This is a genomic window from Humibacillus xanthopallidus (assembly GCF_006716675.1).
Classification (GTDB): Bacteria; Actinomycetota; Actinomycetes; order Actinomycetales; family Dermatophilaceae; genus Humibacillus; species Humibacillus xanthopallidus_B.
This window is the reverse complement of the sequence record NZ_VFPM01000002.1, coordinates 1371773-1486539: the sequence shown is the minus strand read 5'-3', so window position 1 is coordinate 1486539 and position 114767 is coordinate 1371773. Positions and strand designations below refer to the sequence as shown.

The 114767-nt window shown below is 69.8% G+C and carries 102 protein-coding genes, 2 tRNA genes, 1 other RNA gene and 2 pseudogenes (2 of these 107 running past the window's edge); 46 read left to right on the top strand and 61 right to left on the bottom strand.

The window, feature by feature from the left end; translation table 11 throughout:
- Both FBY41_RS14740 and FBY41_RS14735 read right to left on the bottom strand, forming a co-directional pair.
- On the bottom strand, window positions 1–736 hold the 5' portion of the coding sequence (locus tag FBY41_RS14740) for a glutamine synthetase family protein (protein WP_141844943.1). The gene continues 602 nt to the left of window position 1, outside the view; the window shows 736 of its 1338 coding nt (coding positions 1–736); it begins with the start codon at window positions 734–736; its stop codon lies beyond the left edge, outside the window.
- 175 nt (window positions 737–911) lie between these two features.
- Window positions 912–3272: an immune inhibitor A gene (locus FBY41_RS14735; protein WP_260439786.1), complete on the bottom strand. Its 2361-nt coding sequence runs from the start codon at window positions 3270–3272 to the stop codon at window positions 912–914.
- Between the two features lie 254 nt (window positions 3273–3526).
- On the opposite strand from FBY41_RS14735, the gene panB reads away from it, so the two are divergent.
- Window positions 3527–4444 carry a 3-methyl-2-oxobutanoate hydroxymethyltransferase gene (gene panB, locus FBY41_RS14730; RefSeq protein ID WP_141844942.1) on the top strand — a complete coding sequence of 306 codons (918 nt, stop codon included), beginning with the start codon at window positions 3527–3529 and terminating at the stop codon, window positions 4442–4444.
- Window positions 4445–4487: 43 nt separating this feature from the next.
- Here panB and FBY41_RS14725 read toward each other — a convergent pair whose 3' ends face one another.
- Window positions 4488–4697, bottom strand: a complete 210-nt coding sequence (locus FBY41_RS14725; protein WP_141844941.1) for a methionine aminopeptidase — start codon at window positions 4695–4697, stop codon at window positions 4488–4490.
- A 95-nt stretch (window positions 4698–4792) separates the two neighbouring features.
- On the opposite strand from FBY41_RS14725, the gene map reads away from it, so the two are divergent.
- Together map and ppgK are read left to right on the top strand one after the other, a co-directional pair.
- On the top strand, window positions 4793–5656 hold the full coding sequence (map, locus tag FBY41_RS14720; protein WP_141844940.1) for a type I methionyl aminopeptidase: 864 nt from the start codon (window positions 4793–4795) through the stop codon (window positions 5654–5656).
- Window positions 5657–5743: 87 nt separating this feature from the next.
- On the top strand, window positions 5744–6520 hold the full coding sequence (ppgK, locus tag FBY41_RS14715) for a polyphosphate--glucose phosphotransferase (protein WP_141844939.1): 777 nt from the start codon (window positions 5744–5746) through the stop codon (window positions 6518–6520).
- A 168-nt stretch (window positions 6521–6688) separates the two neighbouring features.
- Here the strand turns inward: ppgK and FBY41_RS14710 are convergent, their stop codons facing one another.
- Genes FBY41_RS14710 through FBY41_RS14700 form a run of 3 tightly spaced genes read right to left on the bottom strand, consistent with a single transcriptional unit; the run spans window position 6689 to window position 9741 of the window.
- Complete coding sequence (locus tag FBY41_RS14710; protein WP_141844938.1) at window positions 6689–8260, bottom strand: hypothetical protein; 1572 nt, start codon at window positions 8258–8260, stop codon at window positions 6689–6691.
- Window positions 8236–9051: an ABC transporter ATP-binding protein gene (locus FBY41_RS14705; RefSeq protein WP_141844937.1), complete on the bottom strand. Its 816-nt coding sequence runs from the start codon at window positions 9049–9051 to the stop codon at window positions 8236–8238. The genes FBY41_RS14710 and FBY41_RS14705 overlap by 25 nt, the downstream gene beginning before the upstream one ends.
- A 36-nt stretch (window positions 9052–9087) precedes the next feature.
- Window positions 9088–9741 (bottom strand): MBL fold metallo-hydrolase, encoded by a 654-nt coding sequence (locus tag FBY41_RS14700; RefSeq protein ID WP_141844936.1) that lies wholly within the window; start codon window positions 9739–9741, stop codon window positions 9088–9090.
- A 142-nt stretch (window positions 9742–9883) separates the two neighbouring features.
- Between FBY41_RS14700 and FBY41_RS14695 the strand changes: the two genes are divergently transcribed.
- On the top strand, window positions 9884–11665 hold the full coding sequence (locus FBY41_RS14695) for a hypothetical protein (protein ID WP_141844935.1): 1782 nt from the start codon (window positions 9884–9886) through the stop codon (window positions 11663–11665).
- 115 nt (window positions 11666–11780) lie between these two features.
- Here the strand turns inward: FBY41_RS14695 and FBY41_RS14690 are convergent.
- The 5 genes and pseudogenes from FBY41_RS14690 to FBY41_RS14670 form a co-directional block, all read right to left on the bottom strand.
- A pseudogene (locus FBY41_RS14690) lies at window positions 11781–12807 on the bottom strand (aldo/keto reductase).
- Window positions 12808–12883: 76 nt separating this feature from the next.
- Window positions 12884–13279 (bottom strand): MerR family transcriptional regulator, encoded by a 396-nt coding sequence (locus FBY41_RS14685; RefSeq protein ID WP_141844934.1) that lies wholly within the window; start codon window positions 13277–13279, stop codon window positions 12884–12886.
- 38 nt (window positions 13280–13317) lie between these two features.
- Complete coding sequence (locus FBY41_RS14680) at window positions 13318–14526, bottom strand: FUSC family protein (RefSeq protein WP_141844933.1); 1209 nt, start codon at window positions 14524–14526, stop codon at window positions 13318–13320.
- A 117-nt stretch (window positions 14527–14643) separates the two neighbouring features.
- Complete coding sequence (locus FBY41_RS14675; RefSeq protein WP_141844932.1) at window positions 14644–15186, bottom strand: phosphatase PAP2 family protein; 543 nt, start codon at window positions 15184–15186, stop codon at window positions 14644–14646.
- A gap of 41 nt (window positions 15187–15227) precedes the next feature.
- Window positions 15228–17213 carry an alpha/beta-hydrolase family protein gene (locus tag FBY41_RS14670; RefSeq protein ID WP_141844931.1) on the bottom strand — a complete coding sequence of 662 codons (1986 nt, stop codon included), beginning with the start codon at window positions 17211–17213 and terminating at the stop codon, window positions 15228–15230.
- A gap of 173 nt (window positions 17214–17386) precedes the next feature.
- Between FBY41_RS14670 and FBY41_RS14665 the strand changes: the two genes are divergently transcribed.
- A complete protein-coding gene (locus FBY41_RS14665) occupies window positions 17387–18781 on the top strand; it encodes an ATP-binding protein (RefSeq protein WP_141844930.1) in 1395 nt (464 codons plus the stop codon).
- A 70-nt stretch (window positions 18782–18851) separates the two neighbouring features.
- Here FBY41_RS14665 and FBY41_RS14660 read toward each other — a convergent pair whose 3' ends face one another.
- Both FBY41_RS14660 and FBY41_RS14655 read right to left on the bottom strand, forming a co-directional pair.
- On the bottom strand, window positions 18852–19358 hold the full coding sequence (locus FBY41_RS14660) for a hypothetical protein (RefSeq protein WP_141844929.1): 507 nt from the start codon (window positions 19356–19358) through the stop codon (window positions 18852–18854).
- A 48-nt stretch (window positions 19359–19406) separates the two neighbouring features.
- On the bottom strand, window positions 19407–21101 hold the full coding sequence (locus FBY41_RS14655) for an MFS transporter (RefSeq protein WP_260439785.1): 1695 nt from the start codon (window positions 21099–21101) through the stop codon (window positions 19407–19409).
- A 243-nt stretch (window positions 21102–21344) separates the two neighbouring features.
- Between FBY41_RS14655 and FBY41_RS14650 the strand changes: the two genes are divergently transcribed.
- Window positions 21345–23789, top strand: a complete 2445-nt coding sequence (locus FBY41_RS14650) for a M14 family metallopeptidase (protein WP_141844928.1) — start codon at window positions 21345–21347, stop codon at window positions 23787–23789.
- An 87-nt stretch (window positions 23790–23876) separates the two neighbouring features.
- Here the strand turns inward: FBY41_RS14650 and FBY41_RS14645 are convergent, their stop codons facing one another.
- Window positions 23877–24563 (bottom strand): hypothetical protein, encoded by a 687-nt coding sequence (locus tag FBY41_RS14645; protein WP_185749067.1) that lies wholly within the window; start codon window positions 24561–24563, stop codon window positions 23877–23879.
- Between the two features lie 234 nt (window positions 24564–24797).
- On the opposite strand from FBY41_RS14645, the gene FBY41_RS14640 reads away from it, so the two are divergent.
- On the top strand, window positions 24798–25094 hold the full coding sequence (locus FBY41_RS14640) for a hypothetical protein (RefSeq protein WP_221629282.1): 297 nt from the start codon (window positions 24798–24800) through the stop codon (window positions 25092–25094).
- A 92-nt stretch (window positions 25095–25186) separates the two neighbouring features.
- Here FBY41_RS14640 and FBY41_RS14635 read toward each other — a convergent pair whose 3' ends face one another.
- From FBY41_RS14635 to FBY41_RS14600, 8 genes are all read right to left on the bottom strand, one after another.
- Window positions 25187–26680 (bottom strand): rhamnulokinase, encoded by a 1494-nt coding sequence (locus FBY41_RS14635; protein WP_141844926.1) that lies wholly within the window; start codon window positions 26678–26680, stop codon window positions 25187–25189.
- Entirely contained in the window at window positions 26677–28722 is a 2046-nt protein-coding gene (locus FBY41_RS14630; RefSeq protein ID WP_141844925.1) for a bifunctional aldolase/short-chain dehydrogenase, read from the bottom strand. The genes FBY41_RS14635 and FBY41_RS14630 overlap by 4 nt, the downstream gene beginning before the upstream one ends.
- Window positions 28723–28725: 3 nt before the next feature.
- Window positions 28726–29889, bottom strand: a complete 1164-nt coding sequence (gene rhaI, locus FBY41_RS14625) for an L-rhamnose isomerase (RefSeq protein ID WP_141844924.1) — start codon at window positions 29887–29889, stop codon at window positions 28726–28728.
- Window positions 29886–30281 (bottom strand): L-rhamnose mutarotase, encoded by a 396-nt coding sequence (locus FBY41_RS14620; protein WP_221629311.1) that lies wholly within the window; start codon window positions 30279–30281, stop codon window positions 29886–29888. The genes rhaI and FBY41_RS14620 overlap by 4 nt, the downstream gene beginning before the upstream one ends.
- Before the next feature lie 104 nt (window positions 30282–30385).
- Window positions 30386–31429, bottom strand: coding sequence for a rhamnose ABC transporter substrate-binding protein (gene rhaS / locus FBY41_RS14615; protein ID WP_141844923.1), 1044 nt, complete (start codon window positions 31427–31429; stop codon window positions 30386–30388).
- Window positions 31430–31440: 11 nt separating this feature from the next.
- Window positions 31441–32481: an ABC transporter permease gene (locus tag FBY41_RS14610; RefSeq protein ID WP_141844922.1), complete on the bottom strand. Its 1041-nt coding sequence runs from the start codon at window positions 32479–32481 to the stop codon at window positions 31441–31443.
- Window positions 32478–33587, bottom strand: a complete 1110-nt coding sequence (locus tag FBY41_RS14605) for an ABC transporter permease (protein WP_141844921.1) — start codon at window positions 33585–33587, stop codon at window positions 32478–32480. The genes FBY41_RS14610 and FBY41_RS14605 overlap by 4 nt, the downstream gene beginning before the upstream one ends.
- On the bottom strand, window positions 33584–35110 hold the full coding sequence (locus tag FBY41_RS14600) for a sugar ABC transporter ATP-binding protein (RefSeq protein ID WP_141844920.1): 1527 nt from the start codon (window positions 35108–35110) through the stop codon (window positions 33584–33586). The genes FBY41_RS14605 and FBY41_RS14600 overlap by 4 nt, the downstream gene beginning before the upstream one ends.
- A gap of 128 nt (window positions 35111–35238) precedes the next feature.
- Between FBY41_RS14600 and FBY41_RS14595 the strand changes: the two genes are divergently transcribed.
- Together FBY41_RS14595 and FBY41_RS14590 are read left to right on the top strand one after the other, a co-directional pair.
- Window positions 35239–36261, top strand: a complete 1023-nt coding sequence (locus tag FBY41_RS14595) for a LacI family DNA-binding transcriptional regulator (RefSeq protein ID WP_141844919.1) — start codon at window positions 35239–35241, stop codon at window positions 36259–36261.
- A 102-nt stretch (window positions 36262–36363) separates the two neighbouring features.
- Window positions 36364–37011 (top strand): GNAT family N-acetyltransferase, encoded by a 648-nt coding sequence (locus FBY41_RS14590; protein WP_221629281.1) that lies wholly within the window; start codon window positions 36364–36366, stop codon window positions 37009–37011.
- 21 nt (window positions 37012–37032) lie between these two features.
- Here FBY41_RS14590 and FBY41_RS14585 read toward each other — a convergent pair whose 3' ends face one another.
- Window positions 37033–37575 (bottom strand): GrpB family protein, encoded by a 543-nt coding sequence (locus FBY41_RS14585; RefSeq protein ID WP_141844917.1) that lies wholly within the window; start codon window positions 37573–37575, stop codon window positions 37033–37035.
- A gap of 165 nt (window positions 37576–37740) precedes the next feature.
- Between FBY41_RS14585 and FBY41_RS14580 the strand changes: the two genes are divergently transcribed.
- Window positions 37741–38457 carry a VOC family protein gene (locus FBY41_RS14580; RefSeq protein ID WP_141844916.1) on the top strand — a complete coding sequence of 239 codons (717 nt, stop codon included), beginning with the start codon at window positions 37741–37743 and terminating at the stop codon, window positions 38455–38457.
- A 52-nt stretch (window positions 38458–38509) separates the two neighbouring features.
- On the opposite strand, the gene FBY41_RS23465 is transcribed toward FBY41_RS14580, so the two are convergent.
- Entirely contained in the window at window positions 38510–38674 is a 165-nt protein-coding gene (locus FBY41_RS23465) for a hypothetical protein (protein WP_185749066.1), read from the bottom strand.
- Window positions 38675–38854: 180 nt separating this feature from the next.
- On the opposite strand from FBY41_RS23465, the gene FBY41_RS23460 reads away from it, so the two are divergent.
- Both FBY41_RS23460 and FBY41_RS14575 read left to right on the top strand, forming a co-directional pair.
- Window positions 38855–39031, top strand: coding sequence for a hypothetical protein (locus FBY41_RS23460; RefSeq protein ID WP_185749065.1), 177 nt, complete (start codon window positions 38855–38857; stop codon window positions 39029–39031).
- Between the two features lie 50 nt (window positions 39032–39081).
- Window positions 39082–40047: an ATP-grasp domain-containing protein gene (locus FBY41_RS14575; RefSeq protein ID WP_141844915.1), complete on the top strand. Its 966-nt coding sequence runs from the start codon at window positions 39082–39084 to the stop codon at window positions 40045–40047.
- Window positions 40048–40156: 109 nt separating this feature from the next.
- On the opposite strand, the gene FBY41_RS14570 is transcribed toward FBY41_RS14575, so the two are convergent.
- Window positions 40157–41056 (bottom strand): universal stress protein, encoded by a 900-nt coding sequence (locus FBY41_RS14570; RefSeq protein WP_141844914.1) that lies wholly within the window; start codon window positions 41054–41056, stop codon window positions 40157–40159.
- Between the two features lie 2 nt (window positions 41057–41058).
- On the bottom strand, window positions 41059–42876 hold the full coding sequence (locus FBY41_RS14565; protein ID WP_141844913.1) for an amino acid permease: 1818 nt from the start codon (window positions 42874–42876) through the stop codon (window positions 41059–41061).
- A 274-nt stretch (window positions 42877–43150) separates the two neighbouring features.
- Between FBY41_RS14565 and FBY41_RS14560 the strand changes: the two genes are divergently transcribed.
- Both FBY41_RS14560 and FBY41_RS14555 read left to right on the top strand, forming a co-directional pair.
- The gene (locus FBY41_RS14560) at window positions 43151–44113 is read left to right on the top strand and encodes a L,D-transpeptidase family protein (RefSeq protein WP_141844912.1); all 963 of its coding nucleotides are present in this window, start codon (window positions 43151–43153) and stop codon (window positions 44111–44113) included.
- 81 nt (window positions 44114–44194) lie between these two features.
- Entirely contained in the window at window positions 44195–44704 is a 510-nt protein-coding gene (locus tag FBY41_RS14555; RefSeq protein ID WP_141844911.1) for an LURP-one-related/scramblase family protein, read from the top strand.
- Window positions 44705–44776: 72 nt separating this feature from the next.
- On the opposite strand, the gene FBY41_RS14550 is transcribed toward FBY41_RS14555, so the two are convergent.
- Window positions 44777–45556: a TIGR01458 family HAD-type hydrolase gene (locus FBY41_RS14550; protein WP_141844910.1), complete on the bottom strand. Its 780-nt coding sequence runs from the start codon at window positions 45554–45556 to the stop codon at window positions 44777–44779.
- Window positions 45557–45880: 324 nt separating this feature from the next.
- Between FBY41_RS14550 and FBY41_RS14545 the strand changes: the two genes are divergently transcribed.
- The 3 genes from FBY41_RS14545 (at window position 45881) to FBY41_RS14535 (ending at window position 49751) form a co-directional block, all read left to right on the top strand.
- Entirely contained in the window at window positions 45881–47020 is a 1140-nt protein-coding gene (locus FBY41_RS14545) for a hypothetical protein (RefSeq protein WP_141844909.1), read from the top strand.
- Window positions 47021–47353: 333 nt separating this feature from the next.
- On the top strand, window positions 47354–48199 hold the full coding sequence (locus tag FBY41_RS14540; protein ID WP_141844908.1) for a PHP domain-containing protein: 846 nt from the start codon (window positions 47354–47356) through the stop codon (window positions 48197–48199).
- Window positions 48200–48587: 388 nt separating this feature from the next.
- The gene (locus FBY41_RS14535) at window positions 48588–49751 is read left to right on the top strand and encodes a carboxylate-amine ligase (protein ID WP_141844907.1); all 1164 of its coding nucleotides are present in this window, start codon (window positions 48588–48590) and stop codon (window positions 49749–49751) included.
- Between the two features lie 653 nt (window positions 49752–50404).
- Here the strand turns inward: FBY41_RS14535 and FBY41_RS14530 are convergent.
- Window positions 50405–50983 (bottom strand): VanZ family protein, encoded by a 579-nt coding sequence (locus tag FBY41_RS14530; RefSeq protein ID WP_141844906.1) that lies wholly within the window; start codon window positions 50981–50983, stop codon window positions 50405–50407.
- An 844-nt stretch (window positions 50984–51827) separates the two neighbouring features.
- On the opposite strand from FBY41_RS14530, the gene FBY41_RS14525 reads away from it, so the two are divergent.
- Both FBY41_RS14525 and FBY41_RS14520 read left to right on the top strand, forming a co-directional pair.
- On the top strand, window positions 51828–53246 hold the full coding sequence (locus FBY41_RS14525; RefSeq protein WP_141844905.1) for a glycosyltransferase: 1419 nt from the start codon (window positions 51828–51830) through the stop codon (window positions 53244–53246).
- 186 nt (window positions 53247–53432) lie between these two features.
- Window positions 53433–53747, top strand: a complete 315-nt coding sequence (locus tag FBY41_RS14520) for a hypothetical protein (RefSeq protein WP_141844904.1) — start codon at window positions 53433–53435, stop codon at window positions 53745–53747.
- A 174-nt stretch (window positions 53748–53921) separates the two neighbouring features.
- Here the strand turns inward: FBY41_RS14520 and FBY41_RS14515 are convergent, their stop codons facing one another.
- From FBY41_RS14515 to FBY41_RS14505, 3 genes are all read right to left on the bottom strand, one after another.
- Complete coding sequence (locus FBY41_RS14515; RefSeq protein ID WP_185749064.1) at window positions 53922–54386, bottom strand: SRPBCC domain-containing protein; 465 nt, start codon at window positions 54384–54386, stop codon at window positions 53922–53924.
- A 16-nt stretch (window positions 54387–54402) separates the two neighbouring features.
- Window positions 54403–54750 (bottom strand): ArsR/SmtB family transcription factor, encoded by a 348-nt coding sequence (locus FBY41_RS14510; RefSeq protein WP_141844902.1) that lies wholly within the window; start codon window positions 54748–54750, stop codon window positions 54403–54405.
- Window positions 54751–55026: 276 nt separating this feature from the next.
- Window positions 55027–55377 (bottom strand): hypothetical protein, encoded by a 351-nt coding sequence (locus tag FBY41_RS14505; protein ID WP_141844901.1) that lies wholly within the window; start codon window positions 55375–55377, stop codon window positions 55027–55029.
- Between the two features lie 178 nt (window positions 55378–55555).
- On the opposite strand from FBY41_RS14505, the gene FBY41_RS14500 reads away from it, so the two are divergent.
- Window positions 55556–56713 (top strand): DUF3048 domain-containing protein, encoded by a 1158-nt coding sequence (locus FBY41_RS14500; protein ID WP_141844900.1) that lies wholly within the window; start codon window positions 55556–55558, stop codon window positions 56711–56713.
- Window positions 56714–56759: 46 nt separating this feature from the next.
- Here the strand turns inward: FBY41_RS14500 and FBY41_RS14495 are convergent, their stop codons facing one another.
- From FBY41_RS14495 to FBY41_RS14485, 3 genes are all read right to left on the bottom strand, one after another.
- Window positions 56760–57146, bottom strand: coding sequence for a nitroreductase family deazaflavin-dependent oxidoreductase (locus tag FBY41_RS14495; protein ID WP_141844899.1), 387 nt, complete (start codon window positions 57144–57146; stop codon window positions 56760–56762).
- Between the two features lie 130 nt (window positions 57147–57276).
- Window positions 57277–58008: a DUF4386 domain-containing protein gene (locus FBY41_RS14490; protein WP_185749062.1), complete on the bottom strand. Its 732-nt coding sequence runs from the start codon at window positions 58006–58008 to the stop codon at window positions 57277–57279.
- Between the two features lie 199 nt (window positions 58009–58207).
- Complete coding sequence (locus tag FBY41_RS14485) at window positions 58208–58801, bottom strand: GNAT family N-acetyltransferase (RefSeq protein WP_141844897.1); 594 nt, start codon at window positions 58799–58801, stop codon at window positions 58208–58210.
- Between the two features lie 170 nt (window positions 58802–58971).
- On the opposite strand from FBY41_RS14485, the gene FBY41_RS14480 reads away from it, so the two are divergent.
- A complete protein-coding gene (locus tag FBY41_RS14480; protein WP_141844896.1) occupies window positions 58972–60837 on the top strand; it encodes a CHAT domain-containing protein in 1866 nt (621 codons plus the stop codon).
- A 234-nt stretch (window positions 60838–61071) separates the two neighbouring features.
- Here the strand turns inward: FBY41_RS14480 and FBY41_RS14475 are convergent, their stop codons facing one another.
- A complete protein-coding gene (locus FBY41_RS14475; protein WP_141844895.1) occupies window positions 61072–62085 on the bottom strand; it encodes an FUSC family protein in 1014 nt (337 codons plus the stop codon).
- Between the two features lie 183 nt (window positions 62086–62268).
- Entirely contained in the window at window positions 62269–63087 is an 819-nt protein-coding gene (locus FBY41_RS14470) for a YihY/virulence factor BrkB family protein (RefSeq protein WP_260439813.1), read from the bottom strand.
- A gap of 313 nt (window positions 63088–63400) precedes the next feature.
- Between FBY41_RS14470 and FBY41_RS14465 the strand changes: the two genes are divergently transcribed.
- On the top strand, window positions 63401–63922 hold the full coding sequence (locus FBY41_RS14465; protein WP_141844893.1) for a DUF1269 domain-containing protein: 522 nt from the start codon (window positions 63401–63403) through the stop codon (window positions 63920–63922).
- A 362-nt stretch (window positions 63923–64284) separates the two neighbouring features.
- Entirely contained in the window at window positions 64285–64692 is a 408-nt protein-coding gene (locus tag FBY41_RS14460) for a DUF7144 family membrane protein (RefSeq protein WP_141844892.1), read from the top strand.
- Window positions 64693–64815: 123 nt separating this feature from the next.
- Here the strand turns inward: FBY41_RS14460 and FBY41_RS24280 are convergent, their stop codons facing one another.
- The 6 genes and pseudogenes from FBY41_RS24280 to FBY41_RS14435 form a co-directional block, all read right to left on the bottom strand.
- Window positions 64816–65037: a three-helix bundle dimerization domain-containing protein gene (locus FBY41_RS24280; protein ID WP_141844891.1), complete on the bottom strand. Its 222-nt coding sequence runs from the start codon at window positions 65035–65037 to the stop codon at window positions 64816–64818.
- A 26-nt stretch (window positions 65038–65063) separates the two neighbouring features.
- On the bottom strand, window positions 65064–65486 hold the full coding sequence (locus tag FBY41_RS23980) for a DUF2252 family protein (protein WP_375869875.1): 423 nt from the start codon (window positions 65484–65486) through the stop codon (window positions 65064–65066).
- Between the two features lie 103 nt (window positions 65487–65589).
- Window positions 65590–66279: pseudogene (locus FBY41_RS14450) on the bottom strand (DUF2252 family protein); the annotation flags it as partial.
- Window positions 66280–66577: 298 nt separating this feature from the next.
- On the bottom strand, window positions 66578–67912 hold the full coding sequence (locus tag FBY41_RS14445) for a cation:proton antiporter (RefSeq protein WP_375869879.1): 1335 nt from the start codon (window positions 67910–67912) through the stop codon (window positions 66578–66580).
- 73 nt (window positions 67913–67985) lie between these two features.
- The gene (locus FBY41_RS14440; RefSeq protein ID WP_141844889.1) at window positions 67986–68894 is read right to left on the bottom strand and encodes an HAD family hydrolase; all 909 of its coding nucleotides are present in this window, start codon (window positions 68892–68894) and stop codon (window positions 67986–67988) included.
- A 65-nt stretch (window positions 68895–68959) separates the two neighbouring features.
- Window positions 68960–70282: an AI-2E family transporter gene (locus FBY41_RS14435; RefSeq protein ID WP_141844888.1), complete on the bottom strand. Its 1323-nt coding sequence runs from the start codon at window positions 70280–70282 to the stop codon at window positions 68960–68962.
- 224 nt (window positions 70283–70506) lie between these two features.
- Here FBY41_RS14435 and FBY41_RS14430 point away from each other — a divergent pair, with 224 nt between their 5' ends.
- From FBY41_RS14430 to FBY41_RS14405, 6 genes are all read left to right on the top strand, one after another.
- Window positions 70507–71013 carry a DUF1269 domain-containing protein gene (locus tag FBY41_RS14430; RefSeq protein WP_141844887.1) on the top strand — a complete coding sequence of 169 codons (507 nt, stop codon included), beginning with the start codon at window positions 70507–70509 and terminating at the stop codon, window positions 71011–71013.
- A gap of 45 nt (window positions 71014–71058) precedes the next feature.
- Window positions 71059–73404 (top strand): arylsulfatase, encoded by a 2346-nt coding sequence (locus FBY41_RS14425; RefSeq protein ID WP_141844886.1) that lies wholly within the window; start codon window positions 71059–71061, stop codon window positions 73402–73404.
- 79 nt (window positions 73405–73483) lie between these two features.
- Entirely contained in the window at window positions 73484–73975 is a 492-nt protein-coding gene (locus FBY41_RS14420) for a hypothetical protein (protein ID WP_141844885.1), read from the top strand.
- 56 nt (window positions 73976–74031) lie between these two features.
- On the top strand, window positions 74032–74424 hold the full coding sequence (locus tag FBY41_RS14415) for an SHOCT domain-containing protein (protein WP_141844884.1): 393 nt from the start codon (window positions 74032–74034) through the stop codon (window positions 74422–74424).
- A 97-nt stretch (window positions 74425–74521) separates the two neighbouring features.
- The gene (locus tag FBY41_RS14410) at window positions 74522–75694 is read left to right on the top strand and encodes an anaerobic sulfatase maturase (protein ID WP_221629308.1); all 1173 of its coding nucleotides are present in this window, start codon (window positions 74522–74524) and stop codon (window positions 75692–75694) included.
- An 84-nt stretch (window positions 75695–75778) separates the two neighbouring features.
- The gene (locus FBY41_RS14405; RefSeq protein ID WP_141844883.1) at window positions 75779–78088 is read left to right on the top strand and encodes a LuxR C-terminal-related transcriptional regulator; all 2310 of its coding nucleotides are present in this window, start codon (window positions 75779–75781) and stop codon (window positions 78086–78088) included.
- Between the two features lie 31 nt (window positions 78089–78119).
- Here the strand turns inward: FBY41_RS14405 and FBY41_RS14400 are convergent, their stop codons facing one another.
- Entirely contained in the window at window positions 78120–79142 is a 1023-nt protein-coding gene (locus FBY41_RS14400) for a magnesium and cobalt transport protein CorA (RefSeq protein WP_141844882.1), read from the bottom strand.
- A gap of 131 nt (window positions 79143–79273) precedes the next feature.
- On the opposite strand from FBY41_RS14400, the gene FBY41_RS14395 reads away from it, so the two are divergent.
- Window positions 79274–79492 carry a hypothetical protein gene (locus FBY41_RS14395; protein ID WP_185749059.1) on the top strand — a complete coding sequence of 73 codons (219 nt, stop codon included), beginning with the start codon at window positions 79274–79276 and terminating at the stop codon, window positions 79490–79492.
- A gap of 123 nt (window positions 79493–79615) precedes the next feature.
- Here FBY41_RS14395 and rnpB read toward each other — a convergent pair.
- The 3 genes from rnpB to FBY41_RS14380 form a co-directional block, all read right to left on the bottom strand.
- Window positions 79616–80011: RNase P RNA component class A (rnpB, locus tag FBY41_RS14390), an RNA gene on the bottom strand.
- A gap of 77 nt (window positions 80012–80088) precedes the next feature.
- Entirely contained in the window at window positions 80089–80835 is a 747-nt protein-coding gene (locus tag FBY41_RS14385; RefSeq protein WP_141844880.1) for a spermidine synthase, read from the bottom strand.
- 4 nt (window positions 80836–80839) lie between these two features.
- Window positions 80840–82480, bottom strand: coding sequence for a peptide chain release factor 3 (locus FBY41_RS14380; protein WP_141844879.1), 1641 nt, complete (start codon window positions 82478–82480; stop codon window positions 80840–80842).
- A 163-nt stretch (window positions 82481–82643) separates the two neighbouring features.
- On the opposite strand from FBY41_RS14380, the gene ppc reads away from it, so the two are divergent.
- Window positions 82644–85325: a phosphoenolpyruvate carboxylase gene (ppc, locus tag FBY41_RS14375; RefSeq protein ID WP_141844878.1), complete on the top strand. Its 2682-nt coding sequence runs from the start codon at window positions 82644–82646 to the stop codon at window positions 85323–85325.
- Between the two features lie 72 nt (window positions 85326–85397).
- Here the strand turns inward: ppc and FBY41_RS14370 are convergent, their stop codons facing one another.
- Window positions 85398–86567 (bottom strand): RtcB family protein, encoded by a 1170-nt coding sequence (locus FBY41_RS14370; RefSeq protein ID WP_141844877.1) that lies wholly within the window; start codon window positions 86565–86567, stop codon window positions 85398–85400.
- Between the two features lie 149 nt (window positions 86568–86716).
- Here FBY41_RS14370 and FBY41_RS14365 point away from each other — a divergent pair, with 149 nt between their 5' ends.
- Window positions 86717–87511, top strand: coding sequence for a hypothetical protein (locus FBY41_RS14365; RefSeq protein WP_141844876.1), 795 nt, complete (start codon window positions 86717–86719; stop codon window positions 87509–87511).
- 37 nt (window positions 87512–87548) lie between these two features.
- On the opposite strand, the gene FBY41_RS14360 is transcribed toward FBY41_RS14365, so the two are convergent.
- The gene (locus FBY41_RS14360; protein ID WP_141844875.1) at window positions 87549–88985 is read right to left on the bottom strand and encodes an RNB domain-containing ribonuclease; all 1437 of its coding nucleotides are present in this window, start codon (window positions 88983–88985) and stop codon (window positions 87549–87551) included.
- Window positions 88986–89070: 85 nt separating this feature from the next.
- On the opposite strand from FBY41_RS14360, the gene FBY41_RS14355 reads away from it, so the two are divergent.
- Both FBY41_RS14355 and FBY41_RS14350 read left to right on the top strand, forming a co-directional pair.
- Window positions 89071–89862, top strand: coding sequence for a YaaA family protein (locus FBY41_RS14355; protein ID WP_141844874.1), 792 nt, complete (start codon window positions 89071–89073; stop codon window positions 89860–89862).
- Window positions 89859–90950: an SLC13 family permease gene (locus tag FBY41_RS14350; RefSeq protein ID WP_141844873.1), complete on the top strand. Its 1092-nt coding sequence runs from the start codon at window positions 89859–89861 to the stop codon at window positions 90948–90950. The genes FBY41_RS14355 and FBY41_RS14350 overlap by 4 nt, the downstream gene beginning before the upstream one ends.
- 92 nt (window positions 90951–91042) lie before the next feature.
- Here the strand turns inward: FBY41_RS14350 and FBY41_RS14345 are convergent, their stop codons facing one another.
- The 8 genes from FBY41_RS14345 to FBY41_RS14310 all read right to left on the bottom strand — a co-directional run bounded on the left by FBY41_RS14345 (window position 91043) and on the right by FBY41_RS14310 (window position 96501).
- Complete coding sequence (locus tag FBY41_RS14345; protein ID WP_141844872.1) at window positions 91043–92224, bottom strand: O-succinylhomoserine sulfhydrylase; 1182 nt, start codon at window positions 92222–92224, stop codon at window positions 91043–91045.
- Window positions 92221–92634, bottom strand: a complete 414-nt coding sequence (locus FBY41_RS14340) for a rhodanese-like domain-containing protein (RefSeq protein ID WP_141844871.1) — start codon at window positions 92632–92634, stop codon at window positions 92221–92223. Before FBY41_RS14340 ends, FBY41_RS14345 begins: the two co-directional genes overlap by 4 nt.
- Window positions 92635–92659: 25 nt before the next feature.
- On the bottom strand, window positions 92660–93673 hold the full coding sequence (locus FBY41_RS14335) for a reverse transcriptase-like protein (RefSeq protein ID WP_260439779.1): 1014 nt from the start codon (window positions 93671–93673) through the stop codon (window positions 92660–92662).
- Window positions 93670–94362 carry a zinc ribbon domain-containing protein gene (locus FBY41_RS14330; RefSeq protein ID WP_446496953.1) on the bottom strand — a complete coding sequence of 231 codons (693 nt, stop codon included), beginning with the start codon at window positions 94360–94362 and terminating at the stop codon, window positions 93670–93672. Before FBY41_RS14330 ends, FBY41_RS14335 begins: the two co-directional genes overlap by 4 nt.
- Before the next feature lie 44 nt (window positions 94363–94406).
- Window positions 94407–95378 (bottom strand): Nif3-like dinuclear metal center hexameric protein, encoded by a 972-nt coding sequence (locus tag FBY41_RS14325; protein ID WP_141844868.1) that lies wholly within the window; start codon window positions 95376–95378, stop codon window positions 94407–94409.
- Between the two features lies 1 nt (window position 95379).
- Window positions 95380–95452 (bottom strand) — tRNA-Val (locus FBY41_RS14320).
- Window positions 95453–95557: 105 nt separating this feature from the next.
- Window positions 95558–96088 (bottom strand): peroxiredoxin, encoded by a 531-nt coding sequence (locus tag FBY41_RS14315; protein WP_375869874.1) that lies wholly within the window; start codon window positions 96086–96088, stop codon window positions 95558–95560.
- Window positions 96085–96501, bottom strand: a complete 417-nt coding sequence (locus FBY41_RS14310; protein WP_141844867.1) for a DUF3052 domain-containing protein — start codon at window positions 96499–96501, stop codon at window positions 96085–96087. The genes FBY41_RS14315 and FBY41_RS14310 overlap by 4 nt, the downstream gene beginning before the upstream one ends.
- Window positions 96502–96556: 55 nt before the next feature.
- Between FBY41_RS14310 and FBY41_RS23455 the strand changes: the two genes are divergently transcribed.
- Complete coding sequence (locus FBY41_RS23455; RefSeq protein ID WP_185749058.1) at window positions 96557–96718, top strand: hypothetical protein; 162 nt, start codon at window positions 96557–96559, stop codon at window positions 96716–96718.
- Window positions 96719–96787: 69 nt separating this feature from the next.
- The gene (aceE, locus tag FBY41_RS14305) at window positions 96788–99559 is read left to right on the top strand and encodes a pyruvate dehydrogenase (acetyl-transferring), homodimeric type (protein ID WP_141844866.1); all 2772 of its coding nucleotides are present in this window, start codon (window positions 96788–96790) and stop codon (window positions 99557–99559) included.
- Window positions 99560–99833: 274 nt separating this feature from the next.
- On the opposite strand, the gene FBY41_RS14300 is transcribed toward aceE, so the two are convergent.
- Both FBY41_RS14300 and FBY41_RS23450 read right to left on the bottom strand, forming a co-directional pair.
- A complete protein-coding gene (locus FBY41_RS14300) occupies window positions 99834–100625 on the bottom strand; it encodes a class F sortase (protein ID WP_141844865.1) in 792 nt (263 codons plus the stop codon).
- A gap of 122 nt (window positions 100626–100747) precedes the next feature.
- The gene (locus FBY41_RS23450) at window positions 100748–102280 is read right to left on the bottom strand and encodes an ice-binding family protein (protein WP_221629280.1); all 1533 of its coding nucleotides are present in this window, start codon (window positions 102278–102280) and stop codon (window positions 100748–100750) included.
- Between the two features lie 341 nt (window positions 102281–102621).
- Here FBY41_RS23450 and argG point away from each other — a divergent pair, with 341 nt between their 5' ends.
- Window positions 102622–104046 carry an argininosuccinate synthase gene (gene argG, locus FBY41_RS14290; protein WP_141844864.1) on the top strand — a complete coding sequence of 475 codons (1425 nt, stop codon included), beginning with the start codon at window positions 102622–102624 and terminating at the stop codon, window positions 104044–104046.
- A 78-nt stretch (window positions 104047–104124) separates the two neighbouring features.
- Here the strand turns inward: argG and FBY41_RS14285 are convergent, their stop codons facing one another.
- On the bottom strand, window positions 104125–105285 hold the full coding sequence (locus FBY41_RS14285) for a glycerophosphodiester phosphodiesterase (protein ID WP_141844863.1): 1161 nt from the start codon (window positions 105283–105285) through the stop codon (window positions 104125–104127).
- 337 nt (window positions 105286–105622) lie between these two features.
- Between FBY41_RS14285 and FBY41_RS14275 the strand changes: the two genes are divergently transcribed.
- The 6 genes from FBY41_RS14275 to fabF all read left to right on the top strand — a co-directional run bounded on the left by FBY41_RS14275 (window position 105623) and on the right by fabF (window position 111617).
- A complete protein-coding gene (locus FBY41_RS14275; protein ID WP_141844862.1) occupies window positions 105623–106336 on the top strand; it encodes a class I SAM-dependent methyltransferase in 714 nt (237 codons plus the stop codon).
- A 70-nt stretch (window positions 106337–106406) separates the two neighbouring features.
- Window positions 106407–107738, top strand: coding sequence for a PucR family transcriptional regulator (locus FBY41_RS14270; RefSeq protein ID WP_141844861.1), 1332 nt, complete (start codon window positions 106407–106409; stop codon window positions 107736–107738).
- Between the two features lie 46 nt (window positions 107739–107784).
- Window positions 107785–108741 (top strand): ACP S-malonyltransferase, encoded by a 957-nt coding sequence (locus FBY41_RS14265; RefSeq protein ID WP_141844860.1) that lies wholly within the window; start codon window positions 107785–107787, stop codon window positions 108739–108741.
- A complete protein-coding gene (locus FBY41_RS14260) occupies window positions 108738–109796 on the top strand; it encodes a beta-ketoacyl-ACP synthase III (protein WP_375869873.1) in 1059 nt (352 codons plus the stop codon). Before FBY41_RS14265 ends, FBY41_RS14260 begins: the two co-directional genes overlap by 4 nt.
- A 117-nt stretch (window positions 109797–109913) precedes the next feature.
- A complete protein-coding gene (locus FBY41_RS14255) occupies window positions 109914–110162 on the top strand; it encodes an acyl carrier protein (protein ID WP_141819631.1) in 249 nt (82 codons plus the stop codon).
- A gap of 204 nt (window positions 110163–110366) precedes the next feature.
- A complete protein-coding gene (fabF, locus tag FBY41_RS14250) occupies window positions 110367–111617 on the top strand; it encodes a beta-ketoacyl-ACP synthase II (RefSeq protein WP_141844859.1) in 1251 nt (416 codons plus the stop codon).
- A gap of 143 nt (window positions 111618–111760) precedes the next feature.
- Here fabF and FBY41_RS14245 read toward each other — a convergent pair whose 3' ends face one another.
- Together FBY41_RS14245 and FBY41_RS14240 are read right to left on the bottom strand one after the other, a co-directional pair.
- Window positions 111761–112276 (bottom strand): DUF3145 domain-containing protein, encoded by a 516-nt coding sequence (locus FBY41_RS14245; RefSeq protein ID WP_185749057.1) that lies wholly within the window; start codon window positions 112274–112276, stop codon window positions 111761–111763.
- Between the two features lie 273 nt (window positions 112277–112549).
- Window positions 112550–112891, bottom strand: a complete 342-nt coding sequence (locus FBY41_RS14240) for a non-heme iron oxygenase ferredoxin subunit (protein ID WP_141844858.1) — start codon at window positions 112889–112891, stop codon at window positions 112550–112552.
- 122 nt (window positions 112892–113013) lie between these two features.
- On the opposite strand from FBY41_RS14240, the gene FBY41_RS14235 reads away from it, so the two are divergent.
- From FBY41_RS14235 to FBY41_RS14225, 3 genes are all read left to right on the top strand, one after another.
- Window positions 113014–113087: transfer RNA gene (locus FBY41_RS14235), tRNA-Ile, on the top strand.
- A gap of 115 nt (window positions 113088–113202) precedes the next feature.
- Window positions 113203–113577, top strand: coding sequence for a hypothetical protein (locus FBY41_RS14230; RefSeq protein ID WP_141844857.1), 375 nt, complete (start codon window positions 113203–113205; stop codon window positions 113575–113577).
- A gap of 286 nt (window positions 113578–113863) precedes the next feature.
- Window positions 113864–114767 carry the 5' end (the start) of a transglycosylase domain-containing protein gene (locus tag FBY41_RS14225; RefSeq protein WP_141844856.1) on the top strand. 1079 nt of this gene lie beyond the right edge of the window, so only the first 904 of its 1983 coding nucleotides appear in the window; the start codon lies at window positions 113864–113866; its stop codon lies off the right edge, out of view.

The following is a 114767-nucleotide window of genomic DNA, read 5'->3' as shown; positions in this document are numbered from 1 at the left end:
GGTGCGTGTGCATGCCGGAGCCGGGGTGCTCCGAGAAGGGCTTGGGCATGAAGGTGGCGTAGATGCCCTGGGTGAGCGCCACCTCCTTGACGACCGTGCGGAACGTCATGATGTTGTCGGCGGTGCTCAGGGCGTCGGCGTAGCGCAGGTCGATCTCGTTCTGCCCCGGCGCGCCCTCGTGGTGGCTGAACTCGACCGAGATGCCCATGTTCTCGAGCATCGTGATCGCGGCGCGACGGAAGTCGTGACCGGTGCCGTGGGGCACGTGGTCGAAGTAGCCGGCGTCGTCGACGGGGACCGGTCGCCCGAGCGGGCCGCGCTCCTGCTCGAGGAGGAAGAACTCGATCTCGGGGTGCGTGTAGAACGTGAAGCCGAGGTCTGCCGCCTTGGTGAGGGCCCGCTGCAGCACGTGCCTCGGGTCGGCGAAGCTCGGGGCGCCGTCGGGCAGCTGGAGGTCGCAGAACATCCGGGCGGTGCCGGGCGGGTCTCCGCGCCAGGGCAGGATCTGGAAGGTCGAGGGGTCGGGCTTGGCCAGCATGTCGGCCTCGTAGACCCGGGTCAGTCCCTCGATGGCCGAGCCGTCGAAGCCGATCCCCTCGGCGAAGGCACCCTCGAGCTCCGCCGGCGCCACCGCCACGGACTTGAGCGTGCCGAGCACGTCGGTGAACCAGAGACGGACGAAGCGGATGTCGCGCTCTTCGATCGTGCGCAGCACGAACTCTTCCTGACGGTTCATGTGTCGATCCTGCCGCATCGCTGTTTCGCGCATGTGACGACACCCGTGGTTTTGGGACGCCGCCCCTGCCGTATGCCGTCCGGCGGGGGGCGGCACACCCCCCGGGGGGCGCAGCGCAGACGCGAGAGGGCCCCCGAGGTGATCTCGGGGGCCCTCTCGGTCAGTCGACCTCAGGTCACTTGAAGGTGACCTTGACCTGCAGCTCGTTGCCGCCGTCCGTGGTCTTGCTGACCGTCATCGTCGTGCCCGAGCCGGCCACCTTGGTGGACGCCCACGGGTTCGTCGAGGCCCAGTAGCGGTTCGGGTCCGAGTCGTCGAACGTCGGGATCGCCGGCGAGGACGCGACCGTGGTCTCGATGCCGTTGCGGTGGAAGCTCACCGCGTCGGTGGCCTCCTGGCCGAAGGTCGCATCGAACGGCTGGCGCCGGTTGCCGAGGCGGGTCTTCGAGCCGTCCGCGTTGTTGAGGTAGATCGGCGCCGGGCGGGCGTCGACCGGGAGCACCTGGCCGCCACCGGGGTGCGAGCTGGTGTTGTTGTTGGTGTACTCGCCGTTGGCGAACCAGACGAGCATGCCGTTCTGGTACGGGAATCGCTCCACCCAGTCAGGCTTGGTCGTGCCCCAGCCGAAGTTGTACGGGCCTGTCTCGAGGGTCTGGTCGTAGCCGCTGTAGACGCGGTTCTCGGCGTAGTAGACGTCCTGCACCTGCTTGGTCGTCGTGCCGTTGATGATCGAGAAGCCCTTGGCCGTCCAGGCCCCGGCGCCACTCTCGACGCTGTCGACCGGGCCGGTGACGCCGTCGGCGGTCACAGCGACGTCGTCGATGAAGGCCTCGCTCGAGACACCACCGTCAGTGGCCACGCGGAAACGGAACTGCACCGAGGAGCCCTTGTAGGCAGAGAGATCCCACGACTGCTGCGCCCAGGCGAAGCGCCCGTCGATCGGCGCCCCGACCTGCTTCCAGGTCGCGCCGTTGTCCGTCGACACCTCGCCGTAGAGGTAGTCGTAGCCCTTCTCCAGGTTTCCCTGCACCCAGGCGCCGACGGAGGCCGAGGTCTTGGCCCCGGTGAGGTCGACCGTGCGCGCGAGGGTCGAGTTGAGGTTGTCGTCGAAGCCGCTCCACCACTCGGCCGTGCCGGAGTGGGGGGTGTTGCGCTTGGCGGTCACCGTGCGCTCCGGGAGCGGCACGATCAGAGCCTGGACCGATCCGCTCTTCGTGGCCCTGTCGGCCTGGCTCAGCTTGACCGTCGTGTCAGTGCCGTACGGCACGACCTTGTAGTCGAGCCAGCCGAGCTGCAGCTTCTCCCACGCGCCCATGTAGCCGGGCGTCGTGCCGATCGAGTCCTGGCCGTGGTTGAGCCACGAGCCACCGCTCATGAGGGTCCAGAAGGCGGTGCCGTTGTCGCCGCCGGCCGTGTCGTAGAGGTCGGGCAGGCCGAGGTCGTGGCCGAACTCATGCGCGAACACACCGAGTCCGCCGTTCTCGGGCTCAGTGGTGTAGTCACCGATCCACATGCCCGAGTTGCCGAGCTGCACGCCGCCGAGCTTGTTGAAGCCGGGGCCGGTCTTGCCGGCGTCGGTGGAGTAGGCGTACCAGCGGTGCGACCAGATGGCGTCCTCTCCCTGCGCGCCGCCGCCGGCCTCCTCGCCCTCACCGGCGTGGATCGCCTGGAAGTGGTCGATGTAGCCGTCGGGCTCGGTGAAGTCGCCGTCGCCGTCGTAGTCGTAGCGGTCGACCTTGTCGAACTGCGCGAGGTAGCTCTTGATGTCGGCGTCGCTCTTGCCGGCCTTCTTCTGGGCGTCGTACCAGGCGGTCGCCGTGTCCTGGATGTAGCTCCAGTAGCCGTCGGACTCACTGGTGCCGTCGATGGGGTTGCCCTCGTCATCGGTCACGGGGTTGTGGCCGTAGCGCGCCTCGTTGTACGGCACGGTCACCCAGTCGGAGACGTCGCCCTTGGCGACGAACCGGCCGTTGCTCTGCTTCTGGTAGAAGTCACGGAACGACTCCCCCGGGCCGAACATCATGTCGAGGTAGTGGTCGCGGTTGAAGTCCTTGATCCAGTACGTCGAGTTGTCGTCCGTCGCGTTCCCGTCCCAGGTGCGGTCGGGCTCGGGGATCGTGTTGTGCACGGGACCGGCCGCACCACCCTGCGTCGGCATCGTCTTCGTGCCGAAGTCCGTGAGGATCGTGAAGATGTCCTCCTCACGGTTCACGGGGTAGTTGACGTACGTCGGCTTGCCGGCCTTGCCGTTCTTGGCGGTCGTCGTGACCTCGATGACGCGGTTGCCGTTGATCGTCTTCGTCGTCGCCTCGCCCTTGATGAGCTTGGTGACGGCGTCCTTCGTCTTGGCTGCCTGCGCATCGGCAAGCGGGTTGGGCAGGTTGTCGGGGCGGGACGCCTGCGCGGCCGCGGGGTCTCCGCTGACCGGGGCCGGTGCCGCCGGCGTTGCCTGAGCCTGCATCGGGGCGGTGAGGCCGGTGACGACGAGTGCCCCCACGGCCAGCCCGGACACAGCGCTCCAGTGACGCTTGTTCAAGATCTGTCCTCCTGATGAATCCGGCGCCGAGCGGCGCCTCAGGTATGACAGCACAGATGCACGACAAATTGAGGATTGCGTGTGAAGTGGATGTAAAAACTTGTGGCACAAGCCATTTCAGCCGAAGAAGCTTCAAGGGAGGGTAAATTCTTGCAGTCCTCTCGTCTGTCCCCGCAGCCGGCCGGTAGCGCTCTGTCCCGCCGTGGACGTGGCTGTGTCCGGTCAATTGCGAGCGCACCGCTAGCATCGGCGGCATGAGCGCTGAGGCACCCGAAGAGCCCAACCCCTACGGGTCCGCGAGCCGGCCGTCGGGTGACCCTGCGGCCGTCGGGGCCCCTCGCGGTGCACAGACCGGCGGCACCGCGCCGCTCCCCCGACGCGTGCGCATCCCGCACCTGCAGGCCATGAAGGCCGAGGGCCGCAAGTGGGCGATGCTCACGGCATACGACATGTATGCCGCCCAGATCTTCGACGAGGCCGGCATCCCCGTGCTCCTCGTCGGCGACTCCGCGGGCAACAACGTCTACGGCTACGAGACGACGGTGCCGGTGACCCTCGACGAGATGGTGCCGCTCGTGCGCGCGGTCTCCTCGGCCGCACATCGCGCGCTCGTCGTCGCGGACCTGCCCTTCGGGTCCTACGGCGCCTCGATCGAGCAGGGCTTCGCGAGCGCCGTGCGCCTCATGAAGGAAGGGCTCGCCCACGCGGTCAAGCTCGAGGGCGGCGCCCCGATGGTGCCCCTGATCAGGGCTCTCACCGATGCCGGCATCCCGGTCATGGCCCACCTCGGCTTCACCCCGCAGAGTGAGCACCAGCTCGGCGGCTACCGCGTGCAGGGCCGGGGCGACGCCGCTGACGAGCTCATTGCCGAGGCCCGGGCCGTGCAGGACGCCGGCGCCTTCTCGGTCGTCCTCGAGATGGTGCCCGCGCCTGTCGCGGCGCGCGTCACCGAGGAGCTCGCGATCCCCACCATCGGCATCGGCGCCGGGGCCGGCACCGACGCGCAGGTGCTCGTGTGGAGCGACTTCGCCGGGCTGCGCAGCGGCAAGGCGCCGCGCTTCGTCAAGAAGTACGCCGACCTGCGCTCCACGCTCATCGACGCCGCGCAGGCGTATGCCGCCGACGTCGAGTCGGGCGCCTTCCCCGCGGCCGAGCACTCCTTCGAGTCGTAGCGCCCGCCCGCGCGGGGTCGGTCGCCGGGGTCAGTCGCCGGGGTCAGTCGTCGAGCTCGTCCTCGTCACGGGCGGCTGGCCCGTCGCGCCAGGCACGGTCTGCCGCGTCCCACGCCTCCGTCTTCTTGTGGGCGGTCTCGAGAGCTGCCCGCGCCTCCGCCTCGGTGGCGTAGGGGCCGAGCACCTGCTCGCCACGGCTGCGGTTGTCGTCGGTCTCCACCTGGCCGGTGTCGACGTTGTACCAGAAGCTCACTGCGACTCCTCACATCTGCGCTGACGTCCTGGACGGGGTCCGGGTCGTGGGCGACCCGCGCCGGGGCGCGGTCGCGACGACCTAGACTCCACCGTATGCCGTTGCTCCACGCCCCGGTGTCTCCGCACCCCCTCAGCCCCCGCCGATCCGTGCCCTCCTCGATCGCCCGGCCGCACTACGTCGACGTGCCCAACCCGCGCGAGGACGGTGACGCCCGCATCAAGGACGCCGAGACGGTCGAGCGGATGCGCATCGCGGGTCGCATCGCCGCGCAGGCCATGGCTGCGGCGGCGGAGCGCATCGCCCCCGGCGTGACCACCGACGAGCTCGACGCCGTCGCCCACGAGTTCATGCTCGACCACGGCGCCTACCCGTCTCCCTTGGGCTACAAGGGATTCCCGAAGTCGGTCTGCACGAGCGTCAACGAGGTCATCTGTCACGGCATCCCTGACGGCCGGGCGCTCGAGGACGGCGACATCGTCAACATCGACGTCACGGCATACATCGGCGGGGTGCACGGCGACACCGACGCCACCTATCTCGTCGGCGACGTCGACGAGGAGTCGCGGCTGCTCGTCGAGCGCACCCATGAGGCGATGATGCGCGGCATCCGCGCGGCACGTCCGGGGCGCCAGATCAACGTCATCGGCCGTGTCATCGAGAGCTACGCGAAGCGCTTCGGCTACGGCGTCGTGCGCGACTTCACCGGTCACGGCATCGGCACGGAGTTCCACTCCGGGCTCATCGTCCCGCACTACGACGCCGCGCCGAACTACGGCACCGTCATCCAGTCGGGCATGACCTTCACGATCGAGCCGATGCTCAACCTCGGCACCCACGAGTGGCAGATGTGGGACGACGGCTGGACCGTCGTCACCCGCGACGGGCGGCGCTCGGCGCAGTTCGAGCACACCATCCTCGTGACGGACACCGGCAACGAGATCCTCACGCTGCCGTAGGCTCCTCTCGCCACACCCCGAGGCACCGGTCGACCCGGCGGCCTCGGCCGCACCCACACCCCCACCTCGACAAGGAAGTTGCAGCTCATGGGCAAGAAGGGCAAGCCACTCGGCATCGACATCGGCGGCAGCGGCATCAAGGGTGCGCCCGTCGACCTCGAGGCCGGCGACCTCGCCGAGGCCCGTCTCAAGATCCTCACCCCGAAGCCTGCGACGCCCGACGCCGTGGCTGAGGTCGTCGACCAGATCGTCGACCACTTCGCCGACCGGACCGGCGGCTCCCCCATCGGCGTGACCGTGCCGGCCGTGGTCATCCGCGGCACCGTGCTGTCGGCCGCCAACATCGACCCTTCGTGGCGGGGCACCGACGCGGAGGCGCTCATCAAGGAGCACACCGGCCGCGACGTCACGGTGCTCAACGACGCCGACGCTGCCGGCATTGCCGAGCTGCACTACGGCGCCGCCAAGGGGGTGCAGGGACTCGTCATCCTCACGACGCTCGGCACCGGCATCGGCACGGCGCTCATCCACGACGGCCGGCTCGTGCCCAACTCCGAGCTCGGCCACCTCGAGATCGACGGCTACGACGCCGAGGACCGGGCCGCCTCGTCGGTCAAGGAGCGCGAGGGCCTGTCGTGGAGCGAGTACGTCGAGCGCCTCCAGGTCTACTACGACACCATCGAGAAGCTCTTCTCGCCGGACCTCATCGTCGTCGGTGGCGGCATCTCGAAGGACAGCGAGAAGTTCCTGCCCCAGCTCACGCTGCGCTGCCCGATCGTGCCCGCCCTGCTGCGCAACCAGGCCGGCATCATCGGCGCCGCACACCTCGCCGTCGAACGCTCCAAGGGCAAGAGCAAAGGCTGACCCCACTGCACGTGGCGAGCTGAGCACTCGAGCGTCGAGTGCCCAGTTCTCCCCGTCCGAAAACGCGCACTCGAGCGTCGAGTGCCCAGTTCTCCCCGTCTGGAAGTGAGCACTCGAGCGTCGAGTGCCCAGATTCCACCGTCGGGAAGTGGGCACTCGAGCTCAGGGTCAGGTGCGCCGGAGGGCGGCGAGCAGCTCGGGGCCGCGGCTCTCGAAGAGTCGGCCGCCGATGCGGATGCCGACGAGCGCGGCAGCGACACCGAGGGCGAGCCCGAGCACGGCGGTGGCCCACACCGCCCAGACCTGTCCCTGCCAGCCGAGCCAGGCGAGCAGCAGCACGGGAGCAGCGATGACGGTCGTGCCGATGCTCGCGACCGTCTGGGCGAGCAGGGTGGCGCCGGCCGCACCCGGCGGCGAGGCGAAGGGGCTCTCGCCCGACTCGGGCACCGGGTAGGGCAGCACGACGTTCATGACGCTCGACAGGCCGTAGCCCGCACCGAGCAGCGCCACGGACAGGCCGAGCAACCCGCCGAGCAGGTCGAGACGGCCGCCGAGCCCCGCGCCGACGAGCGTGTATGCCGGCACGAGCAGGAGCGCGAGCAACGCTGAGGCGACGAGACGCCCCCGCCGGTCGGCCACCCCGGGCGTTGCCGTGACGAGGTGCAGCCACACCGCGTCGGAGTCGTAGGCCACCGCGTTGTGCTCGCCGAAACCGAGCAGGAAGGCGACGAGGGGTCCCATGAGCAGGGGCGCCCAGAGGACGTCACCAACGACGAAGGGCACGAGGAGGAGCAGCGGCACAAGCGGCGTCGTGATGAGCGCGACCTGGAAGCGGGGGTCGCGCCGGTAGGAGGTGAGGACACGGCCGGCCACCGCGCCGCCCGCGGTGTCAGCCGTGCGAGCGAAGAGGCCGAGGTCGCCGTCGGCAGCGACACCGGCGTCGGAGCGAGCGACGGCGCGGGGGTTCTCGACCTGGTCGGAGACGGCCCCCGCCCAGAGGCGCCCGACGACGACGAGCGTCAGGACGCCGAGCAGGAGGCGGAGGAGGCCGGTCGTGGTGTCACCGGCCGCGATGTCGGTCGGCGCGGCCCACACCCAGCCGAGGGGGGTCCACGCGATGACGTCGGACAGCATGCCGGCGGCCCCCTTCGCGTCGGCGCCGGAGCTGGCGACGAAGGCCACGAGCGGACCGGCGACGAGCAGCAGCACCAGCCCCGCGATGGCCAGCGCGTCGCGGCCGCGTCGTGACTGCAACGCACCCGTGGCGCGCGCCGAGACCCAGCGGCTCGTCGTCACGGCGGTCAGCACGCCGACGACGACGCAGACGAGCCCGGCGACGGCCGAGCCCGGCGTCACCGTCCACGCCACGAAGACCCCGGCCATGATGACGCAGGTCGCGATGGCCGGCAGGCCGATGAGGGCCGAGAGCGCGAGGCCGACGGCGAGGTCGCGGGTCGGCACGGCGAAGGTCGCGAACCGCGCGGGATCGAGCGTCGGGTCGGAGCCGAACGTGAAGAGCGGCACGATCGTCCAGAGCAGGATCGTGCCGGCCCCGACGAGCGGGATGATGACCCGGGCATCGTCGAGCGACGTGCGCAGCGACCCCAGCAGGACGGCCACCCCGACCACCGCGAAGGAGAAGTAGACGATGCCGGCGATGATGCCGATCGTCTGGGCGCGGCTGCGCCGGAAGAGGTTCCGGAGCAGGAGCAGCTTCAGTCGGAGGAGGTGCGCAACCACGACAGGCCCTCCACCTCGGTGCTTCCCCCGACCAGCTCGACGAAGCGCTCCTCGAGGGAGCGCCCGCCGCGCACGTCGTCGGTCTGCCCGACGGCGAGCACCTGGCCGTCGGCGATGACCGCGACGTGGCTGCACAGTCGCTGCACGAGGTCCATGACGTGGCTCGACAGCACGACCGTGCCCCCGGCTGCGACGTAGTCCTCGAGGATGCGCCGGATCGTGGCGGCCGAGATCGGGTCGACGGCCTCGAACGGCTCGTCGAGCACGAGCACCCGGGGCGCGTGCACGAGCGCGCAGGCCAGCGTCGCCTTCTTCGTCATGCCGGCCGAGTAGTCGACGACGAGCTTGCCCTGTGCCTCGGACAGGCCCAGAGCGGCGATGAGCTCGGAGGCCCGCGACGTCGCGAGGTCACGGGACATGCCGTGCAGGAGGCCGGCATACGTGATGAGCTGGAGACCCGTCAGGCGGTCGAAGAGCTTGAGCCCGTCGGGGAGCACGCCGAGCAGTCGCTTGGCGGCGACCGGGTCGGCCCAGACGTCGCGTCCGAGGACGAAGGCCTTGCCGTGGTCGGGTCTCAGCAGCCCCGTGACCATCGAGAGGGTCGTCGTCTTGCCGGCGCCGTTGGGCCCGACGAGACCGAAGAACGACCCTCGGGGCACATCGAGATCGATGCCCTTGACGGCGATGAGATCACCGAAGCGCTTGCCGAGAGCCCGGATGGCGATCGCCGGACCATCGGTCGGAACACCTTGCGGTGCAGGCAGATCCGCAAGGACACCGGGATCGTTCACGACACTCCCCCGAGGTCTGTCATCACTCGCTCGCTGTCAGAAGGTCGCGGACTCGTCGTCACGCAGGTCGACGTAGTCGAGCCCGTCGACGCCCGAGAACTGCAGGATGTGACCGGCATACATCTTCCGACCGGCCGGTGAGAGCAGCCCGTCGTGGATCGGGATGAAGGTCTTGGGCGCGATGCGGGCGACGAACGCGATGGAGTCACGGCTCGCGGCCCACGGGGCGTTGAGGGGGTGGGCGAGCACGTCGACCGGGCCCGGGTCGGCGTCGTAGGCGTCACCGGGGTGGAAGAGGGTGGGCTCGCCGTCGGCGCGCAGGACGACTCCGACGTTGGGGATGCGCGCCATCTTGTCGTGGTTGAAGGCGTGCAGCTCGCCGACCGGCTCGACCGTCACGTCGCCGATCGTGAACGACCCCCCCTGCTGCGTCGGCACGACCGCCAACCCCTCCGCCCGGAGCGCCTCGGCCGTGAGCGGGTCGGTGTGCACCGGCGTGCCCGGGTTGGCGCGCACGAGCTGCGGAGCCCGTTCGGGGTCGAAGTGGTCGGGGTGGTTGTGGGTGACGATGATCGCGTCGAGACCGGTCAGCTCCTCGAAGCCGGAGGAGAAGTTGCCGGGGTCGATGAGGATCCGCCGGTCGGCCGATTCGACGAGCACACAGGCATGTCCGAGGTGAGTCACGCGCATGACCCCACCTAATCACGCGAACCCGGCGACACGGCATACCGCTCTGGCCAAAGGACCGCGCGGCGGGCGGGCTCGATGGCACACTCGCGTCATCGGCGTGGGCCTGTCGGGGGCCGGCGCGACGGCGATGAGGTGGCACGGCATGACGCAGGCGGTTGGGCGGGCAGACGACCTCGCGTTGCTGCGCGCCTACGAGCCGGTGCTGCGACTGACGCAGGGCGAGTACTTCGTGCCGGTCGCCGTCGACGCCTACGTCGCCGGGGCATCCCTCATCCGCACCCAGGCGGGCACGAGCACGGTCCTCGCGGGCCCAGGGTCGCTCACCCTCGACGACCTCGCCCGCCAGGGGGCCGCGCAGGACGGGCCGGGCCTCTCGCTCAGCGGGCTCTCCGAACCGGCCTCCTGGTGGGGCCGGGTGCGGCGGTTGCTGCCGGGCCGCCGGCCGAGCTTCCGCGCCGGCAACCGGCTGGCACAGGTGGGGCTGCTCGGACGCACCATCGACACCCTGAGCCGTGTCTCCCTGCTGCTGCGCGGCTCGGTGCCGGGCGGCAGCGCCGCGACGGCGTATGCCGTGCAGCAGGAGCGCCTGTCGCCGGACTCCCCGACGTACTACGGACGCGTCGTGCGCGGCGGTGACTGGATCGTGTGCCAGTACTGGTTCTTCTACTCCTTCAACAACTGGCGATCCGGCTTCTCGGGGGTCAACGAGCACGAGGCGGACTGGGAGCAGGTGACCATCTACCTCGACGGCACGGGCACGCTCGACGACGCCGGGCTCCCGCCCGCGCGATGGGTCGTCTTCTCCGCCCACGACGAGGTCGGGGACGACCTGCGCCGCCGGTGGGACGACCCCGACCTGTCGATCGTCGGCGGGCGGCACCCCGTCGTCTTCGCCGGTGCCGGATCCCACTCGGGCGCCTACCTGGCCGGTGACTACCTCATCACCATCGCCCCGCCCTCACTGGGCGGCGTCGTGCCGGCGGTGCGCCGGGTCGCGAAGATCTTCGCGCCGTGGGCGCGGGCGGCCCAGACCGAGGGGCTCGGCATCCCCTACGTCGACTACGCCCGGGGCGACGGTCCGGCCATCGGTCCAGAGCAGGAGCAGTCCTGGAACCCTGTCGTCATCGACGAGGACACACCGTGGGTGCGCGACTACCGCGGCCTCTGGGGCCACGACACCCAGGACCGGCTCGGAGGCGAGCGCGGGCCGGCGGGTCCACGCTACGAGCGCAACGCCACCGTCCGGCCGTCGTGGGGCGACCCCGTCGGGTGGGCGGGCCTCGCCAAGGTGGCGCCCAGCCCAGAGGCGGAGGCACGGCTCGTCGCCGACCGCATCGAGCAGATCGACAGCCGGGTGAGCGCGCTCGAGGCCGAAGCCACGGCGGTCGGCCATGACCTGACCTCGCGGGCCGCCGCCCTTGGCCCGGACAGCCCGGACGTGCGCGCGCTCGCGCCCGACGAGCTGGCACTCAGCTCTCTCCGGATGGAGGCGGTGCACCTGCGCGACGAACGCGTGCGGCTCGAGCGCGCAGCGCGGGAGGGGCTGCCGACGGCGGGACCCCACGCCCACCTGTCGCACCGGCGCACCCCGATCGCCTCGAGCGAGCGCACCCGCGACCGGGTGCTCGCCTTCTGGGCCGTGATCAGCACGCCGATCGTCCTCTACCTGCTCGCCGGGTTCTTCAAGCCAGAGGTCACCGACCGGCCCATCGCGGCCGTGCTCGTCATCGCCTTCGTGCTCGGCGTCGAGGCCTTCGCCCGCGGCTACCTCGGTGCCTACCTGCTGCGCCTCGTCGCCGTCCTGGGCCTCATCGTCCTGCTCGCCGACGTCGCCGCGAACTGGCAGACCGTCGCGTACTGGGTGCTCGTGGCGTCTGCCGTCACCGTGCTGCTCGTCAACCTGCGCGACGTGCTGAGACGCTGACGGGCGGTCCTGCCGCCCGTCAGCATCGTCACGTCATCGAGCTGCCGTCAGCAGTCGTCGCAGGCGTCAGCGTGCGCGAGCCCCCCATCGGCGTCGCCCCGGGAGCGCTGTTTCCTCAGGCGTCGATCGAGGAGAGGTCGCCGTAGCGCTCCCCCACGACCGCATCGCGCGGCACGGCCCGCCTCGATCGCGGCGAGGTCGTCGGCCGTGAGGTCGACCCCGAGCGCACCGACGTTCTCCTCGAGGTAGCGGACCCGCTTGGTGCCGGGGATCGGCACGACGTCATCGCCCTGGGCGAGCACCCAGGCGAGGGCGAGCTGGCCGGGGGTCACGTGGTGAGCGGCCGCGATCTCACGCACCCGCGCGACGAGCGCGAGGTTGGCCTCGAGGGCCGCGCCCTGGAAGCGCGGGAAGTAGGCCGTGCGCCGGGAGTCGTCCGCATCGAGGTCGTCGGGCGACGTGATCGCGCCGGTGAGGATGCCACGGCCGAGCGGCGAGTAGGGCACGAGGCCGATGCCGAGCTCGCGCAGCGTCGGCAGGATCTCGTCCTCGACGTGCCGGGTGAAGAGGGAGTACTCGGTCTGCAGCGCCGTGATCGGGTGCACGGCGTGCGCCCGACGGATGGTGTCGACCGACGCCTCCGAGAGGCCGAGGTGCCGCACCTTGCCCGCCGTGACGAGCTCGGCCATCGCTCCGACGGTCTCCTCGATGGGCACCGTCTTGTCGACGCGGTGCTGGTAGTAGAGGTCGATGTGATCGACGCCGAGGCGCTTCAGGGAGGCGTCGGCAGCAGTGCGCACGTAGTCGGGACGCCCGTTGATGCCGAGCCGGGTGCCGTCCTCCGCCCGCTCGTTGCCGAACTTCGTGGCGAGCACGACCTCGTCACGACGGCCCGCGATGGCCCTGCCGACGAGGCGCTCGTTCGTGAACGGACCGTACATGTCGGCCGTGTCGAGGAAGCTCACGCCGAGGTCGAGGGCGCGGTGGATGGTGGCGATGCCGTCGGCCTCCTGGCCGGTGCCGTAGAACTCCGACATGCCCATGCAGCCGAGGCCGAGGGCCGAGACCGTGAGCGAGGAGGCGGTGCCCAGGGCGCGGCGGGGTGTCGAGGCGGCTGGGGTGGAGGTGTCGTTGGTGGTCATGGCGTCGAGTCAAGACCTTCGAGCGCACTCCACGTCAAGCCACAGCTCGCCCTCACGCGTCACCAGACCGTTCGCATCAGACCCCCACGGTCTCGAGGCGGGACTGGTAGATCCCGATCTTGTTGTCGATCGCACCGAGGTGCTCGGTGACCTCTGCGAGCTGGGCGAGCACCCGGGCCCGGTGGGCCTGGAGGAGAGCCAGCCGCTCGGACTCGTTGCCGTCACCCTCACGGCACAGGACGGCATACGCCCGCACCTCGCGGATGGGCATGCCCGTCGCACGAAGGCGCGTGAGCATCGTGATCCACGCGAGGTCGGTCTCGGTGTAGACCCGGTGCCCCGAGCTCGACCGGCCGACCCCGTGCAGCATGAGCCCGTCGCGCTCGTAGTAGCGCAGGGTGTGCGTCGTGAGGCCCGTGCGCTCGGCCGCCTCCGCGATCGAGAGGCCTGCTGTGGGGGCGATGGTGGTCATCCACCCAGCCTGCGCCTTCGAGTGCACTCCACGTCAAGTCAGCTCTCGGCCGCGCCACCGCGACGCGTCACTCGTGCCCAGAGTCCGGTCTGCGGGGTGACGCGAAGGGGCTCGGTGTCGGTCGGCCGCGAGGCCTCGTCGCGGGCGGACTCGAGCTCGTGGACCGCTCGGGTCGCGTCGCTGATGAGAGAGCCGTAGACGGGCCACTGCTCGGGGTCGTCGAGCGGGGTCACGCGCACCTCCTCGCGCAGCTCGGCGAGCACGTCGCGCGCGTGGCCGATGCTGCGGTCGAAGGCCGCGGTCGCGTCCTCGTCGTGCAGGCCGAGATGCTGCACCGCATCGGCGAGCGATCCCAGCGCGTCGGCATAGCGGGAGAGGAAATCCGGCGACGGAGCCGGGTGCCGCTCGTCCGCGGCGTCGACGAGGGTGCGACCGACGCCGGTCACCTGCCACAGCACGTGGCGCAGCGTCTTGACCGTGCGCTCGTAGCCCTCCCAGTGCACGTCAGCCGGCCGGATGCCCTCGCGCGGGTTGAATCGCGTGCTCTCGCGCCCCGTCCGGATGTCGTCGACGATGTAGCGCGTGCGGTCGGCGATCTCTCCGCCACGGCGGTACCAGCCCCGGGCCGTCTCCGCGTCGAACCCGCGTCGCAGCCCGTCGGCGAGCTCGAGGAGCAGGTCGCGCACCTGGTCGGCGAGCGCCGTCACCCGCTGGCGGGGCTTCGTCAGGTGCAGGGGCGCGAAGACGAGCGCGTTGACGGCCACGCCGATGACTCCCCCGGCGATCGTCTCGACGATCGTGAGGGAGGTGAACTCCTCGTCGGTGCCACCAGCCGTGATGAGCGAGAGCAGCACCATGGCCGGCACCTGGATTCCGTGGTCACCGAGCCGCGACCACCGCCCGATGACGAGGGCGACGAGGATGACGACGAACATCGTCCACGCGTTGACGCCGACGAACGTCGCGACCACCCAGGCGACGCCGAGACCGAGCACGACGGCCGCGATCCGCTGGGCGCTCGCCGAGATGGAGCGGACCATCGTGCGGTCGACGACGAGCAGCGCCGCCATGGGGGCATAGAAGGGCACCGGGCTGTGCAGCACCCGCACCGCGAACTGCCAGGCGAGGACCGTCGCGAGGGCGGCCTTGACGAGCAGCATGACGGCATCGCGCTCCGGTCCCGGTCGGCGCACGGCGGTGCCGAGAGCACGCAGTCGGGTGCGCGTGTCGTCGCGCCACTGGCTCATCGGGGCCAACCTCCGTGCTGCCCCCTCAGACGGGGCGACCCGGTCCTTCGTCGTCCCACGCGCACACTCTAGGACCCCGCGCGGTCGGTCGCGGTATGCCGTCCGGCGGGCGGCTTCTCAGGGTCGGCGAGGCTCCGCGACGGTTGCGTCCAACGCGTGCACGGGCGTGCCCGGGCGAGAACGCTCCTCGCGCCAGCCCTCCCAACGGGCGACGACGAGGCGTCCGAGCCACACGCCGACGGCCGCCGCGAGCAGACCGAGGACGACGCCACCCACGACGTCCGGCACGTGGTGCACGTGCACCGTCACGCGGGAGGCTCCGACGAGTGCTGCCCCGAGGAGGAGCGCGATGCCGATCCGGCGACGGAAGGCGAAGACAACGCCCGCGATCGCCGCCGCCATCGTCGTGTGGTCGGACGGGAAGCCGTTGTCGGCGCCGTGCGGCACGAGCGGCGGACGTCCGTCGACGACGAAGGGCCGCGGGTCGAACCACGCCGCACCGCTGACGAGCAGGAGGATCCCGACGACACCGAGGGTGATCGCACCGGCCACGGCCATCGACACCTTCGTGGGGCGGTCGGCCACCAGCCAGACGATCGCGGCCACGAGCGCGAGGAGGTAGATGCCGTAGTCGGTCACGAGGACGGAGAGAGTCTGCACCGCACGATCGTGGCCCAGCGTTCTCAGTCCTTTCTGAGAACTCAGTCGAAGGCCGCCTCGCGGAGCTCCTCCCGTCGTCGCACGGCATCGCGCACCCGCACCATCTGCTCGTCGGTGCACTCGAGCCCGTAGACGTCGCGGACGAACTCCGGCAGGTCGGCCCGGTAGTCGTGGCCCCACGCGGCATAAGACCCCTCGAGCTGCGCGTTCTTCATGTCGACGAGCGTCTGGAAGAACGTCGTCACCGGCCGCCACCGCATCGTCGCCGGTATGCCGCGTGGCGACCGCCCCGGGAGCTCCTCGGTGCGCGGGCGGCCGGGTCCCAGCCAGTCGGGACGCCGGCTCAGCAGGTCGAGTCCGAAGCGGGTGACGCCGTCGTTGTCGTGGCTGAGCAGCACGTAGCGGACCCTGGCCCGCGCTTCCTCGCCGAGGGCGACGTACTGCTCGTGGTCGTTGACGACGGCGATGAGGCTCGGGTCGACGTCGGGTCGCGCGGGCCCCGTGATCTCGTGCATCCACGTGCTGCCCGCCGGCGTGCCGATCCAGAGGGCGCGGTCGATGCCGAGGGCCTGCGGGCCGAGCGTGCCCCAGCCGAGGAGGACGTCCTGGCTCGTGTGCGCGCCGAGCGACTCACCGAAGAGGACGACCTCGGGCCGACGGTCCGGCGGCATCCCGCGCACCCGCTGGAGGATGCGGAGCCAGAGCAGCCGGTTCTGCTCGCGCGCCGCCCGGATCTTGCCGAGGGAGAGCGGCGACGGCCGCTTGGAGTACTGCATCGTGACGCTCGCGACGTCGCCGCGCGTGAGGTACTGCGCGGCCGCGACCGCGACGTAGTTGACGTAGCCGGTGCCGGTGGGCGACACGAGCATGAGCATCGAGCGCGACCATGCGTCGGTGCGGTCCATCTCGGCGATGGCGAGCTCGACCCGCTCGACCGGGCCGGCCGCGCTGTCGAGGCCGACGTAGACCTGCACCGGTTGCGCCCGGGCGGGCTCTCCCATGACCGTCGGGATCGACAGGTCCTCCGGCACCCGTCCGTCCGGCAGGGCTGGTGGGTCGACGACGACCTCCGGGCGCACGTAGGTGACGGCGTGGCGCCGGCCCTCGCGGCCGAGCGAGTCCCACGCGACGAGGCTCTGCGGATCACCGCTGATCATCGGGTGCGTCCACACGCCGGGAGCCGCCTGCATCCACGGGTCGACCGTCGTGCTCCCGGCCTCGACCTTCTGCATGGCCCGGGTCCACAGGAGGTTGAGGCCCGCACCGGCGACGGCGGCGAAGGCCGCGTGCGAGCTGAGCCTCCAGAGGAGGCCGGTGCCGGGGGTCGGCCCGGGGGCGAGGCGGCGCACCTGCTCGGCGGTCCAGCGCTCGACCCACCCCGAGCCCCAGAGCACGGCGATCACCGCCGCGCCCGCGGCGAGGCCCGGCAGGGTGGGCACGTCGTCCACGGCCCGCGGCGTGGTGTCGGATCCGGCGGTGGTCGGCTCGGGCGCAGCGGCGCGGGCACGTTCGATGACGGCGGCGGTGACCAGGCCCACGGGGATCGACAGGGGCAGCGAGGCGATGCGACCCTGCGCCCCGACCGCACGGTCGAGGGCCCGCGCACCGGCCGTCGCGGCCAGCAGCACGCTCCCGCAGAGGGCCGTCGTCCCGAGCCGCCACCCTGCCTGCCGCACCGCTCCCCGCGCCGGCGTGGAGACCCCGCCGCGGTCGAGGTAGGCCGCGAGGCCCAGTCCCACGGGGATGCCGCCGACCTCACTGGCCAGGGCGGCCACGGACCGGCGTCGCGCCGGCGACCAGTCCTCCGGGAAGGGCACGGACCCGGCGGCGAACGCCGCGGCGACGTCGATGAGGTCCTGCGCCGCGAGGGTCAGCAGGTAGTGCGAGCCCGTCGACAGGCCCGTGATGATGCCCTGGTCCTGCCAGCTGCGTTTCGACAGCGAGGGGGCGAGGGTCGGCGGCGTCATGGCCGCTGCCATCACGAGCCCGACCCGCTGCCCGGTGTGCGCGGCGTCCCTCGAGTCCACGGAGTCCTCCCAGTCAGGCAGGTGGCGCGGGGCGACCTCGCCTCGCCTTCCTCTCGAGCATCGCGTCCGTCTGGCGGCCGGCCGTCATCCGAACAGGATGAAACCGGCCGCTGCGGGTGGCCGGTCCGGCGCATCCCCTCCCCCGCGACGACGCGGGCCGCCATAGTGGATGCATGGCTGCGAACGACGACGTCGACCTCTCACCTGCGCCCCTGCGACTCGAGTCGCCGGACGGCAGGTCCTTCAGCGTGCGAGGGCCGGCCAGCGCGTGCCCACGCGTCGGCGAGTACCTCGCGATCGACGGCGCAGACGCACCGCTCGCCTTCGTCGAGGAGGTCGCGACCGACCCCGCGGGCGACGCCTTCGTGGCCAGTGGCTCGCTCGTCGGCGACGCCTCGGGCGCAGCGGAGGCGCGGGCGCGCTGGTCGCAGACCCCGGTGCGACCGACCGAGGCCTCCGCCGTGCAGCGCCTCCTCTCGGCGCCCGACGAGCAGCTGCACCTCGGCCGGCTCGCGGACCACGACGAGGTGGGCGTCGCCCTCATCCCCAAGCGCCTCAACCGACACACCTTCTGGTGCGGTCAGAGCGGGTCCGGCAAGACGTATGCGCTCGGCGTGCTCCTCGAGCGGATCCTCGTCAACACAAGACTGCCGATGGTGATCTTCGACCCCAACAGCGACTTCGTGCGGCTCGGCGAGACGACAGCGGGCGCGGACCCGGAGTCCGTTGCGGCACTGGGCGATCGCGAGGTCGTGGTGCTGCGGCCGGGAGACGAGACCTCGCCCCTGCACGTCCTCTTCAAGGAGATGACGCCCCGGGCCCGTGCAGCGGTGCTGCGGCTCGACCCGGTCGTCGACCGCGCCGAGTACAACGCCCTCCTCGGCCTCATGGAGGACCTCGATGCCGTCGAGACGCCCGACATCGTGGGGCACCTGCTCTCGCTCGGCGACCCGGACGCCACGGCACTTGCCCAGCGCCTCCAGAACCTCGGCGTGCTCGAGTGGCGGACGACGTGGGCCTACGGCGCGGAGAGCGCGACGTCGGTCGTCGCGCGGCGGCCGGCCGCCACGGTGCTCGACCTCGGCGGCTACGACCGCAACGAGGAGCAGCTCACCGTCACGCTCGCCGTCCTCGACGACCTCTGGGCCAGGCGCACCGAGCGTCGACCGCTGCTCCTCGTCATCGACGAGGCGCACAACCTCTGCCCGCCCGACCCGGAGACGCCTCTCGGCGTCGCGGTGCGCGACCGGCTCATCCAGATCGCGGCCGAGGGCCGCAAGTACGGCCTGTGGCTGCTGCTGTCGACGCAGCGGCCCTCGAAGGTGCACCAGGGCATCGTGTCGCAGTGCGACAACCTCACGCTCATGCGGATGAACTCGCGCGACGACCTCGAGCAGCTGGGCTCGATCTTCGGCTTCGTGCCGCGCGGCCTGCTCGCCCAGGCGGCGCGGTTCCGGCAGGGCGAGGCCCTCGTGGCCGGCGGATTCGTGCCGATGCCGAGCATCGTGCGCGTGCGCGGTCGGGTCACGCCGGAGGGCGGCATCGACGTGCCGGTGCCGATGCCCTGAGGCCCGCGGCTAGCGCCGCGGACACCCGGGTGCGCTCGCCGCTGCCTCCGGGTGACGTCACGGCGCGACCTCAGTGGAGCAGCGACTTCGAGACGATCATGAGGATGCCGAGCATCCCGGCCAGAGCGGCCTCGACGAGGGCCTCCCGGACGGGCGCACCGGCATACCGGGCGGCGAGGTAGGCCAGCGAGGCGAGCACGAGCACGGTGAGCCAGAGGGCGAGGTCGGCGGCGGTGGACGACGACATGCCGAGGGCTGTCGCGATGGTGAAGGCGCCGAGGCCCGGCACCCCACCGAGCAGCACGCCGGACTCGTGGCGGCTGGCCGCGGCGAGGCGGTGGAGGAGGGTGTCGCGCCCCTCCCGGAACTGGTGGGCGAAGGCCCGCACGTAGACGTCGGCGAGCCAGTAGACCCCGAGCACGAAGAGCGTCGTGGCGACGATGCGCCGGGCCGAGGTCTCGTGGCCGGCGGTCGCACTGATCACGGCGCCGGTGATGATGACGCCGTAGAGGATGCCGGCGGGGTGTCGGGAGGCGACCCACAGACCGGCCCGGTGGCGTGCGTCCATCAGCTCCACGGCTCTCTCCCCCACTCTCGTGTCGGTGCTGCGCCACCCCACACGGTGTCAGACCGGGCGGGACTCGTCCACGGAGCCGGCCGGGGAGTCGTCCACCTCGCCCACGGTCTCGTCGTCGTCGTCATCGTCGCCGCCGTCGTCACCCTCGCCCGAGCCAGGGGCGCGGCGCGGGATGCGCCCGGTGAAGAAGAGCGCGCCGACGGTCAGCAGTGCGGTGACGCCGAAGGCCTCCTGGAGGGCGTCGAGGCGCGCGGCCGAGTTGACGTCGAGGATCGCCTGCGCCTCGGTGCCCGTCACACCCGCCGCGGTCAGCGCCTCGCTCAGCTGGGCGTCGGAGATGAAGGGGACGCCTCCGACGATGGGGGTGGCGGCCTTCTGCTTCACCTCGGCCGGGACGTCCGGGTTGGCCAGGACACCGCTGACGACGGAGGCGGTCAGCGTCGACAGCAGGACCGAGCCGACGAGCGCCGTGCCGAGCGAGGCACCGAGGTTGGTACCGGTGTTCTGCAGACCGCCCACCTCGGCTGCCTCGGAGTCGGGCACGGACGAGACCGTGACGCTGCCGAGCTGCGACGACAACGCACCGAGGCCGAGGCCGATGAGCAGCATCGGGACGGCCACGACGGCGGCATTCGCGCCAGGGTCCATTCCCCCGACGAGCACGAGGATGCCGGCCAGCATGGACAGCAGGCCCAGTCGGACGACCCGACGAGGGTTGGCCTGGGGCCAGACCTTGGGGACGCCGGCAGCAGACAGCAGCAGCGCGAAGGAGAGCGGGAGGATGCGCAGTCCGGTCTGCAGGGCGTCGAGCTGCAGCACGACGGAGAGGAAGAGGGGCACGGCGAAGAAGACGCCGGCCTGGATCATGTACTGCGAGAAGAACATCGTGAGGCCGCCCACCAGGCCCCGGTTGCGCAGCATCGCCGGCCGCAGCAGGGGCTCCTTGCCGATCTTCACGAGGTGGCTCTCCCAGCGCATGAAGACGAACACGACGAGCAGGCCCAGCACCATGAGCCAGATCGTCGGCGAGGCCCCGAGGATGGACGGTGCACCGGGCTTGGGGATGACCCATCCCCACTCGCTCGACCGCAGCACGCCGTAGACGAACGAGCCCAGTCCGATGATCGACAGGAGCGAGCCGACGTAGTCGATCTTGGCCGGAATGGGGGCGACATCGGCCATCTTGGGCAGGAAGGCGAGGATGACGAGGACGATGACGACCTCCCCCGCGAAGACGTAGCGCCAGGAGAAGAACGTCGTCACGGCGCCGCCGATGAGCGGGCCCGCGGCCACCGCCATCGCTCCGGCTGCTGCGATGAGGCCGTATGCCGCGGCGCGCCTTTCCGGGGGGAAGTTGGCTGCCACGAGCGCCACGATCGCGGGCATGATGAGCGAGGCGCCGAGCCCCTCGAGCACCGACCAGCCGAGCAGCAGCACCTGGAGGTTGGGTGCGAGCGCCGTGGTCAGCGAGCCGGCGGCGTAGATGACGAGGCCGATGCCGAAGGCGCGCCGCCGCCCGATGATCGAGCCGATCTTGCCGCCCGTGATCATCATCGTCGCCATGACGAGGGTGTAGAGGGTGATGGCGGTCTGGATGCCGCTGATCGTCGTGCCGAGGTCGCTGGCGACGACGGCCATCGAGACGTTCATCACCGAGCTGTCGAGCGTCATGACGAACTGCCCCGCGGCGAGCAGGGCAAGCACGATGCCCGCCCCGGTCCGCGCCGGAGTGCTACTGGCCACGGTCGTCTTCCTCCCAGATCGTGCCGAGGGCGACCTCCCGCCCCCGATGGGGACCAGTCCAACCTCGGCGGCGGGGGGCGTCATCACCCCGGGGAGGTGAAGCGGCACGACGGGCGACCACCGCCCGGCGGCGTCCGCCCTTTGCTGACTTCAGACCATCTCTTGACGGAAGACAGGGAGAACTTCCAGCCGGGGCGGGACGAGGATCAGCAGCACACTGTCCTTTTGCAGAAGGAGTAGTTCATGTCTCGTCGCCGACCCGTCCACCGCCGCCCGCGCCTCGTCGCGCTGCTCACCACCGGCGCCCTCGTCATCGGGCTCGCACCGGCATACGCCGCGAGCTCCGCCGGAGCCGAGCCGCCGGGCAGTCCACCGGGCGACAGCGTGAGCACCTCGCCGCCGGGGGTCTCGCTCGTCAAGGTCGTCGTGCCCGACCGGGCGGCGGTCGACCGTCTCACCTCGCTCGGCTTCGACGTCGCGGAGTACACCCGCCCCGTCGACGGCGGGGTCGAGATCCACGTCGTGGCGGACGCAGCAGACACCCAGGCGATCACCGCCCTGGGCTACCGGGTGGGCGATGCCGTCACGAGTCCCTCCGACGTCGCCCGCAACCGAGCGGAGCGCTCCGCCACCATCGCCGCGGACGCGAGCGCCCTGGCGACTGCCGACACCCTCACGGTCCTGCGGGCAGAGTGGTTCACCTCCACCGACAACCAGCGATTCCTCTCCGTCGAGGTGAAGACGGACGCGCCGGTGGCCACGAACATCCTCACGGTGCAGTGGGACTCAGGTCCGGGCACCGCGATGGGCTCGGGGGGAAGCGCGACGATGTCTCGCTTCGTCGACGCCGGTCAGTACATGTACCACCGGTTCAACGCACCCGTCCCGGTGGCCTCGGCACCGTCCAAGGTGACCATCACGAGCAGCGTCGGTGGCAGCATCACGAAGGACGTCTCGCAGTGGCTCGGCACGGCACGAAAGGCCCCGAGCCCGCACTACGTGTCCGACTTCGTCGACCACTACATGGACCCGACCGAGCTCTCTGCGCGGTTCGCCTCCCTCGCGAAGGAGTTCCCGTCGCTGACCCAGCTCATCGACCTCCCCCACAAGACGAACGGCTACCGTCGGGCGGCCCAGGCCACCTTCGGCACCGTCACAACGAGCACCCTCTACGTCACCTCCAAGGCCTGGGGACACGAGGGCGGTAACGACCTGAGCGTCGCCCTCGTCGACCCGGGCGCGCCGAACGCCGCGCTCAGCGTCTCGGTCTCCGGCACGGCGATCTCCGTGTCGCTCGCGACGGGCTCGTCCGGTGCGCTGACGTCGACGGCGGCCCAGGTCGTGGCGGCGATCAACGCGTCACCGGCGAGCTCGGCACTCGTCACCGCGAGCACCTACCGCGGCAACGCCGGCGCAGGAGTCGTGGCCGCTGCTGCGAGCACGCGGCTCAGCGACAACCTCAGCGCCCCCGCGTCCGTCTCGCGCGAGCCCTTCCAGGTGCAGGCGCTGCGCATCGGCAAGGCGCGGGACGGCTCGCGCACCGGTGTCTTCCTCTACTGCCAGGAGCACGCCCGCGAATGGGTCACCCCCCTCGTCTGTCTCGAGACGGCCGAGCGGCTGCTGCGCAACTACCAGAAGGACCCGACGACCCGGAAGCTCGTCGACAAGCTCGACATCTTCATCGTGCCGTCGATCAACCCTGACGGTGCGCACTACAGCCTGTACGACTTCGCGAGCCAGCGAAAGAACATGACGAACCACTGCGGGCCGGCCGACTCCGACCCCGCCCGCCGCAACTCGTGGGGCGTCGACCTCAACCGCAACTTCTCCGTCGGGTCGGTCTTCGACGGCTTCACCGGCGCGTCGGCCACGAACTGCCTCTCGGGCACCTTCGCCGGCCCCGCCGAGCTGTCGGAGCCCGAGGCGCGCAACGAGGTGTGGCTCGTCACCCAGTTCCCCAACATCAAGTTCGCGATGAACACCCACTCCTACGGCGGCTACTTCATGTGGCCTCCGGGTGCCTACAAGGCTGCGGGCCGCGAGCTGCTGCCTCCCGTCGAGCTCGGCACCGAGGAGTTCTTCTGGGCGGCGTCCGAGCACATCCTCTCGGCGGTCAAGCAGTGGCGCGGCACGGCGATCTGGCCGGGCCAGACGGGCCCGGTCACCGACGTGCTCTACTCCGCGGCAGGCAACTCCGCCGACGAGCTCTGGTACAACCACGGCATCATCGGCTGGGACTTCGAGGTCGGGGCCGACGTCTGGAACCCGACGACCAAGCGGTTCGAGGCGGTGGGCTTCCAGCCGCCCTTCGCCGAGGGTCACGAGGAGGCCATGGAGTTCTCGAGCGGGCAGATCGGCATCCTCGAGGTGGCTCTCGCGCACGAGACCGACTCGACGCCGCCGAGCTCGTCCCTCGAGGTGCAGAAGCAGGAGCCCGGCAGCACGTCGTTCACGTTCGCGACGAGCGAGCCGGCGACGGTCTACTACACGCTCGACGGCAGCCGTCCGACCCTCAGCTCCTCGAAGCTGACGCCCGCGGGGTTGCGCGAGGGTGCCGGTGCCGTGACGGTGGACGGGCGGACCGAGGTCCGCTGGTTCTCCGTCGACATCGCCGGCAACACCGAGGCGCGCTACCGGCCGGACGGCAACGGGCAGAACTTCCGTCGCGAGGTCGTCGCCGTCCAGTGATGCGCTGAGCCCATGGCGAGTGAGCCCGGTCCCCATGGGGGCCGGGCTCACTGTGCACCTCGACAGCTGGCCCGGTGACCTCGTCGGTCACCAGCGGATCAGGTTCGCCACCCTGACGTCCTGGATCGACGCCTCCTCGGTGCTTCCGACGAAGGTGCCGCCGGGCAGACCGGTCACCGTGATGTCGGCTGATGCCGGCCGCATGGCCGTCTGAACCATGTCCATCGTCCAGGAGCCGCCGACGGTGTAGCGGGAGTGCGACCTCTGCTGCTCGAGCGTCCCCGTCGCGGTCCAGTCCGCCGATGCGGAGATCGTGACGGTCACCCCGTTGGGCATCTCCTCGCCCGTGGTCTCGTCGAAGACGACGACGTCCGCCTCGCAGGTCGGGATCTCGAGCTGGGCACTCGACAGGTCGTCGGCGACAGCGAAGTCGACGTTCGCGGCCTCACACCACAGCTCGGCAGGATAGGGCTCTGCACTGGTCCCGTCGGCTGGCATCATGAGAGCGATCGCGACGAAGGCCGGCTGCGGACCGCGCACGGCCTTCGACCCCGCGACGCGATGCACGGTGGTCGCGTCAGCACCCTGGACGTAGACAACCCGTGGCGCTCCCACCTCGGGCTCAGCACCCTCGGGCGCGAACCACCTGGCATCGGCAATCGTGCCGCTCATGGTGAAGGCCTCGCGGGCGACCCCGGGGGCGCTGCTCGCACTGACCGGCACCGCGAGAGTGGCGAGCAGACCCGCCACCGCAGGCACCCCGAGCCTCCGCATTCGTCTCGCCTGTGATCCCACGGCGTCCGCCTCCACTCCTGGTCCGGGTGACACGCTCGGTGCGTCCCGCCTCTTCCCGGACGCTAACGAGGGTGATCCGGCAGGTGGCAGAGGCGAAGGTCTGCCTCGCGAGCATCGCGAAGTGCAGGATGGTGACCGGGGCGGGCCGCCCGGCGAGGTGCCAACGGGCGAGCCGGTTGCTCGGAGGAGCGCGGCACAGGGGACGATGGGCCCATGGCGAAGCAGCACGCTGGTCCGCGGTTCCTCAAGCGCAAGGGGCACGACCTCACCGTCAAGGACAGCGAGGGCGTCAAGCACCACGCCACGCTGCAGCCCGTCGACCAGGCGTCCGACCGACACGGCACGCACGACGACGGCGCGTTCGCCTTCGGCTACTGCAAGAGCTGCGACTGGACCGGCCCCGCCCGCAGGGCCCGCGACAAGGCGCGCAAGGACGCCATCGCCCACCAGGACGAGTGCCCGAGCAAGGGCAAGATCCGCATCGGCGTCAGCGAGAACGACCCGAGGTAGCCAGACCCCGGTCGGTGTGTCTCCGCGGGTCAGAGCCCCCGCAGATACATCGATCGAGCGAGGGGTGGTCGCGGTCGCGGGTGATCGCCCCCTCAGTGGGTGGAATGCAGGCGGGCCTCGGCCGCGGCCCAGTCGAGGCCGCCGCGAGGATCGTGTCGTTGCACCGGGTGCGTCCGCCGCACGAGAGCCCGCATGGCTGCGAGGTCAGGCAGGTCGGCCCCCAGCGCGCGGGCCTGCACGAGGACGTTGCCGAGCGCCGCCGCCTCCGACGGCCCGGCGAGCACGGGCAGGCCGCAGGCGTCGGCCGTCAGCCGGCAGAGGAGCTCGTTCTGCGAACCGCCCCCGACGACGTGCACGACCTCGACCGGCGTGCCTGCGAGCTCGCCGGCGGTGCGGACGTGGCGGCGGTAGGCCAGCGCCAGGGAGTCGAGGATGCACCGGGTCAGTGCGGCCGGGCTCTCGGGCACCGGCTCCCCCGCCCGACCGGCGAGCCGGGCGATGCGCTGGGGCATCGGGTCGGAGGCCGTGCCGGGTCGCAGCAGAGCGGGGTCGTCGATGTCGATGACCGTCCGCAGGCCCGGCGACCGGGCCGCACCGGCGAGCACCGCCTCGAGGACGACCGGCTCGTCGCCCTCGCTCTGCCAGGCACGGAGGCACTCCGACAGCACCCACAGACCCATGACGTTCTTGAGGAAGCGGATCGTGCCGTCGACGCCGGTCTCGTTGGTGAAGTCCGCCTCGCGCGCGGCCTCCGTGAGGACCGGCTCGTCGAGCTCGAGCCCGACGAGCGACCACGTGCCCGACGAGATGTAGGCGAAGGAGCTGCCCTCGGCGGGCACCCCCACGACGGCCGAGGCGGTGTCGTGCGAACCCACCGCGACGACAGTCACGCTCGCCTCGAGACCGAGCTCGGAGGCAACCTCCGGAGTCACCGCGCCGACGCGGTCACCCGGGTCGCGCAGGGGCGGCAGCAGCCGCGGCGGTATGCCGGCCCGCTCGGTGAGCGCGACAGCCCAGTCCCGCTCACGGACGTCGTAGAGCCCGGTCGTCGAGGCGTTGGTGCGCTCGGCCCCGACCGCCCCGGTGAGCCAGTAGCCGATGAGGTCCGGGAGCAGCAGCAGGGTCGTTGCAGCCTCGAGGGCCGCCGAGCCGCCTGCCGCCACGAGCTGGTAGATCGTGGTGAACGGCAGCTGCTGGAGGCCGGTGACCGCATACGCCTCCTGCGCCGAGACGCTGGCGGCGACCCGCTCGAGCACGCCGTCGGTGCGCCGGTCGCGGTAGCAGTAGGGGGTGCCGAGCAGCTCGCCGTCGCGGTCGAGCAGGCCGTAGTCGATGGCCCACGAGTCGATCCCGATGCCGTCGAGAGGTCCGGTGCGCACGATCTCGCGCAGCCCGGCAGCCACCTCGCGGTAGATGCCCACGACGTCCCAGTGCAACGAGCCCCCGATGGGCACAGCACCGTTCGGGAACCGGTGGACCTCCGAGACCTCGAGGCGGTCGGCGCCCTCGCCGACCGAGACGGTCGCCGCCATGACCCGGCCACTGGTGGCGCCCAGGTCGATGGCGGCGACGCGCAGCTCGGTCATCGGAGGAAGGCTGCGGCCACGCCTGCGTCGACGGGGATGTGCAGACCGGTGGTGTGGGTCATGTCCGGGCCGCAGAGCGCGAACACCGCGTTGGCGCAGTGTTCGGGGAGCACCTCGCGCTTGAGCAGGGTGCGCTGGGCGTAGAACTCGCCGAGCTTCTCCTCCTCGACGCCGTAGACGGCCGCCCGGTTGGCGCCCCAGCCGCTCGAGAAGATGCCTGACCCGCGCACGACGCCGTCGGGGTTGACACCGTTGACCTTGATGCCGTGCTCACCGAGCTCGGCGGCGAGCAGGCGCACCTGATGGGCCTGGTCGGCCTTGACCGCCGAGTAGGCGATGTTGTTGGGCCCGGCGAAGACGGAGTTCTTCGAGGAGATGTAGATGATGTCGCCACCGAGGCCCTGGTCGATGAGAACCCTTGCAGCCGTGCGGGAGACGAGGAAGGAGCCCTTCGCCATGACGTCGTGCTGGAGGTCCCAGTCGGCGACCGTGGTGTCGAGCAGCGACTTCGACAGCGAGAGTCCGGCGTTGTTGACCACGAGGTCGACGCCGCCGAAGGCGAGCACCGCGGCATCGACCATGGCCTGCACCTGCGCCTCGTCGGCGACGTTGGCCTGCACGCCGATCGCGACGTCGGGGCCCCCGATCTCAGCCGCTGCGCCCTCGGCCTTGGCGAGGTCGAGGTCGGCGACGACGACGCAGGCCCCCTCGGCGGCCAGCTTGGTCGCGATCGCCTTGCCGATGCCGCTCGCGGCGCCGGTCACCAGGGCGATGCGGGTCGCGAGGGCCTTGGGCTTCGGCATGCGCTGGAGCTTGGCCTCCTCGAGGGCCCAGTACTCGATCCGGAACTTTTCCGCCTCGTCGATCGGTGCGTAGGTCGACAGCCCCTCGGCGCCGCGCATGACGTTGATGGCGTTGACGTAGAACTCTCCCGCCACGCGGGCCGTCTGCTTGTCCTTGCCGTAGCTGAACATGCCGACGCCGGGCACGAGGACGATGAGGGGGTCGGCGCCGCGGATCGCCGGCGAGTCCGCCTCGGCGTTGCGGTCGTAGTACGCCTGGTAGTCCTCGCGGTAGGCCACGGCGAGCTCCTTGAGGCGGGCGATCGAGTCGTCGACGCTCGCCGTCGCGGGCAGGTCGAGCACGAGCGGCTTCACCTTGGTGCGCAGGAAGTGGTCCGGGCACGAGGTGCCCAGGGCGGCCAGCCGCGGGTGCTCGGCCGAGGCGAGGAAGTCGAGCACGACGTCCGAGTCGGTGAAGTGCCCGACCATGGGGCGGTCGTGCGAGGCAAGTCCGCGGATCGTCGGGCCGAGGGCAGCAGCTCGCGCGCGGCGCTCGTGCTCCGGCAGGGCGGCATACCCCTCGAGGGCGGGGCCGAAGGGCTCCGGACGGCTGTGCTCGGCGATGTGGGCGGCAGCCGTGTCGATGATCCAGAGCGAGTTGGCCTCGGCCTCGTCGCTCGTGTCACCCCACGCGGTGATGCCGTGGCCGCCGAGGATGCAGCCGACGGCCTGCGGGTTCTGCTCCTTGATCGCCGCGATGTCGAGGCCGAGCTGGAAGCCGGGGCGGCGCCACGGCACCCAGGCCACCTTGTCACCGAAGATCGTTGCCGTGAGGGCCTCCCCGTCGGCGGCGGTCGCGATCGCGATGCCGCTGTCGGGGTGCAGGTGGTCGACGTGGGCGGCCTCGACGAGACCGTGCATCGCCGTGTCGATCGAGGGCGCCGCGCCCCCCTTGCCGTGCAGGCAGTAGTCGAACGCGGCGACCATCTCGTCCTCGCGCTCGAGCCCCGGATAGACGTCGACGAGTGCACGCATGCGGTCGAGGCGCAGCACGGCCAGGCCGCTCTCCGTGAGGGTGCCGAGGTCGCCCCCGGATCCCTTGACCCAGACGAGCTCGACGGGCTTGCCGGTGACGGGATCGGTGACGGTGCCCTTCGCGGAAGTGTTGCCGCCGGCGTAGTTGGTGTTCTTCGGATCCGCTCCGAGTCGGTTGGAGCGGGCGATCAGCTCCGCTGTCGGGGAGGGGGTCGTGTCGGTCATCGGTCAGTTCCATCCTGCCTGCGTGCCGCCCGCGCGGTCCGCTTCGATCTGTTGCTGGTAGCCGCTGCTGAGGTAGGCCTGCATCGGTCGGGCCGGCAGCCCGCGGCTCTCACGCCAGGCCGCGAGGTCGGCCCGGACGTCGGTGTAGAAGGCATCCATGAAGATCTCGTTGGCGGTGAGGACGTCGCCCGCGTCCTGCGCGGCGCGCAACGCGTCGGTGTCGACGAGCAGCGCCCGGGCCGTCATCTCCTGGACGTTGAGCACCGAGCGGATCTGGCCCGGGATCTTCGCCTCGATGTTGTGGCACTGGTCGAGCATGAAGGCGACCGGGCTGTCCGGGCCGAAGCCGCCGCCCCGGATGACCTCGTAGAGGATCCGGAAGAGCTGGTAGGGGTCGGCCGCGCCGACGATGAGGTCGTCGTCGGCGTAGAAGCGGCTGTTGAAGTCGAAGGAGCCGAGCTTCCCGAGGCGCAGCAGCTGCGCGACGATGAACTCGATGTTGGTGCCCGGGGCGTGGTGGCCGGTGTCGAGGCAGACGAGCGCGCGCTCCCCCAGTGCCGCGACGTGGGCGTAGGAGGTGCCCCAGTCCGGCACGTCGGTGTGGTAAAACGCGGGCTCGAAGAACTTGTACTCGAGCACGAGCCGCTGCTCGTGGCCGAGCCGGTCGTAGATCGTGCGCAGGCTCTCGGCGAGGCGGTCCTGACGCCCGCGCAGGTCGCCCTGGCCCGGGTAGTTCGTGCCCTCGGCGAGCCAGATCTTGAGATCGCGCGACCCGGTCTCGTGCATGACGTCGATGCACTCGAGGTGGTGGTCGATCGCCTTCTGCCGGATGCGGGCGTCGGTGTGGGTGAGGGCGCCGAGCTTGTAGTCCTCGTCCTGGAAGGTGTTGGAGTTGATGGTCCCGAGGCCGATGCCGAGGTCCTCCGCATAGCGCCGCAGCGCGCCGAAGTCGTCGACCCGGTCCCACGGGATGTGCAGCGAGACGAGCGGCGCGAGCCCCGTGAAGCGGTGGACGGTGGCGGCGTCCGCGATCTTCTCCTGGACCGTGCGCGGGGTGCCCGGTGAGCCGAACACCCGGAAGCGGGTGCCGGAGTTGCCGTAGGCCCACGACGGGACCTCGATGGCCTGGCCCTCGAGCTGGGGGGCGATCTCGCTGAATGTCGTCATGTCTCATCACTTCTGGGTTGCGTCGGGTCCGGCGTGGGTCGGTCGGACGGGTGCGGAGCGAGCTCGTCGAGCTGGTCCTCGAGGTGGAAGACCTCCTCGAGGAGCAGGAAGCCCTCGTCGGGCGCCACCCCGTCCAGCTCCTCGAAGAACGGGGCCATCTCGGCCTGCCACCGGGCGTTGACCTCGGTGCGGGCCATGCCCGCGACGGCGTCCTCGAGGGACGGCGTCTCGACGTAGCCGATGAGCAGCCCGTCGGCGCGCAGGAAGAGGGAGTAGTTGTGCCAGCCGTTCTCGGCCAACGCCCGCAGCATCTCGGGCCAGACCGCGGCATGCCGAGCGCGGTACTCGTCGATCCGGTCGGGCCGGACCTGCAGCTGGAAGCAGGCGCGCACGATCACTCCCGAGGTGGTGTGGTGGGTGAGGGGGTATGCCGTTCGGCGGGGTGGGCGGACCCGCCCGGCCGGCGTGGGGTTGCTGCCGGCCGGACGGTCAGCGCTCAGAACGTGAACTGGTCGATGTTGCCGGCGTTGAAGGCGAACGGGTCGCCGAGCAGGACGGTCTGGTTGGCGCCGACCTTGAAGTCGCCGAGCTCGCCCGCGGTGAAGGTGTCACCCTCCTTGCCGGTGATCTTGCCCTTGACGAGCGCGTCGGCCGCGTAGGCCGCGAGGCCGCCGAGGTCGGCCGGGTTCCAGAGGTAGAACTCGTTGACGGTGCCGTTCTTGACGTACTCGCGCATCTGGTTCGGCGTGCCGAGACCGGTGAGGGCGACCTTGCCCTTCTTGTCCGAGGTGGACAGGTAGCGGGCAGCAGCGGCGATGCCCACCGTCGTGGGCGAGATGATGCCCTTGAGGTTGGGGTGGGTCTGCAGGAGCGCCGCGGTCTTGTCGAAGGAGGTCTGGTCGTCGTCGTTGCCGTAGACGACGTCGACGAGCTTGACGTTCGGGTGGTTGGCCGCGAGGTCCTTCTTCATGAGGTCGATCCAGGCGTTCTGGTTCGTCGCGTTGGCGCTCGCCGAGAGGATCGCGATCTCGCCCGAGTCGCCGATCTGCTTCGTGATGCCGTCGACCTCGACCTTGGCCAGGCCGTCCGGCGAGGCCTGGTTGATGAACAGGTCGCGGTACTGCGGATCGGTGTCGGAGTCGAAGGTGACGACCTTGGTGCCGCCCTTGCGCGCCTGGTTGAGCGCGTCGCCGATGGCCTTGGGGTCGTTGGCCGAGACGACGAGGGCGCTGGCGCGCTGTTGTGCAGCCGTGTTGATGTACTGCACCTGGCCGTCGGGGCTGGCCTGCTGGGGGCCGACCTCGGAGTAGGTGCCTCCGAGCGACTCGACGACCTTCTTGCCACCGGCGTCGCTCGTGTCGAAGTAGGGGTTGCCGAGGTTCTTGGGGATGAAGACGACACTCAGCTTGGCGGCCGCGGTGGCCGCGCCGGTGCCGGCGGCGCCGGAGTCGGTGGCAGCCTTCGTGCACCCGGTGAGGGCGAGGCCGGCGGTGAGGGCGGCGACGCCGAGGACGGCGGAGCGGCGCGAGATCGAGGTCATGCGATTTCCTTTCAAGGGGTTCCGACGCCAGCGGGCGTCTTCGTGGGGCGGGTGCCCCGGTTACGCCTGGCAGCGACGTCGGAGACCCACGCCAGGACTGGGGTTGAGACCACCGACACCACCAGGAGCAAGCCGATGATGATGTTGATGACATTGACCGTGATCCCTTGCAGCCGTAGGGCGCTCGAGATCACGCCGATGAGCAGCACACCGGCGATGACGCCGATGAGCTTGCCTCGGCCACCGAAGATGGACACGCCGCCGAGGAGCACGGCCGCGATGACCTGCAGCTCGAGGCCGGCGGCGTTGTCTCCGCGGGCGCTGCCGAAGCGCAGCGTGTAGAAGATGCCGGCGAGGGCGGAGACCGCGCCGGTGAGGACGAAGAGGATGAACTTCGTGCGCTGCACCTTGACGCCGGTGAAGAGCGCGGCCTCGCTGCCCAGCCCGATGTCGTAGACGCCACGCCCGAAGGCCGAGAAGTGCAGCAGCAGGGCAAAGCCGAGGGCGAGCGCGAGGAAGAGGAGCATGACGGTCGGGATGCCGGTGTCTCCGACCGTCTCGGAGGCGCGCTGCGTCCAGTCGGCCGGGAAGTCGGTGACCGCCTTGGTGCCGAGGATCCCGACCGCGAGGCCGCGATAGAGGGCCAGGGTGCCGATGGTGACCGCGAGCGACGGGAGCCCGACGTGGGCGACGAGGTAGCCGTTGAGTGCTCCGCAGAGGGCGCCGACGACGACGGCGATCGCCGCTGCCGCCGGGATCCCGAAGCCACCTTCGTGCAGCACTCCGACGAGGACGCTGCTGAGGCCGACGACGCTCGCGACCGAGAGGTCGATCTCCCCGGTGACGATGACGAGGGTCATCGGCAGCGCGATGAGCAGGATCGGCGTCACGTCGAGCAGCAGGTAGGTGAGGGTCAGCTGCTCGCCGAAGTAGGGCACGTTGCCGTAGGCCCACATCGAGACGGCGATGACGAGAGCGACGACGGCGGCCTCGCGGCTGAGGAGGAGCCGGCGCCACAGCGGGTGGGCGTAGGCGGCATACGTGCGGGTCATGGGAGGTCCCTCGCTTCGACGAGTCGGCGTGACTGGCGGGCTGCGAGCACCCGGTCGAGGACGATGGCGCTGAGGATGAGCGCGCCCACGAGCGCCTGCTGCCAGAAGTCGGGGATGCCGAGCATCGGCAGGGCCCGGTTGATGGTGACGAGGAGCACGGCGCCGAGCGCCGCTCCCCAGACAGTGCCGCTGCCACCGAAGATCGCGACGCCGCCGATGACGACGGCGGCGACCGCCTGGAGCTCGATGCCCGTGCCCGCGTCGGAGCTGACCGAGCCGTAGCGGGCGGCGAAGACGACACCGGCGAGGCCGGCGAGGGCACCGGAGAGCACGAAGGCGCTGAGCACGCGCCGCCGGACGTTGAGACCGTAGAGCACGGCGGCGTCGGGGTCGGAGCCGATCGCGTAGAACTCGCGTCCGCTGCGCGCCGTGTAGAGGTAGTAGCCCACGGCTCCGAGCACGGCGAGCGCGACGATGAACAGGACCGGGATGGTGAGCACCTGCGCCGTGCCGAGCGAGAGGAAGTCCGGCGGCAGGTCCGAGGCGTTGATGCGGCTGCTGCCGGCCCACGAGAGCACGATGCCCCGGTAGATGTAGAGCGTGCCGAGGGTGATGACGAGGGCGGGCACCCGGGCCAGTGCGACGAGCAGCCCGTTGACGAGGCCGAGCAGCCCGCCGACGAGGATCCCCGCGGCGAAGACCGCGACGATCGGCAGGCCGGGGTGGTCGATGAACAACCGCCCCGTGAGGTATGCCGTGAGGCCCAGCACCGAGCCCACCGACAGGTCGACGTTGCGCGTGATGATGACAGCCGCCTGGCCGACCGCGAGCACGATGAGCATCGACGGCGTGAGCAGCAGGTCTCGCCAGCCGCTGCTGCTCAGCAGGAAGCTGGGGTTCTTGATCGTGGCCGCGGCGACGACGAGCAGGAGCACGACGAGGATCGAGAACTCCCGCGAGCGCAGCAGGCCCTGCACGATGCGACGGCGCGGCGACAGGCTGCTGGGCTCGACGAGCAGCTGGGTCTCTGAGGTGACCGCAGGCTGTATGCCGGGCTGGGCGTCGGGCACGGACACGGTCGGCTCCTGGGTGGGTGCGGGCGTCATGACGCGATCTCCCGGGCCCGGGTGGCGGCGTGCATGACGGACTCGGGGGTGGCGCTCTCGCGCGGCAGGTCGGCGGTGAGCCGGCCCTCGCAGACGACGAGCACCCGGTCGGCCATGCCGAGCACCTCGGGCAGCTCGGAGGAGATCATGAGGATGGCCATGCCCTGCCCGGCGAGCTCCGAGAGGAGCCGGTGCACCTCGGCCTTGGTGCCGACATCGATGCCTCGGGTGGGCTCGTCGATGATGAGCAGGGTCGGCGTGGTCGCGAGCCACTTGGCGATGACCACCTTCTGCTGGTTGCCCCCGCTCATCGTCTTGGCGAACATGTCGAGCGAGCTCGTCTTCACCTCGAGCCGGTCGGCCCAGGGCGCGACGGCCCGGTTCTCCATGCTCTTCGTCAGCAGACCGAACTTCGCGAGGCCCCCCCGGATCACACCGGCGATGTTGTCGGTGACGGACGCGTCGGTGACGAGCCCCTGCTTGCGACGGTCCTCGGGCACGAAGGCCATCCCGGCCCGGATGGCGGCGGCGGGGTCGTGCGAGGGGACCGTTCTGCCCTTCATGCGCACCGACCCGAACTCGTAGTCGTCGACGCCGAAGACGGCGCGGGCGATCTCGCTGCGACCGGCACCGACGAGGCCTGCGAGGCCGACGATCTCGCCGGCCCTGACGCTGAAGGAGACGTCGTGGAAGACGCCCCTCGAGGTCAGTCCGGACACCTCGAGGACGGGGTCGCCGATCTCTGCCGGGGTCTTGGGGAAGAGGTCGGAGACCTCGCGACCGACCATCAGGCCCACCATCTCCTCGACGCTCGTCTCGGCGATCGGCCGCGTCGCGACGTACTCACCGTCGCGCATGACCGTCACCGTGTCGCAGAGGTCGAAGACCTCGTCGAAGCGGTGCGAGATGAACACGATGGCGCGTCCCTCGTCGCGCAGGCGACGGGCGACCGTGAAGAGGCGCTCGACCTCGACACCGCTGAGGGCCGCCGTGGGCTCATCCATGATGAGCAGCCGGGCGTCGAGCGAGATGGCCTTGGCGATCTCGATGATCTGCTGGTCGGCGATCGACAGGCCGAGGGCCGGACGGCGGGGGTCGATGTGCACCCCGAGCCCGGCGAACAGCCGGCTCGCCTCGGCGTGCATCGCCGTGCGGTCGATGCGGCGGCCGCGGCCGAGGATCTGGCGGCCCATGAAGATGTTCTCCGTGACCGACAGGTCAGGAAAGAGCGTGGGCTCCTGGTAGATGACGGCGACGCCCGCGGCCTTCGACTCGGCGGTGGAGCCGAAGTCGGCAGGCTCCCCCGCGAGGAGGAACTCGCCGGCGTCGCGTCGGTGCACCCCCGCCACGATCTTGATGAGGGTCGACTTGCCCGCGCCGTTCTCGCCGACGAGGGCGTGGATCGAGCCGGCGTGTGCCACGAGGGTGGCCGACCGCAGGGCGACGACCTGCCCGAAGGACTTGGCGACGTCACGCAGCGTCAGGGTCGGAGGCGGTGCGCTCTCCGGAGAGACGATGTCCATGGTTTCCTTGCATCTTTGAAAGGTTTCAACTGCGGGTAATCTAGGGAGCCGCGCCTCCGGTGTCAACCCTTTGAGGACAGGTAAGATCCGCACGTGTCTCGTTTCAATGCATCGCCGCGGAGCCGAGGGTGAACGCCGCCTCCCGGTCCGTCAGCGTCAAGGACGTCGCCGCCCGCGCCGGCGTGTCGCTCGGCACGGTGTCCAACGTCCTCAACCGCCCCGACCGCGTCAGCGATCCGACCCGGGTCAAGGTCGAGACCGCGATGCGCGAGCTCGGCTTCGTGCGCAACGAGTCGGCGCGGCAGCTGCGGGCCGGGCACAGCCGCGTCGTCGCCTATGTCGTGCTCGACGCCGCGAACCCCTTCTTCACCGACGTCGCCCAGGGCGTCGAGCTGTCAGCCGGTCTCGCCGACCTGTGGCTCTTCATCTGCAACAGCAACAACGACGCCGAGCGGGAGCGCGCCTACCTCGACCTGCTCCAGCAGCAGCGGGTGCAGGGAATCCTCATCACCCCCGTCGACCCCGACGCCGAGCACCTGCGCGAGGTCGCCGGACGCGGCACTCCCCTCGTCGTCGTCGACCGCACCCAGCAGGGCCTCGACCTGTGCTCCGTCGCGGTCGACGACGTGCTCGGGGGTCGCCTCGCCGTCGAGCACCTCATCGACCGCGGGCACACGCAGGTCGCCTTCATCGGCGGTCCGCTGAGCATCGGCCAGGTGCGTGACCGCTGGCAGGGAGCCCAGCAGGCCTGGGCCGACGCGGGTCTCCCGCCGGAGTCGCTGCACCTCATCACGACCTCGGCGCTCACCGTCGTCGAGGGCCGCGGCGCCGGCGAGCGGCTCTCCGGCCTCCCCTCGCGACGGCGCCCGATGGCTGCCTTCTGCGCCAACGACCTCCTCGCACTCGGCCTGCTCCAGCAGACCATCGGCAGCGGTCGGCGCGTGCCTGACGATCTCGCCATTGTGGGCTACGACGACATCGAGTTCGCCTCTGCCGCAGCGGTTCCCCTCACGTCCGTGCGTCAGCCCCGGCACGAGCTGGGCCGCACCGCAACAGAGCTCGTCATCGACGAGGCGACCAATCCCGCGCACACGCACACCCAGGTCACCTTCACCCCTGAGCTCATCGCCAGGACCTCGACCCTGGGATGAGCCGGCCTGGCGTCGGCACGCGCCCCCATGGCGCCGCCGGCCCTCCGGCGTCGGTCGGAAACCCAGGTGCCACATGGCCTTGGCACTTCCTACGCTGCTCGGGTGCACCCCTACGCTCCCCTCAACGTCACGGTCACCACCCCGCGGCTCGAGCTCCGAGGAGCCACCGACGACCTCCTCGAGGCGCTGGTCCCGCTCGTGCGGGCGGGTCAGGCGGACGCCGATCCGCCGCCCTTCGACGACCCGATCTCCCTCTACGAGGACGACGCCGACGTCCGGGTGCAGAAGTGGCTCCGCGCGGTATGGCGCGCTCGCGCCCGCGTCGAGGCCGACTTCTGGAGGCTGGGTCTCGTGGTCGTCCTCGACGAGCGCCCCGTCGGCATCCAGGACGTCATCGGAATCGAGTTCGCCGCGTTCGGGACCGTCACGACCTTCTCGTGGCTGGCCGCCGACTCCCGCGGCCACGGCCTCGGTCTCGAGATGCGTCAGGCCGCACTCCAGCTCGCCTTCGACGGGTTCGGCGCCGCGGAGGCCGGCAGCGACGCCTTCGTCGACAACGCCGGCTCCAACCGGGTCTCCGAGAGGCTCGGCTACGCGCGCAACGGCACCGAGTGGGCCGCGCGGCGTGGGGAGCCTGCGCTCCTCCAGCGCTGGCGGATGACTCGGGAGCAGTGGCTGCCCCGACGCCGCGACGACATCACCATGACCGGCGTGGAGGCCTGCCGAGCGGTGTTCCTGGCGCCGTCCTGAGTGACGGGCCGGGGCCTCACGTCAGAGCGGCCCGCTCACCGGCGGCAGACCGTGAGCGGCCCGCGCTCGCTCGACGACGCCGCGCACGAAACCGACCTTGGCGTCGGTGTAGCCCTCGCCCCAGACACCGGCCGCGACGAGCGAGGTCTTGAGCTCGGCGTACCGCTCGCGGTCGGCGGGGTGGCGACGCAGCCATTGCGCGAAGAGGCGCACATGAGCCTCGGGCCAGCGATCGGCCTCGAAGAGGTGCCCGATGGCCAGCCGCACCCCGTCGTCGAGCAGGAAGACCGCCCAGTGGTCACCGACGGCGACAGCGTCGCTCCACCCAACCGGCGCGAGCAGGCTCGACGCGTCGTCAACGCTGACACCGGGTGGGATCCGGATCGCGATGTCGATCACGGGCTTGGCCACCAGGCCGGGAACGGACGTCGAGCCCACGTGCTCGAGAGCCCAGTCGGGACCGAGGGCACGGCCGAGCGCGTCGACGAGGACGGCATACCGCCTCGGCCATGCGGGGTCGGGCGCGACCAGCCGCGCGTCCGGATACCGCCCGCGATCGCCCATGTCCGAGACGGTAGGCCGAACGACCGACAGCGTCTGACGGCACTCCCCCGAACTCGGTTGCCGGTGGTCACGCGTCGCCCTAGCGTGGCTTAGGGTCCGCCGTCGCCCGACGCGACTTGCGCGGCGACTTCCTCGCACAGCTGCCACACCGAGAGGAGATGCCCGATGTCCGGTCGACTGGCCGCTCTGTGCATCGACGCGAACGACCCCGGCCGTCTCACCCGCTTCTGGGCCGGCCTGCTGGGCCGCGAGATCGGAGGCGATGGCGTGACCATCACGCCGAGGACCGACGTGGAGTTCGACATCGTGTTCCGGCCCACCTCGGAGCCCAAGGTCGGAGCCAACCAGATGCACCTCCATCTCACGAGCACCACCGCGGCCGACCAGCGAGAGACCGTCGAGCGCGCCCTCGGGCTCGGCGCGCGTCATCTCGACGTCGGGCAGCGTCCCGAGGAGGGGCACGTCGTCCTCGCGGACCCGGAGGGGAACGAGCTGTGCGTCATCGAGCCGGGCAACGGATTCCTTGACGGGTGCGGCTTCCTCGGCGAGCTGGCCTGCGACGGCTCGCGCGAGGTGGGCCTCTTCTGGAGCGATGCCCTGGGGTGGCCGCTGGTCTGGGACCAGGACGAGGAGACGGCGGTCCAGTCCCCCGCCGGCGGCACGAAGGTGGCGTGGGGCGGCCCGCCTGTGCGGCCCAGGACTGGCAAGAACCGGATGCACCTGCACGTCGCGCTGCCGCCCGATACTGATCTCGGGGTCGAGGCCCTGCGCCTCCTGGCCCTGGGGGCCCGACGAGTCGACATCGGCCAGGGCGACGTGCCCTGGGTGGTGCTCGCCGACCCCGACGGCAACGAGTTCTGCCTCCTCGACCATCCCCGCTGACCTGCTGAGGCCGCCGCGCACGAGACCGCGGCGAAGGCCGAGCCCTGTCTGCTCACGAGCGCTCCCTCTGGAGGTATCCGAGGGTGAGCCAACCCGCCGCGACGGCCAGCAGGAGGATGCGGGGCTGTCCCATGACGAAGGTCGTGACGAGGAACGCGGCCAGCGCCGCCACACCGAGGCCGAGGATGAACCCGCTGCGCTTGCGATCCTGTCTCACGGTGGTCCCTCTCATCGTGAGCGCGCCGTCGGCGAGGCTCGATCGACGTCGAACCTCACCGAGCCCGTCTAGGTACGCGACACCAAATGCGCGGCGGTCCGGTATCACCGCGGGGCCGCGGGTCTCCTCCCCTCGGCGCCGGATGAACGGCATCCGGCCGATCCACTGAAGGGAAGCACCATGAAGAAGCTTGCACCCATGGCCGCGCGGTTCTCGCGCACCCACGAGGGCTACCAGCACCCCGCCAAGCTCGACGCCTGGGAGCAGGCCGTCATGGGCTCGGAGCTCGAGGCCATGCGCTGGCCCGGTGGCTCGATCTCGGGCTCGGACGACGGCTGGGACGACTGCGACGAGTGACGAGTGACCCGAGACCCCCGGCGACCCAGAGACTTGAGGAGAAGGACAGCATGAGCACCGTAGCGATCGTCACCCTTGCAGGAGACCTGCACGCCCGCGTCATTCGCAGGCAGCTGCAGGAGGTGCACGGCGTCGACGTCGCCGTCGTCGCCTCCGACACCCTCTCGGCCGCCGGGGGACTCACGTGGAGCAACGTGGCAGGACAGGAGCTCACCCTCCCCACGGAGGACGGCGGCACCGTGTCCGTCGCCGACCTCGACCTCGTCTGGTGGCGCCGCTGCCACGGGCGACCCACGGTGCCCGATGCGGTCACCGACCCGCAGATGCGCAAGCTCGTCGTCAAGGACAACCGCGCCGGACTGCGTGGCCTGCTCATGGCGGGCTTCTCCGGCACGTGGATCAGCGACCCGTACGCGACCGAGCGCGCGCAGAACAAGATCCTGCAGCTGAGCGTCGCCCGCAGCGTCGGGCTGACCGTGCCGCGGACGCTCATCAGCACGGATCCCACCGCGGTGCGCGACTTCGCCCGCGCCCACGGCGGCACCGTCATCGCGAAGACCCTCACGGGACTGCTCGGCACCTCGCTCGAGGCGGGTCGGGTCAGCGTCGACTCGCTCGTCGACGACGACGAGATCACCGTGTCGGCCACGGTCTACCAGGAGGAGGTCCCGGGCACCGACCACCTGCGCGTCATGGTCTTCGGCGACGCCGTGCACACCGCGCGCATCCGCAGCGGTGAGCTCGACTGGCGGCTCGCGAACGACATGGAGGTCGAGCCGGTCGTCATCCACCCGCGACTCGGCGACCGGCTGCGCGAGGTCACCCGCCGGCTGGGCCTTCGGATGGGGGTCTTCGACGTCAAGCTGCGGCCCGACGGCGAGCCGGTCTTCCTTGAGGTCAACCCCCAGGGCCAGTTCCTCTTCGTCGAGGGCATGTCGGACATGCCGCTGGGCGAGGCCTTCGCCGACTTCGTCGTCGACGAGCTGGCCGCGGTTCGTGGACGGGCGTTCGCCTGACCCCTGCCCCACTCCCCCGGGCCCGATGGCGTATGCCGTCGGGCCCGGTCCACGTCTCAGCCGCCCACGCGCTACCGCGGGCTCCAAAAGCGCTGCGCGGCAAGAAGACTCAGTGTGCTCGGGAGGCCGGGACGAGGTAGACGGGGACCGGCGCCGACCGGATGATCTTGGAGGCCCGAGAGCCGAGGAAGAGCCGGGCGGCGGGCGCCGACGAGCTGGGACCGACGACGAGGAGGTCACCATCACTCCAGTCGACGCACCAGACCGCCTGGCTCCACGTCGCACCCTCGGCCACGACGAGAGAACGTGCGAGCCGGTCACCGAGCGGGCCGGCATCCGCCTCCGTGAGCTGCGCGACGAGCTGCTCCTTGAGGCGGGCCACCCATTGGTCGACGACGAGCTCGTCAGCCGACTCCTCGACGCTGCCGTAGAACCTCTTGGGGGGACGGACGGCGAACGACACGACCCGCAGGCTTGCTCCGGTCCTCTCGGCGAGTCGCGCACCGGCCTGCGCCGCGTGGGCCAGGTCCTTCGAGCCGCCGTAGCCGATGCTCACCCGGCGGACGTGCGAGGCCGGCCCGGCGCGGTAGCCGAGCGGAGCGAGGAGCACGGGCAGCGGGGCCGAGTGGACGAGCCGGTCCGTGACGCTGCCGAACGAGATCCGCCCGAGTGACCCCTTGTGCGACGAGCCGAGCACGATGGCCGATGCACCGCTCTGCCCCGCGAGCTCGAGCAGCCCCCGGGGGATGGACGACGCCTGGCGCACCTCGAAGGTCGCGGCGACGTCACCCGGCAGGTGAGCCCTGGCCTCGTCGAGGACGGAGCTCCCCCAGTCGGTCAACGGGCCGAGGTAGTTGCCGTCGACGAACTCCGGTGCTCCCGCGGCGTGCGGCGTCGTGACGACGACTGCGACGAGGAGCGGTTCACCAGTGGAGCGCGACAGGACGCTCGCCAGCTCGAGCGCGGACCTGCCGCTGTCCTGCGCCGTGTAGGCGACGACGATCGTCATCGCTACACCGCGGGAACGAGGGAGGCGGCCTCGACGTGCGTCACGGGCAGGCCGAGCTCGGCTGCGCGGTCGACGACCTCGAAGCGCTGCCAGACCGACTCGGCCGCGGGGAGCGTCACGACGACGATCTGGTCGGGGTCGAACTCCTGCACGGCCGCGCGCAGCGCCCGCAGCGGTCGTTGGTCGCCGATGCCACCGGACGCGTCAAGATGGTGGGCCGTGAGGGACTCGAGCGTGCGATCCAGCCGTCGCTGCGCTGCCTCGGTCGTCGCGTCCTTGACGGAGACGGCGCCATGGGTCGCGGCGGTGCCCGTCTCGACGGGACTGGCCGGCACGCATACGTAGTAGCAAGCCTTGCCCTGGGCGTCGATGCGCTGGAGCTCGGCGACGAGCTCGTCGGACTCCAGCGTCTGGTTGGCGAGGACGAGCACCCGTCGCGCCTCACCCGTGTGCTGCGGCGCGACCCGCTCCGGCAGCCGGGCGATCCGCGCCTTGTTGATGAAGAAGAGGACGAGCACCACCCCGAAGGAGAGCAGGCTGAGGACCAGCTGGATGCGGACGTCCTCCGTCAGGCCCATCTGGACGAGCACGAGCACGATGCCGATGGCGGTGATGATCGAGAGCACCGGGAAGAGCCACATCTTCACCTTGAGCGTCGACGCGTCGGTGCGGTAGCGCAGGATGATCTGCGAGATCGCGATGAGCAGGTAGACGAAGAGGATGACGGCCCCGGAGGAGTTGAGCAGGAACGAGAACACGGTGTCGGGTGAGACCGCCGCCATGATGACCGCGAGGAAGCCGACGACCGACGAGGCGAGGATGGCGACGACGGGCACGCCGCGCGAGTTGACGGACACCATCGAGGCGGGAGCCTCCCGCCTGGCAGACAGCACGAAGAGCATCCGCGACGCCGTGTAGAGGCCGGAGTTGAGGCACGAGAGGACGGCGGTCAGCACGACCGCGTTCATCACGTCGGCGGCATACGGGATGCCCATCTCCTCGAAGGCGGCGACGTACGGCGACGCCTCGAGCGTGGAGGAGTTCCACGGCAGGATGACCGCGAGCAGGAAGATCGAGCCGACGAAGAAGATCGCGATGCGGGTGATGACCGAGTTGGCAGCCTTGGAGACCGCTCGCTCGGGGTCGTTGGACTCGGCGGCGGCGATGGTCGCGATCTCGGCGCCGACCATCGAGAAGATGACCGTCACGACTCCTGCGGTCACCGCCATGCCACCGTTGGGGAAGAAGCCGCCGTGCGCGGTGAGGTTGCTGAAGTCGAGGTCGGCGTTGGGCCAGATGCCGAAGACGAAGAGTCCTCCGCAGACGAGGAAGACGATGATCGCCGCCACCTTGATGCCGGCGAACCAGAACTCGAACTCACCGAACGAGGAGACGGAGATGAGGTTGGTGCCCGTCATGAGGAGCATGAGCACGAGGCTGAGCACCCACGTCGGCACGCCGGGGAACCAGTAGTTGATCACCTTGGCCCCCGCGACGGCCTCGAAGCCGACGACGATGACCCAGAAGTACCAGTAGAGCCAGCCGACGGAGAAGCCGGCCCAGTCGCCGAGGGCCTTGCGCGAGTAGTCGGCGAAGGAGCCGGTCGAGGGGTTGGCGACCGCCATCTCGGCGAGCATCCGCATCACCATGATGATGAGGACCCCGCACAGCGCGTAGGTGATGAACGCTGCCGGGCCGGTGGCCTTGATGACCGTGCCGGACCCGACGAACAGGCCCGCCCCGATGACGCCACCCATGGCGATCATCGTCAGCTGACGCTGATTGAGGGCCTTCTTCAGCTCCGGACCGCCGCCGGACATGTCAGGCCCTCCGAGTCGGGCGGGGAGTGCTGCGGCGGTTCAGCGGACGAGACATGGGATGCCCCTCTCGATCGGTCCGAGGGGGCGGTGCCCCCGCACGGCGACCTGCCCAAACTAGCCAGCGTGGGGGGATCTGTCCACGGATGACCAAACCGGGGCAAACCGTGGCGGCTCCGGGGCGGGCCGGGGGTCGGAGCGGCGGCCGGCGGGACCTTCGCCTCTGGGGGCGCGCTCCGCCCCGAGGGAGTCTGGAACGAGAGACAAGGTGTCGATGATGCGCACTGCGCGGGTGGCTGGAGCGGCGGGGCGGCACCTGCTCGTGGTCGTCGCCCTCACCACGTTGGCGCTGGCCGCAGGTGGGTGTGCGCCCACCGAGCCGAGCGGCGGGGCGACGAGTCCTGCGGCCACCTCGTCGACTGCCGCGTCGAGCGCTCCCCCGACGACGGCCCCCTCGACGCCGCCGACCACCTCGCTCGCCCCGACCCCGACCGCCGCGCCGACGACTGCGACGCCGACGACCGTGGCGCCGACAGGCGGCCGTCCCACGCAGACCAAGCCGTCGGGGACGAAGCCCACCGCGCCCGCGCAGCGGATCGTGTTGCGGGCCGGAGACTCCGGCCCGAAGGTCCGTGCCATGCAGGCGCGGCTGCGGCAGATCGGCTGGTTCGCGGGTGACGTCACGGACTACTACGGCTCACGCACGACCGAGGCCGTCCGTGGCTTCCAGGCCAAGCGCGGCTTCCCGGTGACCGGCATCGCCGACCAGCGCACCTACGACCGGCTGCTGTCCATGACCCGGGCGCCGACCAGCGACGAGCTCGCCAACATCAGCCCCACACCGGTCACGCCGGGCGTCTCGAGCTGGGACGTCGACCAGCGGTGCCTCACCGGCCGCGTCATCTGCATCAGCAAGTCGACGCGCTCGCTCACGTGGGTCATCGACGGAGCACCGCAGTACGCCATGGACGTCCGCTTCGGCAGCGAGGAGGAGCCGACCCGGGAGGGCGTCTTTGCCATCACCTTCAAGAAGGTCGACGTCGTGTCGACCATCTACCACACCGCCATGCCGTACTCGATGTTCTTCAGCGGCGGCCAGGCGATCCACTATTCGGCGGACTTCGCCCGCAACGGCTACAACGGCTCGTCGCACGGGTGTGTCAACGTCCGCAATCTCACCCTGCTCAAGCGGCTCTACAACACCGCCCCGGTCGGCACCACGGTCGTCGTCCACTGGTGACGCCGATGACGCCGCTCGCCGGGTGGCTGACGCGGTGGTAGGACTGAGCAAGAGCAGTCCTGCCGACGAAGGAGACCCGCTGTGTCCACCCCCGCTGCGCCCCCCGGCTTCACGCGCTACCTCATGAAGAGCAAGTTCGGCGCCGGGCGCGACTTCGCCGTGCTGGACCCGGAGACCGAGAAGCAGCTCTTCTTCGTCGACGGCAAGATCGGCGCACGGCCGAAGGCCGAGGTGCAGGCGGAGGACGGCACCGTCCTCTACAGCGTGCGCGGGCAGCTGCTCGGGATCCCGAAGAAGATGTCGATCACCGACGCCTCGGGCAGCGAGGTCGCCTTCCTCAAGGCCAAGGCGTTCTCGATGATCAAGGACAAGATGACGATGGAGATGGCCAGCGGCGAGCCGTGGCAGCTGACCGGCCAGTTCATCGAGAAGAACTACACCGTGACCAGCGGCGGCCGCGACGTCGTGCGCATCTCCCAGAAGTGGATCGCCGTACGAGACAAGTACACCGTCGACGTGGCCGACGGAGCCGATCCCGGCCTCGCCTTCGCCATCGTGTGGGCTGTCGACCGCTGGGTCGAGCGCGACTGACCCCGTGCGGTTTTCGTCACGCGCAGGCACGACTGAGGCAGCTGAGGTCGCTCGGCGCGACGACGCCCTGGTCTACCTCAGGGCCCACCAGCGGGGCAGGTCGGCGAGCGAGTCGAGCACGGCGTGCGGGCGCACGTCACCCTCGAGATCGGACGCGGAGAACTTGCCGGTGCGCACGAGCACGCCGGTCAAGCCCGCACGCTGCGCGCCCGCGATGTCGGTGTGGATGTCATCGCCCACCATGACGACCTGGTCGGCGGGAACGTGCAGAGCCTCGACCGCGGAGCCGAAGAAGGTCGGATCCGGCTTCCCGGCGACGACCGCGGTGCGCCCCGCGGCATACTCCAGCGCGCGCACGAACGCGCCCGCGTCGAGCCGAAGGCCGTCCTCGGCGCGCCAGTAGCGGGTCATCCCCAGGGCGACCAGAGGTGTGGCGGGGTCGCTCATCAGCAGACGCAAGGCGCGATTGAGGGTGGTGAAGGTCCAGCCCTCCCCCAGATCGCCGATGACCACCGCACCCGCTCCGTGCTCGACATCGTCCTGGAGGGGATCCAGCTCGACGAACTCCGCGGCGGTGGCTTCGGGGGCGAAAACCGCGGGTCGGGTGATGCCATGTCGCCGCAGCCACGCCACCGCTGCCACGGCAGGTGTGAGGACCTGCTCCGCCGCAGACGAGACTCCCAGCCCAGCCAGCTTGTCGACGACCGCCTGCCGCGGACGCGACGTGGTGTTGGTGAGGAAGAGGTGCGGGATCCCCTCCCGGACAAGCCAGTCGACGACCTCGACGGCACCCGGCACCGGCTGGTCGCCCACGTAGACGACCCCATCGAGATCGAGCAGCACTGCGCGCACGTCTCCATCATCACGCGCACGCGCCGCTACGGCGCCGCCTCAACGCGAACACGTCGCGACGCCTTGGCAGGGCACAGTCAGTGGTCCGCCCGCCGGACGACCAGGATGGGTGTGACGGGGTCGGATCCGCTCATGAGGAACCGGCTCCGTTTGATGCAGAAGTGTGCGTCGTTGACTCTGGTGCGGGTTGGCATCAGCCCGCCCCCGGACCCACGTGGCGCGGTGCTCCTGGCCGAACCCAGGAAGCTCCCTGCGGGAGGGCGGGCGCGGATAGGGTCGGGCGACCGCACTCGAACACCTTCGGGCAGGGAAGGATCCGCTCTCGTGCCGCATCAGCCGAGCTACGCCCAGACGTTCACGGTGACCGTCCCCGAGGAGGCCGATGCCCGCCTCGTCGCCGACGAGCTCGCCGCTCGCGGGCACGCCTTGGTTGCCGTTCGCGAAGTGGATTGGGCGCACCGCGACCCGTCGAGTTCCTGGTTCGGCAAGCCGACGATGCGTCCGCACGAGCAGGGCCAGTGGGACGTGACCTCGGTCGCGACCGGCCCCCTGCCCGACGACGACGAGTCGTGGTGGCAGGCGCAAGAGGACGCCGCGGTGCGGCGGGTGGCACAGCGATTCGGCGGCCGTTCCAGCGGCAGCGGCAGCGGCGACACCGCTACGGTCCTTCGGGTGTTCACGCGCGTGGGTCTCGTCCACGAGCTCGACGACGCCACGGCAGGCGAGCGCCGGTTGGCCAGCTTGGCCGAAAGCCCAGCCCGGGTCGGCACCGCTGAGCGGTACGACTCGGACCACGTGGACGAGGAACTGCCCGACGGGCCGGGAGATCCCGTGAGGCTGCCGACAGTCGACGCGGTGGACTGGGCGAAGCTCGAGCACGCCTACGGCTCCGCCGACGACGTCCCGCAGATGCTGGCCGGGCTCGCAGCCAACGACGATCAGTGGGGCGGGCACCTTGACGACCTGGTCGGGTCCGTTACCCACCAAGGCAGCAGCTACAGCTCGACCGCGCCCGCCCTGCGGGTGGTTGCCGGACTGGCCCTGGCGCCCCAGTTGGCTGCGAAGCGACGGCTGGATCTGCTCTTCACGCTTTTCCTCGCGGCCGCCGCGCTGGACCAGGCGCTCGCGTACGGGTACCGGCCGCAGCCACACCACGGGCAGGTGCGCGCGACCGTCGTCGAGGCATCCGAGGCCCTCCTGACCCTGTGGCCGAGCGTCTCGCGGGCAGAGCAACGCCTACTGCTGCTGCTCGCCGCCCTCGATGGCCACCCGGTCCCTCCGCACGACCTGGCCGACCCAGCCAGCAGGCTGGCCGCGACCATGATCCGCGACGAGGACGAAGCAGTTGCCCTGCTGGAGGAACTCGCCAGGAGCAACGAAGAGCTCATCGAGCTGGCCGAGGGCAGGACCCCACGGCACTCCCGCCTGGTAGCCGCCCTTGAAGTCCTCCTGTGGGACCGCTGACGATTGGCGCGCCATCGGCTTCAGAGTCAGCCTGACCTGACGGGCGAGAGTTCGCCGCCCCACCGGACTGGATGCGCGCATCGGCCGCCGGGGCTTGTTCTCACGCAACCCAAGGACTGTCCCAGAACCGCTCCGTGTCCGCGCGACTGCGCCACGCACGACCGCTGGGAGGGGCCCGTCCCAGAGTGAGTCGCTCGGGCTCTGCCAGGCAAGGCGTGCGTCATTTCGGCTCCTGACGGGCGCCGGCGTCTCGCCCACGTGCCGATGGCTGGACGTTGCCACCTTGCTGATGATGCGGGACGACCTAGACAGAGGAACGACGAGAATGGCGCCATGCTCACTGCCGACAGCCACGTGCACAGCGAGTGGTCCTGGGACACCGGCGGTCCTCATTCAGAGGCGAGCGGCACCATGGCGGCTACCTGTGAACAGGCACAGCGCATCGGGCTTCCTGCTCTGGTCTTCACCGAACACTTCGATTTCGAGGAGACGTGGCGGGCCGGCACGGAGGAGTTTCCCGTTGCGGCGTCGCGACACATCAATGAGGCCGGCTATCTCGTTCCCCCGCCCTTGGACGTCGAGGGCTACTTCGCGGCGATCGCGGGGTGCCGGCGACTGTTTCCGGACCTCACCATCCTCAGCGGTGTGGAGTTCGGACAACCTCACCTCGTCGAAGACCGGGCTCGCCAGCTGGTGGACCTCACTCGATTCGACCGGATCAACGGATCACTGCACACGTTGCCGGTAGGGCCAGACCGCGCTGAACCGGTCACGTTGTACCGCTGGTGGGACCCGGATGACGTCATGAGCGCCTATCTCGACGAAGTTCCTGCCATGCTCGCCTCGACTACCTTTGAGGTCTTCACGCACCTCGACTACGCCGTCCGCCACTGGCCCCTCGAGCAGGCCGGACCCTTCGACCCGCGTCGCTTCGAAGAACAGTTCCGCGCCGCCCTGCGGGCGATAGCCGAGTCCGGTCGGGCGCTCGAAATGAACACGCGTCGCCTGTCGTCTTGGCTCCCACAGTGGTGGACGGAAGAGGGCGGTCGAGCAGTGTCCTTCGGAAGCGACGCCCACGTTCCGACGGCACTGGCGAGCGGCTTTCCGGAGGCACAACACATGCTGGAGCACTTTGGCTTCCGGCGCGGGCGACGGCCGGAACACCTGTGGACGCGATAGCCGTCATATCAACCTTAGGTATGGCCTCTCTGCGCATCCGCGGCGGCCCGCGTGCCACCACTGCCGCGATCCGCTCGACGAAGATGGGCGCGCCCGGTGCGCCTAACCGCCGCCAGACGGGCGCACGGGCTTTACCCGCATAGCAGGGAGTCGGGCGTTGCGGTCCTGCCGATGAGTGCTCGTGGTTGGACCTTCGCGAAGCCACGCGCAGGCTGATGACTGTGACGATCGCCGCAGTGGGCAAGGAGCCGACACGGGACCTTGGCCTCTGGCCGCTTCGCGTGCCGGAGCCATGCTTGAAGCGAGGGAGGCCGACGCCTCCGGATGAACGGCACGCCCCGCGACGACCATGACCGTGCTGAAGAGGCAAGCGGGAGGAGAACCCGGAATGCGCACCGTCGGTGTGGAAGAGGAGTTCCTCCTGCTCTGGCCGGACGGAACTCTGGCACCGGCCGCGCCCGACGTGCTTCGCCTCGTCGGTGACAGCGCCAGGCCCGGTCAAGTGAAGCCTGAGTTGATGACCTTCCAGATCGAGACCGCCTCGACCGTGTCCCGCGATCTGACGCAGCTGCAGGTCGAGTTGGCCGGTCTGCGTGAGATGGCCGGTGAAGCGGCTCAATCTCTCGGCGTCTCCGTGGTCGCCTCAGGGGTGTCTCCGTTCGCTCATGCCGGGCTCACCATGCTGACCGATGCGCCACGCTACCAACGGCTGGCGGCCAGATTCCCTACCGCGACGGCGGTAGCCGGCGGAACCTGCGCCTGCCATGTCCACGTCGGGATCGACGACCGCGATCTCGGCGTTCAAGTCCTCGCCCGCCTGCGCCGGTGGCTACCCACCCTGCTCGCCATCAGCGGGAACTCGCCCTTCGCGAACGGAGCGGACATTGGCTGGGACAGCCTCCGCTATGGCCGGCAGCTGACCTGGCCCACCTTCCGGTCGCCTCCGGTCCTGCGCACGGCCGACAGCTACGACCGCATCGTGACCGCCCTGTGCCGCACCGGGGCGGTACTTGACCCGCGCAACGTGTACTTCCTCGCCCGGCTCTCCCCGCGCTACCCGACGCTGGAGGTGAGGATCGCCGACACCTGCCTGACGACCCGCGACGCCGTTCTCCTCGCCGCGCTGGTCAGAGCCCTGGTGACCAGGCTGGCAGACGACGTCAGGTTCGACCGCCCGTCGGTGGCGCCTCCGGCGGCCACCGACTCCCTCGGGCAACAGCTGCTCACCGCCGCACACCACGGGGTAAGCAGCACCCTCTCGAAGCACCGACCGGCGCCAACGCGCGCAACGGTTGCGGCACCCATGTCGCGCCTGGTCGACGCGGTCCTGCCGGCGCTCGAGACAGCGGGTGATGCCAAGCCGGTTCTCGCCCTGCTCGAGGAGCGCCGGCGCATCGGCACCGGCGCCCAGAGGCAGCGAAACCTGTGGGGCGGAGCCACATCGCGTGAGGCGTTCGTATCGGCCCTGGCCGACGCGACCCGGCCCCGCATCCGGTGTCCGCATGCCGCATCGACATCGGAGCAAGGAAGTCCCCAGGTGACGGTCGTGTGACCCGGTTGGCGCCTGAGCCTCCCCGTGCTTCAACGAATCACGGAACCGCCCGTCGCGCAGTGCACCTCACTCCACGTGCCCGCACGAGAGCTCGCCCAGATCGCGGAACACCTCGAGCACGCAAACGCAGACATTCTCGCCGTTGGCGCCCGTGCAGCTTGCTGTGCACGCAAATCGAAGGATGGGAGGCATCCATCCCAATAACGTGACACAACTCCGAGGAAGCGTCGGCCCTGGCATGCAGCCGACGGCGATCATTACTGCGCACGTCACCAAGGCGCGCAATGAGGCGACGCGCCCAGATCAACCCGTCCAGCTTGTTGATGGGCTAGAGATCGCGGACGTACTGGCCACGCGTGGCATTGGGGTGAAACACACCATGCTGATGCTCGTCCGCCTCGACATTGCCGGAGCTGAGATCAAGGCTGTCGGAGAACGACTGATCCCCGGTCCTGAAAGCCTGCACAGGCAGCGCGGGGATGGTCTCGAGGCGGCACATCGCAACGGACGTGCCGTCCGCGGCAGATCCGCGCGCTCGTGGGGTTGCAGAAGCCGGGGGCGGCTGCCGTGGAGGTGTTCGAGCCGAACGCGACCGTTCTGGGTCAGATGATCCTCCCGCGCCCGCCCTGCAGTCGAGTCGCCGCCAGGCGGCACTACATGCGCAGTCTGATCGCGAACAGGAAGTAGCAGAGGATCGGCACCGCCAGAAGCGAAAGTACGGCCATCACCGTGATCAGCCGACTCCAACTGCGCAGGAGCGCGCGCAGGAGGGTGAAGCACAGGATGCCGACGAGGCCGCCGAGCGTGTTCAGGATGACATCGTCGATGTCCGATGCGCCCACTCCGAAGACACCTTGGACGATCTCCACCGCGACGCTCACGCACAGGACGATGAGCAGGTTCGTCCAGATCCCCATCCAGCGCCGCAACAGAGGCAGCAGGGCGCCGAGCGGCACGAACGCCACGACGTTGCCGATGACGTTGCCAATGGCGAACCTCTTCGCCGTCGCCGGGCCGCTGAACAGGTAGCCCGAGATGGTCGCGAATGGGATCAGGTTGAGCGAGCGCTCCGAGCCCAGCGGGCGCGAGAACAGCAGCAGTTTCAGCAGAAGGGCAAGATAGAAGACGGACACCACCCAGATGACCACCGTCCCGATCTTCACGAGCAAGGTCATCGTGCGCCACGTCAGCGCGTCATCGCCGACAACGTCGGGCTGCGGCTGCACAGGCACTCGAAGAACTTAACAAGCGGAGCAACGCGTTCCGTCCAGGGCCAGCCTGACGCGCGACGGGCGGGTTCACGTTCCAGCGACGTTCGACCGGGACGAGCCTCTTCAGCAGCGCGGCCAGGTCAGGCGGCCTGGTCGGGCGTCCCGTCCTCCGAGCGGCACGATCGCACGTCACATCCGCGACCGTTGAGGAGGTTGCTGCAGCGCTGAGGCACACTCCCGCGGAGTTCCTTGCGGTCCTGTAGACAAGTTCTCATGCGAACCGAGGATGCTTTGCCTCGCGACCCGCGCTTGGACCCCTTCCGTGATGCCGTCTGGGAACTGAGTCACGAGGGCACCGTGGAAGCGCATCTCGTCACGAACGTGAGTCACTTCCGGTACTGGCCGTTCGGTCGCAAACGCCATGACAGTAGAAGGCACGCTTCGTGACGAGCTTTGGGGGCGGTGCGGACCTCCGTGACCTCGAAGCAGGAAGTCGCGACGCTTCTAGCGTCCAGTGCACTCACCGTGCGCGGCAAGATCGGACGTCCCGTCCGCGGCAAGACCGGGCGTTGCAGCGATGGTGAGACCGGGCGTGAACGCTGATGAGCGGTCCATGCGCGGCCAGGACGGGAGTGACCGTGTGGCCAGCGGCGCGAACCGTGACAGGACAATGACTTTCGCCCCATGCCGGTCCAAGAGCACGGGGGTGCCGGCGAGGCGCTCCGGCGGGAGGAAGCCCGACCCGCGCCTCCGGTGCAGCCCGGGGCCAGACAGTGACCCACCGGTGGGCCGTCTGGTCACCAGCGGCCGCCCCGGCTCGTGTCAATCTCGCCAGGGTGTGTGTGCGTGCGTGGGAGCATGAGATGTGGAGTTGGTCGACATCCGGGCGCAGCCCCTCGAGATGCTCGCGGGGTTGCTCGAACCAGAGCGGTTCGAGCTGTTGATGAGGACCGCCGCTCGCGCTCGGGAGCTGCTCGCTGGTCGCATCGTGTGGAACATCAACTCCACCGCCTCGGGGGGCGGCGTTGCCGAGATGCTCCAGACCCTGCTTGCTTACACGCGCGGCGCGCAGGTGGACACTCGCTGGCTCGTCCTTGACGGCGACCCAAGGTTCTTCGAGATCACCAAGGCTGTCCACAACTCGCTCCATGGGTCACTGGAGGGGCGCTCCGGCTTCGACGCTGCAGACCGCGAGCACTACCAGCGGGTGATGGCCGCCAACGCGGCCCAGCTGCACGGCATGGTCAGGGCCGGGGACATCGTCCTGTTGCATGACCCCCAGACGGCCGGCCTCGCGGAGACGCTGGCCCGGCTGGGGGCCCAGGTGGTGTGGCGCTGCCACATCGGCCGGGACCAGACGAACGAGATCACCGACCTCGGGTGGGAGTTCCTGTGCGAGCACGTCACTCCCGCGCACCGGTTCGTCTTCTCGCGGGCGAGCTACGCCCCGGCCTGGCTGCCCCCTGAGCGCGTGAGAGTCATCCAGCCCTCGATTGACCCCTTCTCCACGAAGAACAACGCGCTCACCGAGGCCGAAGTCCGCCAGGTCCTGCTCGAGGTGGGACTGGTTCACGACGGCGCCGACCCCGACCACGTGCAGTTCCAGCGCCGAGCCGGCAGCCGCGGCGTCCTGCTTCCGCGCGGCGGTCTGCTGTCGAACCCGCCGCCCCACGAGGACGCTCCGCTCGTCCTGCAGGTGAGCCGGTGGGACCGGCTCAAGGACATGCCCGGGGTCTTGACCGGCTTCGCCGAGCACGTCGCTCCGTACCGGCCGGACGCTCACCTCGTCCTCGCCGGGCCGGACGTGTCCGGCGTGAGCGACGACCCCGAAGGGATGCAGGTGTGGGCCGAGTGCCGCGCCGCTTGGGAGTGCCTGCCTGACCGGGAGCGCGCCAGGTGCCATCTGGCCACCTTGCCGATGGGCGACGTGGACGCGAACGCCCTGATCGTCAACGCACTCCAGCGGCACGCGACGGTGGTCGTGCAGAAGAGCCTCGAGGAGGGGTTCGGCCTGACCCTGACCGAGGCCATGTGGAAGGGCCGCGCCGTGGTCGCCAGCGCCGTCGGCGGGCTGCAGGACCAGGTCACCGAGGGCGTCGACGGGCTCCTGGTGAAGGACCCGACCGATCTCGCCACGTTCGGCAGCCTCGTCACCCGGTTGCTGGCAGACCCGGCCCTGTGCGCCGCACTGGGCAGCAGGGCCCGCGAGCGGGTGCGCCACGACTTCCTGGGCGACCGCCACCTCACCCAGTGGGTGGAGCTGTTCGCCGACCTGGATTCCTGACCACCCTGCCGCAACCCGGCCTTGTCGGCCCACGCCAGCACAGGACCAGCCCTCGGACGTCCCGTCCGCGGCAATGCAGGACGTCCTCAGGAGCTCGAACCGATCTGGCAGCAGGCCTCAACGTGCAGCAGCCGGGCCTGGCCACGCTGAGCGGTTAATCGGCCAGGGAGCACACCCAGCGGCAGGATGGGATGTGCCGTCCACGGCATAGCCGGACAAACACCTTGGATCTACCAGGTCGGCGAGTGGGTCGCGGTGCGTGCCCTCGCGGGATGGAAGGAGGCCTACAACGAGGACGGGTCGCGCCAATCACCACCCTTCCTCACAGCAGTCGAATGGCTGACCGTCTTCCACGTCGTGGAGTTCAGGATCGTGGAGACCCGGATCATCTCCGTGGTCGAGCACTCCCACGCGACTGCTAGACCGCGGCACTGCGCGCTGACGATCACGGGCCCGACAGGCGCCTTCCGTGCGCGGCACTGCGATGATGCCGACGAGTAGCAGGGGCCCCAGGTGTCTCGTCGGTCATCACAGGCTGCCCCTCCCGACGTCGACCTAACCCGACCACACGCTGCCGGGCAGGAACTCGATCACCATGCAGGACCGAGGACGAGACCGCCGGCACCCGCCCAGCCCTTGACGCCACACACCTGACGCTGATGAGCGTGCGTGCGTTCAGGCATGGCTCGGGTTGAGGAGGGACCTGAGGATCTTCTCTACTTCGTCGAGGCTGTCTTGCTGTCCATCGAATGCTGTCATGTGCTCGCGTCCAGCCTGGTCGCGGAACGCCATTCTCCGAGTGAAGAGCGTGACCCCGTCACGTTCCTGCAACTCCATCGTTTCGACTGCCTCGACGTCCGGCCAGCAGTTGAAGTGCCACGTCTCTACGGTTCGGACCGGCGGCTCGACCACAAGGTATGTTCCGCTGAACGTGAACACGGTTCCGTCTGTCGTCACGAAGGAGGAGTGATAGTTGCCTCCGACCCGTAGGTCGATCGAGCACTCCGTCATCCGATCCGGAGGCGTCGCACCCCACTTGGTCACGTGCTCGGGTTTCGTCAGCACGTCGAAGACGAGGGCTATCGGTGCGTCGAACTCTCGGGTGATGACGACCTCGAGATCGTTCGGGAACGTGATCACTGCAGAGCCATGCCGACTAGCTGCCATCGTCCTCTCCTTGTCGTTGCAGCTCCTCGAGGTAGTCCTCGAGCCGGTCCAATCGGACGTTGATCGCTTGCTCGTACTTGGCGACCCAGTCGTGCAAGGGTCGAAGATGCTCCGGTGCCAGGCGATAGAGCCGGCGGCGGCCATCGGCACGACACGTGACGAGTCCCACTTCACCGAGCACCCGTAGGTGTCTCGATGCCTGAGGCTGAGGCAGCGACACGTCGCGGGCGATCGCACTCACCGTCTTCTCACCAGAGAGCAGAACATCGAGGATCGTGCGGCGGTGGATGTCACCGACCGCGTTGAAGACATCCGAAGTCGTCGGGGCGCGGGCCATCTGCGAATCGTATCTCCATATGGACATATTTGAAGAGTGCGGATGCCAGGTGCTGCTCCGGTGGACGACCACTGATCGGCAGATCCGGTAGATCACGCACCTCACCAGGCGGCCGCAGGCGTCGGCGCGGGCGCGCAAGTCGCACGAGCGGGATGGGGATCAACTTCGGCGCGGAGTCGCGGGCACCAGGCGCCTCGGGCCGTCCGCAGCAACTCCCAGCCTGCGCGAAGCCCCCAGTGATGGGGGCTTCGCTTTGCCTTCACCTGTCCCGGGGGGTCAGATGATGAGCAGTACCGCAGCGGTAACTGCCCCAGCCAGGCTCAGCGCGCCGAGCACGAAGCTCACCACTGCGCCTGCGGTCCAGTGCCCGGACTGGTCGCGAACACTGGCGCCCAACATGCCGAAACCGGCGGTGAGCAGTGCTCCGCCCGCGATCCAGCTGCTGAGGTACCAGACCTCGCTCAGGTCCGCCAAGATCCAGCCGGCCGATGCAAAGTACACATATGCACCGAACGCTGCGACCAAGGCACCGATGACCAGGAGCGTGTAGTCGACTGTGCGGTTGCGGAACAACCGGGGAAGACGTTGCTCAGTCTCCGCACTTTGCTTCTCAAGGAGCTGCGACATCGTCGTCACCTCCTTCCTGATCTCACCTTCAGTCTGCGTCAGGGTGGGCGCCGACGTAAGAGGCGTTGGTCCTGGTTGGCACGGCGGGTAAGCACCGAAGGCGGGTACTTCGGCCCTGTCCGGCCCACGTGTCGCCTGCCACGCTGGTGGCGCTGGGAGGCCAAGAGGAAGGTGCGCGATGGTCGGGAGTCGGAAGCACCGCTTGGTGGTCGGCGGCATCGTCGTGTTGGTCGGGCTGGTCGCTGCCGCCGTCTTCGTCGCCGGCCGAGGCCAGGGCCCGCCTCCCGCCGCCACGCCTATTCCAGCGACCACGTCTCCCTCCCCCACCACGACGACGCTCATGACGGCGCCTCTCACCGGCCTTCCGATAACCCCGGGAATGAGCATCAACCACCCAGCGGTGGCGATCAAGATCTCAGACGTGCGGCAGGCGCACCCTCAGATCGGTGTCGACAAGGCCGACATCGTCTTCACGGAGCCCATCGGTGTCGCCTACACGCGACTTCTCGCGGTCTTCCATTCCCAGCTGCCGAGCCTCGTAGGCCCAGTGCGCTCGGTGCGGCCGCCGGACGCCCCCCTGCTGTCGCCCCTGGAACCCGTGTTCGGCAACACGATGGGCGCCCCATGGGTCGTCAGCTACGTCGACTCGGTCGGCCGCTTGGACGACCTCGGCACACTGCGGGTGCCCGGCTCGGACGCATACGTCCTGAACCGCAGTCGGCCACGACCGGACCACGTCTTCGTGAAGCCCCGGACCCTCATGGGGCTCTCGAAGCTCACCGAGCCGCCGGCTCCCTACTTCTCGTATGCCGCTGACCTGTCCTCGGCTTCAGCGTCGAGTGCCGTTGGGGCCGGGAGCTCGGCAGTGGTGCCGTACGGCGCTGGTTTCAACATGACCTGGACGTACGACGCCGTGCGGAAGCGGTACCTACGGTCCGAGCCCTGGGGGGCCCACACGACGGTGGACGGCATTCGGGTCAGCGCCACCAACGTGCTTGTGCTGAAGGTCAGCTCGTCAGTGGGGAAGATCGGAACCGGCTCGGGTGCCCCCGTGCCGATCCTCGCGCTGACCAACGGATCGGGCCAATTCGTGGCACTTGCCGGCGGGCACTCAGTCGCGGGCACCTGGGCCAAGGGGCCTGTGACCGACACTTTCGTGCTGCGCACCGACAGCGGCCAGGCACTGTTCCTCGCCCCCGGTAACACCTGGGTCGAGATGCCCGGTGCCGCAGCAACGGGTGACGATCCGCTGAGCCTCCGCCCTGCCGACGCGAACGGGCCTGCCAGGAGGGCGCGCTCCCTTTTCGGATCAGTCACCCACGGGGAACAGCTCTAGAGAGACTATTCCGTGGGCTCGGCAGCTCCTCAGCAACTCCAGCCCTTCAGTGCTCTTGGCCTCCGCCGAGGATGTCCATGCGCAGCAGCTGAGACTCGCTCGAGATGCCCGGATAGGACTTGTTGGTCGGGGGCACCAAGGGCCAGATGTCTTTCTTCTTCACCAAGCGCGGGGACCGCAACTCAATCTCCTGGCCGTCTACGGACAGCCGCGCCTCCTGCGCGGCCATGACGTTCTTGACCCAGTCGGTCCGCGGCCCGTACAACGGGATGAACAGGTAGCCGTCCGGAAGGTGGTGGACGTCCAGGGGAGTCCGGTAGGTCTTCCCCGAGGATCTTCCCGTGTGAATCAGGACCGGGCGGACGCCCCGGCGCACCTCGACGGGGTTGAAGACCCGCTTGTTGATGTGGGCCAGCCAGCGCGGCAAAGGCATCGGGGTTCCTCACTCCTTGAAGAGACACGGTGCTGGGCGGCGGGCCGCCCTCGGTTTTTCTGTTGCGGTTGGTGCGGTCCTGACGACACCAGGCCAGGTGAACGAGACGATCCCCCAGCAAGGCCCTGACCTACGGTGTCATCGAAGGCGCCGTCGACGCGGCGATCGAACCCACGCTCGGACCCGCGGCCCTGGGAGTGAATCCTCTGACGATCAACCAGACGGCGAGGACCATCTCCTGCAGACCGATGGGGATGTTGAGCACCGTCGTGACCGTCGTGAAGCCGAACTCCTGGGTGAATCCGGCGTTGACCGTGGCGACCAGCATCATCGCGGCTCCGACCAGACCCCACCCCGACAGCCATCGCGGCACGACCCGGGACCGGTACATCACGAGGTAATACAGCAGAGCGCCGGTGCAGAACGCGAGCATCCCGACGAACCCCTGCGCCCAGTCACGCACTGCGAGCAGAGCGTCCGCCGTAGGAGGGAACGAGACCGATGCGGCCGAACCCGCCGCCAGCGACTGCTGGCTCACGGTCAGCAGCGCCAGGAGGCTGAGGGACCCGATCAGGACGAACACGCCCTCAACCACCCTGGCGGCGACAGATCCGAGAGCCAACCCGCGGCTGGACTTCCGCAGGACCGGATACAGCCCAATGGCGATGCCAGCCCCGGTCGCGGCCCAGACGAACTCGAGGAGCGCCGTCAGGACCACGGCACTGTCGCTGTCCGCCAGCTTGCCCAGGTAGTCAGGGCCATCGAGAGTCGAACCCAACGGGATCGCGCTGAGAATGCTGGCCGCTGAGCAGGCGATCAGCAGAATCCCCACCGCGATCGCGTGCCCTCTGTACGACTTCATCCTTCTCGCCTCCACAGTGTGACCGCTTGTGACCCATCGCCACTGGGACGACCTGCCTCGCATCTCCCGCTAGGCCGCCCGCCCCGGGTGGCCGTAGAGGCAGAGGTCCCGCTCCCTTGCCCGGATCAGACGCCCGGCAAGGCCACACGCAGGACACGTCCGCGTTGAGGCGAGGCGGGGGGCTTGGACGGACCGACCGTCAGGGCGACGCGCAGAGTCGGTGTCGCACCACCCTGCGGCGCAGGGTGGGCGAAGCCTCGACCTCGTAGCCGGCGTCGAGGAAGACCTGGAGCAGCCCGACCGACGCCTCGTCCCAGATCACGGTCTTCCCGGGCGGCGGCTCGGTCCGGTAGCCCTCGAGGACGCGAGCGCCGACCTGTCTGCCGTACTCGACGGTCGCAGCGGCGAGCTCGTACATGAGTCCCTGTCGCCGGAAGCCCTTCCGCACGACGAAGCAGGTGACCGACCAGACGTCCTCGAGGTCGGGGTCCATCCGCATCCACGCTTTCTGGCGTGCCCAGATCCTCGGGTAGTTCTCCCGCGGCTCGACCGCGACCCAGCCGGCCGGCTCGCCGTCGACGTACCCGAGCAGCCCGGACGTGGGGCCGCTCGTGCCGCACCCGGCCTGCTCCAGCAGGGCGGCGTCGCGCTCCTGCTGGGTCGTGTCGCGCCAGATCCAGCCAGGGACCTTGAGCGCCTGGCAGCGGCACTTGCGGGCGCCCCCGGCCTCGAACACCGCCTCGACGTCCTCGCTCGTCGCGTCGTTGGCGGGTCGCCAGGTGAACTCAGGCACACCGCGAGACTAGTGGCGGGGCCGCCGCCAGTGACTCCATCGCTCAGGGCGGACCTCCTCGGAGAGGTCATGCCGAAACGTCCTCGAGCGTGATTTCTGGCTGACAACGTGGCGGATCAACGGGATGATCGCGAGAGAGTCGATCGGCGAGGCGACGCGTGGATTCGGTGATGGAGGTCGAGATCGGGCCGGCGGCCGCCGCCGGTCAGTTCACCGTGCGGGTGCTTCGGTCGGTCGGCGCAGGCAAGCCCACGACGACGTGCGCGCTCGACGTCGAGCGGCTGCTCGCGCAGCGGCAGGGCCTCGAGGACAGCATTCTCGCCTCGTCGGTCGAAGCTCGTCGTGTCACGCCGGCGCACGAGTCATCGCTGGAGGCGGTCGGCACGCTCCTCTTCGACGCTGTTTTCGCCGGCCAGGTGCGCGAGGCCTACCGCACCAGTGTCGCCGTCGCGGAGAACCGTGGGGAGGGGGTGCGCCTGCTTCTTCGGCTCATGGCTCCGGGGCTCACCGCGCTGCCTTGGGAGGCCCTCTACGACCGTGAGGGGCGCAACTACCTGTGCCGAAAGGAGCCGCTGCTGCGGCAGATCGGGACGACGCCCTCCACGCCAACTCTGCCCCTGGAGCCACCCCTGCGGGTGCTCGCGCTCATCGCCTCGCCGAGCACGCTGCCTTCACTGGACGTTGCCGGCGAACGGGCACGTTTGGAAGAGGCCCTGGCCGAGCAGGTCGAAGCCGGATGGATCCACCTCGAGTGGCTGCTCGATGCAAGTTGGCAGCGTCTGCACGAGAAGCTGCTCGACGAGACGTGGCACGTCCTGCACTTCATCGGGCACGGCTCGTACGACCTCACACGGGACGAGGGCGTGCTCGCGTTCGTCGGACGGGACGGGCGGCCGGATCTCGTCAACGCGAGCCGCTTCACGGATCTGCTGCACGAAGCCAGGCAACGTCCGCGACTGGTCGTGCTCAACGCGTGCCTCACCGCAGCCGAGAGCACGGACGACCTCTTTTCGGGTACGGCGGCAGCGTTGGTGCGCAGCGGGATCAACGCTGTGGCCGCGATGCAGTTCGCCATCAGTGACAAGGCGGCCATCGCCTTTGCGCGCGGCTTCTACATGTCCCTCGCACACGGTCGCCTCATCGACGAGGCCATGCGCAGCGGGCGGATCGCCATCCTCGGTGTCGCACGAGACACGCTCGAGTGGGTGACACCTGTCCTGTGCGTGCGCGGCGACGACACCCGGCTCTTCGACGTCAATCCCAGTGCAGCACCCGTCCCTCCCGTCTCGCCGACAGGAGAGCACGACCAGCCAGGGGTCGCGCGCACCGCTCCGCCACCTGCTGCACGGGAGCAGGGCCACACGGGCTCCGTTCAGGTACAGCCGGCGCAGGGCGCGGCAACGGTCGGCGGGCCACCGCGCATCGCCCGGCATGCGCGATCGCGGCGCCATCTGGCCTATGCCGCCGCGGCTGTGCTGGTCCTTGCGACCGCCGGGACCGCAGCCACCCTGCGGGCCCTGGACCGCGTAACCCCGGCAGACAACGAGATCACGGCGGACGCCCCCTGGCGGCTCGAGATCAGCAGCGACCCTACGTCTGGCGGCTGCACTGTCGCGGTGACAAACACCGACACCCGCTACGAGGAGGTGTTCAAGAATGTCTGGGGGACCAAGACGTTCCAGATGCAGACCGCAGGCACGTTCCGGTGGCAGGCCGACGACCCAGGCTGCCTCGTGCGCCACCGCTCCGGGTCGGGGAAAGCCGTACTGCCATTCAGCCAGAAGCCCGGCGAGGGTGACACCGACGCCTTCGCAGCACCGAAGGCTCCGGGCACTGTCGTGGTGCAGGTCCAGGCCTTCAACGGCTACAGAATGTGCACATTCGAGCTGCACGATGCCGCGGACGGACGGCTCGTGGCCCGCGCCACGGTGGCGGCCCCAGCCAAGGGCCCCCTGCGCCTCGACCCGCTCGGACGCTCCCAGGTCTACCTCTCCGACTTCTCGGGATGCGACATCCTGGTATCCGCTGAGACCTAGCTCGCTCGTAGGCGATCATGGCTCTGGCCGCAGCCGCCGAGGACAGACTCCCCACGGGGCAATCTCGCGTCGGGTTCGACCGTGCACATCATCGCCCGGATCGACGATGGACACGGCGTTGTCCTGTCGAGCCGAGGGCGAGCGGATGGCCGGCGGCCGTGCGAGCGATCCCCGAGGTGATGCGAAGACGCCAACGGCCGCCGGCCACTCGGTGTCCCTTGCTGCGTCAAAGCGCTATTTGGAAATCGTTGTGTTGGGGTTGATGCGTCTCATCAGGTTCGGGAAGGGGTAGACCACGACGATGACGGCGATGACGATACCCACGAAGTTGTAGGCGATGCGCTCCCAGATGGTGCTGCCGCCGGAGGTGATGTCGTTCGCCGTGTAGAGCAGCAGGATGGTCGCCGTGTAGAAGATCGGGACCATCCCCAACTTGGTCTTCTTGAACAGCCCGTTGAGCACGCCGAAGAGCCCCCCGAGCAGCACCAGGATCGCCGGGCTGGTGATGAAGGCCAGTGCGATCGACGCCAGCACTGCGCCGACGAGGGTCCCGATCATCCGTGCAATGGCGCGCTTCTCAGACAGTTGTGGGTCGTAGCGGGTGATGTTCCCGACGGCACTGGGCGCCCAGCCGAGCTTCGCGAAGCCGGCCGCATAGGACACGGCAAGTGCCAGCGAGGCGCCGATGGCCATCCGCAGCCCCTGCTCGGCCAAGTCACGATCCGGGACAGTGGGGTCGACCTTGGGTGCCGGTATCGGGGTCCAGACCGGGAGCAACGAGATGATTGCCGACCAACCGAGGACCGCCGCGAAGGCCAGGAAGTTGGCCGACGCCTTCTCCGGGCCGCCGGTGTTGAGACCAGCGGTGAAGATCATGACGAGTGTCAGTGCCAGCGGCCCGCCGACGGCCCAGCCGCTGAGGAAACTGAGGTTGAGGCAGACCATGAAGGTGAAGGCCACGGCCACCAGCGGGTACGGCGCAACGGCGCCCCCCATCAAGTAGAAGCCAAGGCCGAGTGCGAGGATGACCGATCCCATCACCATCCGGGCCTCTGTCTTGGACGGCAGGAACAGAGAGCTGAAGAAGAACCCGCCCTGACCGAGGACGACGAGGTAGGTCGAGTGCCCCAAGGCGGCGTACACCACCATCGGAGCCATGCAGACCAGCGCCCGCAGCGCCTCGGTCCACATCAAAGTGACCTTGCCGTCCACCCCGATGGCGTCTACGACCCGTTGATCACCGCTCATGTCGACCTTTCATCCCGGGGTGTCTGGCTGGATACCCCGATGTGGGAGGGCTCTCGCCCCTCCAAAACGTCCCACCGGAGGCTGGGGTGCGACATCGCCTACGGCGCATCTCCCCTAGGTGACCTTGTCGTCTGCCCTGCACAGATCCCACGCCGGCCCGGAGCCACGGCCGGCTCGCTGCTCTCAGGGTGTGCCGACGCTTGGCGGACGTGCCGGCCCCTCAGCCAGTGCCGCCGTCAACGACGCCACCGCATACAGGGCCATGGCCTGCAGGTAGAGGACGAAGAGGATGCCGATCGGCGCCGCCAACGCCCCGTACTGCGGCTTGTCCACCACGAAGCTGACCAGCAGGGCCATGGCCTGCTTGAGAACCTCGATCACGACAGCCCCGACAGCGGCGCCGACGACGAGCGGCGAGCGCGGGGGGCGGATCCCCCCGAGGTGACCGAGCATCAGGTGCATCGACACGTAGTTCAAGACCATCGCGAGCACGAGAGCGGCGACACTGAGCAGGACCGTCGAGCCGCTCCAGTCCAGGCCCAGAGCGCTGAGCAGGCGGGTGAAGAGGTCGGCAGTGACGCTCGCGCTGACGAACGACAGGAGGATGATCGGCGCCAGGACAAGGAACCAGCCGAACGCCCAGAAGCGCACTCGGACGACGTTGCGCGTGTTGTTCGGAGCACCGTAGACGGCGTGAAGCGAACGGCTGGCCCCCATGACCGCCCCGGTGGAGCCGTAGAGCAGGCCGACCGTACTGACGATGGAGGTGACCTGTGCTGTGCCGCGCAGTAGCTCGGGGTCGAGTCCGGACTGACCCACCAAGCCGGGGAATGCCGCGGACACCGCCTCGGTGATGTACGCGGCGAGCTGTTCAGCGCCCAACGCGGCCGTCACCCCGTACGCCAGCGTGAGGATCGAGAACAGGGCGAGGAAGAGGTAGTAGGTGGTGCCAGCCGCCAACAGCGTCGCCCTCGATCGCGTGAAACGGATGCTCGTCCGCATCCCCAGGCCGAAACCCTCACCGAGCCAACCCTTTTGACCTTCGAGGAAGCGCACCCTCTCGGGTAGGTCCTTGGCCGGCGGGTCAACAGGTTCCCCCGGTATCGCCGGAAGAGGAGCGGTGTCCACGCTCTGACCGTACTGGGCCTCCGACTGTGCTCCGACAGAACCGCTTTGACCCCACCCTCCTGCAGCTCTCCTCTAGGGGAAATGCCGCCTAGGGGATGTGTGAGATCAGTCCGCCCTGAAGAGTCGTCGTCAGGTCACACGACTCACTCGGCCGTAATCGGCCGAGACTTCACATGGAGGTTGGCACATGGAAGACCCGAACTACGTCCTGTATGTGGCTTCTTACGGCGACGACACTGCCGCCGCTGCGGAGGACTTCAAGGCCCTGAAGCACGTCGATGAAGCTGCCGTCGTCGCTGCTGTCGTGCTCGACCGAACCACCGACGGCAAGGTCGACGTGAAGGAACACGGAGGCGGCCTTGTGGGTGGTGGAACCGTGGCAGGAGGCGCAGTAGGGCTCGTCATCGGCCTCTTCTCACCCCCGCTGTTGGCTGCAACGGCCATCGGCGCGGCAATCGGTGCTGGGATCGGGGCAATCATGAAGCGCCACGAGGAGAAGAAGATCGGCGTCGACGCCGAGGAATGGCTGCCTAATGGCTCCTCAGCCATCGTGGCGGTCGTCGACGATGTCTACCTCGACGGGATCGACTCGGCCATTACGAAGGCCGTGAAGAAGACCAACAAGGCCATCGACAAGGGGGATTACGACGCCATCGTCCAGGCGATGAACGAGGGCGGCGACGCCATCATCAAGGCCGTCGACGCCTGACGCCACTGCAGGGGCCCGCCACCTCACCAGTAGGCGATCCGGTCTGCTTCTCGTTTTCTCCAAGGCTCGCGTTCGACCCGACCGAGTCTGGACCTACCCGGGCAACGCACGGCGACCTCGCTGGTACTCACTCGGAGGACGGCTGCACGCCGGAGAGGAATCGACCGATGACGGCCGTCGCTACCACACCGCGAACACCTCGGGAACGTCGTCGAGCGATCGCCAGGTACCTCCTGCGTGTGGTGGGTACACGCGGTCGTCGAGTCCGCCCAACCCACGGCGCGAGCCAGCGACACATCGCGGCAGTGGGCAAGGCCCCCACCGCATCGCACGATTTCACAACAAGGAGCTGAAGGAGCGTCATGAGCGTCAAACCCGCCACCCAGTACAGCAAGTCCGCAGTCGGACTCACATTGTTTGCGGCCATCATGATGATGGTCATCGGAACCTTCCAGGCCGTCCAGGGACTGGTCGCCCTCGTGAACGACCAGTTCTATGTCGTCGGAGAGAAGTACATCTTCACCTTCGACCTCACGGCCTGGGGATGGATCCACCTGCTGTTCGGCGTCCTCTCAGCTGTGGCCGGCTACTTCGTCCTTCAGGCCAAGGTGTGGGCACGCACGGTCGGCGTCATCGTCGCCGTGGGCAGTGCACTCGTCAACTTCGCCTGGCTGCCGCATTACCCGGTTTGGGCGATCATCATCATCACCCTCGACGTGTTCGTCATCTGGGCCCTGACGGCTCACGGCCGGGACATCACCGAGAGCTGACCTGGATCGTCCGCCGGCGCGCACTCCGACACGGCGAGGCCCAGTGCGCCTGCGCTTCGGTCACCAAGGTGGCGAGGCGCAGGGGCAAACCGTGCCGGTCCCCATCTCTCTCCAGGGGGCGAACTAGGAGGCGGCGACGGGAGTGTCGCGGAGGGCGAAGGCAAGCCGGTCGCGGGCCGCACGCTCGACGAGCAGCGGCACGAAGTCACGGACGGGCCCGGTCATCTCGGCGTGTGCAAGGCGAACGGCCGCCTCTACGACCGTCGCGTCCAGCTGGGGAAAGCGTCGTCGCAACCTCTCCTCCACCTCAACGAGGGCTCGTCGCTCATGGTCTGGTCCAGTCACTGCAGGACCGTTGATGGTCGGCACGACTACACCCCCGTGGTCGCGGCGATACGCCGGGTGCGAATTGCCTCCACGAGGGCGTCGTGGTCGACGGCGTTGAGGTCGGCATAGGCCTCGGCGAACTCGGCCATCGCGTCGTCGAACCGAGGCTTGGAGCCGAGGTATGCGGCTATCGCGACTCGGTCACCGGAGCGGGCGTGCGCTCGGGCCAGAGTCGCGCCGCATATCCGGCCGTACCGGCGCATGCCCCGGGGCGCCAGGTCTTCGACGACCACCGAGCCCTTACCGTCGCGGAGCTGACGCAGGTAGTAGTCCCGCTCTGCTCCATCAGCTCCCTTGGCTCGCTGCCAGCCGAGGAAGATGTCGCTCGAGGCCTGCATCAGGTGTTGGCCCATCACAACGCGACGACCTTGGTTGGAGAATCGCACCGCAGGAACGAAGCCGGCCAAGACCGAGGCCTGTGCCTCCTTCGCCTGCAGCAACAAGTGGATCGGCCCCGTCGAGCCCCTGGAACAGCAGGATCCACGCTCGGGTGCCGACGCTTCCTACCCCGACGACCTTGCGCGCGACCTGAGTCAGCTCGTACTGGTCGAGCAGGTGTCGGCGGTCCGAAGGCAAGGTGCGCCGATAGGCCGCAACCAGGTCGAGCACCTGCTGGCGTCCCTGCGCAGCGTCAGCCTCGCCCCAGAGCTCGTCGAGGGGAACGAGCAGAGGTGGCAGGCTGCGAATTCGAGTGCGACCATCGACGCTGCTGGCGAGGTTCTTCAGGGCCTGCACGCTGTCCCGGCCACGAGCCTTCTCGAGCCGCTTGCGGGCCTTGGCGCCACGCTTGGTGTCGAGCTGCTTGCCAACCTGACGCAAGACGTCGTCCACTTCGATGTGGGTGTACCAGACAGCCAGGTTCTTCTGCTCGGCGAACGTGGTCATCGCTTCCCGGTAGCCGGCCGCGGCGGCCAGCGCGATCTTGCGGCGCTTCTTGCTGCTGAAGCCGTTGCTGCGACCTGCGACCGCAAGGCTGGCGACCAGCCTCTTGACGTCCCACTCGAACGGTCCCGGGTGGGTCTCGTCGAAGTCGTTGACATCGAAGACCAAGCGCCGCTCGGGGCTGTTGAAGACGCCGAAGTTGCTCAGGTGTGCGTCTCCGCACAGCTGCACGGTCAACCCGGTGTTCGGTGTACGTGACAAGTCGGAAGCCATGACAAGGGCCGCGCCGCGGTAGAAGGCGAAGGGTGACTCGACCATTCGTCCGTAACGGATCGGGACGAGCTCAGGCACTCGAGAGGCGGCCTGGCTCTCGAGCAGGGTCAGTGCATCCGCGCGACCGTCGATCTCGACGGTCGCCAAGGAGTGCCGGGGAACTCGAGCCCGGACGCGCCTCCCGGCGGCACCACGCTGTGTCCGGCTCGGACGCCGGCTGGCCTCCGGAGGGGCTGAAGTGTTCGCGCTCCGATTCATGGTGCTCCTTCAACTGGATGCGCGGCGATGCCGTCACCTGGACCTTGCGTCGTAGCAACGCTGGCACCTGTCTGGCGAAGGGACATCACCCGTGGGGACTTTCACCTAGGGGAATGCCGTCCGCTGCGGTTGTGGCTCGCGATCCCCGTGCTGCCGGAACTGCGCTGTCCTCGTTCGGGTCGGGATGACGCCGCGTGCGGGGGACCACGGTCGCCTTTCCTTCAGCGAGCGGTGTCTTGCATCCAGCGGCGGCTGCGCGGGTCGCCTGTCGTGTAAACCATCGGTGGTAGGCGCCGACAAGCGGGCCTGCGGTGAGGCCGTGCAGAAAGACGCTCAGGCCAACCGTTGCCACGACCGTGGCGGCGATGTCTCCCGAGCCTGGGATGCCGCGCTCCATCGCGAGCAGGAGGAACACCACCGAGGCGAGACCTCTCGGACCGAACCAGCCCATGAAGGCCACTGTCTGCCGCGCTGCCCCGGTGCGCAGCATGGCGATCGCGACAGGCACCATGCGGACGACGGTCAGGCTCAGCACCGCGTAGAGCACGACCTTCCAGGTGATGTCGTGCCACACCGCGCTGATGGCCAGCGCCCCAAATCCCATCCAGGTGACCGCGGCAAGGACGTTGCCTACCTCCTCGGTGAGGTAGGTCGTGCGCAGCCCGTGCTGTCCAGAGACGGCTCCGAACACCATCCCTCCGACGAAGGCTGCGATGAACCCACTGCCGCCGAGGGTGACGGCGACTGCATAGGCGCTGATGGCGATCGCGAAGGTGACCGCTTGGCGCCATTCCGGCTTGATCCAGCCGCGCCTGTCCGCCTGGCGCAACGCCAAGCCTCCAACCGCGCCGGTGCTCAGGCCCGCAAGCAGACCCCAGCCGATCTGCGCGGCGATGTTGGTGAGTACCGCGGACGTCACGCCGCCCACCAGCGTGGCCATCGTGAGGTCCAGTGCGACGAGGAAGAACGGCACGGCAATGCCGTCGTCGAACCCGCTCTCGACATCGAGGGCCTGCCGCACCCGCGGGGGCACCCTGGGGTCGTCGACAACCCGCTGACCGAGGGCCGCATCCGTCGAACACAGCATCGTGGCGAGGAGGAAGGCGCTGGCCACCGCCATGCCGGGGAAGACGACCAGTCCCATGACGAAGCCGAGCACCATGGTTCCGGGAATGGCGATGACGAGCAGACGGCTCGGCCAGGCGGCGCTGTGCCGCAGCGCCTTCAGGTCCATGCGGACCGAGTCGCTGAAGAGGAGGAACACGAGCGCCAGCTCGGTGAGCCGCTCCACGACTGCGCTGTCCAACGGAACATCGAGCCAGCCGAACCCGGACGCGCCGGTGACGAGCCCGAGCGTGACGAAGGTCATCGCGGAGGTGATCCCTCGGCGGTCGAGGGGGCGTGAGGTCACGCCGTACACAATGAGCAGGACCGCCACGGTGAGAACCGCTGTCACTGGACGTCTTCCTTCGGTGTTGTTCTCGCCCGCGAGCTCAAAAGACGCGTGCGAAGTCGTTCTTCATGCTGACGACGGTCCAGCCGTTCTCGGATGCTGCGGCCAGGGCTCTCTCGGCGCCGCTGCCATAGGCGAACTCGCGTGCGGCGTCGTCGTGGTTCACCAGCAGGCGCAGTGACGGCCTCCCGGGGTGAGGCTCGAACTCGAGCATCGTGTCGCCATTGGAGTTGCCTACGGCCAGCAGGGGTCGACGGCCCACACCGTTCCAGATCTGCACCGGCTTCTGCGGGCCGTCGTCGAGGAAGCCAAACTGTGCCTTGCGGGTGATACGGCCGCCGTCTGCGGCGGTGTACTCGATGGGCGAGAGGCTGGCAATGACCCGCTCGGTGGGGATGCCGAAGGCCTCCTGGGCCACGGGGCGCATGAAGTCGCTGCCACTGCCCGACACGATCCAGGTCGAGAAGCCGTTCGCCTCCAGGTGACGGAGGAGCTCCAGCATGGGCGCATACGTGAGCCCAACAAGAGGCTGATGCAGCGTCGGGTGCATCGTGTCGCGCAAGAACGTGCCCGACTGCGTCTGGAAGTTCTCGACGTCCATGTCGGCGAATGCCGTGCCGATGCCGCTCAGCAGCAGCTTGGCCCCCGCGTCGTCGCCGGCATAGTGGTCGGTGATGACCTTCCCCAGCCACGCGTTGTCGTGTTCGTAGGCAGCTTTCCAGGGCTGGCGGGTACGACGTTCCGGGCTGGCTTCGGCCATTTCCGCCAGCTTCGCAAGGATGAACCCAGCCTCGGCAGGCACCGGCTGCTCGCACCACAACGTGCCGTCGGCGTCGAATACGGCAACGCGCTCTTCGACCGGCACGTCCGCGGCAACGACCTTGTCGACGAATGCGACGATGGCCGACTTGGTCGGCCCGTCGTTCCAGCTGGCCAAGTTTTCGGTCACGACGGTTCCTTTCCTCGGGTGTGTGCGCCCGGCGCGAATGACAGCGTCCCTTCTGCGCCGGATGCTCAGGCGGATGAATGTGCTGCCTGGGCTGAGCCATCGGCAGCCGCCGCGGCAGCCGCCTTGCGTTGGGCCCGCTTGCTGCCACCGGCCGGCCGGGCGTGGTCGATGGCGTTGGAAATGCTGGGGAGCAGCTCGTAGCGCTTGCCGTAGATATCCGCCAGGGAGAGCAACATCGCAATGACGGGCACGGCGAGGAAGGCACCGGCGACGCCGAACAGGGCCGCGCCGAGCAGGACCGCCCCGAACGAGACGGCCGGGTTCACGTCCACTGCCTTGGAACTGATCTTCGGCTCGATGAAGAGGTTCTCGACCTGCTGGTAGAGGACCGCCCAGACGAGCGCGATCACGCCGATCCACGGGGTGGGGGTGAGCAGGCCCACGGCCACGGGCAGGATGATCGAGATGTACGTGCCGATGGTGGGCACGAACTGGGCCACGATCCCGGTCCAGAGCGCCAGCGCGAGCCAGTACGGCATCCCGATGATGATGAAGACGATCGCAGTCGTTGCGGCGTTGATGCCGGCGAGGATGAGGCGCGACGCGATGTAGCCGCCGGTCTTCTCCGCGGTGATCGTCCAGACCTTCTGCGCCACTGGCTGCGCGCGGGCCGGGAACAACGACCCCACCCAGCGCTCGAACTGAGGCATCTGGGCGGACAGGTAGAAGATGAACATGCCGAAGGTGAATACGCTGAACAGCGCCCCGAGAGTTGAGCCGAGGAATCCGAGAGCGCTCATGCCCGCCTTCTCTGCGGCTGCCGCGAGCTTGTCTGGGGTCAGGCCGACAGAGCTGAGGACGTTGTCCCGTGTCAGCGACATCGAGAACGAGCTGTTGACCCACTCCAACGTTCCGTCGACCAGCTTCGGCACGTAGAGCAGCAGTTGCACCACCTGGTCCACGAACAGCTTGCCGAAAGCCGCGAGAAAGAGGACCACGAACACCGCGAAGGCGCCCATGACCAGCCCCGTGGCGGCGCCACGCCTCATGTGCTTGGCGAGCCGATCGACACCTGGCGCCATCGCGATCGCTGCGAACAACGACATGAGCACGGTGAAGATGAGGTCGCCCCCGTCCCGCAGGACGAACAGCGCGAAGGCGCCGACGGCGACCACCCCCAAGAGCGCAAACCCGATCCGCCACACCGACCGCATCGAGAGGCTCTGGGCCGCGACTCCAGTCGCCTCAGCGGGCACGAGCTGACCATCAGAGGTGATGGCGAGCGCCTCCGCGGGCGCGACCGCCGCGTCGTGTCGAACGTCATCGGACATGGTCTTCTCCTTGATTTCACGGGCGACCGCCCGGACGGGGCAGCCAGCTGGGGCCACATCTTCATCAGACCGCAGGGATCCTGCGGTGTAACCGCCTGCACGGTGATCTCCCCTAGGTGAATTCACGGGGAAGGTGATGCGGGCGCCATAGCGCGCTGTGAGCGTTGTGGAGCGAAGGCGAACGTCGGGGGGCACCCCCGGGCCACGCTCCGGATGGCCGCAGGACGAGCCCTTCACCCTCGCGGCCGGGTCAGCCGACCGCTCGATTGAGGAGAACGCTCATGGCAACAGACACCGATGGCCCAGTCGACCTCTACGTCGCGGCATACCTCGACGAGGACGCCGCGCGCGGCGACTGGGACGCGATCAAGCAGCTGGCCGACGACGACGTGATCAAGGTCGAAGGACTGATCCTGGTCAGTCGCGGCACCGACGGAAAGATCAATGTCAAGGACGACTTCCACACCACGGGCAAGGGCGCTGCCTGGGGCGCGGTCGGCGGCGCGATCGTCGGTCTGATCTTCCCGCCGAGCATGCTCGCGGGCGCCCTCGTCGGCGCGGGCGCGGGTGCCGGTGTCGGGGGCCTGATCTCACACAGCGAGAAGGCCGACATCAGGGACGACGTCCAGGACTCCCTCCCCCTCGACAGCTCAGGCATCGTCGGGATGTTCGACGAGCAGTGGGAGGCAGCAGTCGACCAGGCCCTCACCAAGGCATCGACGGTCAGCAAGAACAAGGTCGACGCCACCAGCGCCAAGGCACTGACGGACGCCGTGAAGAGCGTCTGAGCGTCCAGCTCCCCACCAGCAAGCACATGAAACAAGGAGATCGCAATGAGCAAGCAGTTCAACGGCGTCATCAACATTGACATCCAGAACTCGACACCTGACTGGACGTCCTACGCCCAGCCCGTTCCGCCCGAGGGCGCCCCGAGCGTCATGTACGTGGTGCTTGACGATGTCGGGTTCTCCGCCCTCGAACCCTTCGGCGGGACGATCGAGACGCCGAACATAAACCGGATCGTCAAGCGCGGATTGCGCTACACCAACTTCCACACCACGGCCCTGTGCTCGCCGACGCGCTCCTGCCTGCTGACCGGCCGCAACCACACGACCAACGGCATGGCGTGCATCGCGGAGGCGTCCTCTGGCTTCCCGAACGCGAACGGCCACATCCCCATGGAGACCGCCATGGCTTCCGAGATCCTCGGCGAGCAGGGATGGAGCACGTTCATGGTGGGCAAGTGGCACCTGTGCGCCGAGGACGAGGAGAACCTCGCCTCGCGCCGGCAGGGCTGGCCGAGCGGCCGCGGCTTCGACCGCTGGTACGGGTTCCTTGGAGCCGAGACCAACCAGTGGTACCCCGACCTGGTCCACGACAACCACATGGTGGACCCACCAAAGACTCCCGAGGATGGCTACCACTTCTCGGTCGACATCACGGACAAGGCACTGGAGTTCATCCGGGACATGAAGGCGGTCGCTCCGGACAAGCCGTTCTTCCTCTACTACTCCTTCGGTGCCGGCCATGCACCGCATCAGGTGCCGAAGGAGTGGGCGGACAAGTACAAGGGCAAGTTCGACATGGGCTACGAGGCCTACCGCGAGATTGTCTTCGAGAACCAGAAGAAGATGGGCATCATCCCCGAGCACGCCGAGCTCTCGCCGATCAATCCCTACGGCGACCTCAAGGGCCCCAAGGGTCAGGAATGGCCTTACGCCGACACCGTTCTGCCATGGGACGGGCTCAAGGAGGACGAGAAGAAGCTGTTCTGCCGGATGGCCGAGGTCTACGCCGGCTTCGTCAGCCATGCCGACGACCAGCTGGGCCGGATGCTGGACTACCTCGAGGACTCGGGTCAGCTCGACAACACGCTCATCATCGTTGTCTCGGACAACGGTGCGTCCGGTGAGGGCGGCCCGACCGGTTCAGTCAACGAGAACAAGTTCTTCAACAGCATCCCGGACTCGCTCGAGGACAACCTGAAGTACCTCGACGTTCTTGGCAGCACTCTGACCTACAACCACTACCCGACGGGTTGGGCGTGGGCCTTCAACACCCCGAACAAGCTCTGGAAGCGCTACGCGAACTACCAGGGAGGCACCGCCGACCCGATGATCGTCTCGTGGCCGGCTCAGATCAAGAACCCGGGACTGCGAACGCAGTACCAGCACGCCATTGACATCGTGCCCACCATCTACGATTGCCTCGGCGTCGAGTTGCCCGACAGCTACCGCGGTGCCAAGCAGGTGCCGCTTGAGGGCAAGAGCTTCCGTGGCACCTTCGACGACGAGAAGGCACCGGGTCGCGAGACGCAGTTCTACTCGATGCTGGGAACCCGCGGGATCTACCACAAGGGCTGGAAGGCGGCGTCGGTGACGCCGGCGATGCCGGACGCGTGGGCGGAGTTCGCAACTCAGCGCTGGGAGCTGTTCGACACCGACAAGGACCCGAGCGAGTGCCACGACCTTGCCGACCAGCACCCTGACAAGCTCCAGGAGCTCATCGCACTGTGGTGGTCGGAGGCAGGCAAGTACAACGCTCTTCCGCTCGAATCGCGCAAGGCCGTCGACATCCTCACTACGTGGCGTCCCCAGGTCTCGAAGCCGCGCGACCAGTACACCTACTACCCGGGGTGCGCCGAGGTGCCCGAGGCTGTCGCGGTCAACATCCGCAACCGCGACTACCGCATCACGGCTGAAGTCACCATCGAAGCGGACGAGGGTGTCGGCGGTGTCCTCTTCGCGCACGGCTGCCGCTTTGGCGGGCACGCCCTGTACGTCAAGGACGGCAAGCTCAAGTACGACTACAACTACGTGGGCGAGACCGACCAGTACGTCGAGTCGACGAAGGAGCTGCCGACCGGTCGCTGCCGGCTCTCGGCGTCCTTCGTCAAGGACGACAGCGACGCCATCCCGACCACGGGCACGCTCAGCCTCTACATCAACACCGAGAAGGTGGGCGAGGCCAAGATCAAGACGCAGCCAGGCAAGTTCTCGCTGGCGGGTGAAGGCCTGAACGTGGGCATGGACCGCGGCGAGCCGGTCACGGCCGACTACCCCGGCACCGCACCGTGGCCCTTCACCGGCGGCACGATCCACAAGGTGGTCGTCAACGTCTCCGGCGACCCGTGGGTCGACCGCGAGAAGGAGGTCCAAGCCGCGTTCGCCCGCGACTGACACCGTCACCGCGTCATCCCGTGGGGCCGGGCCGAGCTGGCCCCACGGGCGACCCCAGCACAACGCAAGGAGAGATTCCATGACCGACCTCACCACCGAACAGAACGAGAGTGACGAGCTCGACGCCGAGAACGCCCTGTTCGTGCAGACCGCGACAGCCACCAGCAGCGTCGACGGCCGCCTGACCCTGACAGGCATCACACCGTCGACCCTGTACTTCGCTGACCGCCCGGAGCGAGCCACGGGGCACCTCAGCACCCAGGACTTCGTGAACCTGTGGGCAGTGGGCGACAACAGTTTCGAGAGCGACCCGCCCAACGCCGTGCTGGCGTTCCTGAAGTCCCCAGAAGACGCTCCGCAGGACGCGGTCGTCGTGCTGCGTTCCCCCGTCCTAGAGGACGGTGCGCTCCGGTACTCCATCGAGGTGCTCGAGGGGACCGTCCCCGAGACCACCGGCCCGGTGACCCTCTTCATCGATCCGTTCGGGCGCCCGCTGTCGCCCGTCTCGGTCTGCGGCGTTCGTCGTCGCGGCCGCCGCCGCGGCCGACGGCGCGCCATGCGCCGCTTCTGAGGCATGCCACCAGGCGACTCCACCCTGAACTCGCTCAGCTCGAAAGGAATACGACAATGTCCGACCCGAACTCCTTCTGGGACTTCCTGCTCTGGTTCTGCCTGGTCTTCATCTGGATCGCTGCCATCATGGTGTGGTTCCGGTGCGTCTTCGACATGTTCAGCGACCACACCCTCTCGGGCTGGGGCAAGGCCGGGTGGGCGCTGGTGCTCATATTCCTGCCATGGATCGGCGCGCTGATCTACCTGATCGCCCGCGGCAAGAGCATGACCGACCGGCAGACCGCCGCCTACCAACAACAAAAGGCCGCCCAGGACGCATACATCACGTCGGTCGCCGCCTCGAGCGCAACGCCCGACCAACAGATCGCGGGCGCCAAGGCGCTTCTCGATGACGGCACCATCACTCCCAGCGAGTTCGAGAGCCTCAAGGCCAAGGCCCTGGCCTGAACCCCGGATCACCCCACAACAAGGAATGACATGACCACCACCCCCGTCGGCTCCCAGCCCTTCCACATCATGGCCAAGCCAACAGGGGCGGTGTGCAATCTCGACTGCGAGTACTGCTTCTTCCTCGCCCGAGCTGCACGAGACCTACCTGCGCGAGCTCTTCACCTCCCACCCGCCCGTGGGAGAGGTCACGGTCAACTACCAGGGTGGAGAGCCCACCATGATGGGGCTGGACTTCTTCGCCCGGAGCGTCGAGCTGGCGGCTGCGCTGGCTGGTCCGGGCCAGACGGTGCAGCACACCATCCAGACCAACGGCACCCTCCTTGACGACGACTGGGGAGCGTTCCTCAAGGAGAACGGCTTCCTCGTCGGCCTGTCCATCGACGGGCCGCGTGAGATGCACGACGCCTTCAGGGTCGACAAGGGCGGCAAGCCCACCTTCGACCGGGTGCTGCGGGGATGGGAGATCCTGACCCGGCACGGGGTGGAGTGGAATGCCCTGACCACGATCAACGCCGCCAACGCCGAGCACGGGCTCGAGGTCTACCGGTTTCTGCGTGACGACCTGGGCGCCACGTTCATCCAGCTGATTCCCATCGTCGAGCGGGTCACTCCCGAGCTGCTGCCGATGGCCGACGCGGGGTGGGGGGTGCGGGCAAAGGACCGGCCGCTGTACAAGCAGGAGGGCTCGGTCGTCACACACCGCACGGTCACCGGGGAGCAGTACGGCCGATTCCTCATCGAGGTCTTCGACGAGTGGGGGCGCCACGATGTGGGTGACGTCTTCGTGCAGATGTTCGACACCGCGCTGGCCCACTGGCTGGGCATGGATCAAGCCGGCATGTGCGTCCACGCCCGCACGTGTGGCTCAGCGCTCGCACTGGAGCACAACGGCGACCTCTACTCCTGCGACCACTTCGTGGAGCCCGCCTACAAGCTCGGCAATCTCGCCGAGGGGCGGCCCATGCTGGACCTCGTCATGTCGGACCGCCAGACGGGTTTCGGCAACGCCAAGGCCGACCTGCCGCGATACTGCCTTGACTGTGACGTGCGGTTCGCCTGCAACGGCGGCTGCCCCAAGGACCGCTTCCTCACCACACCTGACGGTGATCCAGGACTGCACTTCCTCTGCGCGGGCTACAAGGACTTCTTCCACCACGTCGACGCCCCCATGAAGGTCATGGCGTCGCTGCTTCGCCGCGGACAGGACGCCACCGCCCTGCGCGACTGGTATGCCGTTCAGGACGCAGAAGCCGCCGCATCCGTGTGAGGGGGCAGCCACGGAGCCTTCTCCGGATCCGCGATTATCCGCAAAGCGGAAGCCGGCGCTCGGGGCGCGTCTACTGTTGACTCCGTGAGTTGGGTCGACAGCGCGGGAGGCGCTGATGGCTTGGCTGGGTCCCCGGCCGCCAGCCCGCATTCCGGGGCGCCGGCGCGAGTCCTGGTCGAGACCAAGCTGCACGCGCCGCCCGCAAGGGAGCAGGTCGTGCTGCGCGAGCGACTTCTCGGGCGGCTGGACCAGGTCGCCGGGCACCGACTCACCCTGTTGGCAGCCCCTGCTGGATACGGCAAGACGAGCCTGCTCACCGCATGGGTGGGAGCGGAGGCACACTCTCGTCCGATGGCGTGGCTGTCGCTCGACGCCGACGACAACGACGCATCCATCCTCTGGTCCTACGTGCTCGAGGCGCTACGACGAGCCTGCCCCGCCCTTGACGTCGTGGACGACCTCGCTTCGCCGTCCACGCCAGCCCTGGTCGAGGTGCTGCTCCCGCGTCTCGTGAACGCGCTCTCCGACCAGGCCGGCGTCACTCTGGTGCTCGACGACTTCCACCTCCTCACCGATTCGCGCGCCCGCGCGAGCGTCCGGTGGCTCGTGGAGCACGCCCCCGACGATTTCCAGCTGGTGGTGGCGACCCGGACCGAACCGGACCTCGGATTGTCAGCACTACGGGCACATGGGCAGCTGACCGAGCTGAGGGCGGACGACCTGCGCTTCAACCTCGATGAGGCTGACGTTTTCCTCAACGGGCGCCAGATGCTCGGCCTCAGCACGAGTGACGTCAGACTCCTCGTGGAGCGCACCCTCGGCTGGCCCGCCGGCCTGTACCTCGCGGCGCTGTCGCTGCAGCGAGCCGAGGACCGCCACGGGTTGGTCTCGAGATTCGAAGCGTCCAACCGGCACGTCACCGACTTCCTCGAGTCCGAGGTACTCGAGGCCAACGACCCGGCCGACCAGGACCTCATGGCGCGCTGCGCCGTTCTCGACCGGATCTCTGGCCCCTTGTGCGACGCGCTCACCGGCCAAAGCGGGTCGCATGAGACGCTCCGTCGCTTGGCGCGGAGCAACCTGTTCCTGACGCCCCTCGACGACGACGGCGCCTGGTACCGGTTTCACCCCCTGTTCGCACAGCTGCTGCGAGTTCAGCTGGAACGCCGCCACCCGGGCCTTGCCAACGAGCTGCACCAGCGCGCGTTCGCCTGGCATCGCGATCGCGGCGACACCGCGACGGCCATCAACCACGCACTTGAAGCAGGTCTGCACTCGGAGGCCGCCGACCTGGTCGCGCAGACGTGGTACACACAGATCAACTTGGGCAGGTTCCACACCGTCGTCGCGTGGACCGACCGCTTCCCACCGAGAGTCCTCCACAGCGACGTGCGGCTGCTCCTGGCCCGAGCCTGGGCCCTGTCGGCGTCGGGCCAGGAAGCTGAGGCGGCGGAGAGCATCGTACGGGTCGAGCGGCTGCTCGACACGCACGCCGGAAGCCTTCCGGACGGATTCAGTTCCGCGGAGGCCAGCCTTGAAACCCTGCGAGGCTCATTTCCCTGGGGGAACGTCCGCGAGGCACACGCCCACGCAGTGCGCGCGCTCGAGCTGGAGGGGCCGGACTCGCCGTGGTACCCCGTGGCCCGCTGGGGGCTCGCGATGGCGGACATGTGGCGAGGCCGGTTCCGAGAGGCGGAGCAGCAGTACGCCGAGGTCATCGCACTCGCCAACCGCCGTCAAGGGCACTGGCTGATCCTGTGTGCCTCGCTCGCATACTGTTCGATGATCGCAGGCGAGGAGGGACGAACGGAGGCGCAGGCACGACTCGTGGATGAGTGCACGCTGGTCGCCCGGGAGCACGGCTTGGTGAATGCCACATCGGGCCCTTCAATGGCGCTGGGGGCGATGCTCAACGATCGCGGTCGCCCAGCAGAAGCGCTGCCCGTGCTGCAACGGGGGTTGACCCTGGCACGGCACCAGGGACAGCCGCTCATCCTGCTCCGCACGCTGCGCTACCTGGGCGACTCACTCACCATGCTGGGGCGAACGCAGGAAGCGGCCGCCGTGGCCTCTGAGGCCCGCATGATCATGGCGGCGTGCGTGTTCCCGGCAATCGACAGCCCGATCACGCCTCCGACGCGCCGGGCCACGTCAGAGTCGACGTCTCGACAGCCGGCCCCCGAACCGCTCACCCATCGGGAGCTCACCGTGCTGACCCTGCTTGCCGGCAAGGGCAGCGAGGCCGACATCGGGCGAGAGCTCTTCGTGTCGCACAGCACCGTTCACAGCCACGTTCGTTCCATCTACCGGAAGCTGGGAGCCGCGTCGCGTGCTGAGGCCGTCGAACTGGGCCGCAACTGTGGCTACCTCGAGATGGCCGTCGCGCCGGTGTGAGCCATCGGGCCCTCAGGGAGGGTTGCACGGCCTACAGCCAGCCTGATTTCTTGAACTGCCGGTAGAGCACGACGGACGAGAGAACCATCAATAAGAGGCCCCACGCGTAGCCGAACCGCCAGTCGAGCTCGGGCATGTGGGAGAAGTTCATCCCATAGATTCCCGCAAGGACTGTCACCGCTGCCGCGATGGCTGCCCAGGCCGACATCCGCCGCATGTCGTCATTCTGTTGCACCCCGATCCGTGACATGTTGGCGTCGAACGCGCTCGACAGCCGGTTGTCGATGGCCTCGACAGCGTCGGCGACACGCGCCAAGTGGTCGGCGACGTCGCGGAAGAAGGGCTGCGCTTTGGCCGAGACGCCGTCGATCTCACCATGCGCGAACTGGTGTATCGGACTCGCGACCGGCCGGATCGCCCGACGCAGCGTCGTGACCTCGCCGTTGAGCTGGTGGATCCGGAGCGACGCGTCCGCCGCGCCTGTGGCGAACACCGCGTCCGACACGTCGTCGACATCACCGTCGAGCTGGGACACGACCTCTTCGTACACGTCGACGACGCGGTCGGACACCGCGTACACGATCGCCGCAGGTCCCTCTTTGAGGACATCCACGTGCTTCTCGATCTCGCGGCGCACACTCTCCATCTCGAAGTGCGCGCCCTGCCGCACGGTGACCACGTAGTCCGGGCCCATGAAGAGCGCGACCTGCCCGGTTGCCACCGAGTCGGCGCCCTTCACGTAGGCCAGCGTGCGCATGACAAGAAGGACCATGTCGCCGTACTTCTCCAGCTTGGGACGCTCTGCATGGCCCAAGGAGTCCTCGACGGCCAGTCGGTGCAGGCCGAAGATCTTCGCCACGCTGCGCATCGTGTCGGCATCCGGCTCGTGCAGTCCGACGGACACGAAGTCTCCCGCCTGTCCCTTCCGCACGGCATCGCGGACTGCAGCGAGGTCGTCCGGGGCCGCCGCGACCTGCAGCTTGGCGCCGCTGCGGTAGACAGCGGTGTAGGCGACGGCCGATCCAGGTGTCCGGTCGATCGTGGCGTGGGTCATGTCGCACCTTCCTGCTCACGACTCACGCTGCACCGCTCCGGAGGTCACGACATCCCCTGTCACCGAATATCACCTAGGGGAAACAGGCAGCAGGTGGTGCGTCGCGACGCCAACGGTGTGACGCTCGCAACATGGACAGGGAGCCGGTGATGTACCGAATCGTCCTGCGTGGCGAGCTCGGCGACCAGTTCGGCGTCCTGTTTCCCGACATGCTCCTGACGCGAGAGTCGGGCTCTACCGTGCTCACCGGTCCGGTCGTCGACCTGGCGGGCCTGGACGCCGTGCTCGAGAAGGCGCAGGACCTCGGTCTGGAACTCGTCTGGGCGGGGCGCTGCCACGCGCGTGGGTGAGGGCCTGGGCGGTGATCGAGCGCACCGAAGTCTTGAGGCGATCTTCACGCCGTTGTCGGCGCCCACCACGTCGTGTCCCAACGGCGAGGGCCAACACATCACCGCAGGTCAGAGGCCTGAAAGTGGATGAGTCGGCCGATACGCCGGGTTCTGTTCCTTGCCGCCGTTTCCGGTGACGAAGCGACGGCCATCCATCTAGGCCGACCATTGCTGGCCGGCTCGAGCGTCCTACCCGCACACTCGACCGGGCCGGTCTCCTCGGCGCCCGAGGGCGCCGTGCATGCACTGTCTGGACTTGCTCCGGGTGGGGTTTACCGAGCCGCTCCAGTCACCTGGAGCGCTGGTGGTCTCTTACACCACCGTTTCACCCTTACCGGCTGCCGAAGCGGCCGGCGGTCTGTTCTCTGTGGCACTGTCCCGCGGGTCACCCCGGGTGGCTGTTGGCCACCACCCTGCCCTGTGGAGCCCGGACGTTCCTCGGCAGGGCCGAGGCCCTGACGCGACCGTCTGGCCGACTCATCCGCCACCCAGCATAGGCCCCGTATGCCGTCCGCCCCGACCGCGACCACCGCGACCGCCGCGACGTGACGGGTCTGTCAGTCCCCCGCCTGCGCGCTCGTCGTCGCGACGTAGACCGAGTTGGACGACGTCCCGCCGGTCAGGGGGTTGGCGAAGGTGACGAGGTGCGCCGTCGCGGTGGCGAACACCTCTGCGAGGAGTGCCGTGAACGGCTCGTCCGGCGGGTCGTCCGACCACAGGGCGAAGACACCACCCGGATGGAGCCGCGCCGCCAGCTGGCGAAGCCCGTCAGCGGTGTAGAACGACGCGTGACTCGGGTGCAGCACGTGGTGCGGTGTGTGGTCGATGTCGAGCAGCACGGCATGGAAGCGCGCTGGCGCGTCAGGGCCGAAGCCGGCGGACCCGCGCGACAGCGCGAAGAAGTCGCCCTCGACGAGCACTGTGCGGGGGTCGGTCGGGAGGGTCGCCGTGTCGGGCAGCAGCTGTCGGCGGTGCCACGAGATGACCGGCGCCAGCGCCTCGACGACGGTCACGGAACGCACGCGGTCGTCCTCGAGCGCGGCAACTGCCGTGTAGCCGAGGCCCAACCCACCGACGAGCACATCAAGGCCCTCCGGCCCATCGGGTGCAGGACCGGCCGCGGCCGCGAGGCCCAGTCGGGCCAGCTCGATCTCCGCCACGGTGAAGAGGCTCGACATGAGGAACTCGTCACCGAGCTTCACCTCGTAGACGTCGATCTGGAGCGTCGGCTCGAGCCTGCGTCGCAGGCTGATGGTGCCGAGCGACGTGTGCTGCCAGTCGATCTCCTCGAGCCGCTTGCTCACGAGGTCAGCCGAAGATGGGGCTGAGGGCCCCGGCCGGGAGGTCGCGCTCGACCGATGACATCCGCCACTTGTCGGCGAAGACCGCGAGGTGCACGCCGTCGGCACGGGTGAGCGCCTCGGCTCCCCCGCGGTTCTCGAGCTGGGGCAGGGCGTCGGGCGTGACGGCCCGCGCGACGGAGTAGGGCAACGGCTCGAGACGGATGGGCGAGCCGAACTCGTGCTCCATCCGGTGCTTGGCGACGTCGAACTGCATCGGGCCGACAGCAGCGAGCACCGGCGCCTGCGCGCCACGCCGGTCGGAGTGGAGCACCTGGACGACGCCCTCCTCCCCCAGCTGCTCGATGCCGCGCCGGAACTGCTTCTGCTTGCCGCTCACGGCGGCCCGTGCCACGGCGAAGTGCTCGGGGGCGAAGAGCGGGATGCGCGGGAAGGCCACCTTCTCCTCCGCAAAGAGGGTGTCGCCGACGCGCAGCGCGTTCGCGTTGACGAGCCCGATGACGTCGCCGGGGAAGGCCTCGTCGAGCGTCGCGCGCTCGCGCCCGAAGACGCTCTGCGCATACTTCGTCGCGAAGGGGCGCCCCGTGTCGGCATGCGTGACGACCATGCCGCGGGTGAAGCGACCCGAGCACACGCGCACGAAGGCGAGCCGGTCACGGTGGGCCTTGTCCATGCCCGCCTGGATCTTGAAGACGAATCCGGAGAAGGGCGCCGAGACCTCACGGGCACCGCCGGACACGTCGGCGCGCGCGCTCGGCGCCGGCGCCAGGGCGACGAGGGTGTCGAGCAGCTGGCGCACGCCGAAGTTCAGCACCGCCGAGCCGAAGAGGACCGGCGTCGCCGCACCGGAGAGGAAGAGCTCGAGGTCGAAGCCGTGACCGGAGGCGTTCAGCAGGTCGTACTCCTCCTCCGCCTGGGTGAACGCGTCACCGACGGTCCGTCGGGCCTCGTCGGCCGACCAGCGCGTGGCAATGGCTTCGGTCGCCCCGCCGGGCGTGCGTGTGAACTCGACGAAATCGCCTGTGGCGCAGTCGAGCACACCGCGGAAGTCTCCAGCCACGCCCACCGGCCAGGTCAGCGGCATCGGGTGCAGGTCGAGACGCGTCGTCAGCTCGTCCATGATCGCGAGGGCGTCCAGACCGGGCCGGTCCCACTTGTTGACGACCGTGATGACGGGGACGCCACGGGCACGGCACACCTCGAAGAGCTTGTGGGTCTGGGGCTCGATGCCCTTGGCCGCGTCGACGAGCATGACGGCGGCGTCCACGGCCGCGAGGACGCGGTAGGTGTCCTCCGAGAAGTCCGCGTGCCCCGGGGTGTCGAGCAGGTTGACCACCGTCTCGGCGTAGGCGAACTGGAGCACCGCGGAGGTGATCGAGATGCCGCGGTCGCGCTCCATCTCCATCCAGTCCGAGACGACGCCACGGCGGTTGCCCTTGCCGTGAACCGCGCCCGCCTCGCCGATGGCGTGGGCGTGCAGCGCCAGCGCCTCGGTGAGCGTCGACTTGCCCGCGTCGGGGTGCGAGATGACGGCGAAGGTGCGGCGCCGGGCCGCCTGCTCGGCGACCTCAGGCGAAGCGGTGCCCCCGGTGGTGGGGTGGCGGGTGGTGTCGAGGTCGCGCTCGGTCGGCGACGCGGTGGTGTGCATGGTCCTCCAGTGATCTGCTCGAGTCTCCCATCGCTGCCGTCGATCCACCGCATCGGCGCCCAGGGGCCACCGCAGCCGTATGCCGCACTCCTGCCCTCAGGTGCCCGAGGGTGTCGCGCGAGACGCCTGACGCCACCCGAACCGCGCCCCTAGGGTTGGACCCGTGACTGCGAGCACCGAAGACACCCGCCTTGATGCCGACGTCCAGCTGCTCACCCGCCTGCTCTACGAGACGGTCGAGCGACACGACAGCGCCGAGGTCGTCACCCAGATGCAGGACGTCGAGCGGTGGGCCTCCGCGGCGCACGCCTCCGGCTCCGCGTCCGACGACGAGCGCATCACCCAGGCGCTGAGCGCCCTCGACCCCGACCGCAGCGCCAAGCTCGCGCGCGCCTTCACCGTCTACTTCCACCTCGTCAACGTCGCCGAGCAGGTGCACCGGCTCGACGAGTCGGCCCTCCACGACGGTGCCTCGCTCGCCGACACGATGGATGCGGTCCGCGCCGCTGGTCTCGACACCGCCGACCTCTCCCGGACGGTCGGGCAGGTCGAGGTGCGACCCGTGTTCACCGCGCACCCGACCGAGGCCTCCCGCAGGTCGGTCCTGACGAAGATCCGCCAAGTCGCCGACCTGCTCGAGGAGGGCGCCGACCCTCGGGCCCAGCCCGCCGACAGGGCTCGCATCGAGCGGCGCCTCGCCGAGGTCATCGAGCGGCTCTGGCAGACCGACGAGCTGCGGGTCGACCGGCCCCGGGTCATCGAGGAGGCCCGGTCGGCGCTCTTCTACCTCGAGGAGCTCGCCGACCAGGTGCTCCCCGAGGTCGTCGACGAGATGGCCGCGGGCCTGGGCGCGCTCGGTGTCGACCTCTCCCCCACAGCGGTGCCGGTCCGCCTCGGCTCCTGGGTGGGCGGCGACCGCGACGGCAACCCGCTCGTCACCCCTGCCGTCACCGAGGAGGTGCTCCTCCAGCAGACGAGGACCGCCCTGCGCGTGCTCGAACGCAACCTCCAGGCGCTCCAAGTGGAGATGTCGGAGTCCTCACGCGTCGTCCCGCCCAGTGACGAGGTGCTCGCGCAGACCGAGGGCGCGCAGACCGAGGAGCCCTACCGCGCGGCGCTGCAGACGATGCTCGACCGGCTGGCCGCCACCTCGGGCCGCCTCCTCGAGGGCCAGCACAGCGAGCGCTCCTACGCCGACGCCGACGAGCTCGTCGCCGACCTCGCCACGATCCACCGCTCCTTGCTCGACCACCGCGGTGAGCTCACGGCTCGCGGTCCGGTCGCTCGCGTCATGCGCACGGTCGCGCTCGTCGGATTCCACCTCGCGGTCCTCGACATCCGCGAGCACGCGGCGCACCACCACACGACGCTCGCGCGGCTCTACGACCTCGTCGGGCAGGAGCCCGCCTACGCGACACTGTCGCCGCCCGAGCGGACCGCCCTGCTCGCCCGGGAGCTCGCCGAGCCCAGGCCGCTGCTCAGCCCCACGACCCGGCTCGACGGCGTGCCGGAACGCACGATGGAGACCTTCCACACGGTGCGCCGCGCCCTCGACCGCGATGCGGGCGCCATCGAGTCCTACATCGTCTCGATGAGCGAGGATGTCGACGACGTGCTCGCTGCCGTCGTCCTCGCCCGCCAGGCCGGACTCGTCGACCTCACCGCCGGCGTCGCCCGCATCGGCTTCGTGCCGCTGCTCGAGACCCCCTCGTCGCTCGCCATCGCCGGCGACTTTCTCGACCGGCTCCTGTCCTGCGCCCCCTACCGCGAGCTCGTGCGCCTGCGCGGCGACAGCCAGGAGGTCATGCTCGGCTACTCCGACTCCTCGAAGCTCGGCGGCATCACCGTCTCCCGGTGGGGCCTGCACCGCGCCCAGCGCGAGCTCGTCGAGGTGGCCCGCACGCACGGCGTCAGCGTCGTGATGTTCCACGGTCGCGGCGGCAGCGTCGGACGCGGCGGCGGACCGACCCACGAGGCCATCGTCGCCCAGCCGGCCGGCACCGTCAGCGGGCGGATCAAGTTCACCGAGCAGGGCGAGGTCATCTCCGACAAGTACCTCGTGCGATCGCTCGCCCACCACAACATGGAGCTGTCGCTCGCGGCGACCTTGCGGGCGGCGACCCTGCGCCGGGAGGCGCAGAACACCATCGAGGTCCGTCGACGGTGGGACAGCCTCATGGACGTCATCTCGGAGGCGTCGCACGCGGCATACCTCGACCTCGTCGGCGACGAGGCGTTCCCCGAGTACTTCCGCCAGTCGACGCCCGTCGACGAGCTCGCCGACCTCAACCTCGGCTCGCGGCCCGCCCGTCGCGGCGGTGGCGGCCGGCTCGAGGACCTCCGCGCCATCCCGTGGGTCTTCGGGTGGACCCAGTCGCGCCAGCTCATCCCCGGCTGGTTCGGGGTCGGCTCCGGCCTCGCCGCCGCCATCGACGCCGGCTACTCCGACCAGCTCGAGGAGGCGGTCCGGCGCTGGCGCTTCCTGCGGATGTTCCTCTCCAACGTGGAGATGACGCTGAGCAAGACCGACCTCGCCATCAGCCGGCGCTATGTCGAGCAGCTCGTCGACCCCTCGCTCCAGCGCTTCTTCGGAGCCGTCACCGACGAGCACGCCCGGACCGTGCAGCACCTCCTCGCCGTCACGGGCAAGGACGCGCTGCTCTCCGACGAGCCGGTGCTGCGGCGCACCTTCGCCGTGCGCCATGGCCGGCTCCACGCCGTCCACGAGCTGCAGATCGCGCTGCTGCAGCGCACCCGGTCGGGCCAGGCCGCCGACCCCGAGCTGCGCCGCGCCCTGCTCCTGACGATGAACGGCATCGCCGCCGGCCTGCGCAACACCGGCTGACGCGGCCTCGCCCGGATGCGACATCAGCCGGCGCACGCGCGCGCCGGCCGATGTCGCATCCTTGGATCCGCCTCAGTCCCCCTTGACGTTGACGATCTGCCGCAGCGTGTGGCGGACGTCGACGAGCTCGGCGGCGTCGAGCATGACCTGGTCGATGTCCTTGTAGGCCATCGGGATCTCGTCGATGAAGGCGTCGGTGTCGCGGTACTCGATGCCGGCCATCGCCGCGCGCAGCTGCTCGCGCGTGAACATCCGCCGCGCCGCCGACCTCGAGTGCGCCCGCCCCGCGCCGTGCGGCGACGAGTGCAGGCCGACGGGGTTGCCCCGACCCGTGACGACGTAGGAGGCCGTGCCCATCGACCCGGGGACGAGCCCCGCCTCGCCCCTCCGGGCGGAGATGGCGCCCTTGCGCGACAGCCACACCTGCTTGCCGAAGTGCTTCTCCTGCTCGGTGTAGTTGTGGTGGCAGTTGATCTCCTCGTGCCGCTCGACGTCAGCTCCGACCCACGCGCCGAAGGCCGCGACCACGCGGTCCATCATCTCCTCGCGGTTGAGCAGGGCGAAGTGCTGCGCCCACCGCATCTGGCGGATGTAGGCCCAGAACTCGTCCGTGCCCTCCACGAGGTAGGCAAGGTCCTTGTGCGGCAGCGGAATCCACCACCGCTCATTGAGCTGCTGCGCAACCGTGATGTGGTGCTGGGCGATCTTGTTGCCGACCCCACGCGAGCCGGAGTGCAGGAAGAGCCAGACCCGCTCGAGCTCGTCGACCGTCACCTCGATGAAGTGGTTGCCCGAGCCCAGCGTCCCCAGCTGGAGCCTCCAGTTGCTCGCGTATGCCGCCGGGTCGAACTCCGCCTCGTCCGCCCGGCTCTCGAGGTCGACCACCCGCTCGGCCGTGTGGTCGAGCGCGACCGTGGTGTTGTAGACGCCTGCGGACAGCGGCACCGCGCGCTCGATCGACTCCCTCAGCGGGGCGGCATACGCCGGCAGCTCGGAGCGGGTGAACTGGGTGCGGACCGCGATCATGCCGCAGCCGATGTCGACGCCGACCGCTGCGGGCATGATGGCGCCGAGGGTCGGGATGACCGACCCGACGGTCGCGCCCAGGCCGAGGTGCGCGTCGGGCATGAGCGCCACGTGCGGGTGGATGAACGGCATCGTCGCCGTCGTCTCCGCCTGCGCACGCGTGGCGGGCTCGAGGATCGACGCCCAGCTGACGAGCGTCGACGAGATCTTCTCCATGGGTCCTTCCCCTGGTGGTGGGACTGCGACCCTAGGCGCCACCCTCACGGCGGCGCACCGGGATTTGCCCACCCGCCAGACGCAGAGGAACCATCTCGCGCCGCCGTTCGCTGGGGAGTCGGACGACGATCGCAACCGATGCCAGGACCATGACGCCCCAGACGACACCTGACCAGACCCCGACGAAGACCAGAGCAAAGGTGCTCGATCTCTCCCTCACCCAGCTGCTCGGCGGCTCCGCCGCCGCCGCGACCGCTGCGGCCCTGGGCTCACGCCTCGGCGTCGTCGGCACCATCGCCGGCGCCGCCGTGCTGAGCCTCGTCTCCGCCGTGGCGGCGAGCCTCTACACGGCCTCGATGACCCGGGCGCGCGACGCCGTCGTGCTCGTGCGCTCACGCCGCGGGGACCTCGAGGAGGTTCCCCTGTCGGCGGTGGAGCCGCCCGAGACGGCCGCCGGCCCGGCTGACGGCCCGCCGCCCCCTCGGGCCGCCGCGTGGTGGCGCCCGGACCGGGCGACGACGCGGGGCGTGCTCGTCACGACCGGTGCGCTCTTCGCCATCGCCGCGGCCTTCCTCACCGGCCTGCAGCTCGCGACCGGAGCCCAGGTCACCGGCACGTCCATCGGCAGCTCGGTGTCTGCGGCGCGGGACGTCTCCTCGGGCCGCCCCGGCACCGCGGTCACCTCGCCCACGAGCGGCACCCCGACGGTGCCGGCCGCGGGCGCCGCAGGTGGCGCGACCGCCCCGGCGGGCGCCCCCCAGACCGGTCCGGCCACCACCGACGCGTCCGTCAGCACCGGATCCGTCAGCGGCGGGCCCACGTCCGGTGGAGGCCCGACCACGGCTCCGGCGGCCACCCAGACGGCGCCCGCGGCGGGCGGCACCCCGGCGGGCGGCATACCGACCGGGGGCGCGACGCCCTCAGCCAGCGCGACGAGCCCCTGAGACTTCGGGGCGCCTCCGCCCCTGAGCACCCCAGCCGTCAGGCGACGGAGAGGGTGATCGTGCCCGTCGACACGTCTGCGGCATCGACCCGCACCGTGACCGAGTCGCCGGGCTGAGCCGTGCCGCTCGCCTTGGCCACGACGGCGAGGTCGATGAGCTGCACGACGATGCCCTTGCCGTTCTCGTCGACGACGACGGCCGAGAGGGTGTCGCCGACGTAGGGCACGAGCTCGGCCGCCTCGACGGCGTCGGTGCACGCGCGCTCGACGCCGTTGGTGCGCCGGTCGGAGGCAGCCATGATCTCGGGCAGCGAGGGCAGCGCCTCACGCACCCAGGCGGGCACCTCGGTGCCCGCCGACAGCGCCTCGCAGACGACGAGGCCGAAGCGGTCGACGAGCCGGCGCAGCGGAGCCGTGACGTGCGCATACGGGTTCGCGACCGCCGCGTGGATGGGCTGGTCGGGCACGGCACCCTCGAAGGGCGTGTAGCCGGCCCCACGGAAGAGCGTCGTCGCCTCGTGGATGAGGGCAAGGTGGCGCGGGTTCGCGTGGTCGAGGGTGCGCAGGAACTCGCCGTAGGCGAGGCCGTCGGGCCACGGCACCCCGGTCGCGGCAGCCTGGCGACGGAAACGCTTGAGGTCGCGGGGATCCGGCGGCGGCATCGTGCGGAGGATGCCGACCTTGCCCCTCAGCATGAGGTCGGCCGCGCCCATGCCCGTGAGCAGCGAGATCTGGGCGTTCCAGTCCTCGGAGGCGAGCAGCGGGCGGAAGGAGATGCGGAAGCCGCCCTGGCCGTCCTCCTCGACCTCCTGCTCCGGCATCGGGAGGGTCGCACCCCCGCGCTCGCGCTCGAGCAGCACGCGCTTCTCGCCGACCTCCTTGAGCAGCACGAGGCACTCGTCGGCACTACCGTCGTCGACGGCGCGCTGCACCTGCTCGTAGTCGTAGCGACGCACGCTGCGCACCATGGCGCGGTAGACCTCCACGGCGGTGCCCTCACCGTTGGCCGCGAGGCGCATGTCCCAGACGAAGGCGGGCCGCACCTGGTCGGGTAGCAGGCTGGCGGCGCCCTCGCTGAGCTCGCTCGGGTGCAGCTGCACCCGCTCGTCGGGGCAGTAGACCGTCTGGCCGCGGCGCCGCGCCTCGGCGTCGACGGCGCCGCCGGCCCGCACGAATGCGGGCACGTCGGCGATGGCGTAGCGCACCCGGTAGCCCGCGCCGTCGCGGTCGATCGACATCGCCTGGTCGAGATCCTTCGACGTCGGCGGGTCGATCGTGATGAAGGGCACCGCGGTCTCGTCGCGCTGCGGCAGGTCGGCCTCGGCCGCCGCGCGCTGCGCCTCCGCGATCACCTCGGGCGGGAAGGCGTCCGGCACCTCGAACTCGCGGCGCACCGCCTCGAACCGGTCGAGCAGGGCCTGGGAGGTGTCGCTCGGCTCCGTCGCCGGGCGGAACACGATGTGTCGCTGCGCCATGCGCCAACCCTAGGTGAACCGCGCGCCCCGTCCGGGGCTCGACCTGCGCTCATCGTGGCCGTGGTGCCCGACCTAGGCTGACCCCGTGCTCATCCTGCTGCCTCCCTCCGAGGGCAAGACCCCCGCGCGGCGAGGCCGCCCGCTCGACCTCTCCTCGCTCTCCTTCCCGGAGCTCACGCCGTTGCGCGAGAGCGTCATCGACGCCGTGGCCGACGTCAGCGCGCAGCCCGGAGCCACGGAGGTGCTGGGCGTCAGTGCCGGGCTGGTCGACCAGGTGCTCCGCAACGTCGACCTGCGGTCGGCGCCCACGGCGGCGGCCGTCCAGGTCTACAGCGGGGTGCTCTACCAGGCGCTCGACCACGGCTCGCTCGACGCTGCCGCGAAGCGGCGCGCCAACCGCAGCATCGTCGTCTTCTCGGCGATGTTCGGCGCGCTGCGGCTCACCGACCGCGTGCCGGCCTACCGGGTGCACGTGTGCGCCCGGGTTCCCGGTGTCGGGGTCCTCGACCGTGAGTGGCGCGCGCCGCTGGGCGCAGCGCTCGACGCCACCGTCAAGCCGCGCGAGCTCGTTGTCGACTGCAGGTCGACGACGTATGCCGCCATGTGGCGTCCCACGGGCGAGCGCGCCGAGCGCTGGGTGCACGTCACCGTGCCGGGCGCCTCGCACAACGCGAAGCACACGCGGGGTCTCGTCACCCGGGAGCTCGTGCAGGCCGAGGCGCCGCGCACGCCCGGCGCGCTGGCCGAGCGGCTGTCCGGGCACTTCGACGTCGAGCTCATCGCCCCGCTTCGTGACGGCCGACCGTGGACCCTCGCCGTGCGCGAGCAGGTGGGCGGCGCGGGTCCACGGGCGAGTGCCGCGGCGGCCGCGCGGTGACCGACCTCACGGTCCTCGCCGAGCGCGTCCTGCCGGTGCTCGCGTTCCTCATCGCGATCACGGTCGTCGCCGAGATCTGCGACCTCGCCGGGGTGTTCGACGAGGCCGCGCACCTCGCCGCGCGTGCTGCTCGCGGTCGCGTCCTCGTGCTGTGGCTGCTCGTCGTCGTGCTCGCCGGCGTCAGCACGATCCTGCTGAGTCTCGACACGACAGCGGTCCTGCTCACCCCCGTCGCGGTCACCGTGGCGAGCCAGGTGGGCGTGCCACCGCTTGCCTTCGCGATGACGACCCTGTGGCTGGCCAACACGGCCTCACTGCTGCTGCCGGTCTCGAACCTCACGAATCTGCTTGCGCTGCACCACTTCACGGCGCTGGGGCTGTCGGTCAACGAGTACGTCGCCCTGATGTGGCCACCTGCCCTCGTGGCGATCGTCCTCACCGTGGTGGTGCTGTGGCTGCTCCACCGGCGCGACCTCCGCGGTCGCTACGAGAAGCCGCCGAAGGCCGAGCCGCACGACCGCACCCTCATGATCGTCTCGGCGGTCGTCGCGGCCCTCCTCGCACCGGCCTTCGTCTCGGGCATCACACCGGCGTGGCCGGCCATCGCGGCGGCGCTCGTCCTGCTCGCGGTCACGGCCCTGCGCGCGCCGATGCTGCTGAAGCGCATCAGCGTGCCGTGGAAGGCGGCGCTCGGCGTCGCCGTGCTCTTCGTCGTCGTCGACCTCGCCCTCGCTGCGGGCCTCGGTCCGTGGCTGACCGAGGTCGTGGGCGGAGGCACGGCGGCCCCCGACCTGCTGCGGCTCAGCTCGATCGGGGCGGTCTCGGCCAACGCGATCAACAACCTGCCCGCCTACCTCGCGCTCGAGGTGACGGCCGAGCACTCCCCCGAGCGCCTCGCCGCGCTGCTCGTCGGTGTCAACGCCGGGCCGCTCGTCACGGTGTGGGGCTCGCTCGCGACCATCCTGTGGGCGCAACGCGCCCGGGCCGCCGGCCTGACCGTCTCGTGGCGCCGGCTCGGCGCCACGGGCCTGCTCTGCGCGGTCGTCGTCGTCACCGGTGCCACGCTCGCGCTGGCCCTCACCGCCTGACCGCGGCCGGCCCCCTCGATGTCGAGTGCCCACTTCTCGGCGGGTCCCGACGTCGAGGACTGAGCACTCGACCGGGAGAGGGTGCCAGGACGTCAGCCGAGGGCGCGGCCGAGGTCGTCGATGAGGTCGCGCACGTCCTCGAGCCCGATCGACACGCGCAGGACGCCGTCGGTGATGCCCACCGCAGCCCGAGCCTCCGGCGTCAGGCGGCGGTGCGTCGTCGTCGCCGGGTGGGTGATGAGCGACTTCGAGTCGCCGAGGTTGTTGGAGATGTCGATGACCTCGAGTGCGTTCATCAGCGCGAAGGCCTCGTCCTTGCCGCCAACGAGCTCGAACGTCACGACCGTGCCCGCGGCCAGCATCTGCCGCTTCGCGAGCTCGTGCTGCGGGTGCGAGGCCAGGAACGGGTGGACGACCTTGGCGACCTTGGGGTGCGACTCGAGGAAGCGCGCCACCTCGAGGGCACTCGCGGCCATCCGCTCGACGCGCAGCGACATCGTCTCGAGTCCCTTGACGAGCACCCAGGCGTTGAAGGGCGACATCGACGGGCCCGTGTGACGCATGAGGTTCTGCACCGGGCCGTCGATGAACTCCTTGGGCCCGAGCACCGCACCACCGAGCACGCGGCCCTGGCCGTCGATGTGCTTCGTCGCCGAGTAGACGACGATGTCGGCGCCGTGCTCGAACGGCTTGGAGAAGACCGGCGTGCCGAAGACGTTGTCGACGACGACCTTCGCACCGGCCGCATGGGCGAGCTCGCTCACGGCGGCGATGTCGACGAGCTCCTGCATCGGGTTGCTCGGCGTCTCGAAGAAGACGGCGGTCGTCGGCTCCGAGAGCGCCTCGCGCCACTGGTCGAGGTCGGTGCCGTCGACGAAGACGCTCTCGACACCCCAGCGCGGGAGGATCTCGTCGAGGATGACGAAGCAGGAGCCGAAGAGGGCGCGCGAGGACACGACGCGGTCACCCTTGCCGAGCAGCGCCGCGAGCGCGACGAACACGGCCGACATGCCGGAGCCCGTCGCGAAGCACGCCTCGGCCCCGTCGAGCTGACGCAGCCGCTCCTCGAACATCGTCACGGTGGGGTTGCCGTAGCGCGAGTAGACGAAGCGGTCGACATCGCCCTTGAACGCCGCCTCAGCCTCCTCGGCCGTCTCGTAGACGAAGCCGGAGGTGAGGTAGATGGCCTCCGCCGTCTCCTCGAAGCCACTGCGCGACAAGCCTGCTCGCACCGCGAGGGTGTCGGGTCGCCACTGCTGCACGTCGTCGCTCATCCCTGCACCCACGGCAGGCCCGCAACCTTCCAGCCCGAGACGGTGCGGTGGTGCTCGGCGTCGTGCGGGCCCTCGAAACCCTCGAGCACGTTGAACGACCTCGACCACCCAGCAGCCGTGGCCGCCTCGGCCGCAGCGACCGACCGCACGCCCGAGCGGCAGAGGAAGTAGACGGACGCCGTGCGGTCGACGCCCGCGGCCTCGAGCTGCGCGACGAAGTCGGCGTTCACCGCGCCCGACGGGAACGTCTGCCACTCGATCCGCACGACGTCCTTGCCGAGACCACGCACGTCGGGAAGCCCGACGTAGGACCACTCGGCCACCGTGCGCACGTCGACGAGGACGGCGGCAGGGTCGGCGGAGAGGGCCTCCCAGGCCTCGGCGGGTGTGACGTCACCGGCATAGCTCATGCAGCCGAATATCGCACAGCGTCCGTCAGGCGAGATGCTCGGTCCGATTGGTGAAAGCGACCGCGGCCGACCCGTCCTCCCAGACCTCCACCGCGGTCAGGCTCCCGGGCGCCGTCGCGATGGCCCAGAAGCGCTGGCCGGGCGTCTCGAGCACATCGGTCAGGACCGAGAGCACCCCGCGTCGGCTCGTCACGGCGACGACGGTGCCCCCGCGCGCCGCGAGCGAGCGGTATGCCGTGCGCACCGTCTCGTCGGCGTCCTCACCGGGTGCCCGGCCGGCCCACAGGCCCGCCACGGTCGGCTCGGAGCCCACCTCGGCGCCCACCGCCCGCGCGACCTCGAGCGCGAGCGGCTCGTCGCTCGTGACGACCTCTGAGTGGGGCCCGACAAGGCGGAGCACGGCTGCGACGACCCGGGGCACGGCGGCCTCGACGAGCGGCACCTGCACGAGCAGCAGCCGCAGGGGCTTGTGGTGGGCGGCGACAGCCGCCCCCTCCCCCGAGCTCACCGTCGTCGACGCCGCCGAGTCCGACTGTGCCGCAGCAGCATCCGCGTCCTCGTCGTGCAGGACGCGATGGATCGACTTGCCGTCCATCGCATCGTTGCTCAGCGCGTCCGCGGCCTTGTTCTTCTCCCGGGGGATCCACTCGAACGAGACGGTCCCACCGGCGTCACCGATCTCGGCACACAGGTCGCGTGCCTCGAGCGCGAGGCGCCGCATGTCCTCGTGCTTGATCTTCCAGCGGCCCGACATCTGCTCGACGACGAGCTTGGAGTCCATGCGCGCCACGACGTCGGCCGACGGGTCGAGGTCCACGACGGCGCGCAGGCCGGCGAGGAGCGCGGAGTACTCCGCGACGTTGTTGCTCTGCTTGCCGAGCGGCTCGGCCATCTCGATGAGGACACGACCGGTCTCCGGGTCGCGCACGAGGGCGCCGTAGCCCGCGACGCCGGGGTTGCCGCGCGACCCCCCGTCGGCCTCGATGACGAGGCGACGGCGGCCGCCCGACTGCTTCGCGCCTGTCGTCGCAGGGCTCACAGACCGGACTCGGCGGTGCGGATCATGATGCGGCGGCACTCCTCGCATCGCACGACCTCGTCCGGGGCCGCGGAGCGGATGCGCGAGAGGTCGACGTTGTTGAGCTCGAGGCGGCAGCCGCCGCAGCGACGGTGCTTCAGCTCGGCGGCGGCCAGGCCCCCGCTGCTGGCGCGGATCTTCTCGTAGAGCTCGGCGAGCTCGGCGCCGATGCCGGCGACGATGTCGGCGCGCCCGGAGCCGACCTTGGTCTCCTCGGCCGCGAGGTCGGCGAGCGCCGCGTCACGCTCGGACTCGAGCGTGGCGAGCCGTGCCGCGAGCTCCTCCCGGTCGGCGTCGAGCTGGACGACCTTCGCGTCGAGGGCCTCGGAGCGCTCCATCACCTCGAGCTCGAGGTCCTCGAGCTCGGACTGGCGGCGGGCGAGAGAGGCGAGCTCGTGCTGGAGCGCCTGGAGGTCCTTCGCGCTGCCCTGCCCGGCGTCGAGCCGGGCCTGGTTGCGAGCCGCCCGGTCGCGCACGAGCTGGACGTCCTGCTCGGACTTGGCGACCTCGCGGCGCACGTCGCCGGCGGTCGTGCGGGCGTTGACGATGTCGGTGTCGAGCGCGGCCAGCTCGCGACGCGCAGCCTCGATCGCGGGCAGCTGCGGCAGGTGGCTGCGCGCGTGCGCGATCTGGTCGAGGCGCGTGTCGATCGCCTGCAGCTCGAGCAGGCGCCACTGACGGGACGGATCGGCTTTCAGGACACACCTCCGGGCTCGGGCCGGGCACGGTTGGCTCCGGCGACGAAGGTCCAGGGCTCGGTTCGGAGTCCGGACAGTCTGCCCTCGACCCTAGTCGGTGCAGCGGCGCCGGACCGCCCCTCCTCCGGGTGCTCCGCGGGGTCCGACTGCACGCTGTCGCCCGAGCCCGCCCCCAGGACGGCCAGCAGCTGCTCGCGCGCCGTGGCGAGCCAGAGCGACTCCATCGCCCAGTGCCCGGCGTCGACGATGTACGGCGTGCCGTCGCGCGCCTCCTCCCGGGCCTCGAGGACGGGATGGTGGCGCAGGTCGGCCGTGACGTAGACGTCGGCCCCGCTCGCCCGCGCCGCGTCGAACTGGTCGTCTCCCGAGCCACCCATGAGGGCGACGGTGCGCACGGTCGCGGCACCCGGTCCGCTCACCCGCACTCCCCCTGCCGTCGCGGGCAAGACGGTCACGAGCAGGTCGGCGAAGTCGGCCAGCGACATGGGCTCGGTCAGCACGCCGACCCGCCCGGCGGCATACCCCCCGAGCTCGCTGAGCGGGCGCTGCTCCGTGAGCCCGAGGGCGTCGGCGATGACGGTGGACACGCCGGGGTCGGCGACGTCGGCGTTCGTGTGGGCGACGTAGAGCGCGCAGCCGGCTCGCACGAGACCGGTCACCGACGCGCCCTTGGCGCTCGTCGTCGCGACCGAGTGCACCCCGCGCAGCAGCAGCGGGTGGTGCGTGACGAGCAGGTCGGCGCCCCATTCACGCGCCTCGTCGATGACCGCGAGGGTCGGGTCGAGCGCGAAGAGGATGCGGCGCACCGGCTGGTCGAGGTCGCCGGTGACGAGGCCGACCCGGTCCCACTCCGCCGCACTCGACACGGGCCACAGGCCCTCGAGCGCAGCGACGACGTCGCGGAGCGCGAGAACGGTGCCGCCGGCTTCGCGGCCAGCGTCGTCGGCGTCGTCGTAGGGGTGGTGCACGTGGGCCCGGCCGGGCTCGAACCGACGACACCCGCGGTGTAAACGCGGTGCTCTACCAACTGAGCTACAGGCCCCGGGGCGCGCAGTGTGCCCGCCCGGCGGCCATTGTGTCAGCCCTCGGCGCGCGCCGCGCCCACTCCCCGCCGACGTGTCGCCCGGCGGCGGGCGCCGTCAGTGGATCAGTCGGTCGCCTGCTGCTCGCGCAGGCCCGCGAGGGCCACGCGGTATGCCGTGAAGTCGCGTCCCTGCCCGATGCCGAGCACCTCGGACCAGACGAGCACACCGTCACGGTCGACGAGGAAGGTGCCCCGCAGCGCGTAACCCTCCTCCTCGTCGAGGACGCCGTAGCGACGGGCGACCTCGCCGTGCGGCCAGAAGTCGGAGAGCAGCGGGAAGAAGTGGCCCTCGGCGTCCGCCCAGGCTCGCAGGGTGTACATCGAGTCGCACGAGACCGCGAACACCTGGATGTCGTCGGTCTGGAAGTCCTCGAGGCCGTCGCGGATCGCCCGCAGCTCGCCCCGGCAGATGCCGGAGAACGCCGCCGGGTAGAAGACGATGACCGCGTTGCGCCTACCCCGCGCGGACGAGAGGCTGACGTCGACGCCGTACTGGTCGACGAGGGTGAAGTCCGGCACCGGCTCGCCCACGGCGAGCGCAGCGGCCCCGTGCGACTCGATGCCCGGCGGCGGCGCCGTCGCCGCCCCGTTCACCGGCGCGGCCCCTTCGGCGGCATGAGGCGGGTGGCAGCCCACTCCGTCGCCACGTTGACCTGGCCACCAGTCGTCAGGCCGGCCGTCGAGGCCGCCTCCTCGACATCGCTCGCCTGGACATGACCGGGGCGACCGGCCTTGGGCGTCAACAGCACGACATAGCCCTGGTCGAATAGCTTCGTCAGGGCGTCGACGAGCAGGTCGACGAGATCCTCGTCGCCGTCGCGATACCAGACGATGACGCCGTCGGCGCCGTCGTTGAACTCCTCGTCCTCGAGCTCACTACCGATGACGTCCTCGATGCCGAACCGCAGGTCATCGTCGACGTCGTCGTCATAGCCGAACTCCTGGACGGTCTGCCCTGGGGCAAACCCGAGCTTGCTGAGGGACGCCGCTCCCGCGGTCGCGCTCACTGTCACCGATCCTCTCGATCACGGGCCGAGGCCCGGTAGGTCTGAACTCTCGTGTGTGACAAGTGCACCGGGTCTGGGCTCCGAGCGCAAGCAGGGCTCACCGTGGGCACCCACGTCGTGGACGGCATACCGCCTGCTCATGGTCGTCGGGCGCCGCGGCACACCCCGCCCGGTCCCCGTGCTGGACCCGACTGTGACGGTGACCACCATTTGGTAGAGGATGGGTGGAGCAGCGCCGGGGCCGACCGGTCGCAGGCGCCTGCGACGCGACGAGAAAGGACCCGACGTGGCACCCGAGGCCGGCCCGATCCTCAACGGCATCCCCAGTCAGCTCCCGGACATCGACCCCGACGAGACGCAGGAGTGGATCGACTCCCTCGATGCCGTGCTCGACGAGAAGGGCCGCACGCGAGCGCGCTACATCATGCTCAAGCTCATCGAGCGCGCGCGCCAGCAGCAGGTCGGGGTGCCGTCGCTGACGGCGACCGACTACATCAACACGATCCCGCCGGAGCGCGAGCCGTGGTTCCCCGGCGACGAGGACGTCGAGCGCGAGATGCGCCGCTACATCCGCTGGAACGCCGCGATCATGGTGCACCGCGCCCAGCGGCCCGGCATCGGCGTCGGCGGCCACATCTCGACGTATGCGTCGGCCGCGACGCTCTACGAGGTGGGCATGAACCACTTCTTCCGCGGCAAGGACCACCCCGGCGGCGGTGACCAGATCTACTTCCAGGGTCACGCCTCCCCCGGCATGTATGCCCGCAGCTACCTCGAGGGCCACCTCACGGAGACCCAGCTCGACGGGTTCCGCCAGGAGAAGAGCCACATCGTCGACGGCAAGCTCGAGGCGATCCCGTCCTACCCGCACCCGCGGCTGCTGCCCAACTACTGGGAGTTCCCGACGGTGTCGATGGGCATCGGCCCGATGAACGCCATCTACCAGGCGCAGTTCAACAAGTACCTCCACAACCGCGGCATCAAGGACACGAGCCAGCAGGACGTCTGGGCCTTCCTCGGTGACGGCGAGATGGACGAGCCCGAGTCGCGCGGCCTGCTGCAGCTCGCGGCCAACGAGGAGCTCGACAACCTCAACTTCGTCATCAACTGCAACCTGCAGCGGCTCGACGGCCCGGTGCGCGGCAACGGCAAGATCATCCAGGAGCTCGAGGCGTTCTTCCGTGGCGCCGGCTGGAACGTCATCAAGGTCGTCTGGGGCCGCGGGTGGGACCCGCTCCTCGCCGCCGACCGCGACGGCGCGCTCGTGCACATCATGAACCAGACGAGCGACGGCGACTACCAGACCTTCCGCGCCAACGACGGCAAGTACGTCCGCGACCACTTCTTCGGCCGCGACCCGCGCACGGCCAAGATGGTCGAGGGCTGGAGCGACGAGAAGATCTGGTGGGACCTCCGGCGCGGCGGCCACGACTACCGCAAGGTCTACGCGGCCTACAAGGCGGCGCGTGAGCACACGGGCCAGCCGACCGTCATCCTCGCCAAGACGATCAAGGGCTACGGCCTCGGCTCGCACTTCGCCGGCCGCAACGCCACGCACCAGATGAAGAAGATGACGCTGGATGACCTCAAGGCCTTCCGCGACAGCCTCCGCATCCCGATCACCGACGAGCAGCTCGAGGCCAACCCCTACCAGCCGCCGTACTACCACCCGGGCGCCGACCACGAGGTCATCAAGTACTCGATCGACCGGCGCCAGAAGCTCGGCGGCACCCTGCCGAGCCGGCGTGTCGACTTCGAGCCGCTCAAGCTCCCCGGCGACGAGGCCTACGCCCAGGTGAAGAAGGGCTCGGGCAAGCAGGAGGTCGCCACGACGATGGCGTTCGTCCGCCTGCTCAAGGACCTCCTGCGCGACAAGGAGTTCGGCCCGCGCATCGTGCCGATCATCCCCGACGAGGCGCGCACCTTCGGCATGGACGCGTTCTTCCCGACGATCAAGATCTACAACCCCAACGGGCAGAACTACACGCCGGTCGACGCCGAGCTGATGCTCGCCTACCGCGAGAGCACCGCCGGCCAGATCCTGCACCTCGGCATCAACGAGGCCGGGTCGCTCGCGGCGTTCACGGCCGCCGCGACGTCGTACGCGACGCACGGCAAGCCGATGGTGCCGATCTACGTCTTCTACTCGATGTTCGGCTTCCAGCGCACCGGCGACTCGATCTGGGCTGCGGCCGACCAGATGTCGCGCGGCTTCCTCATCGGGGCCACGGCCGGCCGCACGACCCTGACCGGCGAGGGTCTGCAGCACGCCGATGGGCACAGCCCCCTCCTCGCAGCGACCAACCCCGCCGTCGTGCACTACGACCCGGCCTACGCCTACGAGATCGCGCACATCATGCAGGACGGCCTCGACCGGATGTACGGCGAGGGCAGGACCCCCGAGGAGTCCAACGTCATCTACTACCTCACCGTCTACAACGAGCCGCTCCAGCAGCCCAAGGAGCCCGACGACGTCGACGTCGAGGGCATCCTGCGCGGCATGCACCGCATCTCGGTGGCCAACACCGAGGGCTGGACGCACGAGCCGCCGCGGGCGCAGATCCTCGGGTCGGGCGTCGGCGTGCCGTGGGCGCTCGAGGCGCAGCAGCTGCTCGCCGACGACTGGGGTGTCGCTGCCGACGTGTGGTCGGTGACCTCGTGGAACGAGCTGCGTCGCGACGGTCTCAAGGCCGACCAGCAGGAGTTCCTCAAGCCGGACGGCCCGCCGATCAAGCCGTGGGTCACCCAGTGCCTCGAGGGCACCGAGGGCCCGGTCGTCGCCGTGAGCGACTACATGCGAGCCGTCCAGGACCAGATCCGCGAGTGGGTCCCCGGCACGTACGCCTCGCTCGGCGCCGACGGCTTCGGCTTCAGCGACACGCGCGCTGCCGCCCGCCGCTTCTTCCACATCGACGGCCCCTCGGTCGCCGTGCGGACGCTGCAGCTGCTCGCCAAGGAGGGCAAGGTCGACGCCGACGTGCCCGCCAAGGCGGCCGACAGGTACCGCCTCGACGACGTCACCGCCGGCACGTCGGGCAACGCGGGTGGCGAGAGCTGACGCTCCCCCACTGACGTATGCCGCCGGGCCCGGTTCTCCTCGGAGAGCCGGGCCCGGCGCATGACGCCGATCGAGAGAGCAGTCCGTCCGCCCCGTGTCCGCGACCGACAATCGAAAGAGCAGTCCGTCCGCCCTGCGTCCGCGACCGACAATCGAAAGAGCAGTCCGTCCGCCCCGCGTCCGCGACCGCGCTGGCGCAGGCGTCTTACGGACTGCTCTTTCGATTGGGTGACTCGGACCGCCGGCGGACGGATTGCTCTTTCGATCGCGGGGCTCAGCCGCTTGCCGCTGCCACCGGCGTCGCGATGAGGACGGCGCGGTTGTCCCACTCCTGCCGGAGCGGGCTCCACCCCGTGCAGGTGATCATGACGAGCTGCGCCGGTCCGTCGGCCGCGTAGAGGCGTCGGCTCGAGACGAAGTCCGGATAGGTCTCGGGGGTCAGGTCCAGGTGCATCTGGGTGAGGCGATACGTCACGACCGCGCCGTTGGCGCAGGAGAGGCGCATCGCCATGCCGAGGTGGGCCCGCTGGGTGGAGTCGGTCGTGAAGATCGCCGAGCCGTCGCGGTAGGTGTGCCCGTCCATCAGCACGGTGCCCCGAGGAGACCCGGCGAGAACGCTGGGATACCAGCCGGCCTTGCGCCGGTCCCGCTCCGACGGCACCCCGAGGCTGCCGTCGCGCTCGAGACCGATCTCCGTGACACGTGCGTCGACGCCAAGGGCGCTGATGACCAGGCCCGTGGGGCGACAGGCCTGCGCAAGCGTCGCTCCAGCGGCTGAACCGGACGGGGTCGGGGACGTCGGGGCGGTGGTGTGAGCGCGCGGGCCGCCGGAGCCCCTGGTCGGCGCGGCGGCACCGGGAGTCGGCGCCGCACTGGCCGGCGCCAGCTGGCTCGTCGAGCTCGACGTCGACGACTGACGACCGTCGGCGAGGGCCGATCCGGGTGGGAACGGCTGGAGCACCGCGAAGCCAGCGGCCGCGGCGAGCACAGACGCGATGCCCGCCGCACTGATGAGGGTGCGCCTCCGCGCAGCACGCGGAGAGGAGTGACGCGCCCGGTAGCCCATCGGAGATCCTTCCCCGCAGGCTGGCCCGCGGTCGTCGTCTGTGGCCGTGATCGCCACCGGAACGGGTGAACCCCCGCCCTCGCCACTCGCGTGGCTCAGGCGGGGGTTTCCCCTTCAGTCGGTCAGCCCAGCGTCGGCTTCGAGGTGCGGAGGCTGAGGCCGAGGCCCAGGGCCACGAGCACCAGCACGAAGGCGATCAGGGAGTTGAGCGGGTTGACCGTGCCGGCACCGCCGGTGTCGGGTGCACCCGGCTTGGGTGTCGGCACCGTGTTGGTGTCGGTCGGTGCCGTCGTCGTCGGCACGACAACCGCCGTCGTGGCGCTCGTCGTGGTGGCGCCGGACGTCGTGGGGGCGACGGTCGTCGTCATCGTCCCGACCGTGGTCGTGGGTGCGACCGTCGTGGTCGGGGCCACCGTCGTCGTGGTAGGCGCGACCGTGGTCGTCGGGGCCACCGTTGTCGTGGTGGGCGCGACCGTTGTCGTGGTAGGCGCGACCGTCGTGGTCGGAGCCACCGTCGTCGTGGTCGGAGCGACCGTTGTCGTCGGAGCCACCGTCGTCGTGGTCGGAGCGACCGTCGTCGTGGTGGGCGCGACCGTCGTCGTGGTCGGAGCGACCGTTGTCGTCGGAGCGACCGTCGTCGTGGTCGGCGCGACCGTTGTCGTCGGGGCCACCGTCGTCGTGGTCGGCGCGACCGTCGTCGTCGGAGCCACCGTCGTCGTGGTCGGCGCGACCGTCGTCGTCGGAGCCACCGTCGTCGTGGTCGGCGCGACCGTCGTCGTCGGAGCCACCGTCGTCGTGGTCGGAGCGACTGTCGTGGTCGGAGCCACGGTGGTCGTGGTCGGAGCGGTCGTGGTCGACGTCGTCGTCGTGGTGGCGGCCGTCGTCGTCGAGGTCGTCGGCACGGCGCACTCACTGCGTGTGATGACGTTGCTGTCCAGAGTCACAGCCCCGTTGCGTGCCAGCAGCCGCCCCTGCACGGTGGCGCCGGTGTTGGCCGTGATCGAGGTCAGGGCCATGACGGTCCCGACGAAGGTGGAGGCGGTGCCGAGAGTGGCGGAGCTGCCCACCTGCCAGTAGACGTTGCAGGCGTCGGCGCCGTTGATCAGGCTGACCACGCTGCTCGAGGCGGTGATGAGGGTGCTGGCGGACTGGAAGATGAAGACGGCGTTCGGGTCACCCTTGGCGTCGAGCGTCACGGTGCCGGTCAGCGACAGGAGCGAGCCGGTGTAGACCCCGGACACGAGGGTCTGGCCGCCCAGGTCGGCAGAGACGGTCACGCTGGTGGCGCGGCTCGCCGTGTCGTTGTAGGCGGTGACGAGGTCGGCCTTGGCCTGGAGCGCCACAGCGTCGGCCGAGTGGGTGGCCCCGTTGACCAGTCCGGGCGGGAAACCCGTGATGGCAGTGCCGGGGCTGACGCCCAGGTCACCGGTGAGGACGGACGGCCCGGTGTTGGTCACGGTTGACCCAGCGAGGACCGCGAAGCTTCCGGCCGTGCCGAGGCCCACCGGCCCTTCAGCTGCGGCTGCCGGGCGGCTCCCCATCGAGACCACGGCGATCGCCAGCGCCAGAGCGACCACCATCCCGACGATGCGAAAGGAGCGCGGGACGCGCAGCAGTGGATTGGCGTGTGGCAGCCGAATGATGGTTGCGGCCATGGCGGGTTCTCCCAGAGGCAAGTAGTGGTTGCGGCATGCCTGCTGAGGGAGGGGGACGTCCCGCGGCAACGTTCCCAGGCGATGTGGAACCGGCCTCACGTGGAGATGAGGTTGAGGCCATGTCCGACCGCCGTGCGCAGTGCGCGTGGGGCGTCGAGCTGTCCGGCTGATCGCGGGAGGCCGAAAGAGATCCCCGCTGTCGTCCTGACACTGGGGGCTAAATCGGGATTATCCGAATTAATTGTCGAATCTTGACCAAAGTCAGTACAAGACCAGACCTGCTTCCGCTGGATTCTCCCCTGATTGGATAGGTATGCGTGGCTGTGCATATACTTGCATCCATGTCCAAGGTCCTGACCTCGCTCCCCGTCGGTCAACGTGTCGGCATCGCCTTCTCCGGCGGCCTCGACACCTCGGTGGCTGTTGCCTGGATGCGAGAGAAGGGCGCCGTGCCCTGCACCTACACGGCCGACCTCGGGCAGTACGACGAGCCCGACATCGACTCCGTCCCGGGGCGCGCCGGCCAGTACGGCGCCGAGATCAGCCGGCTCGTCGACTGCAAGGCCGCCCTCGTCGAGGAGGGCCTGTCGGCCATCGCCTGCGGCGCCTTCCACATCCGCAGCGGCGGCAAGACGTACTTCAACACGACCCCCCTCGGCCGCGTCGTCACCGGCACGCTGCTCGTCCGGGCGATGCAGGACGACGGCGTCTCCATCTGGGGCGACGGCTCGACCTTCAAGGGCAACGACATCGAGCGGTTCTACCGCTACGGCCTCATGGCCAACCCCGAGCTGCGCATCTACAAGCCGTGGCTCGACGCCGACTTCGTCAGCGAGCTCGGCGGGCGCCACGAGATGTCCGAATGGCTGACGGCCCGCGACCTGCCCTACCGCGCCTCCGCCGCCAAGGCCTACTCCACCGACGCCAACATCTGGGGCGCGACGCACGAGGCGAAGACCCTCGAGTTCCTCGACGAGTCGATCGAGGTCGTCGAGCCGATCATGGGCGTCAGGTTCTGGGACCCCTCCGTCGCCATCGAGACCGAGGACGTGACGGTGCGCTGGGAGCGTGGTCGCCCGGTGGCGATCAACGGCACGGAGTATGCCGATGCCGTCGCCCTCGTCGACGCCGCCAACCGCATCGGTGGCCGTCACGGCCTCGGCATGAGCGACCAGATCGAGAACCGCATCATCGAGGCCAAGTCGCGCGGCATCTACGAGGCCCCCGCGATGGCGCTGCTCCACCTCACCTACGAGCGGCTCCTCAACGCGATCCACAACGAGGACACGATCGCCAACTACCACGCCGAGGGCCGCAAGCTGGGCCGCCTTCTCTACGAAGGGCGCTGGCTCGACCCGCAGTCGCTCATGGTGCGCGAGTCGCTCCAGCGCTGGGTCGCCTCCGCCGTCACCGGCGAGGTCACCATCCGGCTGCGCCGCGGCGACGACTGGTCGATCGTCAACACGTCAGGCCCGGCGTTCAGCTACCACCCCGAGAAGCTCTCGATGGAGCGCACCGAGGACGCCGCGTTCGGCCCGGTCGACCGCATCGGGCAGCTGACGATGCGCAACCTCGACATCGCCGACTCGCGCGCCAAGCTCGAGCTGTATGCCGCCCAGGGCCTGCTCGGTGCCGACGCCAAGCAGCTCGTGGGTGAGCTCGCCCCCGGCGGCGCCGCCGCGATCTCGGCCAACCCCGCCGCGGCCGACGTCGACAGCGAGGACGACATGCTCGACCGCGCCGCGATGGAGTTCGGCACCGACTGACGGGCCGCCGCCCCCAGACCGCTTCGAGGCGGACCGCAGCCGTGGAGGGATGCGGTCCGCCTCGGAGTTCTTCGTGTGTCAGCGCTGCCGGAGGAACGCGCCTCGCGCGGCGACGCCGATGTCGGGCTGGTCGGTGAAGAGACCGTCGATGCCGGTCTGGAGGAAGCGCACCTGCTCGTCGACAGCCCGGCCGTAGTCGGACGGCGCGGACCCGATGCGGTAGTCGGTCGGCAGGAAGGTGTTCTCCGCACGGAACGTGTACGGGTGGACGAGCAGGCCGACCGCGTGGGCATCACGAACGAGGCTCGTCGGCGTCGCCCTCAGCGTGCCGTCCGCGTTGCGGGGGATGACGAGCGACTTGTCGGGGCCGAGTCCGTTGATGGTGCGAGCGAGGACCGCGAGGCTCGCCGGCTGCTGCAGGTCGGCGTAGGTGCGCGGGTCGCCCTGCGCGACGAGGTCGTACGGTGCACCGCCACCGGTGAGGAACACGAGTGGAGCCCTGAGCTTCAGCGAGTCTCGCAGCGTGTAGAGGCTCGTCAGCTCGAAGGACTGCACGAAGACCGGCGCGTTGGGCCGGTCGAGTCCGTGCCGACGCAGGGCCATGGCGACCTTGGGCTCCAGCGCGAGGCCGAGCTGCTGGAAGAAGGTCGGGTGCTTCGTCTCCGGGTAGACGCCGATCGTGCGGTGCAGCTCCCGGCCCAGCTGCTCGCGCAGGCGCAGCACCTCCTCGAAGGTCGGCACCTCGAAGCGACCGTCCCAGATCGTGTTCTCCTGGCGCACGAGCGGCAGGCGCTCCTTCGCCCGCAGCGTCTTCAGCTCGGCGAGCGTGAAGTCGGTCGTGAACCAACCGGTCACGGGCTGCCCGTCGAGCAGCTTCGTGGTGCGGCGGGCGGCGAACTCGGGGTGGTCGGCCACGTCGGTGGTGCCGCCGATCTCGGGCTCGTGGCGGGCGACGAGCACGCCGTCCCTGGTCGAGACGAGGTCGGGCTCGATGACGTCGGCGCCCATGCGAGCGGCCAGCTCGTAGGAGGCCAGGGTGTGCTCCGGACGGTAGCCGGAGGCTCCGCGGTGGCCGATGACGAGCGGCTGTGGCTGGGCGCGGGTCGAACCGCTGCTCGTGGTGGGGATCGCCCCGGCGTCGGTGCGGGTCAGTGCCTGGGCCGATGATGCCGGCGCGACCGTGGCGAACGAGGCCGCGGCGATCAGGGCGAGGACGATGGTGATGAGGAGGCGTCTCATGGCGCCAAGCCCATCGCCTCGCCGCGTGGGGCGGGCGACCGAGAGCGGTCGGCGAGAGGGCGGTCTGTCGGCCATCAGGTGACGTCGACCTGAACCCCGGCAAACCGGCGCGGCGGGCACTCGACGGGCGGGAGGGCGGCAGTCGAGCCCAGCGGTCGTGACTCGACGCAGATCAGCCTGACCTACGACTGGAGCTCGGTGACCGACAAGGACATCCTGTCCGAGGTCAGCTTCCCGCTCGTCAGCAAGGAGCAGCTGGAGGACAGCCTCGGCCGACTCGCCGAGACCGTCTCGAGCTGAGTCGACGCGCCTCGCGGCCGTCGCTAGGGTCGGGCGGATGCGCCCTACGGAGATGACGACGCCCGACGCGATGATCACCCAGTACTCCTCGACGGAGCGCCTCGCGACCCGTCGAGGCGTCTGGCGCCCCGGACCTGAGGGCGTGTCACCCACCGACGTGCTGCGTGGCGCCATCCTCGACGCGCAACCCACGTCCGTCATCGAGATCGGTTGCGGCACAGGCCATCTCGCACGCTCGGTCATGGACGTGGTGCCCGATGTCGACTACGTCGCGACAGACCTCTCCCCCGCCATGGTCACCTCGGCCGCGGCACTCGGAGTGCCGGCCACGGTCGCCCCCGCCGACGACCTGCCGTTCCCCGACCAGACCTTCGACGTGGCCGTCGCGGCCTGGATGCTCTACCACGTGCCCGACCTGGACGCCGCGCTGCGGGAGCTTCGTCGGGTGCTCCGCCCGGGCGGCGTGCTCGTCGTGGCGACGAACGGTGCTGAACACCTCGCCGACCTCCTGCGGGAGGCCGGCGGCGAGCCCCTCGTCACCCAGTTCACGTCAGAGGTTGCCGAGGAGATGCTGGGGCGCCACTTCTCGCACGTGACGCACCGCGACATCGAGACCCGCGCGACCTTCGAGGACCACGCGGCCGCGGTGGCCTACCTCGCGACGTTCGACGCCGAGCTGTCGCGGGCGCTGCCGCCCTTCGACGGGCCGCGATCGTATGCCGGCAGCACCGCGATCCTCACCGCCCGGTAGGCGTGGGCGGCGGAGCGGCTTTGTCGGCGCCCTACAAGCCATCACCCGCCCGGCGACCTAGGGTGGGGCCATGAGCCCACCGTCGCGACAGCACGCCAGTGCCTCGACGATGCTCGCCGTCGAGCGCAGCGCCGGCGAGCTGTCGACGCTCGCGGTCCGGCGGATGGAGGAGAACCTCGACTGGTATCGCCGCCTCTCGGCCGAGGAGCGCTCGCAGGTCGGGCTCGTGGCCCAGGCCGGCATCTCGCAGTTCATCGCCTGGTTCCGGCAGGACGACCAATCCCCCTCTGCCATCTCGATCTTCGCCAACGCTCCGCAAGAGCTGACCCGCACCGTCAGCCTGCGCCACACCCTCGATCTCGTGCGCACCGTCGTCGACGTCGTCGAGTCGCGGGTCGAGAGCCTGGCCGGGCCCGGCGACGAGCAGCTGCTGCGCGAGTCGGTGCTGCGCTTCTCGCGCGAGATCGCCTTCGCCGCCGCCGAGGTCTATGCGGGGGCCGCCGAGGCCCGCGGCGCCTGGGACGCACGCCTCGAGGCACTCGTCGTCGACGCGGTGCTGCGGGGCGAGGCCGACGACTCCATGCAGTCGCGGGCCAGCGCACTGGGTTGGGGCGAGGTCTCGCACGTCACCTTCGTCGTCGGCAGCACCCCCGGGGGGCGAGGCAGCACCGTCCCCGCCATCGACGAGCTGCGTCGCGCCGTGCGCGAGCACGGTGTCGAAGCCCTCGCGATCGTGCAGCGCTCCCGCCTCATCGCGATCATCGGCGGCACCCGAGAGCCGCTCCGCGTCGTCACCGCCGTGGCAGACGCGTTCGGTCCGGGACCGATCGTCGTCGGTCCGACGGTGCCCCACCTCTTCGCCGCGGGCCGCTCGGCCCGGGCCGCACTCAGCGGGCTCTCGGCCGCGCCCGCCTGGCCCGATGCCCCCCGAATCGTCGAGTCGGAGGCGCTGCTTCCCGAGCGAGCCCTGGCCGGGGACCAACCGGCGCGGCGCATCCTCGTCGACCGGGTGCACCGGCCGCTGTCAGCGGCGGCCCAGGCCCCGCTGCTCCAGACGGCGACGGCATACCTCGAGACCGGCGGCTCCCTCGAGGCCACGGCCCGCGCGCTCTTCGTCCACGCCAACACCGTGCGCTACCGCCTCGGGCGCATCAGCGACCTCACCGGCTACGACCTCGCCACCCCGCGCGAGGCGTGGGTCGTGCGCATCGCGCTCGCCCTCGGGCGGCTCTCCGGTGAGGGGCGGACACCCGCGGCCCTCGCCCCTCCCACCAACGACCGCGTGCGGAGTACGTTGGGCTCCAAGGTGCAACCGTATGCCGTCCCCCCGGGTCGTCAGCCCGACCTCGTCCCACGTGGCCGTTTGGAGGATTCCTCCAAAGGATCGAGTGGGACTTCGTGACAATCGGTGGGAGGGTCCCCGTCGGTAACCCGGAAGGGTGGAACTCGTGCTAGCGATCGTGTGCCCCGGACAGGGCTCCCAGACCCCCGGCTTCCTCTCCCCGTGGCTCGAGCTCGACGGAGTCCGCGACCGCCTCGAAGCCCTCGGCGAGGCCGGCGGGCTCGACCTCGTGGCGCACGGCACCGTGTCCGACGCGGACACCATCAAGGACACCGCCGTCGCACAGCCGCTCATCGTGGCCGCAGGGCTCGTCACCGCAGGTGCCCTCCTTCCGGCCCCCACCGAAGCCACGGGCGCCGTGCTCGCCGGCCACTCCGTCGGTGAGTTCACCGCCACGGCCCTCGCCGGCGTCGTCAGCGGCGCCCAGGCGATGTCGCTCGTCGCGACGCGCGGTCGGGCGATGGCCGAGGCCAGCGCCGTGACCCCCACCGGCATGGCCGCGGTGCTCGGCGGTGACACCGACGAGGTCCTCGCCACGATCGAGCGACACGGCCTCACGCCCGCCAACGTCAACGGTGCCGGCCAGGTCGTCGCCGCGGGCACCCTCGAGCAGATCGAGGCCCTCCGCGCCGACCCGCCGGCGAAGGCCCGGGTCATCCCGCTCCAGGTGGCCGGCGCGTTCCACACGCACCACATGGCACCCGCGGTCGACGCACTGGCTGCTGCTGCGGCCGACCTCACTCCGGCCGACCCGACCCTCGCCCTGCTGTCGAACGCCGACGGCCGGGCCGTGACCGACGGCGCCGAGGTCGTGACCCGGCTCGTGCGCCAGGTGAGCAACCCCGTGCGCTGGGACCAGTGCATGGCGACCCTCGTCGACCTCGGCGTCACCGGGCTGCTCGAGCTCGCACCCGCCGGCACCCTTGTCGGCCTCGCCAAGCGCGCGATGCCCGGCGTCGAGACCGTCGCCCCCAAGACCCCCGACGACCTCGACGCGGCGCGTGCGCTCGTCGAGACCCACGGTGGCACCGACAACCCCTCCCCCCGAGAAGGCAACCAGTGACCTCACCCACCGCCTCCACGCCGCCCACCCCCAAGGGCACCGGCACCCTCGTCGACAACGGCGCGGCGCGCCACTCGCGCATGCTCGGCGTCGGCGCCTACCGACCCGCGCGCGTCGTCATGAACTCCGAGATCGTCGACAAGATCGACTCGAGCGACGAGTGGATCCGCGAGCGTTCGGGCATCATCAGCCGCCACTTCGCCGCTGACGACGAGAGCGTCATCGACATGGCGGAGCACGCGTCGCGCCAGGCCCTCGAGCACGCCGGCATCTCGCCCGACCAGATCGGCTTCGTCCTCGTCGCGACGGTGACCCACCCCTACCAGACCCCGGCCGCAGCGCCCGAGCTCGCGGCGCGTCTCGGTTCGACGGCCCCGGCCATCGACATCTCGGCCGCCTGCGCCGGCTACTGCTACGGCGTCGCGATGGCGAGCGACATGGTCAAGGGCGGCTCGGCCGACTACGTGCTCGTCGTCGGTGTCGAGAAGCTCAGTGACTTCACCGACCCCTACGACCGCGGCAGCGCCTTCATCTTCGGCGACGGCGCCGGCGCCTGCGTCATCGGCCCGAGCGCCACCCCCGGCATCGGCCCGACCGTGTGGGGTTCCGACGGTGTCCAGCGCGACGCGATCAGCCAGAAGCAGGCCTGGACCGAGGTCCGTGAGTCGTGGAAGGACGCCCAGGCCGACAAGGCCGTGTGGCCCAACATCGGCATGGCGGGTCAGACGGTCTTCCGCTGGGCGGTCTGGGGCATGGCCCCCGTGGCCCAGCAGGCCATCGACAGGGCCGGCATCAAGGCCGACGACCTCGACGCCTTCATCCCCCACCAGGCCAACATCCGCATCATCGACGCGATGGTCAAGCAGCTCAAGCTGCCGGCCGACATCCCCGTCGCCCGCGACATCGTCACGACGGCCAACACCTCGGCCGCCTCCATCCCGCTCGCCACGACCCGGATGCTCGCGGAGGGCGAGGCGCCCAGCGGCGGCCTCGCGCTGCAGATCGGCTTCGGCGCCGGCCTCGTGTATGCCGCCCAGGTCGTCGTGCTGCCCTGAGCAGCAGGCGCCCCGGCAGCCACAGCTCCCGCCGGTCCCGACGGGTCATTCGGGCCAACGGCATGACATCCACCACGGATGACAGACGAGAACACCAACGACACAAGGAGCACCCAGATGGCTCAGTCCGAGCAGGAGATCCTCGACGGTCTCGCAGAGATCGTCAACGAGGAGACCGGCATCGACACCGCGTCCGTCGAGATGGACAAGTCCTTCACCGAGGACCTCGACATCGACTCCCTCTCGATGATGACGATCGTCGTCAACGCGGAGGAGAAGTTCGGCGTGCGCATCCCGGACAGCGAGGTCAAGAACCTCAAGACCGTGCGCGACGCCGTCACGTTCATCAGCGGCGCCCAGGCCTGATCGCCGCCGTCGTCCACGTGGCCGGCGCGGGCAGCGCGTCAGCGCCGGTCACGTGGCTCGCGTCAGCGATCGAGCCCCACGCGTCTCCGGCCCCCTTCTGGCCCGAGCGCTCGACTCCGCAGCAGCGCACCAGAGCTCCACCCGCACAGACAGCAGCACAGCACCGCATCACCCCCGTCACTCGACCCAGAGGAGCACGTCACCATGACGTCCATTCGCGACCGCCGTGTCGTGGTCACCGGACTCGGTGCGACCACGCCAGTCGGCGGCACCGTCCCCGAGACGTGGGAAGCCATCCTCGCCGGCCGTTCCGGCGCGCGCACGATGGACTTCGACTGGGTCTCGAAGTACGAGCTGCCCGTCACCTTCGCCGCGCTCATCGCCACGCAGCCCATCGATGTCCTGGCCAAGGTGGAGACCCGCCGTCTCGACCCGTCGAGCCAGTACGCCCTCATCGCCGCACGTGAGGCGTGGGCCGACGCCGGCGCCCCCGAGATCGACCCCGAGCGTCTCGGCGCCGCCATCGGCTCCGGCATCGGCGGGGTCTGGACCCTGCTCGACCAGTGGGACGTGCTCAAGGAGAAGGGCCCCCGCCGGGTCTACCCCCTGGCCGTGCCGATGCTCATGCCCAACGGTCCTGCGGCTGCCGTCTCGCTCGACCTCGGTGCCCGCGCCGGGGCCCACACCACCGTCAGCGCCTGCGCCTCCGGGGCCGAGAGCATGGGCTACGCCATCGACATGATCCGCACGGGTCGCGCCGACGTCGTCGTCGCCGGTGGCACCGAGGCCGCCGTGCACCCGCTGCCGATCGCGGGCTTCGCCGCCATGCAGGCCCTCTCGACCCGCAACGACGACCCGGCTGCGGCCTCGCGTCCCTACGACACCGGCCGTGACGGCTTCGTGCTCGGCGAGGGTGCCGCCGTCTTCGTGCTCGAGTCGGAGGAGCACGCCAAGGCCCGAGGCGCTCGCATCTATGCCGAGCTCGCGAGCGTCGGAATGTCGGCCGACGCCCACCACATCACGGCACCCGAGCCCAACGGCTCGGGAGCCTCGCGCGCGATGCTCTACGCCGTCGAGCGGGCCGACCTCGCGCCCACCGACATCCTCCACATCAACGCGCACGCGACCTCGACGCCGGTCGGCGACGTGGCCGAGTACAACGCCATCAAGCGGGCCTTCGGCGAACACACGGACAACATGTCCGTCACGGCGACGAAGTCGATGACCGGGCACCTACTGGGCGCGGCCGGCGCGCTCGAGGCGGTCATCACGGTCCTATCCGTCTACCACCGCACCGTCCCGGCGACGATCAACCTCGACGAGCAGGATCCCGAGATCCCGCTCAACGTCGTCAAGGGTGAGCACCAGAAGCTGCCCGACGGCGACATCGCTGCGCTCAACAACTCGTTCGGCTTCGGCGGTCACAACGTCGCCCTGGCGGTCCGCAGCTACTGAGCACGAGCCCGCCGCACGGCATACCGCCGCGGTGGCCGGCGAACACGCCAGCACGACACGACGAGGGCCCGGGGGCACGAACCCCCCGGGCCCTCGTCCTCCCGGCTGCCGCGCTGGAGGACGGGCAGGCGGGACGTCCGTGGTCAGCCGACCTTGTGCAGCCAGCGCACGGGCGCGCCGTCACCAGCGTGCCGGAAGACCTCGAGCTCCTCGTCCCACGGCAGCCCGAGCAGCAGGTCGATCTCGTCCTGCAGGGCCTCGAGGTCACCGCGCGTGCGCATGACTGCCTCGCGGAGGCGGTCCTCCTGCACGACGGCGTCGCCGGATGCCGACGTCATCGCGTGGTGGATGCCGAGGCGTGGCGTGTAGGACCAGCGCGCCCCGTCGCAGCCGGGCGACGGCTCCTCGGTGACCTCGTAGCGCAGCGAGTCCCAGCCCCGCAGGGCGCTGGCGAGCTCGGCGCCAGTGCCGGGCTCGCCGGTCCAGCTGAGCTCGGCCCGCAGGTGCCGGGGCGCAGCTGGTTGGGGCAGCCAGTCGAGGGTGACCCGACGATCGAGAACGGCCTCGATGGCCCACGTGATGTGGGGGCACAGCACCGCTGGGGCTCCGTGTACGAACACGACCCCACGCGTCATGGTGCGCGGCAACGCGACAGACATCCGAACCTCCTCGGTGTGCAGGGACGTCTTCCCCAACGCCTGCTGGCCGAGTCGTGCTCGTGGTGCTCGCCGTGCCGATCTTCACTTCAGGTATGCCGCGTGCCCACGGGTGTGGGCACGGGCTCCATTGTGCACCACCCAGCACACCCGCACCAGAGGACTCTCAGGGAACGGGTGCATCAGGATCGCCCACTCGCTCCGGCGCTGGCATGGTCTGTGTCATGCCGAACGCACAGCAGAGCGCGCGTTCGGCATGACGTTGTCGCCGGCACGTCACGAGGTGGCGGGGACCCCGGGGTGGAGGTAGACCTCCTCGCCGCGCAGCTCGACCTTGTGCGTCGCGACCGGCTTCGTCGCCGGCAGGCACTGCGGCACCCCGTCCTTGAGGCAGAAGCGCGTCGCGTGCAGCGGGCACTCGACCTCCCCCGCCTCGATCCACCCCTCGGCGAGCGACGCATCCTCGTGCGAGCACGTGTCGTCGAGGGCGTAGTAGGTGCCGTCGTCGTCGCGGAAGAGCGAGATGGGCTCCGTCGTGCCGGTGAGGTCCATCGGCAGGACGAGTGCCTCACCGGGTGCCACGTCGTCGACCGCGGCCACGCGGATGCCGTCACTCATGGGTTGGGTCCTTCGGTCATCGGGGTGCTGGTCGTCCGTGAGCCTAGAGGGTGAGTCGGGCGCCCCCTGCAGTGGTCGCTAGACTCCCAGCGTCCTCGGTGGCCGCGTGCCGTCCGAGGGTGGGGGCAGTAGCTCAGCCGGTCAGAGCAGCGGACTCATAATCCGTCGGTCCAGGGTTCAAGCCCCTGCTGCCCCACCGTCGTGGAGCCGCGCCTGCTGCCGTCGCCGTGTGACGAGCCAGGCGGACCTTCGTCCCTTGATCGAGAGCCCACCACGGGCGAAGGATCGAAGAGGGGAAAGGTAGGTGCGTCATGAGCAGCGCCAAGCAGGAGCAGCCGCTCGTCCCCACGGGTCATGAGACTCCTTGGGTGACGCGCGCGTGGATCGGCCTCGCCCTGGTCCCGGTCTTCTTCTTCATCGCCTTCGCCGTGGGTGAAGGCCTCTACTCGATGCTGGGCTACGAAGCCGGCTCCGTGGATGCTCCGGGATGGACGATCGCGGGCATCGCGGCCCTCACCTTCGCCGTGGTGGTCATCCCCTGCGTCATCGCCATCCACTACGGACGTCGCGCGATGAAGGCAGGCGATCTCCGCGGACGGACCCCGATGATCATCGGCTGGGTCGTCGCCGCGGGGTGGCTCGTCATGACGGTGGTCTCCGAGGTCGGCAACATCCTCGCCCGGTGAGCCCCGGTGAGCCCCGGTGAGCCCCGGGTGAGCCCGGGTGAGCCCGTGTGAGCCCGTGTGAGCCTGGGTGAGCCCGGTGCGGCTGGTCGCCGGTCCACGGGCTGACCGCTGAGCGCCGGGCCGTGAGCGCGAGCAACCGCGAGCGCCCCTGAGAGAGCATCCAGTTCGCGCCCAGCGAGTCGTCAAGCTCGTGTGGGTAGTTTCAGGAGTGAGCGCTCCACGGAACGGCACAGGAAGAACCCTCCGCCTCCTTGCGGGATTCCTCGTTGCGGCCTGCCTGGTCGGGGTGCTCGCTGCCGGTCTGTCAGCCCCCACGGTTGCCGCCATCGGCAGCCTGGCCGACTCCGGGAGCACCGCCTTCCTCGACCTGCCGAGCACCTTCACGGCGGTCGCGATGGCGCAGGGCTCACGGATCCTCGCGGCCGACGGCTCGCTCATCGCCGCCCCCCAGGACCAGAACCGCCGCACCGTGAACTTCTCGCAGGTGGCGCCCGTCATGCGCGAGGCACAGGTGGCCATCGAGGACAGCCGGTTCTACGACCACGGGGCCATCGACCCCGCCGGCCTGACCCGCGCGGTCCTTGAGGACCTGCGCACCGGTGAGGCCTCGCAGGGCGCATCGACCCTCACACAGCAGTTCGTCAAGATGACCCTCCAGGCCAAGGCGCTCAGCCAGGGCCAGACGTCCGAGGCGCAGGCGGCCACCGCCAAGACCCTGCCCCGCAAGCTCACCGACCTGCGGTATGCCGTGGCCCTCGAACGCTCGTGGAGCAAGGACCAGATCCTCCAGGGCTACCTCAACCTCGCCTACTACGGTGACGGCTCCTACGGCGTCGAGGCTGCCGCGCTGCACTACTTCGACGTTCACGCGCGATCCTTGACCCTCACCGAGGCAGCCACCCTCGCCGGGCTCGTCCAGAGCCCGAGCGCCACCGACCCTGTGCACCACCCACAGCAGGCTCAGTCACGGCGCAACGTCGTCCTCGACCGCATGCACGAGCTCCACGAGCTGACGACCGCCCAGTGGCAGGCCGCCGTCAGGCGGCCTCTCTCGGCCGACCTGCGCATCACGAACCTGCCCGCCACCTGCGTCGCCTCGGACCATCCGTACTTCTGCTCCTTCGTCATCAGCTGGCTCGAGCAGCAGCCGGCGCTCGGGGCGACGACGCAGGCCCGGCACGACCTCCTCG

Excerpts from the sequence above, each read along its gene's own strand:
- panB (WP_141844942.1), top strand. The coding sequence starts at position 3,527 with ATGAGCGCTGAGGCACCCGAAGAGCCCAACCCCTACGGGTCCGCGAGC.
- map (WP_141844940.1), top strand. The coding sequence starts at position 4,793 with ATGCCGTTGCTCCACGCCCCGGTGTCTCCGCACCCCCTCAGCCCCCGC.
- ppgK (WP_141844939.1), top strand. The coding sequence starts at position 5,744 with ATGGGCAAGAAGGGCAAGCCACTCGGCATCGACATCGGCGGCAGCGGC.
- FBY41_RS14700 (WP_141844936.1), bottom strand. The coding sequence starts at position 9,741 with ATGCGCGTGACTCACCTCGGACATGCCTGTGTGCTCGTCGAATCGGCC.
- FBY41_RS14695 (WP_141844935.1), top strand. The coding sequence starts at position 9,884 with ATGACGCAGGCGGTTGGGCGGGCAGACGACCTCGCGTTGCTGCGCGCC.
- FBY41_RS14685 (WP_141844934.1), bottom strand. The coding sequence starts at position 13,279 with ATGACCACCATCGCCCCCACAGCAGGCCTCTCGATCGCGGAGGCGGCC.
- FBY41_RS14680 (WP_141844933.1), bottom strand. The coding sequence starts at position 14,526 with ATGAGCCAGTGGCGCGACGACACGCGCACCCGACTGCGTGCTCTCGGC.
- FBY41_RS14665 (WP_141844930.1), top strand. The coding sequence starts at position 17,387 with ATGGCTGCGAACGACGACGTCGACCTCTCACCTGCGCCCCTGCGACTC.
- FBY41_RS14650 (WP_141844928.1), top strand. The coding sequence starts at position 21,345 with ATGTCTCGTCGCCGACCCGTCCACCGCCGCCCGCGCCTCGTCGCGCTG.
- FBY41_RS14645 (WP_185749067.1), bottom strand. The coding sequence starts at position 24,563 with ATGCGGAGGCTCGGGGTGCCTGCGGTGGCGGGTCTGCTCGCCACTCTC.
- FBY41_RS14640 (WP_221629282.1), top strand. The coding sequence starts at position 24,798 with ATGGCGAAGCAGCACGCTGGTCCGCGGTTCCTCAAGCGCAAGGGGCAC.
- FBY41_RS14635 (WP_141844926.1), bottom strand. The coding sequence starts at position 26,680 with ATGACCGAGCTGCGCGTCGCCGCCATCGACCTGGGCGCCACCAGTGGC.
- FBY41_RS14630 (WP_141844925.1), bottom strand. The coding sequence starts at position 28,722 with ATGACCGACACGACCCCCTCCCCGACAGCGGAGCTGATCGCCCGCTCC.
- rhaI (WP_141844924.1), bottom strand. The coding sequence starts at position 29,889 with ATGACGACATTCAGCGAGATCGCCCCCCAGCTCGAGGGCCAGGCCATC.
- rhaS (WP_141844923.1), bottom strand. The coding sequence starts at position 31,429 with ATGACCTCGATCTCGCGCCGCTCCGCCGTCCTCGGCGTCGCCGCCCTC.
- FBY41_RS14610 (WP_141844922.1), bottom strand. The coding sequence starts at position 32,481 with ATGACCCGCACGTATGCCGCCTACGCCCACCCGCTGTGGCGCCGGCTC.
- FBY41_RS14605 (WP_141844921.1), bottom strand. The coding sequence starts at position 33,587 with ATGACGCCCGCACCCACCCAGGAGCCGACCGTGTCCGTGCCCGACGCC.
- FBY41_RS14600 (WP_141844920.1), bottom strand. The coding sequence starts at position 35,110 with ATGGACATCGTCTCTCCGGAGAGCGCACCGCCTCCGACCCTGACGCTG.
- FBY41_RS14585 (WP_141844917.1), bottom strand. The coding sequence starts at position 37,575 with ATGGGCGATCGCGGGCGGTATCCGGACGCGCGGCTGGTCGCGCCCGAC.
- FBY41_RS14580 (WP_141844916.1), top strand. The coding sequence starts at position 37,741 with ATGTCCGGTCGACTGGCCGCTCTGTGCATCGACGCGAACGACCCCGGC.
- FBY41_RS23460 (WP_185749065.1), top strand. The coding sequence starts at position 38,855 with ATGAAGAAGCTTGCACCCATGGCCGCGCGGTTCTCGCGCACCCACGAG.
- FBY41_RS14575 (WP_141844915.1), top strand. The coding sequence starts at position 39,082 with ATGAGCACCGTAGCGATCGTCACCCTTGCAGGAGACCTGCACGCCCGC.
- FBY41_RS14570 (WP_141844914.1), bottom strand. The coding sequence starts at position 41,056 with ATGACGATCGTCGTCGCCTACACGGCGCAGGACAGCGGCAGGTCCGCG.
- FBY41_RS14565 (WP_141844913.1), bottom strand. The coding sequence starts at position 42,876 with ATGTCCGGCGGCGGTCCGGAGCTGAAGAAGGCCCTCAATCAGCGTCAG.
- FBY41_RS14560 (WP_141844912.1), top strand. The coding sequence starts at position 43,151 with ATGCGCACTGCGCGGGTGGCTGGAGCGGCGGGGCGGCACCTGCTCGTG.
- FBY41_RS14540 (WP_141844908.1), top strand. The coding sequence starts at position 47,354 with ATGCTCACTGCCGACAGCCACGTGCACAGCGAGTGGTCCTGGGACACC.
- FBY41_RS14535 (WP_141844907.1), top strand. The coding sequence starts at position 48,588 with ATGCGCACCGTCGGTGTGGAAGAGGAGTTCCTCCTGCTCTGGCCGGAC.
- FBY41_RS14520 (WP_141844904.1), top strand. The coding sequence starts at position 53,433 with ATGGGATGTGCCGTCCACGGCATAGCCGGACAAACACCTTGGATCTAC.
- FBY41_RS14510 (WP_141844902.1), bottom strand. The coding sequence starts at position 54,750 with ATGGCCCGCGCCCCGACGACTTCGGATGTCTTCAACGCGGTCGGTGAC.
- FBY41_RS14505 (WP_141844901.1), bottom strand. The coding sequence starts at position 55,377 with ATGTCGCAGCTCCTTGAGAAGCAAAGTGCGGAGACTGAGCAACGTCTT.
- FBY41_RS14500 (WP_141844900.1), top strand. The coding sequence starts at position 55,556 with ATGGTCGGGAGTCGGAAGCACCGCTTGGTGGTCGGCGGCATCGTCGTG.
- FBY41_RS14495 (WP_141844899.1), bottom strand. The coding sequence starts at position 57,146 with ATGCCTTTGCCGCGCTGGCTGGCCCACATCAACAAGCGGGTCTTCAAC.
- FBY41_RS14490 (WP_185749062.1), bottom strand. The coding sequence starts at position 58,008 with ATGAAGTCGTACAGAGGGCACGCGATCGCGGTGGGGATTCTGCTGATC.
- FBY41_RS14480 (WP_141844896.1), top strand. The coding sequence starts at position 58,972 with ATGGAGGTCGAGATCGGGCCGGCGGCCGCCGCCGGTCAGTTCACCGTG.
- FBY41_RS14475 (WP_141844895.1), bottom strand. The coding sequence starts at position 62,085 with ATGAGCGGTGATCAACGGGTCGTAGACGCCATCGGGGTGGACGGCAAG.
- FBY41_RS14470 (WP_260439813.1), bottom strand. The coding sequence starts at position 63,087 with ATGCGGACGAGCATCCGTTTCACGCGATCGAGGGCGACGCTGTTGGCG.
- FBY41_RS14465 (WP_141844893.1), top strand. The coding sequence starts at position 63,401 with ATGGAAGACCCGAACTACGTCCTGTATGTGGCTTCTTACGGCGACGAC.
- FBY41_RS14460 (WP_141844892.1), top strand. The coding sequence starts at position 64,285 with ATGAGCGTCAAACCCGCCACCCAGTACAGCAAGTCCGCAGTCGGACTC.
- FBY41_RS14430 (WP_141844887.1), top strand. The coding sequence starts at position 70,507 with ATGGCAACAGACACCGATGGCCCAGTCGACCTCTACGTCGCGGCATAC.
- FBY41_RS14425 (WP_141844886.1), top strand. The coding sequence starts at position 71,059 with ATGAGCAAGCAGTTCAACGGCGTCATCAACATTGACATCCAGAACTCG.
- FBY41_RS14420 (WP_141844885.1), top strand. The coding sequence starts at position 73,484 with ATGACCGACCTCACCACCGAACAGAACGAGAGTGACGAGCTCGACGCC.
- FBY41_RS14415 (WP_141844884.1), top strand. The coding sequence starts at position 74,032 with ATGTCCGACCCGAACTCCTTCTGGGACTTCCTGCTCTGGTTCTGCCTG.
- FBY41_RS14400 (WP_141844882.1), bottom strand. The coding sequence starts at position 79,142 with ATGACCCACGCCACGATCGACCGGACACCTGGATCGGCCGTCGCCTAC.
- FBY41_RS14395 (WP_185749059.1), top strand. The coding sequence starts at position 79,274 with ATGGACAGGGAGCCGGTGATGTACCGAATCGTCCTGCGTGGCGAGCTC.
- FBY41_RS14380 (WP_141844879.1), bottom strand. The coding sequence starts at position 82,480 with ATGCACACCACCGCGTCGCCGACCGAGCGCGACCTCGACACCACCCGC.
- FBY41_RS14370 (WP_141844877.1), bottom strand. The coding sequence starts at position 86,567 with ATGGAGAAGATCTCGTCGACGCTCGTCAGCTGGGCGTCGATCCTCGAG.
- FBY41_RS14365 (WP_141844876.1), top strand. The coding sequence starts at position 86,717 with ATGACGCCCCAGACGACACCTGACCAGACCCCGACGAAGACCAGAGCA.
- FBY41_RS14360 (WP_141844875.1), bottom strand. The coding sequence starts at position 88,985 with ATGGCGCAGCGACACATCGTGTTCCGCCCGGCGACGGAGCCGAGCGAC.
- FBY41_RS14345 (WP_141844872.1), bottom strand. The coding sequence starts at position 92,224 with ATGAGCGACGACGTGCAGCAGTGGCGACCCGACACCCTCGCGGTGCGA.
- FBY41_RS14340 (WP_141844871.1), bottom strand. The coding sequence starts at position 92,634 with ATGAGCTATGCCGGTGACGTCACACCCGCCGAGGCCTGGGAGGCCCTC.
- FBY41_RS14300 (WP_141844865.1), bottom strand. The coding sequence starts at position 100,625 with ATGGGCTACCGGGCGCGTCACTCCTCTCCGCGTGCTGCGCGGAGGCGC.
- FBY41_RS23450 (WP_221629280.1), bottom strand. The coding sequence starts at position 102,280 with ATGGCCGCAACCATCATTCGGCTGCCACACGCCAATCCACTGCTGCGC.
- argG (WP_141844864.1), top strand. The coding sequence starts at position 102,622 with ATGTCCAAGGTCCTGACCTCGCTCCCCGTCGGTCAACGTGTCGGCATC.
- FBY41_RS14285 (WP_141844863.1), bottom strand. The coding sequence starts at position 105,285 with ATGAGACGCCTCCTCATCACCATCGTCCTCGCCCTGATCGCCGCGGCC.
- FBY41_RS14275 (WP_141844862.1), top strand. The coding sequence starts at position 105,623 with ATGCGCCCTACGGAGATGACGACGCCCGACGCGATGATCACCCAGTAC.
- FBY41_RS14270 (WP_141844861.1), top strand. The coding sequence starts at position 106,407 with ATGAGCCCACCGTCGCGACAGCACGCCAGTGCCTCGACGATGCTCGCC.
- FBY41_RS14255 (WP_141819631.1), top strand. The coding sequence starts at position 109,914 with ATGGCTCAGTCCGAGCAGGAGATCCTCGACGGTCTCGCAGAGATCGTC.
- fabF (WP_141844859.1), top strand. The coding sequence starts at position 110,367 with ATGACGTCCATTCGCGACCGCCGTGTCGTGGTCACCGGACTCGGTGCG.
- FBY41_RS14245 (WP_185749057.1), bottom strand. The coding sequence starts at position 112,276 with ATGTCTGTCGCGTTGCCGCGCACCATGACGCGTGGGGTCGTGTTCGTA.
- FBY41_RS14240 (WP_141844858.1), bottom strand. The coding sequence starts at position 112,891 with ATGAGTGACGGCATCCGCGTGGCCGCGGTCGACGACGTGGCACCCGGT.
- FBY41_RS14230 (WP_141844857.1), top strand. The coding sequence starts at position 113,203 with ATGAGCAGCGCCAAGCAGGAGCAGCCGCTCGTCCCCACGGGTCATGAG.